100 protein-coding genes, 1 tRNA gene and 1 pseudogene (2 of these 102 only partly in view) are annotated in these 113,223 nt (G+C 73.1%); 46 read left to right on the top strand and 56 right to left on the bottom strand.

The annotated features are described in order from the left end of the window. The 3 genes in view from ACF08D_RS26675 to ACF08D_RS26665 are tightly spaced (at most 10 nt apart) and all read right to left on the bottom strand, a layout consistent with a single transcriptional unit that may run on beyond the window. Positions 1–452, bottom strand: the 5' portion of a protein-coding gene (locus ACF08D_RS26675; RefSeq protein ID WP_392225973.1) for a 3-oxoacyl-ACP reductase. Its footprint begins 331 nt before the window's first position; the window shows 452 of its 783 coding nt (coding positions 1–452); its start codon is at positions 450–452; its stop codon lies off the left edge, out of view. 5 nt (positions 453–457) lie between these two features. Continuing rightward, positions 458–1,822 carry an aldehyde dehydrogenase family protein gene (locus ACF08D_RS26670; RefSeq protein WP_392225971.1) on the bottom strand — a complete coding sequence of 455 codons (1,365 nt, stop codon included), beginning with the start codon at positions 1,820–1,822 and terminating at the stop codon, positions 458–460. Positions 1,823–1,832: 10 nt separating this feature from the next. Further along, complete coding sequence (locus tag ACF08D_RS26665) at positions 1,833–3,203, bottom strand: glutamine synthetase family protein (RefSeq protein ID WP_392225969.1); 1,371 nt, start codon at positions 3,201–3,203, stop codon at positions 1,833–1,835. Between the two features lie 78 nt (positions 3,204–3,281). Between ACF08D_RS26665 and ACF08D_RS26660 the strand changes: the two genes are divergently transcribed. From ACF08D_RS26660 to ACF08D_RS26650, 3 genes are all read left to right on the top strand, one after another. After that, the gene (locus ACF08D_RS26660; protein WP_392225968.1) at positions 3,282–4,028 is read left to right on the top strand and encodes a FadR/GntR family transcriptional regulator; all 747 of its coding nucleotides are present in this window, start codon (positions 3,282–3,284) and stop codon (positions 4,026–4,028) included. A 335-nt stretch (positions 4,029–4,363) separates the two neighbouring features. After that, entirely contained in the window at positions 4,364–5,806 is a 1,443-nt protein-coding gene (eat, locus tag ACF08D_RS26655; protein WP_392225966.1) for an ethanolamine permease, read from the top strand. A gap of 86 nt (positions 5,807–5,892) precedes the next feature. Further along, positions 5,893–6,573: a gamma-glutamyl-gamma-aminobutyrate hydrolase family protein gene (locus ACF08D_RS26650; RefSeq protein ID WP_392225964.1), complete on the top strand. Its 681-nt coding sequence runs from the start codon at positions 5,893–5,895 to the stop codon at positions 6,571–6,573. A gap of 45 nt (positions 6,574–6,618) precedes the next feature. Here ACF08D_RS26650 and ACF08D_RS26645 read toward each other — a convergent pair whose 3' ends face one another. The 4 genes from ACF08D_RS26645 to ACF08D_RS26630 all read right to left on the bottom strand — a co-directional run bounded on the left by ACF08D_RS26645 (position 6,619) and on the right by ACF08D_RS26630 (position 10,929). After that, positions 6,619–7,257 (bottom strand): hypothetical protein, encoded by a 639-nt coding sequence (locus ACF08D_RS26645; protein WP_392225962.1) that lies wholly within the window; start codon positions 7,255–7,257, stop codon positions 6,619–6,621. An 11-nt stretch (positions 7,258–7,268) separates the two neighbouring features. Further along, positions 7,269–9,443: a hypothetical protein gene (locus ACF08D_RS26640; protein ID WP_392225960.1), complete on the bottom strand. Its 2,175-nt coding sequence runs from the start codon at positions 9,441–9,443 to the stop codon at positions 7,269–7,271. Further along, complete coding sequence (locus tag ACF08D_RS26635; RefSeq protein WP_392225958.1) at positions 9,443–9,886, bottom strand: hypothetical protein; 444 nt, start codon at positions 9,884–9,886, stop codon at positions 9,443–9,445. Before ACF08D_RS26635 ends, ACF08D_RS26640 begins: the two co-directional genes overlap by 1 nt. A 131-nt stretch (positions 9,887–10,017) precedes the next feature. Further along, the gene (locus ACF08D_RS26630) at positions 10,018–10,929 is read right to left on the bottom strand and encodes a LysR family transcriptional regulator (protein ID WP_392225957.1); all 912 of its coding nucleotides are present in this window, start codon (positions 10,927–10,929) and stop codon (positions 10,018–10,020) included. A 71-nt stretch (positions 10,930–11,000) separates the two neighbouring features. Between ACF08D_RS26630 and ACF08D_RS26625 the strand changes: the two genes are divergently transcribed. After that, positions 11,001–12,260 (top strand): TDT family transporter, encoded by a 1,260-nt coding sequence (locus tag ACF08D_RS26625; protein ID WP_392225956.1) that lies wholly within the window; start codon positions 11,001–11,003, stop codon positions 12,258–12,260. Positions 12,261–12,276: 16 nt separating this feature from the next. Here the strand turns inward: ACF08D_RS26625 and ACF08D_RS26620 are convergent, their stop codons facing one another. From ACF08D_RS26620 to ACF08D_RS26610, 3 genes are all read right to left on the bottom strand, one after another. Beyond that, entirely contained in the window at positions 12,277–12,843 is a 567-nt protein-coding gene (locus ACF08D_RS26620) for a helix-turn-helix domain-containing protein (RefSeq protein WP_392225954.1), read from the bottom strand. 239 nt (positions 12,844–13,082) lie between these two features. Beyond that, complete coding sequence (locus ACF08D_RS26615; protein ID WP_392225952.1) at positions 13,083–14,885, bottom strand: ABC transporter permease/substrate binding protein; 1,803 nt, start codon at positions 14,883–14,885, stop codon at positions 13,083–13,085. Then, positions 14,878–16,161 (bottom strand): glycine betaine/L-proline ABC transporter ATP-binding protein, encoded by a 1,284-nt coding sequence (locus tag ACF08D_RS26610; RefSeq protein ID WP_392225950.1) that lies wholly within the window; start codon positions 16,159–16,161, stop codon positions 14,878–14,880. Before ACF08D_RS26610 ends, ACF08D_RS26615 begins: the two co-directional genes overlap by 8 nt. A gap of 236 nt (positions 16,162–16,397) precedes the next feature. Here ACF08D_RS26610 and ACF08D_RS26605 point away from each other — a divergent pair, with 236 nt between their 5' ends. Next, the gene (locus ACF08D_RS26605) at positions 16,398–17,303 is read left to right on the top strand and encodes a 5'-3' exonuclease H3TH domain-containing protein (RefSeq protein ID WP_392226364.1); all 906 of its coding nucleotides are present in this window, start codon (positions 16,398–16,400) and stop codon (positions 17,301–17,303) included. Positions 17,304–17,360: 57 nt separating this feature from the next. Further along, positions 17,361–18,212: a siderophore-interacting protein gene (locus ACF08D_RS26600; RefSeq protein ID WP_392225948.1), complete on the top strand. Its 852-nt coding sequence runs from the start codon at positions 17,361–17,363 to the stop codon at positions 18,210–18,212. A gap of 254 nt (positions 18,213–18,466) precedes the next feature. Here ACF08D_RS26600 and ACF08D_RS26595 read toward each other — a convergent pair whose 3' ends face one another. After that, entirely contained in the window at positions 18,467–19,153 is a 687-nt protein-coding gene (locus ACF08D_RS26595) for a MerR family transcriptional regulator (RefSeq protein WP_392225946.1), read from the bottom strand. A gap of 200 nt (positions 19,154–19,353) precedes the next feature. Here ACF08D_RS26595 and ACF08D_RS26590 point away from each other — a divergent pair, with 200 nt between their 5' ends. Next, positions 19,354–20,292 carry a hypothetical protein gene (locus ACF08D_RS26590; RefSeq protein WP_392225944.1) on the top strand — a complete coding sequence of 313 codons (939 nt, stop codon included), beginning with the start codon at positions 19,354–19,356 and terminating at the stop codon, positions 20,290–20,292. A gap of 9 nt (positions 20,293–20,301) precedes the next feature. Then, positions 20,302–21,031 (top strand): annotated as a pseudogene (locus tag ACF08D_RS26585) (ADP-ribosylglycohydrolase family protein). A 67-nt stretch (positions 21,032–21,098) separates the two neighbouring features. Here the strand turns inward: ACF08D_RS26585 and ACF08D_RS26580 are convergent. The 11 genes from ACF08D_RS26580 to ACF08D_RS26530 all read right to left on the bottom strand — a co-directional run bounded on the left by ACF08D_RS26580 (position 21,099) and on the right by ACF08D_RS26530 (position 32,710). Further along, entirely contained in the window at positions 21,099–23,921 is a 2,823-nt protein-coding gene (locus ACF08D_RS26580) for a DEAD/DEAH box helicase (RefSeq protein WP_392225942.1), read from the bottom strand. A gap of 187 nt (positions 23,922–24,108) precedes the next feature. Then, positions 24,109–25,062, bottom strand: a complete 954-nt coding sequence (gene tatC / locus ACF08D_RS26575; RefSeq protein ID WP_392225940.1) for a twin-arginine translocase subunit TatC — start codon at positions 25,060–25,062, stop codon at positions 24,109–24,111. Positions 25,063–25,111: 49 nt separating this feature from the next. Beyond that, a complete protein-coding gene (gene tatA / locus ACF08D_RS26570) occupies positions 25,112–25,393 on the bottom strand; it encodes a Sec-independent protein translocase subunit TatA (RefSeq protein ID WP_392225938.1) in 282 nt (93 codons plus the stop codon). A 212-nt stretch (positions 25,394–25,605) separates the two neighbouring features. Then, complete coding sequence (locus ACF08D_RS26565) at positions 25,606–25,803, bottom strand: hypothetical protein (protein ID WP_392225936.1); 198 nt, start codon at positions 25,801–25,803, stop codon at positions 25,606–25,608. Positions 25,804–25,831: 28 nt separating this feature from the next. Beyond that, positions 25,832–26,080 (bottom strand): hypothetical protein, encoded by a 249-nt coding sequence (locus tag ACF08D_RS26560; protein ID WP_392225934.1) that lies wholly within the window; start codon positions 26,078–26,080, stop codon positions 25,832–25,834. Positions 26,081–26,125: 45 nt separating this feature from the next. Then, complete coding sequence (locus ACF08D_RS26555) at positions 26,126–27,088, bottom strand: helix-turn-helix transcriptional regulator (RefSeq protein ID WP_392225933.1); 963 nt, start codon at positions 27,086–27,088, stop codon at positions 26,126–26,128. A gap of 17 nt (positions 27,089–27,105) precedes the next feature. Then, the gene (locus ACF08D_RS26550; protein WP_392225931.1) at positions 27,106–28,062 is read right to left on the bottom strand and encodes a helix-turn-helix transcriptional regulator; all 957 of its coding nucleotides are present in this window, start codon (positions 28,060–28,062) and stop codon (positions 27,106–27,108) included. Positions 28,063–28,256: 194 nt separating this feature from the next. Continuing rightward, on the bottom strand, positions 28,257–28,631 hold the full coding sequence (locus tag ACF08D_RS26545; RefSeq protein ID WP_392225929.1) for an FKBP-type peptidyl-prolyl cis-trans isomerase: 375 nt from the start codon (positions 28,629–28,631) through the stop codon (positions 28,257–28,259). Positions 28,632–28,677: 46 nt separating this feature from the next. Continuing rightward, entirely contained in the window at positions 28,678–29,658 is a 981-nt protein-coding gene (locus tag ACF08D_RS26540; protein ID WP_392225927.1) for an FKBP-type peptidyl-prolyl cis-trans isomerase, read from the bottom strand. A gap of 400 nt (positions 29,659–30,058) precedes the next feature. Beyond that, on the bottom strand, positions 30,059–31,420 hold the full coding sequence (gene pafA, locus ACF08D_RS26535) for a Pup--protein ligase (protein WP_392225925.1): 1,362 nt from the start codon (positions 31,418–31,420) through the stop codon (positions 30,059–30,061). 9 nt (positions 31,421–31,429) lie between these two features. Then, the gene (locus ACF08D_RS26530) at positions 31,430–32,710 is read right to left on the bottom strand and encodes an MFS transporter (RefSeq protein ID WP_392225923.1); all 1,281 of its coding nucleotides are present in this window, start codon (positions 32,708–32,710) and stop codon (positions 31,430–31,432) included. Between the two features lie 154 nt (positions 32,711–32,864). Here ACF08D_RS26530 and ACF08D_RS26525 point away from each other — a divergent pair, with 154 nt between their 5' ends. Further along, the gene (locus ACF08D_RS26525; protein WP_392225922.1) at positions 32,865–34,001 is read left to right on the top strand and encodes a LacI family DNA-binding transcriptional regulator; all 1,137 of its coding nucleotides are present in this window, start codon (positions 32,865–32,867) and stop codon (positions 33,999–34,001) included. Between the two features lie 137 nt (positions 34,002–34,138). Here the strand turns inward: ACF08D_RS26525 and prcA are convergent, their stop codons facing one another. From prcA to arc, 5 genes are all read right to left on the bottom strand, one after another. Further along, positions 34,139–34,891 (bottom strand): proteasome subunit alpha, encoded by a 753-nt coding sequence (gene prcA, locus ACF08D_RS26520; protein ID WP_392225920.1) that lies wholly within the window; start codon positions 34,889–34,891, stop codon positions 34,139–34,141. A gap of 34 nt (positions 34,892–34,925) precedes the next feature. Continuing rightward, the gene (gene prcB, locus ACF08D_RS26515; protein ID WP_392225918.1) at positions 34,926–35,771 is read right to left on the bottom strand and encodes a proteasome subunit beta; all 846 of its coding nucleotides are present in this window, start codon (positions 35,769–35,771) and stop codon (positions 34,926–34,928) included. A gap of 149 nt (positions 35,772–35,920) precedes the next feature. After that, on the bottom strand, positions 35,921–36,139 hold the full coding sequence (locus ACF08D_RS26510) for a ubiquitin-like protein Pup (protein ID WP_016325855.1): 219 nt from the start codon (positions 36,137–36,139) through the stop codon (positions 35,921–35,923). Positions 36,140–36,326: 187 nt separating this feature from the next. Continuing rightward, complete coding sequence (gene dop, locus ACF08D_RS26505) at positions 36,327–37,838, bottom strand: depupylase/deamidase Dop (protein WP_392225916.1); 1,512 nt, start codon at positions 37,836–37,838, stop codon at positions 36,327–36,329. Between the two features lie 273 nt (positions 37,839–38,111). Further along, positions 38,112–39,878 carry a proteasome ATPase gene (arc, locus tag ACF08D_RS26500; RefSeq protein WP_392225914.1) on the bottom strand — a complete coding sequence of 589 codons (1,767 nt, stop codon included), beginning with the start codon at positions 39,876–39,878 and terminating at the stop codon, positions 38,112–38,114. A 231-nt stretch (positions 39,879–40,109) separates the two neighbouring features. On the opposite strand from arc, the gene ACF08D_RS26495 reads away from it, so the two are divergent. Next, positions 40,110–40,421 (top strand): ferredoxin, encoded by a 312-nt coding sequence (locus tag ACF08D_RS26495; protein WP_392225912.1) that lies wholly within the window; start codon positions 40,110–40,112, stop codon positions 40,419–40,421. Positions 40,422–40,425: 4 nt separating this feature from the next. Here ACF08D_RS26495 and ACF08D_RS26490 read toward each other — a convergent pair whose 3' ends face one another. The 3 genes from ACF08D_RS26490 to ACF08D_RS26480 all read right to left on the bottom strand — a co-directional run bounded on the left by ACF08D_RS26490 (position 40,426) and on the right by ACF08D_RS26480 (position 43,322). Then, a complete protein-coding gene (locus tag ACF08D_RS26490) occupies positions 40,426–40,998 on the bottom strand; it encodes a hypothetical protein (RefSeq protein ID WP_392225910.1) in 573 nt (190 codons plus the stop codon). Between the two features lie 170 nt (positions 40,999–41,168). Then, positions 41,169–42,056, bottom strand: a complete 888-nt coding sequence (locus tag ACF08D_RS26485) for a tRNA (adenine-N1)-methyltransferase (protein ID WP_392225908.1) — start codon at positions 42,054–42,056, stop codon at positions 41,169–41,171. An 18-nt stretch (positions 42,057–42,074) separates the two neighbouring features. Next, positions 42,075–43,322 (bottom strand): site-2 protease family protein, encoded by a 1,248-nt coding sequence (locus tag ACF08D_RS26480; protein ID WP_392225906.1) that lies wholly within the window; start codon positions 43,320–43,322, stop codon positions 42,075–42,077. A gap of 107 nt (positions 43,323–43,429) precedes the next feature. Here ACF08D_RS26480 and ACF08D_RS26475 point away from each other — a divergent pair, with 107 nt between their 5' ends. Continuing rightward, entirely contained in the window at positions 43,430–44,482 is a 1,053-nt protein-coding gene (locus ACF08D_RS26475) for a RecB family exonuclease (protein ID WP_392225904.1), read from the top strand. Between the two features lie 17 nt (positions 44,483–44,499). Then, positions 44,500–45,171, top strand: a complete 672-nt coding sequence (locus ACF08D_RS26470) for a response regulator (RefSeq protein ID WP_392225902.1) — start codon at positions 44,500–44,502, stop codon at positions 45,169–45,171. Positions 45,172–45,326: 155 nt separating this feature from the next. On the opposite strand, the gene ACF08D_RS26465 is transcribed toward ACF08D_RS26470, so the two are convergent. The 4 genes from ACF08D_RS26465 to metH all read right to left on the bottom strand — a co-directional run bounded on the left by ACF08D_RS26465 (position 45,327) and on the right by metH (position 53,460). Next, a complete protein-coding gene (locus ACF08D_RS26465; protein ID WP_392225901.1) occupies positions 45,327–46,916 on the bottom strand; it encodes an ABC transporter substrate-binding protein in 1,590 nt (529 codons plus the stop codon). Between the two features lie 63 nt (positions 46,917–46,979). Next, entirely contained in the window at positions 46,980–48,578 is a 1,599-nt protein-coding gene (locus tag ACF08D_RS26460) for an ABC transporter substrate-binding protein (RefSeq protein WP_392225899.1), read from the bottom strand. Positions 48,579–49,070: 492 nt separating this feature from the next. Further along, complete coding sequence (locus ACF08D_RS26455; protein WP_392225898.1) at positions 49,071–49,772, bottom strand: HAD family hydrolase; 702 nt, start codon at positions 49,770–49,772, stop codon at positions 49,071–49,073. A 145-nt stretch (positions 49,773–49,917) separates the two neighbouring features. Beyond that, entirely contained in the window at positions 49,918–53,460 is a 3,543-nt protein-coding gene (metH, locus tag ACF08D_RS26450) for a methionine synthase (protein WP_392225896.1), read from the bottom strand. 237 nt (positions 53,461–53,697) lie between these two features. Between metH and ACF08D_RS26445 the strand changes: the two genes are divergently transcribed. From ACF08D_RS26445 to ACF08D_RS26425, 5 genes are all read left to right on the top strand, one after another. Then, positions 53,698–54,462: an IclR family transcriptional regulator gene (locus ACF08D_RS26445; RefSeq protein ID WP_392226362.1), complete on the top strand. Its 765-nt coding sequence runs from the start codon at positions 53,698–53,700 to the stop codon at positions 54,460–54,462. Between the two features lie 234 nt (positions 54,463–54,696). Then, a complete protein-coding gene (locus ACF08D_RS26440; RefSeq protein WP_392225894.1) occupies positions 54,697–55,485 on the top strand; it encodes an MIP/aquaporin family protein in 789 nt (262 codons plus the stop codon). A 31-nt stretch (positions 55,486–55,516) separates the two neighbouring features. Further along, positions 55,517–57,043: a glycerol kinase GlpK gene (gene glpK / locus ACF08D_RS26435; RefSeq protein WP_392225892.1), complete on the top strand. Its 1,527-nt coding sequence runs from the start codon at positions 55,517–55,519 to the stop codon at positions 57,041–57,043. A 6-nt stretch (positions 57,044–57,049) separates the two neighbouring features. Beyond that, entirely contained in the window at positions 57,050–58,660 is a 1,611-nt protein-coding gene (locus ACF08D_RS26430; protein ID WP_392225890.1) for an FAD-dependent oxidoreductase, read from the top strand. 281 nt (positions 58,661–58,941) lie between these two features. Next, positions 58,942–59,958 carry a PAC2 family protein gene (locus tag ACF08D_RS26425; protein ID WP_392225888.1) on the top strand — a complete coding sequence of 339 codons (1,017 nt, stop codon included), beginning with the start codon at positions 58,942–58,944 and terminating at the stop codon, positions 59,956–59,958. 78 nt (positions 59,959–60,036) lie between these two features. On the opposite strand, the gene mshC is transcribed toward ACF08D_RS26425, so the two are convergent. From mshC to ACF08D_RS26405, 4 genes are all read right to left on the bottom strand, one after another. After that, positions 60,037–61,266, bottom strand: coding sequence for a cysteine--1-D-myo-inosityl 2-amino-2-deoxy-alpha-D-glucopyranoside ligase (gene mshC / locus ACF08D_RS26420; RefSeq protein WP_392225887.1), 1,230 nt, complete (start codon positions 61,264–61,266; stop codon positions 60,037–60,039). A 118-nt stretch (positions 61,267–61,384) separates the two neighbouring features. Then, entirely contained in the window at positions 61,385–62,212 is an 828-nt protein-coding gene (locus ACF08D_RS26415) for an SCO1664 family protein (protein ID WP_392225885.1), read from the bottom strand. Continuing rightward, complete coding sequence (locus ACF08D_RS26410; protein ID WP_392225883.1) at positions 62,176–62,766, bottom strand: DUF3090 domain-containing protein; 591 nt, start codon at positions 62,764–62,766, stop codon at positions 62,176–62,178. The genes ACF08D_RS26415 and ACF08D_RS26410 overlap by 37 nt, the downstream gene beginning before the upstream one ends. Positions 62,767–62,830: 64 nt before the next feature. Beyond that, positions 62,831–63,517 carry a histidine phosphatase family protein gene (locus tag ACF08D_RS26405; protein ID WP_392225881.1) on the bottom strand — a complete coding sequence of 229 codons (687 nt, stop codon included), beginning with the start codon at positions 63,515–63,517 and terminating at the stop codon, positions 62,831–62,833. Between the two features lie 53 nt (positions 63,518–63,570). On the opposite strand from ACF08D_RS26405, the gene corA reads away from it, so the two are divergent. Further along, the gene (corA, locus tag ACF08D_RS26400; RefSeq protein WP_392226360.1) at positions 63,571–64,569 is read left to right on the top strand and encodes a magnesium/cobalt transporter CorA; all 999 of its coding nucleotides are present in this window, start codon (positions 63,571–63,573) and stop codon (positions 64,567–64,569) included. A 34-nt stretch (positions 64,570–64,603) separates the two neighbouring features. Here corA and ACF08D_RS26395 read toward each other — a convergent pair whose 3' ends face one another. Both ACF08D_RS26395 and ACF08D_RS26390 read right to left on the bottom strand, forming a co-directional pair. Further along, entirely contained in the window at positions 64,604–65,389 is a 786-nt protein-coding gene (locus tag ACF08D_RS26395; RefSeq protein ID WP_392225879.1) for a ferritin-like domain-containing protein, read from the bottom strand. Positions 65,390–65,679: 290 nt separating this feature from the next. Continuing rightward, a complete protein-coding gene (locus ACF08D_RS26390) occupies positions 65,680–66,732 on the bottom strand; it encodes an LLM class F420-dependent oxidoreductase (RefSeq protein ID WP_392225877.1) in 1,053 nt (350 codons plus the stop codon). Between the two features lie 163 nt (positions 66,733–66,895). Between ACF08D_RS26390 and ACF08D_RS26385 the strand changes: the two genes are divergently transcribed. Together ACF08D_RS26385 and ACF08D_RS26380 are read left to right on the top strand one after the other, a co-directional pair. After that, positions 66,896–67,879 (top strand): aldo/keto reductase, encoded by a 984-nt coding sequence (locus tag ACF08D_RS26385; protein ID WP_392225876.1) that lies wholly within the window; start codon positions 66,896–66,898, stop codon positions 67,877–67,879. Then, complete coding sequence (locus ACF08D_RS26380) at positions 67,864–70,044, top strand: helix-hairpin-helix domain-containing protein (RefSeq protein WP_392226358.1); 2,181 nt, start codon at positions 67,864–67,866, stop codon at positions 70,042–70,044. Before ACF08D_RS26385 ends, ACF08D_RS26380 begins: the two co-directional genes overlap by 16 nt. A gap of 58 nt (positions 70,045–70,102) precedes the next feature. On the opposite strand, the gene ACF08D_RS26375 is transcribed toward ACF08D_RS26380, so the two are convergent. Beyond that, on the bottom strand, positions 70,103–70,762 hold the full coding sequence (locus ACF08D_RS26375; RefSeq protein ID WP_392225874.1) for a hypothetical protein: 660 nt from the start codon (positions 70,760–70,762) through the stop codon (positions 70,103–70,105). Positions 70,763–70,809: 47 nt separating this feature from the next. Between ACF08D_RS26375 and ACF08D_RS26370 the strand changes: the two genes are divergently transcribed. Then, on the top strand, positions 70,810–70,998 hold the full coding sequence (locus ACF08D_RS26370; RefSeq protein ID WP_030354641.1) for a DUF5703 family protein: 189 nt from the start codon (positions 70,810–70,812) through the stop codon (positions 70,996–70,998). 70 nt (positions 70,999–71,068) lie between these two features. On the opposite strand, the gene ACF08D_RS26365 is transcribed toward ACF08D_RS26370, so the two are convergent. The 3 genes from ACF08D_RS26365 to ACF08D_RS26355 form a co-directional block, all read right to left on the bottom strand. Beyond that, positions 71,069–71,893 (bottom strand): chaplin family protein, encoded by an 825-nt coding sequence (locus ACF08D_RS26365; protein ID WP_392225871.1) that lies wholly within the window; start codon positions 71,891–71,893, stop codon positions 71,069–71,071. A 138-nt stretch (positions 71,894–72,031) separates the two neighbouring features. Next, entirely contained in the window at positions 72,032–72,265 is a 234-nt protein-coding gene (locus ACF08D_RS26360; protein ID WP_392225869.1) for a chaplin, read from the bottom strand. Positions 72,266–72,440: 175 nt separating this feature from the next. Further along, entirely contained in the window at positions 72,441–73,772 is a 1,332-nt protein-coding gene (locus tag ACF08D_RS26355; RefSeq protein WP_392225867.1) for a M20/M25/M40 family metallo-hydrolase, read from the bottom strand. A gap of 141 nt (positions 73,773–73,913) precedes the next feature. Between ACF08D_RS26355 and ACF08D_RS26350 the strand changes: the two genes are divergently transcribed. Together ACF08D_RS26350 and ACF08D_RS26345 are read left to right on the top strand one after the other, a co-directional pair. Then, positions 73,914–73,998, top strand: a tRNA-Leu gene (locus ACF08D_RS26350). A 77-nt stretch (positions 73,999–74,075) separates the two neighbouring features. Beyond that, complete coding sequence (locus ACF08D_RS26345) at positions 74,076–75,290, top strand: ROK family protein (protein ID WP_392225866.1); 1,215 nt, start codon at positions 74,076–74,078, stop codon at positions 75,288–75,290. 537 nt (positions 75,291–75,827) lie between these two features. Here the strand turns inward: ACF08D_RS26345 and xylA are convergent. After that, positions 75,828–76,997, bottom strand: coding sequence for a xylose isomerase (xylA, locus tag ACF08D_RS26340; RefSeq protein WP_392225864.1), 1,170 nt, complete (start codon positions 76,995–76,997; stop codon positions 75,828–75,830). Positions 76,998–77,078: 81 nt separating this feature from the next. On the opposite strand from xylA, the gene xylB reads away from it, so the two are divergent. Both xylB and ACF08D_RS26330 read left to right on the top strand, forming a co-directional pair. Further along, a complete protein-coding gene (gene xylB, locus ACF08D_RS26335) occupies positions 77,079–78,518 on the top strand; it encodes a xylulokinase (protein ID WP_392225862.1) in 1,440 nt (479 codons plus the stop codon). Continuing rightward, positions 78,515–79,444 carry an RluA family pseudouridine synthase gene (locus ACF08D_RS26330; protein ID WP_392225860.1) on the top strand — a complete coding sequence of 310 codons (930 nt, stop codon included), beginning with the start codon at positions 78,515–78,517 and terminating at the stop codon, positions 79,442–79,444. Before xylB ends, ACF08D_RS26330 begins: the two co-directional genes overlap by 4 nt. On the opposite strand, the gene ACF08D_RS26325 is transcribed toward ACF08D_RS26330, so the two are convergent. From ACF08D_RS26325 to ACF08D_RS26310, 4 genes are all read right to left on the bottom strand, one after another. After that, entirely contained in the window at positions 79,428–80,057 is a 630-nt protein-coding gene (locus tag ACF08D_RS26325) for an MBL fold metallo-hydrolase (protein WP_392225858.1), read from the bottom strand. The two genes, ACF08D_RS26330 and ACF08D_RS26325, sit on opposite strands and share 17 nt — an antisense overlap. Next, positions 80,054–81,142, bottom strand: coding sequence for an S-(hydroxymethyl)mycothiol dehydrogenase (locus ACF08D_RS26320; protein ID WP_392225857.1), 1,089 nt, complete (start codon positions 81,140–81,142; stop codon positions 80,054–80,056). The genes ACF08D_RS26325 and ACF08D_RS26320 overlap by 4 nt, the downstream gene beginning before the upstream one ends. A 142-nt stretch (positions 81,143–81,284) precedes the next feature. Continuing rightward, positions 81,285–82,751 (bottom strand): amino acid permease, encoded by a 1,467-nt coding sequence (locus ACF08D_RS26315; RefSeq protein ID WP_392225855.1) that lies wholly within the window; start codon positions 82,749–82,751, stop codon positions 81,285–81,287. 203 nt (positions 82,752–82,954) lie between these two features. Further along, positions 82,955–83,656: a FadR/GntR family transcriptional regulator gene (locus ACF08D_RS26310; protein WP_392225853.1), complete on the bottom strand. Its 702-nt coding sequence runs from the start codon at positions 83,654–83,656 to the stop codon at positions 82,955–82,957. Between the two features lie 161 nt (positions 83,657–83,817). Here ACF08D_RS26310 and ACF08D_RS26305 point away from each other — a divergent pair, with 161 nt between their 5' ends. The 4 genes from ACF08D_RS26305 to ACF08D_RS26290 all read left to right on the top strand — a co-directional run bounded on the left by ACF08D_RS26305 (position 83,818) and on the right by ACF08D_RS26290 (position 86,752). Beyond that, positions 83,818–84,327: a gluconokinase gene (locus ACF08D_RS26305; RefSeq protein ID WP_392225851.1), complete on the top strand. Its 510-nt coding sequence runs from the start codon at positions 83,818–83,820 to the stop codon at positions 84,325–84,327. A 90-nt stretch (positions 84,328–84,417) separates the two neighbouring features. Next, positions 84,418–85,815 carry a GntP family permease gene (locus tag ACF08D_RS26300; protein WP_392225849.1) on the top strand — a complete coding sequence of 466 codons (1,398 nt, stop codon included), beginning with the start codon at positions 84,418–84,420 and terminating at the stop codon, positions 85,813–85,815. Positions 85,816–85,880: 65 nt separating this feature from the next. After that, the gene (locus ACF08D_RS26295) at positions 85,881–86,315 is read left to right on the top strand and encodes an ASCH domain-containing protein (RefSeq protein WP_392225847.1); all 435 of its coding nucleotides are present in this window, start codon (positions 85,881–85,883) and stop codon (positions 86,313–86,315) included. Then, complete coding sequence (locus tag ACF08D_RS26290) at positions 86,312–86,752, top strand: DUF4440 domain-containing protein (protein WP_392225845.1); 441 nt, start codon at positions 86,312–86,314, stop codon at positions 86,750–86,752. Before ACF08D_RS26295 ends, ACF08D_RS26290 begins: the two co-directional genes overlap by 4 nt. A gap of 16 nt (positions 86,753–86,768) precedes the next feature. On the opposite strand, the gene ACF08D_RS26285 is transcribed toward ACF08D_RS26290, so the two are convergent. Continuing rightward, positions 86,769–87,455, bottom strand: a complete 687-nt coding sequence (locus ACF08D_RS26285) for a MerR family transcriptional regulator (RefSeq protein ID WP_392225843.1) — start codon at positions 87,453–87,455, stop codon at positions 86,769–86,771. Positions 87,456–87,565: 110 nt separating this feature from the next. Between ACF08D_RS26285 and ACF08D_RS26280 the strand changes: the two genes are divergently transcribed. Then, positions 87,566–88,093 (top strand): hypothetical protein, encoded by a 528-nt coding sequence (locus ACF08D_RS26280; RefSeq protein ID WP_392225841.1) that lies wholly within the window; start codon positions 87,566–87,568, stop codon positions 88,091–88,093. On the opposite strand, the gene ACF08D_RS26275 is transcribed toward ACF08D_RS26280, so the two are convergent. Both ACF08D_RS26275 and ACF08D_RS26270 read right to left on the bottom strand, forming a co-directional pair. Beyond that, entirely contained in the window at positions 88,044–88,367 is a 324-nt protein-coding gene (locus ACF08D_RS26275; protein WP_392225839.1) for an antibiotic biosynthesis monooxygenase family protein, read from the bottom strand. The genes ACF08D_RS26280 and ACF08D_RS26275 overlap by 50 nt on opposite strands. Positions 88,368–88,425: 58 nt before the next feature. Beyond that, positions 88,426–90,081, bottom strand: coding sequence for an FAD-binding dehydrogenase (locus tag ACF08D_RS26270; protein ID WP_392225838.1), 1,656 nt, complete (start codon positions 90,079–90,081; stop codon positions 88,426–88,428). A 99-nt stretch (positions 90,082–90,180) separates the two neighbouring features. Between ACF08D_RS26270 and ACF08D_RS26265 the strand changes: the two genes are divergently transcribed. From ACF08D_RS26265 to ACF08D_RS26255, 3 genes are read left to right on the top strand one after another with little or no spacing between them, the layout of a single operon-like run. Then, positions 90,181–90,711, top strand: coding sequence for an NUDIX domain-containing protein (locus tag ACF08D_RS26265; RefSeq protein WP_392225836.1), 531 nt, complete (start codon positions 90,181–90,183; stop codon positions 90,709–90,711). Next, the gene (locus tag ACF08D_RS26260; protein WP_392225834.1) at positions 90,708–91,100 is read left to right on the top strand and encodes a YidH family protein; all 393 of its coding nucleotides are present in this window, start codon (positions 90,708–90,710) and stop codon (positions 91,098–91,100) included. Before ACF08D_RS26265 ends, ACF08D_RS26260 begins: the two co-directional genes overlap by 4 nt. Beyond that, on the top strand, positions 91,100–91,420 hold the full coding sequence (locus ACF08D_RS26255; protein WP_392225832.1) for a DUF202 domain-containing protein: 321 nt from the start codon (positions 91,100–91,102) through the stop codon (positions 91,418–91,420). Before ACF08D_RS26260 ends, ACF08D_RS26255 begins: the two co-directional genes overlap by 1 nt. Before the next feature lie 67 nt (positions 91,421–91,487). On the opposite strand, the gene ACF08D_RS26250 is transcribed toward ACF08D_RS26255, so the two are convergent. Beyond that, positions 91,488–92,378 (bottom strand): BTAD domain-containing putative transcriptional regulator, encoded by an 891-nt coding sequence (locus tag ACF08D_RS26250; RefSeq protein ID WP_392225830.1) that lies wholly within the window; start codon positions 92,376–92,378, stop codon positions 91,488–91,490. A 231-nt stretch (positions 92,379–92,609) separates the two neighbouring features. Between ACF08D_RS26250 and ACF08D_RS26245 the strand changes: the two genes are divergently transcribed. The 8 genes from ACF08D_RS26245 (at position 92,610) to ACF08D_RS26210 (ending at position 104,386) form a co-directional block, all read left to right on the top strand. Further along, complete coding sequence (locus tag ACF08D_RS26245; protein WP_392225828.1) at positions 92,610–93,596, top strand: ScbA/BarX family gamma-butyrolactone biosynthesis protein; 987 nt, start codon at positions 92,610–92,612, stop codon at positions 93,594–93,596. Then, on the top strand, positions 93,593–94,267 hold the full coding sequence (locus ACF08D_RS26240) for an HAD family hydrolase (protein ID WP_392225826.1): 675 nt from the start codon (positions 93,593–93,595) through the stop codon (positions 94,265–94,267). The genes ACF08D_RS26245 and ACF08D_RS26240 overlap by 4 nt, the downstream gene beginning before the upstream one ends. Next, positions 94,264–96,006: an FAD-dependent monooxygenase gene (locus ACF08D_RS26235; protein WP_392225825.1), complete on the top strand. Its 1,743-nt coding sequence runs from the start codon at positions 94,264–94,266 to the stop codon at positions 96,004–96,006. The genes ACF08D_RS26240 and ACF08D_RS26235 overlap by 4 nt, the downstream gene beginning before the upstream one ends. After that, positions 96,006–98,273: an MMPL family transporter gene (locus ACF08D_RS26230; RefSeq protein WP_392225823.1), complete on the top strand. Its 2,268-nt coding sequence runs from the start codon at positions 96,006–96,008 to the stop codon at positions 98,271–98,273. The genes ACF08D_RS26235 and ACF08D_RS26230 overlap by 1 nt, the downstream gene beginning before the upstream one ends. Further along, positions 98,248–99,333, top strand: coding sequence for an NAD-dependent epimerase/dehydratase family protein (locus ACF08D_RS26225; RefSeq protein WP_392225821.1), 1,086 nt, complete (start codon positions 98,248–98,250; stop codon positions 99,331–99,333). The genes ACF08D_RS26230 and ACF08D_RS26225 overlap by 26 nt, the downstream gene beginning before the upstream one ends. After that, complete coding sequence (locus ACF08D_RS26220; RefSeq protein WP_392225819.1) at positions 99,330–100,550, top strand: alpha/beta hydrolase; 1,221 nt, start codon at positions 99,330–99,332, stop codon at positions 100,548–100,550. The genes ACF08D_RS26225 and ACF08D_RS26220 overlap by 4 nt, the downstream gene beginning before the upstream one ends. A gap of 133 nt (positions 100,551–100,683) precedes the next feature. After that, the gene (locus ACF08D_RS26215) at positions 100,684–102,936 is read left to right on the top strand and encodes an MMPL family transporter (protein WP_392225817.1); all 2,253 of its coding nucleotides are present in this window, start codon (positions 100,684–100,686) and stop codon (positions 102,934–102,936) included. Between the two features lie 28 nt (positions 102,937–102,964). Then, complete coding sequence (locus tag ACF08D_RS26210; RefSeq protein ID WP_392225815.1) at positions 102,965–104,386, top strand: metallophosphoesterase; 1,422 nt, start codon at positions 102,965–102,967, stop codon at positions 104,384–104,386. A 10-nt stretch (positions 104,387–104,396) separates the two neighbouring features. Here the strand turns inward: ACF08D_RS26210 and ACF08D_RS26205 are convergent, their stop codons facing one another. Next, positions 104,397–105,335 (bottom strand): NADP-dependent oxidoreductase, encoded by a 939-nt coding sequence (locus tag ACF08D_RS26205; protein ID WP_392225813.1) that lies wholly within the window; start codon positions 105,333–105,335, stop codon positions 104,397–104,399. A 172-nt stretch (positions 105,336–105,507) separates the two neighbouring features. On the opposite strand from ACF08D_RS26205, the gene ACF08D_RS26200 reads away from it, so the two are divergent. The 3 genes from ACF08D_RS26200 to ACF08D_RS26190 all read left to right on the top strand — a co-directional run bounded on the left by ACF08D_RS26200 (position 105,508) and on the right by ACF08D_RS26190 (position 109,843). Then, positions 105,508–106,530: a phosphotransferase family protein gene (locus ACF08D_RS26200; protein ID WP_392225812.1), complete on the top strand. Its 1,023-nt coding sequence runs from the start codon at positions 105,508–105,510 to the stop codon at positions 106,528–106,530. A gap of 9 nt (positions 106,531–106,539) precedes the next feature. Then, the gene (locus ACF08D_RS26195) at positions 106,540–107,754 is read left to right on the top strand and encodes an acyl-CoA dehydrogenase family protein (protein WP_392225810.1); all 1,215 of its coding nucleotides are present in this window, start codon (positions 106,540–106,542) and stop codon (positions 107,752–107,754) included. A 322-nt stretch (positions 107,755–108,076) separates the two neighbouring features. After that, positions 108,077–109,843, top strand: a complete 1,767-nt coding sequence (locus ACF08D_RS26190; protein WP_392225808.1) for a lysyl oxidase family protein — start codon at positions 108,077–108,079, stop codon at positions 109,841–109,843. A gap of 13 nt (positions 109,844–109,856) precedes the next feature. On the opposite strand, the gene ACF08D_RS26185 is transcribed toward ACF08D_RS26190, so the two are convergent. Further along, the gene (locus tag ACF08D_RS26185; protein ID WP_392226356.1) at positions 109,857–110,546 is read right to left on the bottom strand and encodes a TetR/AcrR family transcriptional regulator; all 690 of its coding nucleotides are present in this window, start codon (positions 110,544–110,546) and stop codon (positions 109,857–109,859) included. Between the two features lie 83 nt (positions 110,547–110,629). Further along, complete coding sequence (locus ACF08D_RS26180) at positions 110,630–111,397, bottom strand: SDR family oxidoreductase (RefSeq protein WP_392225806.1); 768 nt, start codon at positions 111,395–111,397, stop codon at positions 110,630–110,632. A gap of 156 nt (positions 111,398–111,553) precedes the next feature. Here ACF08D_RS26180 and ACF08D_RS26175 point away from each other — a divergent pair, with 156 nt between their 5' ends. Together ACF08D_RS26175 and ACF08D_RS26170 are read left to right on the top strand one after the other, a co-directional pair. Then, positions 111,554–112,813: an exo-beta-N-acetylmuramidase NamZ domain-containing protein gene (locus tag ACF08D_RS26175; RefSeq protein WP_392225804.1), complete on the top strand. Its 1,260-nt coding sequence runs from the start codon at positions 111,554–111,556 to the stop codon at positions 112,811–112,813. A gap of 306 nt (positions 112,814–113,119) precedes the next feature. Then, on the top strand, positions 113,120–113,223 hold the beginning of the coding sequence (locus tag ACF08D_RS26170) for a hypothetical protein (protein WP_392225802.1). 508 nt of this gene lie beyond the right edge of the window; 104 of the gene's 612 nt are visible here — the first part of the coding sequence; the start codon lies at positions 113,120–113,122; its stop codon lies beyond the right edge, outside the window.

The raw sequence follows: 113,223 nt of genomic DNA, 5'->3' as shown, positions 1-113,223 counted from the left end.
CCCATGACGGCGACGAAGCTGGCGGTGTTGATGATGGAGCCCCTGCCCTGCCGCTGCATGTAGGGGATGGCGGCCTTGCAGCAGAGGTAGACGGAGGTGAGGTTGACCTCCTGGACCCGCTTCCACGCCTCCAGTCCGGTGGTGAGGATGGAGTCGTCGTCGGGCGGGGAGATGCCCGCGTTGTTGAAGGCGATGTCCACGCTGCCGTAGGTGTCGTACGCGGTCTTGAAGAGCGCCTCGACGTCGGCGGCGTCGGTGACGTCCACGCGGACGAAGGTGCCGCCGACCTCGTCGGCCGCGGCCTTGCCGGCCTTCTCGTCGATGTCGCCGCAGACGACGTGGGCGCCCTCGGAGGCGAGGCGGCGCGCGGTGGCGAGGCCGATGCCGCTGCCGGCGCCGGTGATGACGGCGGTACGGCCCACGAGGCGGCGGCAGACGGGGGATTCGGTCATGGTGGTCAGACCTCCGTGCTGAGGAAGACGTTCTTGGTCTCGGTGAAGGCGGTGAGGGCGTCGGGGCCCAGCTCCCGGCCGAGCCCGGACTGCTGGTAGCCGCCGAACGGGGTCCAGTAGCGGACGCTGGAGTGGGAGTTGACGGAGAGGTTCCCGGCGCGGACGGCGGCGGAGACGCGCAGCGCCCGGCCGACGTCGCGGGTCCAGATGGAGCCGGACAGGCCGTACTCGGTGGCGTTGGCGAGCCGTACGGCGTCGGCCTCGTCGTCGAAGGGGAGGACGACGGCGACGGGGCCGAAGACCTCCTCGACGGCGGCGGGCGCGTCGGGGGCGAGGCCGGTGAGGACGGTGGGCGGGAACCAGAAGCCGGGCCCTTCGGGGGCCTTGCCGCGGATCCCGTCGAGGCCGTCGGGGACGTAGGAGCGGACCCGGTCGAGCTGGGCGCGCGAGATCAGCGGCCCCATCTGCGTCCGCTCGTCGCCCGGGTGGCCCACCACGACCTCCTCGACGGCGGGGGCGAGCAGCTCCAGGAAGCGGTCGTGGACGGAGCGCTGGACGAGGATGCGGGTGCGGGCGCAGCAGTCCTGTCCGGCGTTGTCGAGGAAGGACATGGGGGCGGCGGCGGCCGCGGCCTCGAGGTCGGCGTCGGCGAAGACGATGTTGGGGCTCTTGCCGCCGAGTTCGAGGGTGACGCGCTTCACGCGTTCCGCGCAGGTGGCCATGATGCTCTTGCCGACGCGGGTGGAGCCGGTGAAAACGATCTTGGCGACGCCGGGGTGGCGTACGAGCGCGTCGCCGGTGACCGCCCCGGCGCCGGGCAGGACCTGGAAGAGGTGCTCGGGCAGGCCCGCCTCCAGGGCGAGGGCGGCGAGGCGCAGCGCGGTGAGGGGGGTGGTCTCGGCGGGTTTGAGGAGGACCGCGTTGCCGGCCGCGAGGGCGGGGGCGGTGCCCCAGGCGGCGATCGGCATGGGGAAGTTCCAGGGCGCGATCACCCCGACGACGCCGAGGGGTTCGAGGAGGGTGACGTCCAGTCCGCCGGCGACGGGGATCTGGCGGCCGTTGAGGCGTTCCACTCCCCCGGCGGCGTAGTCCAGCAGGTCGCGGACGTTGCCCGCCTCCCAGCGGGCGTTGCCGAGGGTGTGGCCGGCCTCGCGGACCTCCAGGCGGGCCAGTTCCTCGATGTGCTCGTCGACGGCGGTGGCGAAGCGGCGCAGCAGCCGGGCGCGGTCGGCGGGGGCGAGGGCGGCCCAGGTGCGCTGGGCGGCGGCGGCCCGGGTGACGGCCGCGTCGACGCCGGCGGCGGTGGTGGCCGGGACGGTGGCGACGACCTCTTCGGTGGCGGGGTCGAGTACCAGGTGCTCGGTGGTCACGGCAGGGGCCTCACATGCGTTCGAAGGAGCGGCGCAGCTCCCAGTCGGTCACCGCGGCGTCGTAGGCGTCGAGCTCGACGCGCGCCATGTTGCGGTAGTGGGCGACGACCTCGTCCCCGAAGGCGGCCTTGGCGATGGGGCTGTTCTCCCACAGCTCGGCGGCCTCGCGCAGGGTGGTGGGGACGTGGGCGTAGTCGGCGGCGTACGCGTTGCCGTCGCAGGGCTCCGGCAGCTCCAGCTCCTGCTCGATGCCGTACAGCCCGGCCGCGACCAGGCCGGCGACGGCGAGGTGCGGGTTGACGTCCCCGCCGGGGAGCCGGTTCTCGAAGCGCAGGGAGCGGCCGTGGCCGACGACGCGGAGCGAGCAGGTGCGGTTGTCGTGGCCCCAGGCGACGGCGGTGGGGGCGAAGGAGCCGGGCTGGAAGCGCTTGTAGGAGTTGATGTTGGGGGCGTAGAGGAGGCAGAAGTCGCGCAGCGCGGCGAGCTGTCCGGCCAGGAAGTGCCGCATGACCTTGGACATGCCGCCGGGTCCGTCGCCCGCCATGACGCTGTGGCCGGGTTCGCCGAGGGACTGGAGCGAGAGGTGGATGTGGCAGGAGTTGCCCTCGCGCTCGTTGTACTTGGCCATGAAGGTGAGCGAGACGCCCTCCTGGGCGGCGATCTCCTTGGCGCCGGTCTTGTAGATGGCGTGCTGGTCGCAGGTGACCAGGGCCTCGTCGTACTTGAAGGCGATCTCGTGCTGGCCGGGGTTGCACTCCCCCTTGGCCGACTCGACGGTCAGGCCGGCGGCGGCCATGTCGTTGCGGATGCGGCGCAGCAGGGGTTCGATGCGGCCGGTGCCGAGGATGGAGTAGTCGATGTTGTACTGGTTGGCCGGGGTCAGGCCCTGGTAGCCGGCGTTCCACGCCTGTTCGTAGGTGTCCTTGAAGACGATGAACTCCAGCTCGGTGCCGACGTGCGCGGTGTAGCCGTGTTCCGCGAGCCGTTCCAGCTGGCGGCGGAGGATCTGGCGGGGGGCGGGGACGACGGGTGAGCCGTCGTGCCAGACGAGGTCGGCGACGAGCAGGGCGGTGCCCTCGTTCCAGGGGACGCGCCGCAGGGTCGTCAGGTCGGGGCGCATGGCGAAGTCCCCGTAGCCCTGGGACCAGGACGACATGTCGTAGCCGTCGACGGTGTTGAGCTCGACGTCGACGGCGAGGAGGTAGTTGCAGCCCTCGGTGCCGTGGTCGAGTACGTCGTCGAGGAAGAACGGCGCGGCGAACCGCTTGCCCTGGAGCCGCCCTTGCATGTCGGGGAAGGCCAGGACCACTGTGTCGATCTCACCGCTCGCGACGAGGGCGCGGAGTTCCTCGACGGTGAGCGGGGGTGTGCGGTCTGCCACGGGATGGTGCCTCCTTCGGTCAGCCGGAAGCCATAAGGTATTGCGGGAGACCATTGCTTGGGAAGGGGAAACGGCGAGGTGGCGAGGAAGAGCCCGGGCCAGGAGCCCGGAGACCGGTTGGCGCCCGTGCTGCGCCCGGTGCGGGCGGGCAACGGGTTCGAGGAGGCGCTGGAGCAGATCCTCCAGCTGGTACGGCTCGGCCTGGTGCCCGGCGGGGAGCGGCTGCCCGCCGAGCGGGAGCTGGCGGACCGGATGGGGATCAGCAGGGTGACCCTGCGCGAGGTCCTCAAGGTGCTTCAGGAGCAGGGCCTGGTGGAGAGCCGGCGCGGGCGGTACGGCGGAACGTTCGTGCTGCGCCGGGACCGGGCCGCCGGCGACACCGGCGAGGCGGAGCTGCGGCGGCGCATCGCCTCGGTGGACCTCGAGGACACGCTGCGGTTCCGGGAGGTCCTGGAGGTGGGCGCGGCGGGGCTGTGCGCGGCGCACGGGCCGGCGGAGGGGGGCGCCGAGCGGCTGCGGGCGGCCCTGCGGGCGACGCACGACGCGCCGCTGGAGGACTACCGGCGCCAGGACACGCTGCTGCACCTGACGCTGGCGGAGCTGTCCGGCTCGCCGTCGCTCACGGCGCAGTACGCGGCGGTCCGGGCGACGGTGAACGACCTGCTGGACTGCATCCCGCTGCTCGTGCGCAACCTGGAGCACTCGCAGCACCAGCACACCGCGCTGGTGGAGGCGGTCCTGGAGGGCGACGCGGACGCGGCGCGCGAGGTGATGCGGGAGCACTGCGCGGGGACGGCGTCGCTGCTGCGGGGCTTCCTGGCGTGAGGACGTGCCCGGAGTTCACGTGAAAGTGACGCAGGGGTCTTGCGCTGCCGCCCGCCCACCGCAAAGGTATGGGTCCGTTCCATTGGACGCCTTCGGGCGCCTTGGGGGTGCCTCTAGGGGCCCCTGGACGCCCCGGGGTGCCCCGGGGGTGCCTCGTGGGCCCCTGGACGCCCTTGGATGCCCTCGGGATGCCGTGGGTGCTTGGACACCCCCGGATGCCCATGGACGTCCTGGACGCCCGGACGCCCCTGGACGCCCCTGGACGCCCCTGGATGCCCCTGGATGCCCCTGGATGCCCCTGGGGTCCCGACCACCGACGCGGGAGCGCTGTTGCCATGACGCTGGAAGACACCACATCCGCACCCGTCCCCGCGGACGACTACCTCAAGCGCCGGGCCCTGCGCCGGGGCAGCGCCGGCTGGCTGCTGCTCACCGGGCTCGGCGTCGGCTATGTCGTCTCGGGCGACTTCTCCGGCTGGAACATCGGCCTGGCGGAGGGCGGCTTCGGCGGACTGGCCATCGCTACCGTCCTGATGGGCACGATGTACGCCTGCCTGGTGTACGCCCTGGCCGAGCTGTCCGCCATCCTGCCGGCCGCGGGCGGCGGGTACGGCTTCGCCCGCCGGGCGCTCGGCACCTGGGGCGGCTTCCTCACCGGCACGGCCATCCTCATCGAGTACATCCTCGCCCCGGCCGCCATCTCCATCTTCATCGGCGACTACGTCGAGTCCCTCGGCCTCTTCGGCCTGGAGTCCGGCTGGCCCGTCTACCTCGCCTGCTTCGCCATCTTCATCGGCATCCACCTCTGGGGCGTGGGCGAGGCGCTGCGCTTCAGCCTGATCGTGACGGCCGTGGCGGTGGCGGCGCTCCTCATCTTCGCGGCCGGCGCGTTCACCGAGTTCCACGCGGACGGGCTGAACGACATCCCGGCCGACCCGTCGGCCTTCGGATCCAACTCCTGGCTGCCGTACGGCCTGCTGGGCATCTGGGCGGCGTTCCCGTTCGGGATGTGGTTCTTCCTGGGCGTGGAGGGCGTGCCGCTGGCCGCCGAGGAGGCCAAGGACCCGGTGCGGTCCATGCCGCGGGCGCTCTCGCTGTCGCTGATGATCCTGGTGCTGCTCGCCGTGCTGACGTTCTTCGCGGCGACCGGCGCCCGCGGGTCGGCCGCGATCCAGGACGCCGGCAACCCGCTGGTGGTGGCGCTCCAGGGGGACGGCGACCCGACCGCGCTGAGCCGGTTCGTCAACTATGCGGGCCTGGCGGGCCTGGTGGCGTCCTTCTTCTCGCTGATCTACGCCGGTTCCCGGCAGTTGTTCGCCCTGTCGCGGGCCGGGTACCTGCCCCGGTTCCTGTCGCTGACCAGCCGCCGCAAGTCGCCGTACCTCGGCCTGCTGATCCCGGGCGCGATCGGCTTCGCCCTGGCGGCGGGCACCGGGGACGGCGCGCGGATGCTGAACATCGCCGTCTTCGGGGCGACCATCAGCTACGCCCTGATGGCCCTGTCCCACATCGTGCTGCGGCGCCGGGAGCCGGACCTTCCCCGCCCGTACCGCACCCCCGGCGGCGTGGTCACCTCCTCGGTGGCCTTCGTCCTGGCACTGTCCGCCCTGGTGGCGACGTTCCTGGTGGACCAGGACGCGGCACTGATCGCCCTGGCGGTGTACGTGGTCGCCCTCGCGTACTTCGCCTTCTACAGTCGGCACCGTCTCGTGGCGCATGCGCCCGAGGAGGAGTTCGCGGCGCTGGCCGCGGCCGAGGCCGAGCTCGAACGGAAGTAGGGCCTTTCGTCCGGACCGGGCTGCGGGCCGCACCCGAGCCCGGCAGGATCCGGACGACAGGCTCTCGGAACGAGAGGACACCCGCTGTGCCCGCCAAGCCGCTGATCGGCCTCACCACCTACCTGGACCCCGCGCGGTGGGGCGTGTGGGAGATGCGGGCGGCGCTGCTGCCCGAGACGTACCCGCGCCTGGTCCAGTCCGCGGGCGGGGTCGCCGCGATGCTCCCGCCGGACGCGCCGGGCCTCGCCGCCGAGGTGGTCGCCCGCCTGGACGGCCTGGTCGTCGCGGGCGGCGCGGACGTGGACCCGGAGCGGTACGGCGCCGAGCGCGACCCGCGCACCGGGCCCGCCGCGCCCGAGCGGGACGCCTGGGAGCTGGCCCTGATCCGGGCGGCCCTCACGGCCGGCACGCCGGTGCTCGGCGTCTGCCGGGGCATGCAGCTGCTGAACGTGGCCCTCGGCGGCACGCTGGTCCAGCACCTGGACGGCCACACCGGCGGGGTCGGCGTCTTCGGCACCCACGCCGTGAAGCCGGTCCCCGGGACGCGGTACGCCTCACTGGTCGGCGACACCGTGACGGTCCCGACCTACCACCACCAGGCCGTCGACCGGCTGGGCGGGGACCTGACGCCCTCGGCCCACGCCGACGACGGCACGGTGGAGGCGCTCGAACTCCCGGGCGACCGCTGGGCCCTGGGCGTCCAGTGGCACCCGGAGATGGACGCGGACCTGCGGGTGATGAAGGGCCTGGTGGCGGCGGCGTCGTAGGCATACGTGGAGACCCGGCCCGTGGACGGGCCGGGTCTCCACGTGTCACTCCGTCCCGGGGAGCCGCGGCAGTTCCTCCGGGAAGGTCCGCGCCTCCTGGCAGCCGGCGGTCCGGTACGTGTGGCGGGCCAGCTGGTAGGCGAAGTCGGCGAGGACCTGCCGAAGCTCGTCCCCGTGGACGCGGGTCTCACCGATGGTGCGGGCGTCGACGGTCAGCACATGGGTCTGCTGCGCCTCCCCGGGTTTCCGGCCCGGAGGGGTGCAGGGGACACGCACGGCCGAGGAGTTCTCCAGGGTGAGCGCGCTGATGTCTCCCGCCGCCACCTCGGAGAGCCTGCCGTCGGACGCGTAGGCCGCACGCCAGGTGCGGGTCGACGCGTCGCCCGGCTGCACCTCTCCGGAGATCACGGAGCCGCCGCTGGTGCGCACGTAGCAGGAGAAGAGGAAGTCGCCGTCCGTCCTGTCCTGCCGTAGCCTGCCCCGCTCCTCTGCGGACCGGGCCGCCGGGAGGGCCCGGGCGGCGGTCTCCCGGTCCACCGCGCCGGAGCACGGGCGGGCGGGGAGCCGGTCGAGGCCCTGGGTGAAGATCTCGACGTACCCGAGGAGGGCGGCGGCGACCAGCAAGCAGCTCGCCCCCACCACCAGGACGCGCTTCTTCCGCTGTGCCTGCATCTGTCTGCTCACACTCACCCGGGTTACGCGGCCGGCCTGGCGCGGATGTCTTCCATCATGGAATCGCTGTCGGTCCAGCCGGCTTCGACGGACTTGCGGACGAGTTCCTTCGCCTCGTGGTCCGTCAGCTCCTTGGAGCCGTGCTCCGCGATGGCGGAGGCGGCACTTTCCTGGGCCTGGGACTTGGCCACCTCCATGGTTTCGTTCAGCGTCTTGCCGGTGGCGTAGAGGGACCTGTCCAGGGCACCTTCCGCCTGCTGCCCCTCCAGGATGCGGTCCACGGCGATACCGGCGATGCCGCCGAAGAACCCGCTCGCCGCGGCGCCCGTCATCGCCGCGCCCGGCCCCACGGGCACCAGGGCCACGCTGCCCACATTCACGCCGGCCGCGAGGAAGGACTTCACGATGTCGCCCTTGCTCTTGAGGGCGTCGTTCATCTCCTGCTGGGCCTTCAGGTCGTCACCGATCCTGGCGTCCGCGACCGAGTGCCCGACGATTCCCTCGATGATGCCGGCGTTCCTGGCGATGGCGTCGATCGGCATGTCCGTCCTGCCGCGGAAGAGCTCCGGATTGGCGATGTGCGCCTCCATGGAACTCGCGGTGTAGACGTTTTCGCCGATGATGATGGACGCCCTGCCCCGGGGGTCACTGGACACGTCGTACAAGAAGCGCATGGCGTCGGTCTTCTGCAGCCCGTCCGGGTCCTGGCTGTCGGTGAAGAAGATGTTCTCCGAGCCGCTGCCCGAGATCGCGCGGTTGATCTCCGGCATGTACGCGGCCGCCATGTCGCCGAAGCTCTCACCGGTGGCCTTGTTCACCAGCTCGGCGCCCGTGTCCGGCTGGGCGACCGCGTGCATCACCTCCCGCATCAGTGCCACCTGGGCCTTGCTGTGCGGGCGGGGTTCGGTCGTCCGCTCCCCGTCACCGATGCCCGTGACCGCCGCCTCCAGCGCGTGGGCGACCGGACCGTCGCGGTCGGTGTAGCGGGTGGACTCCAGCACATGCTCGAAGACCTTCTTGTCGTCGAAGGTCTCGAGCGCCGCCTCCGGATTGTGGGAAAGCGCCTTCATGTAGCCGATGAGCGGATCCCGGCCGTCGTCCTTGCCGAAGACGAGGTCGGTGACGTTCCCGGACTTCCACAGGTCGTTGGTGCCCATGCCGGTCTGGCCCGCCGGTGCCATGTCCATCTTGAGCAGCTTCTTGCCGTAGGCGTCGAGGAACTCGGCGTCGTACGTGCCGTGGTGCATCAGACTGCTCATCACCTGGAAGCCCATGGCGCCGTTGGGCCTCAGGGGGTCCGAGGGGTTGGCCCGGAACGCGGTGTTCGACTCGTCGATGACCCGCCTCTTCCACTCCTCCATCCCGGCCGAGTCGGAGAGGGTCGCGGTGGCGAGCGTCATGCTCAGGTTCTTCTGGACGTCCTGGAGCTGCTTGAGCTCCTCGCCCCTCGCGCCCGCGTGGATCTCCGCGAGGTCGTTCCAGAACTGGAGGGTCTCCTTGCCGCCCAGCTTGGCGGCGAACTGGGCCGCGAACAGCTCGTCGTCCTTGTACTTCGCCATGGTCCGCTGGAACGCGGCGAGCTCCTCGGGCGACATCTTCTTGGCATCCTTGGCCAGCTTCGCCATGTCGTCGGCCTTCTTGAGCGCGTCCGCGGCGGAGTCGCGGTCGGCGTGCTTGACGCCGGAGAAGCCGTAGTCCGCCTGCTCCGCAATCGCCCTCAGCGCGCGGGCGGCCGTGCTGTCGCTGGTCGTGGCCTGTCCGAGGATGGTCTGGATCCGGTCCCTGAGTGCCTCGGCCTTCTCCTTGGTGCCGTCGGGCTCGGGGTGGACGGCCGCGACGACCCGGAAGGTGCCGCCCTTCTCGCCGTAGACGGAGAGCTTGTCCTTCTCGAACCCGTCGTCCAGGGCCTGCTTGAGCTTGTCGCGGTGTCCGACGAGCTCGTCGTGGGTGTCCTTGAGGATGCTGTGGATGGTGGTGGCCTGGGTGAGGGCGTCCGAGAACTCACCGGCCGTCTTCGTGATGAACTCGCGCGAGACCGTCGCGTTGACACCGGCCCAGTTGGCCTTGTCGGACTTGGCCTTCATGTCGTCGCGCGACCGCTTCTCCAGGTTCCTGAGGTTCTTGACGACCGTGGCCCAGTCGGCGATGGCGGTGTTGAGCAGCGAGAAATTGGCGTGCCTGAGAGCTTCGAGGTCCATCAGTGCTTGGTCCCCTCGTCGAAGCCCTTGTCCAGGGTGGCGATGCTGCTGACGGTCGACGCGATGTGGTACTCGTCGCCCGCGTGTGCCTTCTTGGTGAAGTCCATGTGGTTGGAGATGTGGGCGCACGCGTCGAGCAGCGTGGTCAGCGACTTCTCCCACCGCTCCTGCACGGTGTGGAGGGCGCCACCGAGCTCGAACTCCTGCGTGGTGAGGTCCTTGGCCGCGGTCTGGCTGCTGGACCAGGCGTCACGGCCGTACCGTCCGAGGTCCTCGAACAGTTTGAACGCGCTGTCGCCCACCGCGGCCAGGTCCTGCTGGTCGGCCTGAAGATCGCCCTGCTGCCCGCCGCCCTTGCCGCCGGGGGCCTCGTTCAGTTGCATTCGCGCAGAGCTTCTGTTGCCGGCGTCGGCTTTCAAGCGCTCCCATTCGTCCCACGCCATGTGGTGGACTCCTTCCCCCGTACGAAGCATGCTCATGATCGACGTTCCGCTTCGGGAAGCTGCAAGCCGTCCCGGACACGTCAAGGGACGACCCTACACAAGGCGTTGGAACGCCCGGACGGGCTCCGGGATCAGGGAGCGGTGGTGCCGCGGGCCAGGGAGAGGAGGTCGCGGGCGGGGCCGGTGGGGAGGGGGCCGGTGGGCCAGACCGCGCGGAGGGCGCGGCGGAGGTGGACGCCCTCGACCGGGACCTCGACCAAGCGGCGGGAGGCCAGCTCCTCGGTGACGGCCAGCTCGCTGAGGACCGCCGGGCCCGCGCCGCTGACCGCCGCCGCCTTGACCGCCGTGGTGGAGGCCAGCTCCATCAGCGGGTCGGCCAGCCCCCCGTGCTCGGCGAGGGCCGCGTCCAGGACCTGGCGGGTACCCGAGCCGTACTCGCGCATCACCAGCGGGGTCGACGCCAGTTCCGCGGGCTGGAGCGGGGCGCGGCGGCGGGCCCACCGGTGCGAGGGCGCGGTCACCACGACGAGCCGGTCGTGGGCCACCACCGCCGCGTCCAGGCCCTCCGGGACGGCGAGGCCCTCGACGTACCCCAGGTCCGCCTCCCCGGCCAGCAGTCCGGCCGCGACGGCCGCCGAGTTGCCCGCCCGGAGCGAGACGGCCGTGTCGGGGCGCTCGGCGCGCAGGGCGATCAGCCAGCCGGGCAGCAGGTACTCGGCGATGGTCATGGACGCCGCGATCCGCAGCCGGGAGTCCCGCCGGTCGCGCAGCGCCTGGGCGCCCGCGTCGAACGCCTCCGCCGCCTCCACCACCCGTCGCGCCCAGTCGGTGACCAGGGTGCCCGCGTCGGTCAGCCGGGAGCCGCGCGGCGAGCGGTCCACCAAGGCGACGCCGAGCTGGCGCTCCATGGAGCGGATGCGGCTGCTGGCGGCGGGCTGGGTGATGCCCACATCGCGCGCCGCCCGCCCGAGGCTGCCATGCCGGGCGACGGCGATCAGCAGCTCCAGGGCGCCGAGGTCGGGCACGCGATGCGACAGGCTCATAAAGTCAGTTTATGGGGTCATAGGCCCATGATCCCTGGCCGGGGGCGTCGCCCCAGGTCAGAGTGGGGTTCATGGCACTACTCGTACAGCGCTCCGCCCCCGTCCGCCGCGTTCCCCGCACCCTGGCCGTCCGGCACCTCGGACCCAACTGGTACGCGACGGTGATGGGCACCGCGGTGGTCGCGAGCGCGGGTGCCACCCTCCCCCTCGACCTCCCCGGGCGCCGCACCGCCTGTGCCGCCCTCTGGGCGCTGTCCCTGGTCATGCTGGCCGTCCTGCTCGGGGCGCGCGCGGTGCACTGGGCCCACCACCGGGACCAGGCGCGCGCCCACCTGCTGGACCCGGCCATGGCGCCCTTCTACGGGTGCCTGGCCATGGCCCTGCTCTCGGTGGGCGCCGGTGCCGTGACCGTCGGCGCCGACTGGATCGGGCAGGGCGCGGCGGTCGCCCTCGACACGGTCCTGTTCACCGCCGGCACGGCCGTCGGGCTGGCCGTGGCGGTGACGATCCCGTACCTGATGGTGGTGCGCCACCGGGTGGAGGGCGCCTCGCCGGTCTGGCTGCTCCCGGTCGTACCGCCCATGGTGTCGGCGGCGACCGGCCCGCTGCTGGTGGAGCACCTGCCGCCCGGCCAGTGGCAGCGGACGCTGCTGATCGGCTGCTACGGGATGTTCGGGCTGAGCCTGCTGGCCACCCTCGCGGTGCTGCCGCTGGTCTTCGGCCGGCTGGTGACCGGCGGCCCGCTGCCGCTCGCGCTGACGCCCACGCTGTTCCTGGTCCTCGGCCCGCTCGGTACGTCCACCACGGCGGCCGGCGCCTTCGCCGACCAGGCGCCGCCGGGGATGCCGTATGCCGTCGGGTTCGCCGTGCTGTACGGCGTCCCGGTCATGGGCTTCGCGCTGATGTGGCTGGTCCTGGCCGGGGCGATGGCGCTGCGGGCGTCCCGGCGGGGCATGGGGTTCGGGATGAGCTGGTGGGCGTTCACCTTCCCGGTGGGCACCTGTGTGACGGGTGTGGAGGGGCTGGCGCGTCACACGGGGCTGACGGCACTGCGGTGGCTGGCGGTGGCGCTGTACGCGCTGCTGCTGGTGGCGTGGCTGACGGCCGCGGTCAGGACGGCCCGCGGGCTGGCCGGCGGGAGGCTGCTGGCGGCGCCTGTGGGTGGTGGGGGTGGTGCGGCTGGTGGGCCCGGTGGGCGTCCTGCTCCGGCTGAGGCGGATGGGGCTGATGGGTCGGGTGTGGCTGATGGAGTGGGTGTGGCTCGTGCTGCCGCCGGCGTGCCTGCTGCCGCCGGGGCCCCCGCCTCCGCCGGGGTCCCCACCACGCCGTAACCCGTACCGCGACCGGTCAGCTCCCGCTGCCGGGGCCGCCCTCGCCGTGCGTCTCGATGTGCTCGGCCACCGCCACCACCAGGACCCGGGTGGCCGGGTCGCCGGCCCGCCACCGGTGCCGCACGCCCCCGGAGAGGTAGAGCGTGTCGCCGCGCTCCAGGCGGTACGCCCGGCCCTCGGCCTCCACCTGGGCGGTGCCGTCGGCGACGTACAGCATGGCGTCGTTGCGCAGCACCAGCTCCCGCCCCGCGTCGTGCTCGCCGGTGAACTCCTCGGCGTGCATCTGGTGCTCGCCGCGCACCAACGCGCGCGTGCCGGGCCGGCCCGGGTCGTCGCAGGCACGGACGACGTCCACCGTCCGCGCCGGGTCCGCGGCGTCCAGCAGCGCGACGGTGGTGGTCTCCAGGGCGTCGGCGATCTGCTGGAGCGACCGCTCGCTCGGCCGGGCGCGCTCGTTCTCGATCTGGCTCAGGAACGGCACGGACAGCCCGCTGCGCTCCGCGACCGCGGCGAGGGTGAGCGCCATGGCTCTGCGCCGCCTGCGGACGGCCACGCCCACCCGGAGCGTTTCCTTCTCGTCCATCTCCTCGGCTCCCTCCCTCTGCGACCACCTTACGCAGCGGCGGTACCACCGAGTAGCGCAACCGGTGGGAAAGAGGCGGAGGGGCGCCCCCTCGACAGTGGCGAGAGGACGCCCCCACGGACCGCGAACCGGGCCCGTCACGGGCCCCGGACAGCGCCCGTCACGGGCCTCGGACAGGGCCCCTCAGGGCTCCGGACCGGCCCGGACGGGCCTCGGACCGGGCCCCCGGCGGGCCGCCGCTACACGGGAGCCATCCTGTCGGCGAAGCCCGGGTTCTCCTCGAGCCACGCTCGGACGGCCTCCTGCTCCTTGCCCTTGCCGGTCTGCTGGATCTTCGCCTCCAGCCCGGTGAGCTGCTCCTCGGTCATCCGGAAGTCCTTCAGCCACTTCCCGACCTCGGGGTGGTCGGAGCCGAAGCCCTTGCGGGTGAGGGTGTGCACGCCGTCGCCCTTGCCCCAGCTCCCCCGGGGGTCCTTGAGCTTCTTCAGGTCGTACGAGGAGTACGCCCAGTGCGGCGACCAGAGCGTGACGACGACCGGCTCCTTCTTGGCGTACGCCCGCTTCAGCTCGGCCAGCATGCCGGGCGTGGAGCCGTCGACGACCTCGTACTCGCCCTCCAGGCCGTACTGCTTCAGCACCTTCTCCTTCAGCAGGCCCATCATGCCGGCGCTCGGCTCGATGCCGATGATCCGGCCCTTGAAGCGGCCCGCCTGCCCCTTCAGGTCGGCGAGCGAGTCGACGCCCTTGACGTACGAGGGCACGGTCAGCTCCAGGGACGTGGGCCCGTACCAGGAGCCCTTGTCCTCCAGCTTGTCGTGGTACTTGTCCCAGTACGTGGCGTGGGTGACGGGCAGCCACGAGTCGGTCTGGACGTCGATCTGGCCGCCGGCCATCCCGGTGTAGAGGGCGCCCGCCTCGTACTGCGTGGCCTCGACCTCGAAGCCGCGCCGCTCCAGGACCTCCTTCCAGAGGAAGGTGGAGGCGATGCCCTCGTCCCACGGGATGTAGCCCAGGGAGATCCGCTCGCCGTGGCCGACGTCCTTGCCGCCGGCGGCGGCCGGGGACGCGGCCGTCCCGCCGAACACGTTCATGCCGCCCGCCACCAGGGCGAGGACGACCACCCCGACGACCGCCACGGCGGGCCGGGGGCGGTGGCCGAGGACACGCGTACGGCGCGCGGCGAGCGCCCTGGCACGGGCGGCCGCGCGGCGGCCCAGCGGCGACACCTGGCGGCCGAGGGCCCCGGTGATCCGGTCCAGGTACATGGCGAGGACGACGATGGAGGTACCGGCCTCGAAGCCCAGGCCGATGTCGACGTTGCCGATGGCCCGGTAGACCGCGCCGCCGAGCCCGCCGCCGCCGACCATGCCGGCGATGACCACCATGGACAGGCCCAGCATGATCACCTGGTTGATGCCCGCCATGATCGTGGGCAGGGCGAGCGGGAGCTGGACGCGCAGCAGGGTGGCGCGCGGGGTGGTGCCGAACGCCTCGGCCGCCTCCACCAGCTCTCCGTCGACCTGGCGGATGCCGAGTTCGGTCATCCGTACACCCGGGGGGAGGGCGAAGATGATGGTGGCGATGATGCCGGGGACGACGCCGACGCCGAAGAAGATGATGCCGGGGATCAGGTAGACCATGGCCGGCATGGTCTGCATGAAGTCCAGTACGGGCCGGATCACGGCGCTGACCGTCTTCGAGCGCGAGGCCCAGATGCCCAGCGGTACGGCGACGGCCAGCGTGACGAGGGTGGCGACGAGCACCAGGCTCAGGGTCGACATGGCGTCGTTCCACAGGTCGACGGCGTCGACCAGCGCGAACCCGGCGAAGGCCAGGACGCCGGCGAGCAGGCCGCGCAGCCACCAGGCGAGCACGGCGAGGATCCCGGCGAAGAGCAGCGGCTCGGGCGCGGAGAGCGCGGCGTCGATGCCGTCGTACAGGCCGGTGACGAGGGAGCTGATGGCGTCGAAGAGCCAGGAGAGGTGGGACTGGAGCCAGTCGACCCCGCTGTCGACCCAGTCGCCGAGGGGCAGCCTAGGCACGGGCCACCTCCTTCCGGCCGGCCGGTTCGGCACCCGTCTGGGCATCCGCCTGGGCATCCGCCTCGGCTTCGGCTTCGGGTGCGGTGGTCGCCCCGGTGCCGGGGCCCGTGCCGGGCGCCGCGCCGTCGGCGAGGGCGGCGAACAGCCGGGCACGGGTGACGACACCGGCGAGCCCGCCCGCCTCGTCGGTCACGGCGACGGGCGCGGCGCTGCCGGCGCAGGGGCCGAACAGCTCGGCGAGCGGCGTGGCGGCAGGGACCGCGGCGGGCGCGGCGGCGAGGACGTCGGCGGCGGTACGGGGCTGGTCGGCGGCGGTACGGGCCTGCCGGCCGGACCGCGCCGGGCCGCCGGACTCCGCGGGGGTGCCGGGCTCCGCCGGGGCGCCGGACTCCGCAGGGGCGCCGGGCTCCGCGGGGGTGCCGAGCACCGTCTCGACCGGTTCCATGACCGCTCCGGCGGTGAGCACGCGTGACCGGTCGACGTCCTGGATGAAGGAGGCGACGTAGTCGTTGGCGGGCCGGACGAGGATGTCCTCCGCCGAGCCCAGCTGCACGATGCGGCCGTCGCGCATGACGGCGATGCGGTCGCCCAGGCGCATGGCCTCGTTGAGGTCGTGCGTGATGAACACGATGGTCTTCTTCAGCCGCTTCTGCAGCTCCAGGAGCTGGTCCTGCATGTCACGGCGGATCAGCGGGTCGAGGGCGCTGAACGACTCGTCCATCAGCAGCAGGTCGGCGTCGGTGGCCAGCGCGCGGGCGAGACCGACGCGCTGCTGCATGCCGCCGGACAGCTCGTCGGGCCAGGACTTCGCCCAGCCGCCCAGGCCGCACAGCTCCAGGGCCTCGCCGGCGCGCCGCTCGCGCTCGGCGCGCGGCACGCCCTGCACCTCCAGGCCGTACGCGGCGTTCTCCAGCACGCTGCGGTGCGGGAAGAGCGCGAAGTGCTGGAACACCATGCTGATCCGGTGCGAGCGCACCCTGCGCAGGTCGCGGTCGCCGAGGGCAGTGAGATCCTGGCCGTCGAAGAGGACGCGTCCGGAGGTCGGCTCCAGCAGGCCGTTCAGCATGCGCAGCAGCGTGGACTTCCCGGATCCCGACAGGCCCATCACCACGAAGATCTGACCCGGTTCGACGGAGAACGAGGCGTCGATCACCGCCGCCGTCGTCCCGTCGGCCCGCAACTCGTCGCGGTCGGCACCCGCTTCGAGCCTGCGTACCGCTTCGTCGGGTCGTCTCCCGAACACCTTGTACAGATGCTCGGCGTGGAGCCTGGACACATACACCTCACGCGTTGGAACGAGAACGGCCCGCCACCCCCGCGCGGCAGGCCGTGGAGCGGACTCATGGACATGTCGACATCAGGACAGGATCCGCTCCGGTGCCGCGCCTGCCCGAGACCATGCACGGGAAACGAAAACGTGATCCACCTCACGTACCGTCACGGCGCGGGCCCGTCGCTGCCGGTGGGGTGTCAGTGGGGTGCGGCATGATCGGGGGCGTGACGCGACGCCTGATGCTCCTCGACACCGCCTCCCTCTACTTCCGCGCCTACTTCGGCGTCCCGGACTCCGTGCGGGCCCCGGACGGCACACCGGTGAACGCCGTGCGCGGACTGCTGGACTTCATCGCCCGGCTCGTCCAGGACCACCGGCCGGACGACCTGGTGGCGTGCATGGACGCGGACTGGCGGCCGGCCTGGCGGGTGGAGCTGATCCCGTCGTACAAGGCGCACCGGGTCGCCGAGGAGACGGAGACCGGGCCGGACGAGGAGGAGGTCCCGGACACCCTGTCGCCCCAGGTCCCGGTGATCGAGGCGGTGCTGGACGCGCTGGGGATCGCCCGCGTGGGCGTCGCCGGGTACGAGGCGGACGACATCATCGGGACGCTGGCGGGCCGCGCCACCGGGCCGGTGGACATCGTGACCGGCGACCGGGACCTCTACCAGCTCGTGGACGACGCCCGGGGGGTGCGGGTGCTCTATCCGCTCAAGGGCGTCGGCACGCTCCAGGTGACGGACGAGGCGTGGCTGCGCGGGAAGTACGGAGTGGACGGGCCGGGGTACGCGGACCTGGCGCTGCTGCGCGGCGACCCGAGCGACGGGCTGCCGGGCGTGCCGGGGATCGGCGAGAAGACGGCCGCCAAGCTGCTCGACGCGTACGGGGACCTGGCCGGGATCATGGCGGCGGTGGACGACCCGAAGTCGGGGCTGACCCCCGCGCAGCGCCGGCGGCTGGACGAGTCCCGGGAGTACGTGGCGGTGGCGCCCACGGTGGTGCGGGTGGCCGGGGACGTACCGCTGCCGGACTTCGACCCCGCGCTGCCCACGGCTCCGCGCGACCCGGCCGGCCTGGAGGAGCTGGCGGCGCGCTGGGGGCTGGGCGGGTCGCTCGACCGCCTTCTCACCACCCTGCGCGGATGAAGGTGTTACGTTGGTGACTTAGGTAAGCCTAAGCAACTAGTTTCCCGGGAGACCACCGTGGCGGAACAGCCGGCCCGCAAGGCACCCAAGGCGCACGAGGCGCGCGTCGTACGCACCGAGCGGCTCACGCCGCACATGGTGCGCGTCGTCCTCGGCGGCGAGGGCCCGGCCGGCATCGCCGCGGACGAGTACACCGACCACTACATCAAGCTGCTCTTCGCGCCCGACGGGGTGACGTACCCGGAGCCCTTCGACATGGAGCAGATCCGGGCGGAGTTCCCGCGCGAGCAGTGGCCGACGACCCGGACGTACACGGTGCGCGCCTGGGACCGTGCGCAGGGGGAGATCACCGTGGACTTCGTGGTCCACGGCGACGAGGGGCTCGCCGGGCCGTGGGCGGCGCGGGCGCGGGCGGGCGACACGGTGCGCTTCCTGGGCCCGGGCGGTGGGTACGCGCCGGACGCGGCGGCGGACTGGCACCTGATGGTGGGCGACGAGAGCGCGCTGCCCGCGATCGCCGCGTCGCTGGAGCACCTGCCGGAGGATGCCGTGGGGCACGCCTTCATCGAGGTCGAGTCGGCCGACGACGAGCAGAAGATCTCCGTCCCGCCGGGTGTGGAGCTGCGCTGGCTCCCCCGGGCCGGACGCCCGGTCGGTGACGCACTCCTGACGGCCGTTCGGGAGCTGGACTTCCGCCCCGGTGACGTGCACGCCTTCGTCCACGGCGAGGCGGGCTTCGTCAAGGAGCTGCGCCGCCACCTGCGCCTGGAGCGCGGCGTCCCGCGCGAGCGCCTGTCGATCTCGGGCTACTGGCGCCTGGGCAAGACGGACGAGGCGTGGCGGGCGATCAAGCGCGACTGGAACGACCAGGTGGAGCGGGAGCAGGAAACCCCGCCGACGGCCGCGTAGCTTCGACGGCGCGGGCGCCATATGGGGCGCCGGGGCCCGGGGCGGGCGCCCGGGCGGGGGCGGCCGGGTCTACCTAGGCGCACCGCGCACCCGCCCCTCGGCGTAACCGCCCCGGGCGCACCGCGTACCCACCCCCGCGCACCCGCCCCCGGCGTAACCGCCCCGGGCGCACCGCGCACCCACCCCCGCGCACCCACCCCCGCGCACCCACTCTCGCCGCGTGACCGCCCTCGGGAGCACCCCCGGCCCGCACCTCACTCCCCCTCAGCCGCCCCCTCTCCACCCGGAGCACCGTCCCGGTCCGCGCCCCCTTGGGCCTCGCCGAAAGCGCGGGCGGACGCGTCGACATGGGCGAGGCGACGCAGGGCGCTCAGGATCGCGTCGCCCAGGACCGTTCCGACGACCGCGCTCTCCACGAGGGCGTCGCGCTTGCTGTTGCGCGCGACGTACCCGAGATCCGCCTCGGCGATCCGCTCCGCCGCGTCGGCGTAGTCGTCGAGCAGCATCTCGAACCCCTCGTGCCCCACGCGCCGCAGCGCGGCGAGGGCGCCGACGAGCGCCTCGGTCTGCGGCCCGGCCGGGCCGACCCGCCAGCCGCGCCGGCCGACCAGCTCCGCGACCGTGTCCCGGGCGGACTCCCACTCGGCGTCGGGCTCGCCGGTACGGCGCGCGGCGAGGCGGTCGGCGGCCTCCCCCAGCACCTTGTGCACCGGCCGTTCCGCGTCGTCGACGGCGTCCAGGACGTCCCGGATACCGGCCACCGAGAGCCCGCCGACGTCCATCAGGGCGCGGATCAGCCGCAGTCTGCGCTCGTGCGAGGCGTCGTAGCTGGCCTGGTTGGGGCTGCTCAGCCGGCCCGCCGGGAGGAGCCCCTCCCGTACGTAGTACTTGACCGTCGGCACCGACACCCCGGTCCTGCGACTCAACTCACCGATGCGCACCGCGCGTTCGCCCTCCCCAAGCTCCGGAACACCCTTGCCAACACTCCCGCCATCATAGATAGTCGGGCTATCAGATAGCAGACAGTTCCGCTATCCATACATCGACGGGGGTTCCTGCCATGCCTACCGCGCCCTTTGCGTCTTCCGCTTCCGGCCGACTCCTCGGTCTGCACCGGCCGTTAACCGTCTTCTCCGCCGCGATGGCGCTCCTCGCCGTCGTCTCGGCGGCCGGGCTCGCCCTCGACGACCGCGTCCTCGTGGGCGCGCCGATCTGGGCCAAACCGCTGAAGTTCTCCCTCTCGTTCGTCGCCTACTGCCTGTCCCTGGCGTGGATGCTGTCGTTGCTGCCGCCCCGCTTCCGCAGGGCGGGCTGGTGGGCCGGGACGGTCGTCGCGGCGGCGAGCGCGACGGAGATGGTGCTGATCACCACTCAGGTGGTACGCGGCCGGCGCAGCCACTTCAACCACGAGACGCCCTTCGACTCGGGCCTGTACGACGCGATGGCGGTGACCGTGGTCGTCCTGTGGACCGCGTCGCTGGTCCTGGCCGTGCTGCTGTTCCGGGGCACGCTCGCGGACCGCGCCACCGCCTGGGCCGTCCGGCTGGGTGCCGTCCTCGCGCTGGCCGGCGCGGGGCTGGGGTTCCTGATGACGCGACCCGCGCCCGGGCAGCGGCGCGGCGCGTCGCCGACGGTCGGCGCGCACAGCGTGGGCGTGCCGGACGGCGGGCCCGGCATGCCGCTGACGGGCTGGTCCACGACCGGCGGCGACCTGCGGATCCCGCACTTCGTAGGGATGCACGCCCTTCAGCTGCTCCCGCTCCTGCTCCTGGCCCTGCTGGCGTTGGCGCCGCGCTTCGCCCCGCTGCGTGACGAGCGGGTCCGGCTGCGCCTGGTGCTGGTGGCCTCGGCGGCGTACGCGGCGGTCCTGGCCCTGCTGACCTGGGGGGCCCTGCGGGGCGAGCCCCTGATCCGCCCGGGCGGTGCGACGCTCACGGGCGCCGTGCTGATCACCGCGCTCACCGGGGCGGCGGCCTGGGTGGCGCTGCGCCGCCCCGGGCCCACTCCCCCGGCGCCCCCGGCGCCCTCGCTGGTCTCCGCCCCCGCCCAGCGCCCCCGGGACGTCCGGCCGGTTGCCTAGGCTGCCCCCATGACAGGCCCCTCCCGCCCGGACCGCGCGGCCGGTGCCGTGCTCGGCTCCGCCGTCGGGGACGCGCTCAGCGCGCCCTTCGAGTTCGGTCCGCCCGGCGCGTACTCCGCCCGGTTCCCCGACGGCGCCGGTGAGATGTGCGGCGGGCAACGGTTCACTGATGCGGGCGGCCACCTCCGCCGTGTACTTCGCGGCGGCCGGGCGGGACGGCACGATGGCGGCGGCCCGGCGGATCGCCGCGCTCACCCACGGCGACGCGGCGGCCTGGGAGGGGACGGCCGTGCTGCACGAGCTGATACGCGCAGCCCTCACGGGCGGTGATCCGCTCGCGGCCGTCCCGGGCACCCTGACCCAGGTGGACCCCGCCCACCGGGCCCGCTGGGCGACGGTGCTGGCGCCGGACTGGCACCCGGACGCGGCCACCGAGTTCAACGGCGCCGTCTGGCCGTGCCTGGGGTCGGCGCTCTGGGCGCTGCGGACCACCGGTTCCTTCGAGGGGTCCCTCGCGGCGGCCGTCGACCTGGGCGGTGACACCGACACCGTCGCGGCCGTCACGGGCATGCTGGCGGGCGCGGTGTACGGGGCGGGCGCCGTCCCGGAGCGGTGGACGGCCGCGCTGCACGTGCCGCTGCCCGGCTTCGGCGACCGTGTGCTGCGGGCGCCGGACCTGACCGCGATGGCGGAGGCGCTCGCGGTCGCCGCCGGCAGCCCGGACCCGCGCCTCTGCTGACGGCGACGGCCCGGCCGGGCACCCCTCAAGGTGCCGGCCGGGCCGTCGGCGTACGACAGGCGCCGGGTCAGCCCACCGAGCTGTAGGCCACGACGCCCCGGAGCAGCGCGTCGACCGCCTTGCGGGCGTTCTTGGCGACGGTGCTGTTCTCCCGGGGCGCGGCGGCCGCGATCTGGCCCAGCACGTCGATGACCTGCTTGCACCAGCGGACGAAGTCGCCCGCCGGCATCTCGGCCTCGCGCAGCACCTCGTCCAGGCCCTTGTCGGACGCCCACTGGTAGGCGGCCCAGGCGAAGCCGAGGTCCGGCTCGCGCTGGCCCACGCCCTCGGCCTGGTTGATCCGGAACTCCTCCTCCAGGGCGTCGAGGCGTCCCCAGATGCGGACCATCTCGCCCAGCGCCTCCTTGGCGCGGCCGGCCGGCACCTTGGGCGCCACCGCGTCGTCCGACTGCCGGGCCTCGTAGACCAGCGCCGAGACGCAGGCGGCCAGTTCGGCGGGGTTGAGGCCCTCCCAGACGCGGTCGCGGAGGCATTCGCTGGCGAGCAGGTCCAGCTCGCCGTAGAGCCGGGCGAGGCGCTTGCCGTGCTCGGTGACCTCGTCCTCGCGCAGGTAGTCCATCTCGGTCAGGAGCGCCACGATGCGGTCGAAGGTGCGGGCGATGGTGTTCGTCCGGCCCTCGATGCGCCGCTCCAGCTGCCGGGTGTCGCGCTGGAGCCGGTGGTACCGCTCGGCCCACCGGGCGTGGTCCTCACGCTCGTCGCACCCGTGGCAGGGGTGGGCGCGCAGGGCGGTGCGCAGCCGGGCGATCTCGCGGTCGTCGGCCGCCTCGGAGCGCCCCCTGCGGTGCCGCTCGGGCGCGATGTGCCCGGCCTTGGTGCGCAGCGCCGAGGCGAGGTCGCGCCGCGACTGCGGGGAGCGCGGGTTGAACGACTTGGGGATGCGCATCCGCTCCAGCGGCTCGACGGGCACCGGGAAGTCGATCGACGCCAGCCGCTTGACCTGCCGTTCGGCGGTGAGCACCAGCGGGCGGGGGCCGTCGTGGTGGTCGAATCCGCGGTGCCCGTTGGAGCGGCCGGCCGGCAGGCCCGGGTCCAGCACCAGGGCGAGACCGGCGAACTTGCCCGTCGGTACGTGGATGACGTCACCGGGCTTGAGCCGCTCCAGGGACGTCGCGGCGGCGGCCCGGCGCTGCGCGGCGCCCTGCTTGGCCAGCTCCGTCTCCCGGTCCTTCAGGTCGCGGCGGAGCCGCGCGTACTCCTCGAAGTCCCCGAGGTGGCAGGTCATGCCCTCGCGGTAGCCCTCCAGGCCCTCCTCGTTGCGCTGGACCTGGCGGGAGATGCCGACCACCGACCGGTCCGCCTGGAACTGCGCGAACGAGGTCTCCAGCAGCTCGCGGGAGCGGTGCCGGCCGAACTGGTCGACCAGGTTGACCGCCATGTTGTACGAGGGCTTGAAGCTGGAGCGCAGCGGGTACGTCCGGGTGCCGGCCAGCCCGGCGAGGTGGCCGGGGTCCATGCCGCGCTGCCAGAGCACCACGGCGTGGCCCTCGACGTCGATGCCGCGCCGCCCGGCGCGCCCGGTCAGCTGGGTGTACTCGCCGGGGGTGATGTCGGCGTGCTGCTCGCCGTTCCACTTGACGAGCTTCTCCAACACCACGGACCGGGCGGGCATGTTGATGCCGAGCGCCAGGGTCTCGGTGGCGAACACGGCCTTGACCAGGCCCTTGACGAACAGCTCCTCCACGACCTCCTTGAAGGTCGGCAGCATGCCGGCGTGGTGCGCGGCGATGCCCCGCTCCAGGCCCTCCAGCCACTCGTAGTACCCGAGGACGTGCAGGTCCTCGGTGGGGATGGAGGCGGTGCGCTCCTCGACGATCTCCCGGACGCGGGCGCGCCCGTCCTCGTCGTTGAGCCGGAGGCCCGCGTACAGGCACTGCTGTACGGCGGCCTCGCAGCCGGCCCGGCTGAAGATGAAGGTGATCGCGGGCAGCAGCCCCTCGGCGTCCAGCCGCTCGATGACCTCGGGGCGGCCGGGCGTCCAGATCCGCGAGCGCTGCCGGCGCTCGCGCTCCCGGTCGGCCTCGCGCCCGCGCCGCCGGTCCCGGCCGTTGTACGAGGGGCGGGAGTTCTCCATGCGGGCCAGGCGGACCAGGTCGGGGTTGACCTCCCGCCGGGAGGAGCCGCGACCGCCGTGGTCGGTCTCCTCCTCGAACAGGTCGTAGATCCGCCGCCCGGCGAGGACGTGCTGCCAGAGCGGTACGGGCCGGCTCTCCGAGACGATCACCTCGGTGTCGCCACGGACGGTGTCGAGCCAGTCACCGAACTCCTCGGCGTTGGACACGGTCGCGGAGAGCGACACCAGCGTCACGGACTCGGGGAGGTGGATGATCACCTCTTCCCAGACGGCTCCGCGGAACCGGTCCGAGAGGTAGTGCACCTCGTCCATCACCACGTACCCGAGGCCGCGGAGGGACTGGGAGCCCGCGTACAGCATGTTCCGCAGGACCTCGGTGGTCATGACGACCACGGGCGCCTCGGAATTGACGCTGTTGTCCCCGGTGAGCAGGCCGACCTTGTCGGCCCCGTACCGCCTGACCAGGTCGGCGTACTTCTGGTTGGAGAGCGCCTTGATGGGCGTGGTGTAGAAGCACTTGCGCCCCTGCGTCAGGGCGAGGTGCACGGCGAACTCACCGACGATGGTCTTGCCCGAGCCGGTGGGTGCCGCGACGAGTACTCCCTTGCCGGCCTCGAGGGCCCGGCATGCCTCGATCTGGAACGGGTCCAGCTCGAAGTCGTACAGGGCACGGAAGGGGGCGAACGCGGTGGCCTCCTCGGCGGCACGGCGCCGGGCGGCCGCGTACGCCTCCGCGGGTGTGAGTTCTTCTGTCATCTTGTTGTCGAGCCTACCCGTCGGCACTGACAGTCAGCCGATCTTTAATCACCTCGTCGTTCCGTGACCGGCCCCTCACCCGGCGCCAACGGCGAGAGGCCCTCCAGGACGCCTGGAGGGCCTCTCGCCACCGGCCGCCGCGCCGCCGCAGCACCGGTCGGGTCAGGTCAAATCACGTCAGGTCACGTCACGTCACGTCGTCGTAGCCGCTGCCGTTCACCCGCCGCCGGCCGCCGTCCGCCTGCTCGGGCAGCGCGGGCGCGGCGGACACCGGCTCCACGGCGCCGACCGCCTCGGGGGTGAGGTCCAGCGCGGACGCCTCGTCGTCGGAGAGGCCGCGGTCCGGGTTCCGGAACTGCCGGCGCCGGTCGTTGAGCAGGGACACGCCCACCGCGATGAAGTAGAGGACGGCCAGCGGGCCGGCCAGCAGGATCATCGAGAGCGGGTCGCCGCCCGGGGTGGCGATCGCGGCGAAGGCGGTGAGGCCGATGATCATGCCGCGCCACCAGCGGAGCATCCGCCGCCCGGTGAGGACACCCGTGAAGTTCAGCAGGATCAGCAGCAGGGGCAGCTCGAAGGCCAGGCCGAAGACGATCACCATGCGGGTGATCAGGTCGAGGTAGGAGTCGAGCGGGATCAGGTTCTTCGCGCCCTCGGGCGTGAAGCTCAGCATGATCTCGGCCGTCTGCGGAAGGATCGTGTACGCGACCCATCCGCCGAGGAGGAAGAGCGGGACGCCGACAGCCGCGAAGCCGAGCGCGTAGCGCTTCTCCTGCCGGTGCAGACCGGGGGCGACGAAGGCCCAGAGCTGGTAGAGCCAGACCGGGGTCGCCGCCAGCACGCCCGCCATCAGCGCCACCTTGAGCGCGATGGTGAACGGCGACAGCAGACCGTTGGTGGTCATGTCGGCGCACGGCCGTCCGTCACTGGTGACGAGTTTTCCGCCCGTACAGCCGACCGATTCCAGGATCGGCTCCATCAGGAACTCGAAGATGGCCTTCTGGAAGAAGGCCGCGACGATCACCGCCACGGCGACGGCGATGACGGACTTCAGCAGCCGGTTCCGCAGTTCACGCAAATGATCGACAAGGGGCATCCGCCCCTCGTCGTCCTTCTCCCGCTTGCGGGCAGACTTGAGCAACCCACTTCCCTTGTCTCGTGCGAGTGCGGCAGCCGTCAGCGCGTGTGCGTCAGCTCTTGGTGGTGTTCTGCTCGGCGACCGGGCGGGCGCTGCTCACGTCGCCGGGCGCGGCCTGGATCGTGCGCGGGGCGGGCTGCTGAGCGGCCTGGTCCGTGGTGGACGCCGGGGCGGACTCGGCGTCGTCCTTCTTCATGGCCTTGGCCTCGCTCTTGAGGATGCGCGCCGACTTGCCCAGCGAACGCGCCATCTCCGGAAGCTTCTTGGCGCCGAAGAGCAGCAGGATCACTACGATGATCAGAACGATCTCGAGGGGCTTCAGATTGCCGATCATGTGCGACTTCCTTCTCACCGAGGCGGCTGGGGGAGTGGGACTTACCTCTGCGACCGGACGGCTGTCCAGCCCCATGCTGCAAGGATCGTAACTCGCACGGGTAAACGTCGGGCAATCCCTGTGCATACTCCGCGTTCCGGGCAGGCGCCTCGGGCACCCGCCCTCGACCAGCAGCGTACCGCTCGCGCACCGGCTGGAGGAGACCGCCCGCGTCACCTCAAGGCGTCGCCGGTACGGGCGAGATCGGTGGCCGCCCGCTCCAGGTCCTCGGCGGCGCGGTTGATCCGCTGTGTGGTGTGCGTCACTTGACGGCCGAGGCGCTGGGCCTCGATGAACACCCGGATGCCGAGGACGCCGAGGACGGCGATCCCGAGGAAACCCAGGGCGATGGCGAGCATGGGCCAGAACATGCGGAGAGCCTAGACGACGCCCGGAGGTTCAGAGCGTGGAGTGGAGGCGCAGCGTCCGGACCCCGCCGCCGGTGAGCAGCTCCACGATCCGCTCCCCCGCGGGCTTGCGCACCGCGGCGCCGCACGCCGGGCAGGTGAAGGAGTAGAAGGTGGTCCGGCGGCTGGCGCCGATGGCGAGGCGCAGGGAGCCGGCCGCCAGCTCGACGCCGGACTGGCAGTCGGGGCAGGCGGCCTTGAAGAGCACCGGACCGGTCGATGGCGCGGCGATTCCCGGCATCACGGACAATTCCCTCAATTCCCTGGAGTCCCAGTCCTCGGAGCCTCAGACCTGTCCGTGCGCGTCGTACGCGGCCAGCGCCTCGCACGCGGCCCGCCGGGCGCTCTCCGCCAGCTCCGGCGGGGACACGATCCGGCCGTCCTGGCCCAGCCGCAGCGCGAGCCGCCGCAGCGACGCCGGGTCCGGGGTGCGCAGCGTGATGCGCAGGCCCCCGTCGGGCAGCTCCTCCGCCTGGTCGTGCGGGTAGTACTCGGCCACCCACCGCCCGCCGGGCCCCACCTCGACCACCACTTCCGGGTCGTCCGCCGACGGGTGCACCAGGCCCTCGGACAGGTCGCGCAGCTCGATCTCGGGCGGCGCGGACGGCTCGTCCAGCAGCCGGATCTCGGCCACCCGGTCGAGGCGGAAGGTCCGCCGCGCCTCCGACAGCCGGCACCACGCCTCCATATAGGTGTGGCCGACCGCGAAGAGCCGGATCGGGTCCACCTCCCGCTCGGTCAGCTCGTCGCGCGCGGGCGAGTAGTAGCGCAGCCACAGCCGGCGCCGCTCCGAGATCGCGCGGTCGACCTCGGCGAAGACCCCGCCCTCGGACTCGAAGGTCACCGACAGCCGGGAGCTGGCGCCCGCCGCCTCGCCCGCCGCCGCCTCCAGCTTGGCGGTGGCGCGCAGCAGCGCCTCCCGGTCGCCCTCGCGCAGCCCGGGCAGGGTGGCGACGGCCCGCGCGGCGACCAGCAGCGCGGTCGCCTCGTCGGCGGCGAGCCGCAGCGGTTCGGCGACGTCGTCGGGGTTGTGCCACCAGATCTGCTCGCCGTCGGTGTCGATGTCGAGCAGGTCGCCGCCGCGGAAGCTGGTCCCGCACATGGGCAGCACGTCGAGGTCGGAGATCAGCTCGTCCTCGGTGATGCCGAACGCCCGGGCGACGTCCCCGACATGGGCGCCGGGGCGCTCGCGCAGGTAGGTCACCAGGGACAGCATCCGCCTGGTCTGGTCGATCGCGTTCGCGGCCATCGTGTCTCCCGTACCCCTCAGCCCTTGGCCACGGCGCGCAGCCGGTCCACCACGTCGGCCCGCAGATCGGCCGGTTCCTGTACGACGACGTCCGGGCCGAACTCCACCAGCCAGGCGTCCAGGCCGTGCCCGTACGGGATCTCCAGCTCGTCCCAGCCGTCCCCCAGCTCGCGCACCGACAGGGCGCGGGCGCGCAGCGGGTAGCCGCAGCCGGCGCGCAGCCGGATCCGCGCGGAACGGGTGGCCGTCTCCCCGGCCCAGCTCTCGACGGTCTCGCGCACGGTCGACACGTCCGGTACGGGGGCGGTGAAGGCACCGGCCCGGGAGCGGACCCGGCCGGTGATCCGGGAGAGCCGGAACACCCGCTCGGCGCCCCGCCCCCGGTCCCAGCCGGCCAGGTACCAGTGGCCGCGCCAGCACTCCAGCGTCCAGGGTTCGACGTGCCGGGCCTCGGGGCGGGCGGCGTTGGCCTTGCGGTACTCGAAGACCACGGGACGCCGGTCGCGGCACGCGAGCATCAGCGGCTCGAAGGCCGCCTCGTGCACGGGGATGCGCGGTTCGAGGGCGCTGTGCGGGATGTCGTAGGGGTCCTCCGCCTCGGGCATCCCCGCGGCGCGCAGCTTCTGGAGGGCTCCGCTGGCGGCGCCGGCCAGGCGGGCCTGCTGCCAGACCTTGGCGGCCAGGCCGAGTGCGGCGGCCTCCTCGGCGTCGAGCTGGATCGGGGGCAGCCGGTTGGAGTCGCGGCGGGCGAGGTAGCCGGTGTCGCCGTCCAGGTTCTCCACGGTCTCGATGACCAGGCCCAGCTCGCGCAGATCGTCCTTGTCGCGCTCGAACATGCGGTTGAAGGAGTCGTCGGAGCCGGCTTCCAGGTAGGCCTCGATCGAGCCGCGCAGCTCCCGCTTGCTGAGCGGGCGGCGGGTCCCCAGCAGGCACAGCGCCAGATTCATCAGCCGCTCGGCCTTGGCAATGGCCATCGACGCCCCGCACCTCTTCTTATGGAGTCACCCGGAGTCACTTTTCCCGCTCAACGTACCGCCCCGGGGTGTCGCGGCAAAAGTCGCGCCGGATCGCGGACATGCACCGCGCGCCCGCGCTGCGAACCGGTGCCTGCTGCGCGCGGACATGCGGAGGGCCCGTGCCGCGCGGCACGGGCCCTCGGGGTGACCGGTCAGACGGAGACCAGGTCGCAGACGAAGATCAGCGTCTCGCCCGGCGCGATGCGGCCACCGCCGGCGCCGCGGTCGCCGTAGGCGAGGTGCGCGGGGATGGTCAGCTTGCGACGGCCGCCCACCTTCATGCCCTGCACGCCCTGGTCCCAGCCCGCGATGACCTGGCCGGCGCCGAGCTTGAACTGGAGCGGGGTGCCCCGGTTCCAGGACGCGTCGAACTCCTCGCCGGTGGAGAAGGCCACGCCCACGTAGTGGACCTTGACCATGTCACCGGCCTTGGCCACGGCGCCGTCGCCCTCCCAGATCTCCTCGATCTGGAGCTCGGTCGGGGCCGGGCCCTCCGGGAAGTCGATCTCGGGCTTGTCGATGCTCACGAAAAACAGTGCTCCTCAAACGATGTACTGATCAACCGGGACAGTCTTACATCACGGCGAGGATGTCGAGGGAGAAGACCAGGGTCGAGTTGGCGGGGATGTCCCCGGACGCCTGGGCGCCGTAGCCCAGCTCCGGCGGGACCACGAGCATCACACGGCTGCCGACCTTCTTGCCCGCGAGCCCCTGCTGCCAGCCCTTGATCAGGCTCTGCAGCGGGAACTCGGCCAGCTCGCCGCCCTTGTAGCTGGAGTCGAACTCCTTGCCGCCGTCCCACAGCACGCCCTTGTACTGGAGCAGCAGCTTGTCGGTGGGCTTGACGGCCGGGCCGTCGCCCTCCAGGACGTACTTCGCCACGAGCTTCTTGGGCGCGGGCTTCTTCGGTACGTCGATGGAGGGCGCGGCTCCGTCGGTGTTGGTGCCGACCTTGGGCAGGTCGATGTTGTCCTGGGCGACCTCGCGGCCCTTGGCGGAGCTCTTGCCGTTGAAGGTGCCGCGGATGTCCACGACGAACACGAGGGTGTCGGTGCCCTTGATCCCGCCCTGCGGGTTGCCCTGGCTGCCGTAGCCGAGGGCCGGCGGGATCGCCAGCTCGACCCGGCTGCCGGTCTTCTTGCCCGGCAGCGCCATGTCCCAGCCGGGGATGAGCTGGCCGGCGCCGATGCGCGCCGTCAGCGGCACGCCGCGGTCGTAGGAGTTGTCGAAGACCTTGGCCGTGTCCCAGATCTGCCCGAGGTAGTCGAACTGGAGGAAGTCGCCCTTGGCCACCGTCTGCCCGTTGCCCGCGATGACCGTCTTCACCGCGAGGTCGGCGGACGGCTTGCCGGGCCCCTTGGCGACGGTCGGCTTCTTGCCGAACGCGGTGCCCGCGGTGATGGCGGGCAGCGGACCGTCCACGATCTTGGCGGAGGGCTCGGGCGAGGTGGACGGGCTCTCGTCGGTCTTGGCCTTGTCGGACTTGTCGTCGCCGCAGCCCGCGAGGGTGAGCAGGCCGGCGGGGACGGCGAGAAGGAGGGAGCGACGGCGCACGGAATGCCTCGTATCTTGGTCGGGATCTCGGTCGTGATCGCGGGATCGGTGGGTCTTCGCGAGCGAGTGCGCGAGGGTGCCGCGTCACTCTAGGGCGTGACTCTACGGCGTGCGGCAGCCGTCGCACGAGCAACGCACGCCCCCGCTATGCCGCCGGGCCCCGGTCCGGCGCCCGACTCCCTCCCGTCGCGTACGCCACTCCCGTACGCCACTTTCGTACGCCGCTCTCGCCCCGTCCCGTACGTCACTCCCGCACCGCGGCCCCACCCGCTCCCCCGCCGTCCCCCGCCCCGCTGTCCGCCGCCGGGCACGGCGAAGCCCCGGTCCGCCGGGCGACCGGGGCCGGACCTTGCGGTCCGGTGGCCCGTGAGCGCCCGGGGCCGGGGCCCGGGAGCGCCGGTCACATGCCGGCGATCAGCTTCTCCACCCGGTCGTCGACCGACCGGAAGGGGTCCTTGCACAGCACGGTGCGCTGCGCCTGGTCGTTGAGCTTGAGGTGCACCCAGTCGACGGTGAAGTCCCGCCGCTGCTCCTGCGCCCGGCGGATGAAGTCGCCGCGCAGCCGGGCCCGGGTGGTCTGCGGGGGCACCGACTTGCCCTCGAAGATCTTCAGGTCGTTGCACACCCGGGCCGCCTGGCCCTTCTTCTCCAGCAGGTAGTAGAGCCCGCGGCGGCGGTGGATGTCGTGGTAGGCGAGGTCTATCTGCGCGACCCTCGGGTGCGACATGGTCATGTTGTGCTTGGCGCGGTAGCGCTCCAGCAGCTTGTACTTCATGACCCAGTCGATCTCGGTGCCGATGCGGTCGAGGTCCTCCTCCTCGATGGCGTCCAGCGTGCGGCCCCACAGCTCCAGGACCTGGGCCACGGTGCCGGTGCGGATGCCGCGCCGGTCGACGAAGTCCGCGGCCTTCTCGTAGTACTCCCGCTGGACCTCCAGGGCGGACGCCTCGCGCCCGCTGGCGAGGCGGACCTTGCGCTGGCCGGTGATGTCGTGGCTGACCTCGCGGATGGCCCGGATGGGGTTCTCCAGGGTGAGGTCGCGCATGACGGTGCCCGCCTCGATCATGCGCAGGACGAGGTCGGTGGCGCCGACCTTCAGCAGCATGGTCGTCTCGGACATGTTCGAGTCGCCGACGATGACGTGCAGCCGGCGGTACCGCTCGGCGTCGGCGTGCGGTTCGTCGCGGGTGTTGATGATGGGCCGGGAGCGGGTCGTCGCGGAGCTGACGCCCTCCCAGATGTGCTCGGCGCGCTGGCTGACGCAGTAGACGGCGCCCCGGGGGGTCTGGAGCACCTTCCCCGCGCCGCACAGCAGCTGCCGGGTGACGAGGAACGGAATGAGGATGTCCGCGAGCCGCGAGAACTCACCGTGGCGCGCGACGAGGTAGTTCTCGTGGCAGCCGTAGGAGTTTCCCGCCGAGTCGGTGTTGTTCTTGAAGAGGTAGACGTCGCCCGCGATTCCCTCCTCGTGCAGGCGGCGTTCGGCGTCGACGAGCAGGCCCTCGAGAATGCGCTCGCCGGCCTTGTCGTGGGTGACCAGTTCGGTCACGTTGTCGCATTCGGGAGTTGCATATTCCGGATGCGAACCCACGTCCAGGTAGAGGCGGGCGCCGTTCCGCAGGAAGACATTGCTGCTGCGGCCCCATGACACGACACGGCGGAAGAGGTAGCGCGCCACTTCGTCAGGAGACAGTCGGCGCTGTCCCCTGAACGTGCACGTGACGCCGTACTCGTTCTCCAGCCCGAAAATGCGGCGGTCCATGACTGAACATTACGCCTGATGGCGTGCGCTGAAACCGGGTTCGTCCGCACCGTTTCGATCATTTTCCGATGCCGCCACCACTTCTCCCGGGTGCGGGGCGCCGCGGCGGGGAACTCCCAGCACCCGCTGGGTGGCCATGAGGACCAGCAGGGCGAGGAATCCGGAGGCCGGGGCGACGGCGAAACTGGCGACGGTCCCGGAGTGCTGGACCACCGGGCCGGCGACGGCCGTTCCGGCGGCGGCGCCCACGCCGAAGGTGGTCACCAGCCAGGAGAACGCCTCGGTGACGGTGCCGCGCGGGGCGTGCCGGTCCACGACGATGAACGCGCAGGCGATGGCGGGCGCCAGGAACACGCCCGCGAGGGCCGCGAGTGCGGTCATGGCCGCCACGCCCGGGGTGAGCGTCAGGGGCAGGTAGCCCAGCGCCAGCAGGCCCACCAGGAGCCGCAGCCGGCGCTCCGGGGCGCCCGCCCAGTGCCGGGCGCCGTAGACCACGCCGCCGACGAGGGCGCCCAGGCCGAGGGCGGCCATCAGCCAGCCGTACACGGACTCGTTGCCGTGGTCCTCCGCGTACGCGATGCCGGCGACCGTGATGGAGCCCATGGCGAGGCCCACGAAGAAGAAGGAGCCGAGCAGGGCGAGCAGCCCGGGCGACCGCAGGGCGCCGAGCCAGTGGGCCTCGCGGGGGGCGGAGCGCCAGGTGCGGGACGGCTCGGACAGGACGACGGACAGCGCGCCGAGCACGCCCACGGCGTTGATGAGGAGCACGGCGGCGGCGGGCGACCAGAGGGACACCAGCAGGGTGACCATCAGGGGCCCGACGGTGAACATGATCTCCTGGGCGACGGCGTCCATGGCGTACGCGCGGTGCACCCGCTCCTCGCCGCCGAGGACGCGGGGCCACAGCGCGCGCAGGCCGCCCTCCAGGGGCGGGGTGAACAGTCCGGCGACGGCGACGGCCAGGTAGGTCAGGAGCAGGGGCTCCGTCCCGGTGGCGACGAGCAGCGCCATGCCCAGCGCGGAGACCAGGGCGGCGGGGAGCTGGACGCGGGGCTGGCCGTACAGGTCGACGGCGCGGCCGAGGAGGGGCTGGCCGACGGCGTTGCCGACGCCGTACACCGCGGCGAGCGCGCCGGCCAGGCTGTAGCTGGCGCCCTCGGCGCGGGTGAACACCATGATCGCGATGGGTCCGGTGCCGTTGGGGAGGCGTCCTATGAGGGTGCCGATGAGCAGCCTGGCGGCGTGGGGGGCCTTCAGGAGGTCGGCGTACCCGCCGGATGCGGCGGCCATGTGCTGCCCCTCTCCCCCGGCCGTGGCCGAGGTTTTACGTATAACGTCCTGCGTCATACGTACCATGACGGCATCCGGCGGGTCCAGCCCCGCGGGCGTGATCACCGAACCGGAGGCGTAGGTGCACCACCCGGACCCAGCGGTCCCCCACCCCTTGCCGGAGCAGCCGGAGCAGCCGGAGCACTCCGAGCACTCCGAGCACTCCGAGCAGCGTGAGCAGCCCCGGCGGGCCGAGCGGCCCGAGCAGTCCGCGGAGCCGGAGCGGCCCGCACCCGGGCCGCCCGCCGCCGCGCGGCCCACCAGCCGGGACGTCGCCCGGGCCGCCGGGGTGTCGCAGGCGACCGTGTCCCTGGTGCTCGGCGACAAGTGGCGCGGCCGGGTCTCGGAGCGCACGGCCGGCCTGGTGCGCCGGGCCGCCGGGGAGCTGGGCTACCGGCCCAACCTCGCGGCGCGCAACCTCCGCCTGGGCCGGACCAGGACCGCGCTGCTGGTGGTGCCCGCGCTCACCAACGAGTTCTTCGCCCGCGTCTACACCGGCGCCGCCGCCGTGGCGGCCCGGCACGGGTTCGGGGTGGTGCTCTACCCCTCCCCCGAGGGCGTCGGCCCCGCGCGGGACCCCTTCGCCTCGGCGCGGGCCGCGCTGGACGGCGTGATCGCCTCCTCGATGGCCGCCGGGGCGCTGGGGGCGATCCGGGGCACCGACCTGCCGCTGGTGATGCTGGACAGCGACCCGTCGGACGGCGGCGCCGCCGCGCGGGTGAACCTCGACATCGCGGACGGGATGCGGCAGGTGACGGACCATCTGCTGGCGCTCGGTCACCGGCGGTTCGCGCACCTGGCGTCGGCCGTGCCGTCGTGGACCTTCGACGTACGGAAGAGGGCGCTGGCGGCCCGGCTGGGCGGCCTCGACGGCGTCACCGTCACGACCGTCCCGGCGCCGCTGGAGGTGAACGGTGCCCGGGAGGCCGCCGAGCGGGCGCTGACCGCTCCGGGGCCGCGTCCGACCGCGCTCGTCTGCGACGACGACATCGTGGCGGCGGGCGCCTGCAAGGCGGTGCGGCGGCTGGGGCTGCGGGTCCCGGAGGACGTGTCGGTGACCGGGTTCGACGACCTGGCGCTGGCCACGGCGGTGGAGCCGGAGCTGACCACGGTGCGGCTGCCCGCCGAGCGGATCGGGGAGCGGGGGATGGCCGCCCTCCTGGACGTCCTGGCCGGGCGTCCCCCGGAGCGCGGCGACCTCCCGGTCACCCTGATGCCCCGCGGCTCCTCGGGCCCGCCCCCGGGCCGCTGAGGCCGCCGGGGCGGCCCGGCCGCCCTGGGTCCCGGTCCCGGCGGGGCGCCGCCGGGGCCGCTCCCGAGCCGCCGGGAGACGCCGGTGCCCCGGACCGCGCGAGTGGCGGTCCGGGGCACCGTGGAGGCGATCGGCCCCTACTCCTCCGGCTCCTCGTCCGAGGGCGCGTCGGTCGGGGTGGTCGCGGCGGCCTCCGCCTCCAGCAGGCGGGAGAGCTGCCGGCCGACGATCCGGCGGAACTTGCGCTGCTGCGGGCGGGTGCGGTCCAGGATCGCCACCTCCAGCCGCTCGGCGGGGATCTCCCGCTCGCCGCCGTTGGTGTCCCGGGAGAGGGCCTGCACCGCGAGCTTCAGGGCCTCGGCGAGGGACATCCCGTCCCGGTGCCGCTGGTCCAGGAAGCTGCTGATCTGCTCGGCGTTGCCGCCGACCGCGACCGAGCCGTGCTCGTCCACGATCGACCCGTCGTGCGGCAGCCGGTAGATCTGGTCGCCCTCCGGGGAGGTGCCCACCTCGGCGACGACCAGCTCCACCTCGTACGGCTTCTCGCCGGCGCTGGAGAAGATGGTGCCCAGCGTCTGGGCGTAGACGTTGGCGAGGCCGCGGGCCGTCACGTCGTCGCGGTCGTAGGTGTATCCGCGCAGGTCGGCGTAGCGCACGCCGCCGATGCGCAGGTTCTCGTACTCGTTGTACTTGCCGGCCGCGGCGAAGCCGATGCGGTCGTAGATCTCGCTGAACTTGTGCAGCGCGCGGGACGGGTTCTCACCGACGAAGACGATGCCGTCGGCGTACTGCAGCACAACCAGGCTGCGTCCACGGGCGATGCCCTTGCGGGCGTACTCCGCCCGGTCCTGCATGGCCTGGGCGGGCGAGACATAGAACGGCGTCGTCACCGGCTATCCGTCCCTTTCTTCAGGTGGGCAAACATCAGAGCAGGGCGGCGCGCGGGCCGTCGGGCTGTTCGAGGCGGCGGTCCAGGATGGCGCGGGCCGTCTCGGAGGACTCGGCCTCGGTGAGCCGCCGGAAGCCCTCGTCGGTGATCACCGTGACGATCGGGTAGATCCGCCGGGCCACGTCGGGGCCGCCCGTCGCCGAGTCGTCGTCGGCCGCGTCGTAGAGCGCCTGCACGACCAGGGTGATGGCCTGCTGCTCCGTGAGGTCGTCGCGGTAGAGCTTCTTCATGGCGCCCCGGGCGAAGATCGAGCCGGAGCCGGTGGCGGCGAATCCGTTCTCCTCGGAGCGGCCGCCGGTCACGTCGTAGCTGAAGATGCGGCCCTTCTCGCGGTCCACGTCCCAGCCGGCGAAGAGCGGGACGACGGCGAGACCCTGCATGGCCATGCCCAGATTGCTGCGGATCATGGTGGAGAGGCGGTTGGCCTTGCCCTCCAGGGAGAGCTGGACGCCCTCGACCTTCTCGAAGTGCTCCAGCTCCAGCTGGAAGAGCTTGACCATCTCCACCGCGAGGCCCGCGGTGCCGGCGATGCCCACGGCGGAATACTCGTCGGCCGGGAAGACCTTCTCGATGTCCCGCTGGGCGATCATGTTGCCCATCGTGGCGCGCCGGTCGCCGGCGAGCACCACACCGCCGGGGAAACTGGCGGCGACGATGGTGGTGCCGTGCGGCGCCTCGAGCGCCCCCTGCACGGGCGGCAGGGTCCGCTTGCCGGGCAGCAGCTCGGGCGAGTGGTCGGCCAGGAAGTCCATGAACGAGGAGGAGCCGGGCGTCAGGAAGGCTGCCGGCAGACGCCCGGTGCTACGAGGGTTGGCTTCCACGCGTTTCCTTCCGAAATGAGGCGGCGGCCCGCCGCTGCGGCGGCCGGGCCGATCATGCGTGCTGTGCACGGACCTTACCCGTGCCGTCGCCGCTCATCCGTCCCGGTGCCACCGGCTTTCGCCGGCGGCACCGGAAGGGACAACGAGCGCTACTGTCCGCCCTTTTGCACGAAGGACCGCACGAAGTCCTCGGCGTTCTCCTCGAGGACGTCGTCGATCTCGTCGAGTACGGAGTCGACGTCGTCGGACAGCTTCTCCTGGCGCTCCTTGAGGTCCTCGGATGCCTGCGCGTCCTGCGCCTGCTCCTCGACCTCCTCGGTGGAACGTGTGGCCTTCTGCTGCCCGCCGCCGGTGTCCTTGGTCGCCATATCCCTCACCCCGCTCGGTTTGCCCGCTTGGTTCGGTCGTTCAAGATCAGACCCTACAAGGACGGTCTGACATCGGCCCTGCACGGTGAGCGTCCAGGGAGTATCACCATGATTCCCGGAGATCCCGGGGCCAAGCCCTTTTCGGCCGAGTACCCGGACCGGTTCCGGATCCGCCGCGCGGCCCGGCTCAGCGGCCGGACAACACCCTGACCAGGTCCTCCGCCGTGCGGCAGCGGTCCAGCAGCTCCTTCACATGGTTGCGTGTACCTCGCAACGGTTCCAGGGTGGGAACGCGCTGGAGGGAGTCGCGGCCCGGCAGGTCGAAGATCACCGAGTCCCAGGAGGCCGCGGCCACGTCGTCGGCGTACTGCTCCAGGCAGCGGCCCCGGAAATAGGCCCTGGTGTCCTCAGGAGGCTTCGACTGGGCCCGGGTGACCGATTCCTCGTCCAGCAGCCGCTTCATCCGCCCACGGGCCGCCAGGCGGTTGTAGAGGCCCTTGTCGGGGCGCACGTCCGCGTACTGGAGGTCGACCAGGTGGAGGCGGGCGGCGTCCCAGTCCACGCCGTCCCGGCGCCGGTAGCCCTCCATGAGCTCCCGCTTGGCCACCCAGTCCAGCTCGCCCGCCAGGCTCATCGGATCGTTCTCCAGGCGGTTGAGGGTGTCCTCCCACCGGGACAGCACGTCCTTGGTCTGGTCGTCGGCGTCGGCGCCGAAGCGCTCCTCGACGTACTTCCTGGCCAGCTCGAAGTACTCCATCTGGAGCTGCACCGCGGTGAGTGTCCGGCCGCTGCGCAGCGTGATCAGGTACTGGAGGGAGGGGTCGTGCGAGACCTGGTGCAGGGTGCGTACGGGCTGGTCGACGGCGAGGTCGACGGTGATGAAGCCGTCCTCGATCATCGACAGCACCAGGGCCGTGGTGCCCAGCTTGAGGTAGGTCGAGATCTCGGAGAGGTTGGCGTCCCCGATGATCACATGGAGCCGGCGGTACTTCTCGGCGTCGGCGTGGGGCTCGTCCCGGGTGTTGATGATGGGCCGTTTGAGGGTGGTCTCCAGCCCCACCTCGACCTCGAAGTAGTCCGCCCGCTGGCTGATCTGGAAGCCGTGCTCGCGGCCGTCCTGGCCGATGCCGACCCGGCCGGCGCCGGTGACCACCTGGCGGGAGACGAAGAAGGGCGTCAGGTGGCGCACGATGTCCGAGAAGGGGGTCTCCCGCTTCATCAGGTAGTTCTCGTGCGTGCCGTAGGAGGCGCCCTTGTTGTCGGTGTTGTTCTTGTACAGGTGGATCGGCTGGGCGCCCGGGAGCTGGGCGGCCCGCTCGGCGGCCTCGGCCATGATCCGCTCGCCGGCCTTGTCCCACAGCACGGCGTCCCGCGGATTGGTGACCTCGGGCGCGCTGTACTCCGGATGGGCGTGGTCGACGTAGAGCCGGGCGCCATTGGTGAGGATCACATTGGCCAGGCCGATGTCCTCGTCCGTGAGCTGGCTGGAGTCGGCGGCCTCGCGGGCGAGGTCGAAGCCGCGAGCGTCCCGCAGCGGATTCTCCTCCTCGAAGTCCCAGCGGGCGCGGCGCGCCCGGTGCATCGCCGCCGCGTAGGCGTTGACGATCTGGGACGAGGTGAGCATGGCATTGGCGTTCGGGTGGCCGGGGACGGAGATCCCGTACTCCGTCTCGATGCCCATTACTCGCCGTACGGTCATGCGGCCCTCCTTGCCCGGCGGCGTCCCCGGCCGGGAACGGCGCTCAAGTACCGCTGCTGCTTCTCCGGTGCGTGTGCGGTGCCCGTCCCCGCACTGCGCGACTCGGCGGTACGCAAGAGAGCCTAGAACGCCTCCGCGCTGGTGGGGAGATCAATTGCGTCATTGCTGGGGTGTGGCCGGAGCGAATTTCGCTGCCGGTGAAAGCAACCGGCCGCGGATGCCCTCCCCCGCCCTGGGCGGGGATTTCCCGGGGACCCGCGGCCGGAATGCGTTCTACAGGTACTGACCGGTGTTCGCCACCGTGTCGATGGACCGACCGGTGTCGGCGCCCTGCTTTCCGGTGACGAGGGTGCGGATGAAGACGATCCGCTCGCCCTTCTTTCCGGAGATCCGGGCCCAGTCGTCCGGGTTGGTGGTGTTCGGCAGGTCCTCGTTCTCCTTGAACTCGTCCACGCACGCCTGGAGGAGGTGGGAGACCCTCAGACCCTTCTGGTTGTGGTCGAGGAAGGCCTTGATGGCCATCTTCTTCGCCCGGTCGACGATGTTCTGGATCATCGCGCCGGAGTTGAAGTCCTTGAAGTACAGGACTTCCTTGTCGCCATTGGCGTACGTGACCTCGAGGAACCGGTTCTCCTCGGACTCCGCGTACATCTGCTCCACGACCGACTGGATCATCGCCGAGGCCGCGGCCTCCTTGGACCCGTTGTGCTCGGTGAGGTCGTCGGCGTGCAGCGGGAGCGAAGGTGTGAGGTACTTGGCGAAGATGTCCTTGGCGGCCTCCGCGTCCGGGCGCTCGATCTTGATCTTCACATCGAGCCGGCCGGGCCGCAGGATCGCGGGGTCGATCATGTCCTCGCGGTTGGAGGCGCCGATGACGATGACGTTCTCCAGGCCCTCCACACCGTCGATCTCGGCGAGCAGCTGCGGGACGATGGTGTTCTCCACGTCCGAGCTGACACCGGAGCCGCGGGTGCGGAAGAGGGATTCCATCTCGTCGAAGAAGACGATCACCGGAGTGCCCTCGCTGGCCTTCTCACGAGCACGCTGGAAGACCAGGCGGATGTGGCGCTCGGTCTCGCCGACGTACTTGTTGAGCAGCTCGGGGCCCTTGATGTTGAGGAAGTAGCTCTTCCCCGCGGGCTGCCCGGTCACCTCGGCGACCTTCTTCGCAAGGGAGTTGGCGACGGCCTTGGCGATCAGCGTCTTGCCGCAGCCGGGCGGGCCGTAGAGCAGGATGCCCTTGGGCGGTCGCAGCTCGTGCTCCTGGAAGAGGTCGGGGTAGAGGTACGGAAGCTCGACCGCGTCCCGGATCAGCTCGATCTGGTTCCCCAGGCCGCCGATCTTGGTGTAGTCGACGTCCGGGACCTCCTCGAGGACCAGCTCCTCGACCTCGCTCTTCGGGATCACCTCGTAGACGTAGCCCGACCTGGGCTCGAGCAGCAGGGCGTCGCCGGGGCGGATGGTGATGTCCAGCAGCGGCTCGGCGAGCCTCACCACCCGCTCCTCGTCGGTGTGCCCGATCACCAGGGCGCGCTCGCCGTCCTCGAGGATCTCCTTGAGGGTGACGATGTCCCCGGCGCGCTCGAACGCCATGGCCTCGACCACGTTCAGCGCTTCGTTGAGCATCAGTTCCTGGCCGCGCCGGAGCTCGTCGAGCTCGACGCTGGGACTGACGTTCACCCGGAGCTTGCGGCCCCCGGTGAAGATGTCGCAGGTGCCGTCCTCGTTCGCCTGCAGGAAGACACCGAAGCCGGCCGGCGGCTGCGCGAGCCGGTCGACCTCCTCCTTGAGGGCCACGATCTGGTCGCGGGCCTCACGGAGCGTGTTGGCCAAACGCTCATTCTGTGCGGACACGCCGGCCAGATTGGTCTGCAACTCGACGATCCGCTCCTCGAGAATCCTCGTGTGACGCGGAGAGTCGGCGAGCTTGCGTCGCAGGACGGCGATTTCCTGCTCGAGATAGGCAACCTGGCCGGCGGGGTCTTCAGACCCCCGCCCCGGCCGGATGCCGCGGTTGATGTCGTCGTCGTGGGCTGCCACGGTCCTCACCTCCTCCAAGGGGAGCTGGACGCTTCCTGACCCTACCTGGGCGGGTGATGATTGAAACCCCTAGATCACAAAGACTCTCGAGGTGTGTCCGATCTTCACCCTTGCGCTCTCCCTCGCACCAGGGGGATACCCACCCATCAACACTTGAAAGCGGGCGGTTGTATCGTCGGAGTGGTCAACACCCGTCAGGGTTGGCCCGACTTACACACCAGAGGCAGGAATATGACCGTGCAGCACGAGGCTCCGAGCACGGGCGCCGGCGAGGCCCTGGAGGTCTGGATCGACCAGGACCTCTGCACCGGCGACGGCATCTGCGCGCAGTACGCCCCCGAGGTCTTCGAGCTGGACATCGACGGCCTGGCGTATGTGAAGAGCGGCGACGACGAGCTGCTCCAGGACCCGGGCGCCACCACGCCCGTGCCGCTGCCCCTGCTCCAGGACGTCGTCGACTCCGCCAAGGAGTGCCCGGGCGACTGCATTCACGTACGGCGCGTTTCGGACAGGGTCGAGGTATACGGACCTGACGCGGAGTGACCGTTCACGCACCCATGGCACCGGCGGCGGAGCGGACGAACTTCGCCCCCTGCCACCGCCACTTGACCGTTTCGCGCAGATCGGGGCAGCAGCTCGGCACCTCGCGCGAGGAGTAGCCGAGCAGTGTGGCGCCGACCACACCGTCCCGTACGGTCAGCGCGCTGACGGACCGCCGCTCGGCGGGCTCCACCAGGGTGGCCACCACCCGGGCCTTCGCCCCCGCCCCCGAGCCGCGGGCGAGCACGTACACCCCGCTCGGCGGGGTCCCCGAGCCCGCGCGGCAGTGCGCCGCCACGACCGTCTCGGGCCGCCCGTCGCCGTCGATGTCCCCCGTCGCCCGCCGGGCCACCACGCTCGGCGCCCCGGCGCAGTCCAGGGGGTAGGTCACCGCCGCCGGGTCGGGGGCCGGTGCGGGGGCCGCCGTTGTCCGGATCCCGGCCGTTGGGGAGGCGGTGGCCGCCCCGGGCTGCAGCAGCGCGGCGCCGGCCACCACGGCGGCCATGGCGGCGGCGGTGGCGAGCCAGTGGACCGGGCGGGCGCGGGTGTGGGCGAGGTCCGGAAGGGCGGAGGTCTGCACGCGGAGTGCCTCCCGTGGAGCGGTACGGCGGGGGTGGCCAGCATCGTGCCACACGTCACAGGGCGGCGGAACACGGGGTGCGGGGCGAACATGGCGGCGCCGCCGTCCAGTTCCGCGCCGGTGGCGGGAACGGGGCGGCGGCGCCGTCGCGTTGGGGTCCTGCGGGGGCGTCAGCCCTTGTTGGGGCCTTCGTAGTCCTCGCCGTACGCGCCCTTGGCGGGGCGGCGGCGGCGCATCGGGGGCTCCACGCCGTCGGCGAGGCGGCGGGCGGTGACCAGGAAGCCGGTGTGCCCGATCATCCGGTGGTCGGGCCGGACCGCGAGGCCCTCCACGTGCCAGTTCCGGATCATCGACTCCCAGGGCTGCGGCTCGGCGTAGCAGCCGATCTCGCGGATGGACTCGACGGTGCGGGCGAGCTGGGTGGTGGTGGCCACGTAGCAGCAGAGGATGCCGCCCGGGACGAGGGCCTTGGAGACGGCCTCCAGGCACTCCCAGGGCGCGAGCATGTCCAGGATGACCCGGTCGACGTCGGTGTCGGTGAGGTTGTCCTGGAGGTCGCCGACGGTCAGCTGCCAGGCGGGGTGCGGGCCGCCGAAGTACCGCTCGACATTGCCCCGGGCGATCTCGGCGAAGTCCTCGCGGCGCTCGTAGGAGTGCAGCATGCCGTCGTCCCCGATGGCGCGGAGCAGGAAGCTGCTGAGCGAGCCGGAGCCCACCCCCGCCTCCACGACGCGCGCGCCGGGGAAGATGTCGGCGAAGGCCAGGATCTGCCCCGCGTCCTTGGGGTAGACCACGGCGGCGCCGCGGGGCATGGACAGGACGTAGTCGGGGAGCAGGGGGCGCAGCGCGAGATAGGCGACGTTTCCCGTGGTACGGACAACACTGCCCTCGGGAGCACCGATCAGCTCGTCGTGCGGGAAGGAACCCTTGTGGGTGTGGAAATTCTTCCCGGCCTCGAGCGTGAACGTGTAGTGGCGTCCCTTGGGGTCGGTGAGCTGGACCTGGTCCCCGACCTCGAAGGGCCCGCGACGGCGGGCGGCACCGGTCGGTTCGGACATGTGACCAGTGTATGGGCTTCAGGAACCGGGCCGTGCCATGGCCTGGACGAAGGCCCGCTCGACGTCCGCCGTGGACAGCACGCCGTAGATCTCGCCGGAGTCCTCGACCACCAGGTACTCGGTGGCCGGGTGGGCGCGCAGCCGGTCCAGGAGCGCCTCGCCCGCGATGTCCGCGGGGACGCGCATGCCCTCGGTGAGGTCCTGGGCGAGGCCGCCGACCGCGACCCAGGGGCGGCGGTGCTGGGGGACGCCGACGATGGCCGTCTCGCGGACCAGCGCCCGGGGCTCGCCCTGGCCGTCCACGACGACGAGGGCGCGGGCCCCGGCCTCGTTGGCGCGGCGGAGCGCCTCGGAGAGCGGGGTGGCGGGCTCGACCGGGACGGCGCGCCGGGTGAGGGTGCGGGCGCGCAGCTCGGGGAGGTGCTCGCGCAGCCGCGCCATCCGCAGGCTGTTGCCGGCGCCGGTCCAGATGATGGCGGCGAGGATCGCGGCGAGCAGCGCGTCCATCACGGTCTCCAGGCCGCTGATCTCGCGGGCGGAGGTGCCGAGGGCCCCGGTGTGGGTGAGCAGCGGGAGGCCGATGAGGACGGTGACGGCGAGCGCGCGGCCGACCCAGGCGGCGGCGACGGTGCCGCTCATCGGCCTGCCGGTGATCTTCCAGACGACGGCCCGGAGCATCCGGCCGCCGTCGAGCGGGAGGCCGGGCAGCAGGTTGAAGGCGGCGACGATCAGGTTGGAGATCATCAGGCCGGCCAGCAGCACCCCGGGCACGGTGCCGGGCTCGGCGGCGTACATCGCGCCGTAGAAGACCCCCGCGAGGACGAGGGAGAGCAGCGGGCCGACGAAGGCGAGGACGAACTCGCGGCCGGGGGTCTCGCACTCCTTCTCGATCTCGGAGACGCCGCCGAAGAACTGGAGCTGGATGCGGCGCACGGGGAGCTTGAAGCGGAGCGCGGCGACGGTGTGCGCCAGCTCGTGCACCAGGACGGAGGCGTAGAAGGCGACCGCGAAGAACAGCGAGACGAGATAGCGGGCGTTGCCCAGCTCGGGCAGGACCCGCTCGATCTGGCCGCCGAAGACCCAGGTGATGAGGGCGGCGACCAGGAACCAGCTGGGGGCGACATACACGGGCACGCCGAAGACGCGGCCCATCAGGATGCCGCCGCCTTCCTGGGACCGCTGCGGTCTTCCGCTCTCGGGAGTGGGGGCTCCGTCCGGGCCGGACCGCGGGCGGGGGCGCTCGCCGCTCTCGTCGTCCTTGTTCACAGGTTCCCTTCGGTGTGAAGCGTCACACGACGATCATGCAGTGTGGGAGGGTCTGCCGTCGATGGTATGCCGCGCGGTGTCAGTGGCGGGCCGTAGGGTTCTGAAGCATGACCACGAGCCCGTCCAGCTCCCCGACCCCGTCCGACGCCGCGCCCCCGTCCGCCGGGGCGGTGGGCGTGTCCGCCGGGGCGGTCGCCCCGGCCGCCGCGGCGGCGGAGCGGGGGCCGCGCCCGCCGGTGTCGCTGTCGCCGTCGCGAGCGAGCGACTTCATGCAGTGCCCCCTGCTGTACCGGTTCCGGGTGATCGACAAGCTGCCCGAGAAGCCGAGCGCGGCGGCCACCCGCGGGACGCTGGTGCACGCGGTGCTGGAGCGGCTGTTCGACGACCCGGCGGCGGAGCGGACGGCTCCGCGGGCGAGGGCCATGGTGCCGGGGCAGTGGGCGCGGCTGCTGGAGGCGCGGCCCGAGCTGGCGGAGCTGTTCGGGGGCGACGACGGCGGGGAGCGGCTGGCGGGGTGGCTGGCCGAGGCGGAGCGGCTGGTGGAGCGCTGGTTCACGCTGGAGGACCCGACGCGGCTGGAGCCGGCCGAGCGGGAGCTGTTCGTGGAGACCGAGCTGGACTCGGGGCTGCGGCTGCGGGGCGTGATCGACCGGGTGGACGTGGCGCCGACGGGCGAGGTGCGGATCGTCGACTACAAGACGGGCAAGGCCCCGCGCCCGGAGTACAGCGAGGGCGCGCTGTTCCAGATGACGTTCTACGCCCTGGTGGTCTGGCGGCTGAAGGGTGTGGTGCCGCGCCGGCTCCAGCTGGTGTACCTGGGCAGCGGGGACGTCCTGACGTACGACCCGGTGGAGGCGGACCTGCTGCGGGTGGAGCGCAAGCTGCGGGCGCTGTGGGACGCGATCGCGCACGCCACCGCGACGGGTGACTGGCGGCCCCGCCCGACGAAGCTGTGCGGGTGGTGCGACCACCAGGCGGTGTGCCCGGAGTTCGGCGGCACTCCCCCGGTGTATCCGCTGCCGGTGGTCCCGGCGCAGCGGCCGGAGGCGGCGGCGGAGCCGGCGGCCGGGGCACCGGCGGAGTCGGGGGCGGGACCGGCGGCCGGGGCACCGGCGGAGTCGGGGCCGGGCGGTCAGGGCAGAATGGGCCCGGTCAGCTGAGCCTTGGAGGAGTACCTGTGGCTATCCGCGTCCTACTGGTCGACGACCAGCCGCTGCTGCGCACCGGCTTCCGGATGATTCTGGAGGCGGAGCAGGACATCGCGGTCGTCGGGGAGGCCGGGGACGGCCTCCAGGCGCTCGACCAGGTGCGGGCGCTGCAGCCCGATGTGGTCCTGATGGACATCCGGATGCCCCGGATGGACGGGGTGGAGGCGACGCGGCAGATCACCGGCCCCGGCCGGGACGGCCCGGCGAAGGTGCTGGTGCTGACCACGTTCGACCTCGACGAGTACGTGGTGGAGGCGCTGCGCGCGGGTGCCAGCGGCTTCCTGCTGAAGGACGCGCCGGCCCATGAGCTGGTGCAGGCCATCCGGGTGGTGGCGGCGGGCGAGGCGATGCTGGCGCCGAGCATCACCCGGCGGCTGCTCGACAAGTACGCGGACCACCTGCCGTCCGGCGAGGAGCCGGTGCCCGACGCGCTGAACACCCTGACGGACCGTGAGGTCGAGGTGCTGAAGCTGGTGGCGCGGGGGCTGTCCAACGCGGAGATCGCCGCCGATCTGTTCGTCAGCGAGACGACGGTCAAGACCCATGTGGGGCACGTGCTCACCAAGCTGGGCCTGCGGGACCGGGTGCAGGCGGCGGTGTACGCGTACGAGAGCGGACTGGTGCGCCCCGGCGCCCAGTGACCGCGTCCCCGGCGACCGTGTCCGGGTGACCGTGTCCGGGTGGCCGCGCGGCTGCCGCCCGCGAGGTCGCCGGCGGTTCCGCCCGCGGAAACGGGAAGGAGCGGGGTGCCCGGCATCGGCCGGGCACCCCGCTCCTCGTCCGCGCGCGGGTGGCGTCAGCTCTTCTTGATCTCCCAGAAGCGGAAGACCGTCGAGGCGTCCAGGGTCCACTCCAGGCCGGTGATGCCGTCGCGGGCGACCGCGTACTGCTTGCCCTGCCACAGCGGGAGGATCGGCAGGTCCTTGGCGACCAGGTCCTGGAGGGTGCCGTAGTCCTCCTCGGTGGCGGTCCGGTCGGCGGTGGCCGCGGTGCGCGGGACCAGGGTGCCGGTGATCTTGCTGTTCTCGTAGTTGTTGTTGAGGACGTTGTCCTTGCCGAAGAACGGCTGGGTGAAGTTGTCCGGGTCCGGGTAGTCGGGGACCCAGCCCTTCACGTACACGCCGTACTTGCCGGCCTTGATGTCCTTCTCGTACTGCCCGAACTCGACGGACTTGACGGTGGCCTCGAACAGGCCGCTGTCGTTGAGCTGCTTGGCGATGGCCGTCAGCTCCTCGTCGGTGGCGGGGCCGTAACGGCTGGGCGTCGACCACAGGGTGAGCTTCAGCTTGCCGTCGACTCCGGCGGAGCGCAGGGCCTGCTCGGCCTTGTCGCGCTGCGGCTTGTCGCCGTACTCGTTGACGAAGGCGGTGTTGTGGCCCGCGATGCCCGCCGGGATGATCGAGTACAGCGGGCTGGCGGTCGCCCGGTGGACGTTGCTGACGATGGCGTCCCGGTCGACCAGGTACGCGATGGCCTTGCGCACGCCGAGCTTGCCGACGACCGGGTCGTCGACGTTGAACACCAGGTGCTGCACCTCGGCGCTCGACCCCTCGATGACCTCGATCTCGCGCTCGGAGGACGTGGCGGCGTCCTGGATGGAGGCGATCTCGGAGGCGGCGAGGCCACGGTAGGCGACGTCCACCTCGCCCTTCTGGAGGGCGGTGGCGAGCGCCTTGCGGTCGCCGTGGAAGAACTTCAGCGTCACGCCGGCGTTCTTGACCTCGACGGTGCCCCGGTACTCGGGGTTGGGCGAGAAGACCGCCTCGCCCTTCTGGAAGGAGTCCAGCTTGTACGGGCCGGAGCCGACGGCCTGGCCGTCCTCGCGCAGCGCACCGTCCTTGTACTCGCGGTGGTCCACGATGGAGCCGGCGCCCGAGGCTATCTTGCTCGGGAAGGTGGCGTCGGGGATCTTCAGGGAGAAGACGACCGTCCGGTCGTCCGGGGTGTCGATCTTGTCGATCGAGGCCAGCAGCGGCGCCGGGCCGGCCGGGTCGTCGATCTTCAGCGCCCGCTCGAAGGAGAACTTGACGTCCTCGGCGGTGAGGGGGTTGCCGTTGCTGAACTTCAGCCCCTCGCGCAGGGTGCAGCGGTAGACCTTGCTGCCGCCCGCCTCGAAGCCGCACTTCTCGGCCGCCTCCGGCTGGGGCGTCGAGGCGCCCTTGGGGAAGCTCATCAGGGACTGGAAGACGTTGTTGAACAGCAGCCACGAGCCCGGGTCGTAACCGGCGGCGGGGTCGGTCGCCAGGACCTCGTCGGACATGCCGACGACCACCGAGCCGCCGGAGCCACCGGCCTCGCCGCTCTCGTCGTCACCGCAGCCGCTGAGCAGTGCGGCGGCCAGCCCCGCCGCCAGCGGGGCCGTCAGCCACTTGTTGTGTGCCTTCACAGGAACCTTGCCTCGGGATCTCATCGCCGGCCGAGCCCGTGTGCGCGGCCGGGTACAGCAGGGTCAGGCGATACCTCGGGAGAGCTCCCAGAGCTGGAGGTCCGAGGAGGTGTTCAGCGCCCATTCGACACCGGTCAGGTCGTCGCGTGCGGCGACGTACTGCTTGCCCTGCCACAGCGGCAGCACCGGCACGTCGGTGGCGACGATGTCCTGGATCTGCGCGAAGGCGGACGAGGCGGCGTTGCGGTCGGCCGCGCGGCGCGACTCCGGAAGAAGCCGGCTGCGCGTGGCGCTGTTGACGTAAGGGGTGTTGAGGAAGTTGTCCGCGTCGAGGAACGGCGCGACGTAGTTGTCGGGGTCCGGGAAGTCGGGGAACCAGCCGAGGCCGTACACCGCGTAGTCGCCGCGCTTCTGGGCGGGCCGGAACTCGGACCACTTGGTGCCCTTGACGGTGACGTCGAACAGCTTGGTGGCGTTCAGCTGGTCGCGCAGGGTGGTGAACTCCTGGGCGGTGCCGGCGCCGTAGTGGTCGGTGGTGTAGTGCAGCGTCAGCTTGACCGGGGTGGTGATGCCGGCCTCGCGGAGGATGCCCGCCGCATTGGTGGCGCTGGGCTCGCCGTAGGTGTCGAGGAAGGAGTTGGTGTGCGCCGCGATGCTGGAGGGGATCAGCGAGTACAGCGGGGTGGCGCTGGTGCCGTACACCGAACCGGCCAGCCGGCTGCGGTCGACGACGGCGGCCATGGCCTGGCGGACCGCCTTGTCCTTGACGGACGGGGCCTCGGTGTTGAAGCCGAGGTAGCGGATCTCCAGGCCGGGCACCTCGGTGACCTTGATGTCCGGCTTGGGGTTCTCGTTGAGGTCCTTGATCTGCTCGGGCGACATGGTCCGGGTCATCATGTCGATGTCCCCGGCCTCCAGGGCCTCGCCCATCGCGCCGGCGTCCTCGAAGGACCGCAGCACGACCTTGTCGTTGCGGAGCTTGATGTCGCCCTGGTAGCGGGAGTTCCGGGTGAAGACGACCTCGGTCACCCGGTCGCCGTCGACGGCGGCCTTCATGGTGTACGGGCCGGAGCCGTCGACCTGGAAACCGTCGCGGAGCTTCTTGGCGTCGTACTTCTCGCTGCTGACGATGCCGGCGACGGGCGTGGAGAGCTTGTACGGGAAGGTGGCGTCGGGCGTCTTCAGGTGGAAGACGATCTCGCCCTCGCCCTTGGTCTCGATGGTGTCGATGCTCGCCAGGAGGCCCGCGGCACCGTTGTCGGACTTGATGGCGAGCGCCCGCTCGATGGAGAACTTCACGTCCTTGGCGGTGACGGGGGTGCCGTCGGCGAAGGTGAGGCCCTCGCGGAGGGTGCAGCGGTAGCGCTCGCTGGCCCGGTCGGTGAAGCCGCACCGGGAGGCCGCGTCGGGCACCGGGGCGCCGCCGCCGCGCGGTACGCGCATCAGGGTCTGGACGGTCTGCCGCAGGACGTTCCAGACGCCGGTGTCGTAGGCGTAGGCGGGGTCGAACGGGGCGGTGGCGTCCTTGCCGGCGGTGAACTGGTCCGTGGTCCCCACGACGATGGCGTCGCCGCCGGAGCCGCCGCCCGAGCCGCCACAGGCGACGAGTACGGGGGCGAGCAGGCCGAGCACGGCCGGCAGCACCAAGGTCTTGCGGTTCATTCTGGACGTTCTCCTCATCCGGCACGGGGTACGGCGGGGTACGGACACTCCGCCGCTTCCGCCCGGTCGGGGCGGAGCGACCGGGCCGGGATACAGAGCGATCGATCCTGTGCTTCCGTGGGCCTGGTGGGCCGGACGGGAGACGCGGAAACTGCGGCGAAGTTCTCGGCAAGAGATTAGTAGGCGGCGCCACACGCGCGGGCACGGGGCCGAGTTGGGCCCGTGCCGGACAGTGATCAGTAATGCGCCGGTGTCGAACTCTATGCGGCGGAATGATTCGTACACCGGTTACGGAAACAGGACACATGGACAGGGCCCATGCCCGGCGTTCCGGGCATGCGGGCCTTTCCGGCCATGCGGCTCAGGACACGCTGAGTGACCAAGCTCACGTCGGGGGCGTGGAGCCGCCCGTCCGCGAACGGCAGGAAACATGCGGTCCGGCGCCCGGTCCCCCCACCGGACCGCCGTCGCGGCGGGGCGCCGGGTGCGCGATCAGTTCAGCCGGGTGATCAGGGTGCGCAGGAAGCGCAGATCGACGTCCTCCAGGGACCGGACCACGACCCTGCCGTCGGCGGGCGCGATGGGCGCCACGGACGGTACGGCGACGACCCGGCAGCCCGCCGCCTCGGCGGCGGCCACCCCGGTGGCGGTGTCCTCGATGACGGCGCATCTGCCGGGCTCGGCGCCCACCCCGCGCGCGGCCACGAGGTACGGGTCGGGGTGCGGCTTCGTACGGGCCACCTCGTCGCCCGCGACGGTGAGCGTGAAGCGGTCGCGCCCCAGGGACTCCAGCACCCGGTCGATGATCCGGCGGTGCGAGGCGGAGACCAGCGCGGTGGGCACGTTGTGCGCGGCCAGCTCGGCGAGCAGCCGCTCGGCGCCGGGCATGAGGGGCACGCCCCGGCCGATGCGCTGCTCGAAGCGGTCGTTCAGCAGGACGGTGAGCTCGGGGAGGGTGATGTCGGCGCCGGTGGCCTCGATCAGGTAGCCCGCGCTGCGGGTCATGGGCCCGCCGACCACCACGTCGCGCCACGACTCGTCCAGGGCGTGGCCCAGGTCGGCGAAGACCTCGACCTCCGCGTCCCACCAGAAGCCCTCGGTGTCCACGAGGGTGCCGTCCATGTCGAGGAAGACCGCCTGCAGGGCGGAGCCCTCGGCCGTGCGGGTCAAGGACGCGGGGACCGTACTGGTCATCCGGCACACCTCCATGAGGGACGAGAAGGCCGACCGCTCTCCCGGAGGGAAGTCCCCCGGGCCGCCCCTGTCGGGACGGCCCGGTACCTCCGGTGGGAGAGCGACCGGCCTGCACTGGACCGACCAGTGTACGTCGCGTCCCCGGTCACCGCGCGTTGAAGTACTTGGCCTCGGGGTGGTGGATGACGATGGCGTCGGTGGACTGCTCGGGGTGGAGCTGGAACTCCTCGGAGAGCTGGACGCCGATCCGCTCGGGCTCCAGCAGGTCGGCGATCTTGGCCCGGTCCTCCAGGTTCGGGCAGGCGCCGTACCCGAGGGAGAAGCGGGCACCCCGGTACTTCAGCGCGAACATGTCCTCCACGTCCGCGGGGTCCTCGCCGCCGAAGCCGAGCTCCGCCCGCACGCGTGCGTGCCAGTACTCGGCGAGGGCCTCGGCGAGCTGGACGGACAGGCCGTGCAGTTCGAGGTAGTCGCGGTAGGAGTCGGCGGCGAAGAGTTCGGCGGTGGCCTCGCCGATGCGGGAGCCGACGGTGACGACCTGGAGGCCGACGACATCGGTCTCGCCGGACTCCTCGGGGCGGAAGAAGTCCGCCAGGCACAGGCGCCGGCCGCGGCGCTGGCGCGGGAAGGAGAAGCGGGTGCGCTCGTTGCCGCGCTCGTCCAGCAGGATCAGGTCGTCGCCCTTGGAGACGCACGGGAAGTAGCCGTAGACGACGGCCGCCTCCAGCAGGTTCTGCGTGTGGAGCTGGTCCAGCCAGCCGCGCAGCCGGGGCCGGCCCTCGGTCTCGACCAGCTCCTCGTACGTGGGGCCGTCGCCGGCGCGGGCCTGCTTGAGGCCCCACTGGCCCTTGAACAGGGCGCCTTCGTCGAGCCAGGAGGCGTACTCCTTGAGCTGGATGCCCTTGACGACCCGGGTGCCCCAGAACGGCGGGGCGGGCACCGGGTTGTCGGTGGCGACGTCGGAGCGCACGCCCTCCTCGGGCTCCGGCTCGTCCACCACGGCGGTCGCGGTGGCGCGCACCCGCCGCTGCTTGAGCTCGGGGAGGGTGGCGCCGGGGACGCCGCGTTTGACGGCGATGAGGGCGTCCATCAGGCGCAGGCCCTCGAACGCGTCGCGGGCGTAGCGGACTTCGCCCTCGTAGATCTCGTGCAGGTCCTGCTCGACGTAGGCGCGGGTGAGGGCGGCGCCGCCGAGGATGACGGGGTAGTCGGCGGCCAGGCCGCGCTGGTTGAGCTCTTCGAGGTTCTCTTTCATGATGACGGTGGATTTGACGAGGAGGCCGGACATGCCGATGACGTCGGCCTTGTGTTCGTCGGCGGCTTCCAGGATCGCCGACACCGGCTGCTTGATCCCGAGGTTGACCACGTTGTAGCCGTTGTTCGACAGGATGATGTCGACCAGGTTCTTCCCGATGTCATGGACGTCCCCACGCACCGTGGCCAGCACGATCGTGCCCTTGCCCTCGTCGTCCGACTTCTCCATGTGCGGCTCCAGATGAGCCACCGCCGTCTTCATCACCTCGGCCGACTGCAACACGAACGGCAACTGCATCTGCCCCGACCCGAACAACTCACCAACGACCTTCATCCCCTCCAGCAGGGTGTCGTTGACAATGTCCAGCGCCGGCCGCTCCACCAACGCCTCATCGAGGTCGGCCTCCAGGCCGTTGCGCTCGCCGTCGATGATGCGCCGCTTCAGCCGCTCCTCCAGCGGCAACGCCGCCAGCTCCTCCGCCTTGCCCGCCTTCAGCGACTTCGCCGTCGCCCCCTCGAACAACGCCATCAGCTTCTGCAGCGGGTCATACCCCTCAGCACGCCGGTCATAAATCAGATCCAGAGCAGTGGTCACCTGCTCCTCGTCGAACCGGGCAATCGGCAGAATCTTGCTCGCATGCACGATCGCCGAATCCAGGCCCGCCTTCACACACTCGTCCAGGAACACCGAGTTCAACAGAATCCGGGCCGCCGGGTTCAGGCCGAAGGAAATGTTCGACAGGCCCAGCGTGGTCTGGACGTCGGGGTGACGGCGCTTCAGCTCCCGGATCGCCTCGATCGTGGCGATGCCGTCCTTGCGGGACTCCTCCTGACCCGTGCAGATGGTGAAGGTCAGGGTGTCGATGAGGATGTCCGACTCGTGGATACCCCAGTTCCCGGTCAGGTCCGCGATCAGCCGCTCGGCGATCGCGACCTTCGTCTCCACCGTGCGGGCCTGACCCTCCTCATCGATCGTCAAAGCGATCAGCGCGGCGCCGTGTTCCTGGGCCAGCCGGGTGACCTTCGCGAACCGGGACTCCGGCCCGTCACCGTCCTCGTAGTTGACGGAGTTGATCACCGCGCGGCCGCCGAGCTTCTCCAGCCCCGCCCGGATCACCTCCACCTCCGTGGAGTCCAGCACGATCGGCAGCGTCGAGGCGGTGGCGAACCGGCCCGCCAGCTCCGCCATGTCCGCCACACCGTCCCGGCCGACATAGTCCACACACAGATCCAGCATGTGAGCGCCCTCACGGATCTGATCGCGGGCCATCTCCACACAGTCGTCCCAGCGGCCCTCCAGCATCGCCTCCCGGAACTTCTTCGACCCGTTCGCGTTCGTCCGCTCACCGATCGCCATATAGGCGGTGTCCTGCCTGAAGGGCACCGTCTGATACAACGACGCCGCCCCCGGCTCCGGACGCGGATCCCGCACGGCCGGAGCCAGCCCCTGGACCCGCTCCACCACCTGCCGCAGATGCTCCGGCGTCGTCCCGCAGCAGCCGCCCACCAGCGACAGCCCGTAATCCCGCACAAACGCTTCCTGCGCATCCGCCAGCTCCCCAGCGGTCAGCGGATAGTGCGCACCGTCCTTGCCCAGCACCGGCAACCCCGCGTTCGGCATGCACGACAGCGGGATGCGGGAGTGGCGGGCCAGATAGCGCAGGTGCTCGCTCATCTCCGCCGGGCCGGTCGCGCAGTTCAGCCCGATCATGTCGATACCCAGCGGCTCCAGCGCGGTCAGCGCCGCACCGATCTCCGAGCCCAGCAGCATCGTCCCCGTCGTCTCCACCGTCACCGACACGATCAGCGGCAGATCGATACCCAGGGCGTCCATGCCGCGCCGGGCGCCCAGCACCGCCGCCTTCGTCTGCAGCAGATCCTGGGTGGTCTCCACCAGCAGCGCGTCCGCACCACCGGTGATCATCCCCTCCGCGTTCTGCTGATACGCATCCCGCAGCGTCACATACGGGGCGTGCCCCAGCGTCGGCAGCTTCGTCCCCGGACCCATCGAGCCCAGCACCCAGCGCTGCCGGCCCGAGGAGGCGCTGTACTCGTCGGCGACCTCCCGCGCGATCCGCGCACCCGCCTCCGCCAGCTCGAACACCCGCTCGGCGATGTCGTACTCCGCCAGCGCAGCATAATTCGTGCCGAAGGTGTTGGTCTCCACACAGTCCACACCCACCGCGAAGTACGCCTCATGCACCGACCGCACAATGTCCGGCCGCGTCACATTCAGAACCTCGTTGCAGCCCTCCAGCTGCTGAAAGTCCTCCAGCGACGGATCCTGCGCCTGCAACATCGTCCCCATCGCCCCATCAGCCACCACCACACGCGAAGCCAACGCCTCACGCAGAGCGGCGGCGCGGGCCCGGCTGCGGGCGAGGTCGGTGCTGCCGGTGGTGTTGCCGGAGGAGGGGGTAGGCGACGAGGCCATGGATGTGCTCCCTGGGATGCGACGGCTGTCGGCTTTGCGCCCGGCTGAGGAGGGGCGCACCGGGCCAGAGTAACCGCGTACCACTCGGGGCGGACATCTTGTCCCAGGTCGTGGACGGCATGCTGGGGCGGCGCCGTGGTGCGGCGCGGGGTCGCGGGGCGTGCTGTCGATGTGGCCCCCGGTCGGCAACGACCGATAGTGTTCAGCATTGTCGAACTGTGGGAGAAGGGCCGGGCGATGCCGAAGAACATCCAGTCGCTGGAGCGGGCGGCGGCGATGCTGCGACTGCTCGCCGGCGGGGAGCGCCGTCTCGGACTGTCGGACATCGCGTCGTCGCTGGAGCTGGCGAAGGGCACGGCGCACGGCATCCTGCGCACCCTCCAGGCCGAGGGTTTCGTGGAGCAGGACGCGGCGTCGGGCCGCTACCAGCTGGGCGCCGAGCTGCTGCGCCTGGGCAACAGCTACCTCGACGTGCACGAGCTGCGGGCGCGGGCCCTGGTGTGGACGGACGACCTGGCGCGTTCCAGCGGGGAGAGCGTCCACCTGGGTGTGCTGCACCAGCACGGCGTCCTGGTCGTGCACCACGTCTTCCGGCCCGACGACAGCCGCCAGGTGCTGGAGGTGGGCGCCATGCAGCCGCTGCACTCCACGGCCCTGGGCAAGGTGCTGTCGGCGTACGACCCGGTGGCGCACACGGAGGCGCTGGAGGTGGAGCGGGAGGCGTTCACCCCGCGCACCGTGACTGCCGAGGAGGACTTCGAGGCGCTCCTGGACCTGACCAGGGCCCGGGGCTGGGCGGCGGACGTGGAGGAGACCTGGGCGGGGGTGGCGTCGGTGGCGGCGCCCATCCACGACCGGCGCCGGATGCCGGTGGGGGCGGTGGCCATCACGGGCGCGGTGGAGCGGGTGTGCGACGGCGGGGAGCTGCGGCAGGAGCTGGTCGCGGCGGTGCGGGACTGCGCCCGCGCGGTCTCCCGCGACCTGGGCGCGGGGCGTTTCTGACCGCACGGGCGCATCATCGGTAACGAACGCATTTCGGCCAACAGAACTCTTGACCGCGTGCTTACCCGCGGACAAAACTGCCGTTCATCGGTCGGCATTGTCGAACACCTACCGGCAATACGCGCTAGAGTGTGACAACGCCAGGAGGCCGGTCAACGCCCACACCGAGGGCGCGGACCACCGGAGGGACCCGGAGGTTCGCCTTCCCCTGGACGAAGGACAAAGGAGTCGCGGGTGTCCAGCTCCGACATCTTCATCGGCGAGGTCATCGGGACCGCCGTACTCATCCTGCTCGGCGGCGGCGTGGTCGCCGCCGTCGTACTCAAGCGCTCGAAGGCCCAGAACGCCGGCTGGCTCGCCATCACCTTCGGGTGGGGCTTCGCGGTCATGACCGCCGTGTACATGACGGCTTCCCTGTCCGGCGCGCATCTGAACCCCGCCGTCACGGTCGGTATCGCGATCAAGGACGGGGACTGGGGCAACGTCCCGGTCTACTTCGCGGGCCAGATACTCGGCGCCATGATCGGCGCGACGCTGGTGTGGCTCGCCTACTACGGGCAGTTCCGCGCGCACCTCACCGACCCCGAGATCGTCGGCGACCCGGCGGACAAGGCCATCGAGGGGCCGCACGACAGCAAGAACACGGCCGGCCCGGTGCTGGGCGTCTTCTCGACGGGCCCGGAGATCCGCAGCGTCTGGCAGAACCTGGCCACCGAGATCATCGGCACCGTCGTGCTGGTGCTCGCGGTCCTCACCCAGGGCCTCAACGACAGCGGCAAGGGCCTGGGCACCCTCGGCGCCCTGATCACCGCGTTCGTTGTGGTCGGCATCGGCCTCTCGCTCGGCGGCCCGACCGGTTACGCCATCAACCCGGCGCGCGACCTCGGACCCCGGATCGTGCACGCCCTGCTCCCGCTGCCCAACAAGGGCGGCTCCGACTGGAGCTACGCCTGGATCCCCGTCGCCGGCCCGCTGATCGGTGGAGCCCTCGCCGCGGGTATCTACTCCCTCGCGTTCGCCTGAGCCGTCCTTCTCACCACTTACGGGAGCAACCGTGACCGACGCACACACCACCGGCCCCTTCATCGCGGCCATCGACCAGGGCACCACCTCCAGCCGCTGCATCGTCTTCGACCGCGACGGGCGCATCGTCTCCGTCGACCAGAAGGAGCACGAGCAGATCTTCCCCAAGCCGGGCTGGGTGGAGCACGACGCCGCCGAGATCTGGACCAACGTCCAGGAGGTCGTCGCCGGGGCCATCGAGAAGGCCGGCATCACCGCCGCCGACGTCAAGGCCATCGGCATCACCAACCAGCGCGAGACCACGCTGCTCTGGGACAAGAACACCGGCGAGCCCGTCCACAACGCCATCGTGTGGCAGGACACCCGCACCGACGCCCTGTGCCGCGAGCTCGGCCGCAATGTCGGCCAGGACCGCTTCCGCCGCGAGACGGGCCTGCCGCTGGCCTCCTACTTCGCCGGCCCGAAGATCCGCTGGATGCTGGACAACGTCGAGGGCCTGCGCGAGCGCGCCGAGGCCGGCGACATCCTCTTCGGCACCATGGACTCCTGGGTCATCTGGAACCTCACGGGCGGCACCGACGGCGGCCACCACGTCACCGACGTCACCAACGCCTCCCGCACCATGCTGATGAACCTCCACTCCATGGAGTGGGACGACAAGATCCTCAGCTCCATGGAGATCCCGACGGCGGTGCTGCCGGAGATCCGCTCCTCCGCCGAGGTCTACGGCCACGTCAAGGGCGGCGTCCTGGACGGGGTGCCGGTCGCCTCCGCCCTCGGCGACCAGCAGGCCGCCCTGTTCGGCCAGACCTGCTTCTCGGAGGGCGAGGCCAAGTCGACGTACGGCACCGGCACCTTCCTGCTGATGAACACCGGCGAGAAGATCATCAACTCGTACTCGGGCCTCATCACCACCGTCGGCTACAAGATCGGCGACGCGGCCCCGGCGTACGCGCTGGAGGGCTCCATCGCCGTCACCGGCTCCCTGGTGCAGTGGATGCGCGACCAGATGGGCCTGATCAACTCCGCCGCCGAGATCGAGACCCTCGCCTCCTCGGTCGAGGACAACGGCGGCGCCTACTTCGTGCCGGCCTTCTCCGGCCTGTTCGCCCCGTACTGGCGCTCCGACGCCCGCGGTGTGATCGCCGGCCTCACCCGGTACGTCACCAAGGCGCACATCGCGCGCGCCGTTCTCGAGGCCACCGCCTGGCAGACCCGCGAGATCACCGACGCCATGACCAAGGACTCCGGCGTCGAACTGACCGCGCTCAAGGTCGACGGCGGCATGACCTCCAACAACCTGCTGATGCAGACGCTCTCGGACTTCGTGGACGCCCCCGTGGTGCGCCCCATGGTCGCCGAGACGACCTGCCTCGGCGCCGCCTACGCCGCCGGCCTGGCCGTCGGCTTCTGGCCCGACACCGACGCGCTGCGCGCCAACTGGCGCAGGGCCGCCGAGTGGACCCCCCGCATGGACGCCGACAAGCGTGACAGCGAGTACAAGAACTGGCTCAAGGCCGTGCAGCGGACCATGGGCTGGATCGAGGACGAGGAGTAGAACGACATGACCACCCTGCAGAGCGTCCCCGCCCCTGGGACGCACCCGGCTGCCGGTTCCCTGCCGAGCCGTGCCCAGACGCGGGAACAGCTCTCCAAGGCCACCTACGACCTCCTGGTGATCGGCGGCGGCATCCTGGGCATCTCCACGGCCTGGCACGCCGCGCAGTCCGGGCTGCGGGTGGCCCTGGTGGACGCCGGCGACTTCGCCGGCGCCACCTCCTCCGCCTCCTCCAAGCTGCTCCACGGCGGTCTGCGCTACCTCCAGACCGGTGCCGTGAAGCTGGTGGCGGAGAACCACTTCGAGCGCCGTGCGGTCTCCCGCCAGGTCGCCCCGCACCTGGCGAACCCGCTCACCTTCTACCTGCCGGTCTACAAGGGCGGCCCGCACGGCGCCGCCAAGCTCGGCGCGGGCGTCTTCGCGTACTCGGCGCTCTCCGCCTTCGGCGACGGCGTCGGCCACCTCCTGAGCCCCGCCAAGGCCGCCCAGGACGTGCCGGAGCTGCGGACCGACAACCTCAAGGCCGTGGCCGTGTACGGCGACGACCAGATGAACGACGCCCGCATGGCCCTGATGACGGTCCGGGCGGCCGTCGCCGCCGGCGCCACCGTCCTCAACCACGCCGAGGTCACCGGCCTGCGCACCACCCGCGGCCGGGTCACCGGCGCGGACCTGAAGGACCGGGTCAGCGGGGACGAGTTCGGCGTGGACGCGCGCCTGGTGCTCAACGCCACCGGGCCGTGGGTCGACCACCTGCGCCGGATGGAGGACCCGAACGCGGCCCCCTCCATCCGCCTGTCCAAGGGCGCGCACCTGGTCCTCAAGCGCACCTCGCCGTGGCGGGCCGCGCTGGCGACGCCCATCGACAAGTACCGCATCACCTTCGCCCTCCCCTGGGAGGACATGCTGCTGCTCGGCACCACCGACGAGGAGTACGAGGGCGACCCGGGCGAGGTCGCGGTCAACGAGAAGGACATCGCCCAGATCCTGGACGAGGCCGCCTTCTCCATCCGCGACCAGCAGCTGTCCCGGGACCTGATCACCTACTCCTTCGCGGGACTCCGGGTGCTGCCGGGCGGCCCCGGCGACACCTCCAAGGCCAAGCGCGAGACGGTCGTCACCGAGGGACGCGGCGGGATGCTGTCCGTCGCGGGCGGCAAGTGGACGACCTTCCGCCACATCGGCCGTACGGTGATGAACAAGCTGGCGTCGCTGCCCGGGCGCCCGCTGGGCGAGGAGATGGAACCGATCTCCCAGCTGCCCAAGAAGCTGCCGCTGCCGGGCATCGCCAACCCCAACGCGGTCGCCCACCGGCTGCTGGTCGACGGCGGGACGCCCGGACCGCGCATGGCGGGCGACACCGCCCGCCACCTGGCCACGCACTACGGCTCGCTCTCCTTCGACATCGCCCGGCTGGCGAGCGAGGACCCGCGGCTCGCCGAGCGGATCCACCCGGACGCCCCCGAGATCTGGGCGCAGGTCGCCTACGCCCGGGACCAGGAGTGGGCCGAGACCGCCGACGACGTGCTGCGCCGCCGGACGACGCTGACGATCCGCGGCCTGGCGACGGACGACATCCGCGCCCGGGTCGAGGACATGCTCGGCGGACGCGCCTGACGGCACCACGGCCGGGCACGGGCCAGGCGCCCGGCGCTTGTCGGCCGTGACGGCGGGGGCGGCTCCTTCGGGGGCCGCCCCCGTCGCGCTTGGCCGAATCGGCCCGGTTTCCGCCGTGTTCCCCCCGGTCGTCGTGGGTAGTGGCACCCGGTCGGTACGGCGACGGGGCCCCGCCCCGGGGTCCGCGCCCGCTCCCGCGGGGGCTGTGCGAGGGCTGCGGGAGGAGCCCCGGAAAGCCGTAAGGTTGGTCCGTACGCACGGAACTTCGGAAGGAGGCCTGGGTGATCGAGCTCGAGGGGGTACCCGAGCTGATCGACCCGGTCATGGTGGCCGCGTTCGAGGGCTGGAACGACGCCGGCGACGCCGCCTCCACCGCGGTCGCACACCTGGAACGGGAGTGGAAGGGCGAGGTGTTCGCGGCGCTCGACGCCGAGGACTACTACGACTTCCAGGTCAACCGGCCCACGGTGTACCTGGACGGCGGTGCACGGAAGATCACCTGGCCGACCACCCGGCTCTCGGTGGTCCGGATCGGCGGCGAGAAGCCCCGCGACCTGGTGCTGGTACGGGGCATCGAGCCCTCGATGCGCTGGCGCTCGTTCTGCAACGAGCTGCTCGGCTTCGCCCATGAGCTGGGCGTGGAGATGGTGGTGATCCTCGGCGCGCTGCTCGGCGACACCCCGCACACCCGGCCGGTGCCGGTCAGCGGGGTCACCTCCGACCCGGACCTGGCGCGCACCATGGACCTGGAGGAGACGCGGTACGAGGGCCCGACGGGCATCGTCGGCATCCTCCAGGAGGCGTGCACGCACGCGGGGGTCCCGGCGGTGAGCCTGTGGGCGGCGGTGCCGCACTACGTGTCGCAGCCGCCCAACCCCAAGGCGACGCTGGCCCTGCTGAACCGGCTGGAGGACCTCATCGGCCTCCGCATCCCGCTGGGTGAGCTGGCCGAGGACGCCAGGGCCTGGCAGGTGGGGGTCGACCAGCTCGCGTCGGAGGACAGCGAGGTCGCGGAGTACGTGCAGACGCTGGAGGAGGCGCGGGACACCGCGGAGCTCCCGGAGGCGTCGGGCGAGGCCATCGCCCGCGAGTTCGAGCGGTACCTGCGGCGGCGGGACGGCGGTCCGGCCGCCCCCGGCGGGCACGCGACCGAGGTCGGCGACAGCTCGTACCTGCGGGACAGCTCCAGCGGGCGTACGCGCCCGCCGAAGCCGCCCAGGGCCGGGGAGCAGGGCACGGAGCCGGGCACGGACGACGAGAGCGGCGAGGGCGGCTCCCCGGAGCCCTCCGGGGACTGACGGCGCCGGACACGACGAGGGGGCGGCACCCGGAACCGGGTGCCGCCCCCTCGTCGTGTCACCGGGGCCGGTGGACGCTCAGAGCGCCACGCCGAGCAGGGCGTCGACGGTACGGGAAACCAGGCCGGGCGCGCCCTCGTCGGTGCCGCCGTCCGCCTCCTGGCGGGTGACCCAGCGGTCCACCGCGGCCAGGGCGGCCGGGGCGTCGAGGTCGTCGGCGAGGGCCTCGCGCACCTCGTCGACCAGGGCGTCGGCGGACGGCCCGTCCGGGCGGGAGACGGCGGCGCGCCAGCGGCCGAGCCGCTCCGCGGCGTCCGTCAGGACCTGGTCGGTCCACTCCCAGTCGGCGCGGTAGTGGTGCGCCAGCAGGGCGAGCCGGATGGCGGCCGGGTCGACGCCCTGGCGGCGCAGCGCGGAGACGAAGACCAGGTTGCCCTTGGACTTGGACATCTTCTCGCCGTGCAGGGCGACCATCCCGGCGTGCACGTACGCCTGGGCGAAGGGGTGCTCCCCGGTGAGCGCCTGGGCGTGCGAGGCGCCCATCTCGTGGTGCGGGAAGACCAGGTCGGAGCCGCCGCCCTGGACGTCGAAGCCCATGCCGAGGTGGTCGAGGGCGATGGCCACGCACTCGATGTGCCAGCCGGGCCGGCCGGGGCCGAGGCTCGCACCGTCCCAGCTCGGCTCGCCCTCGCGGGCCGCCATCCACAGCATCGGGTCGAGCGGGTTCTTCTTGCCGGGGCGCTCGGGGTCGCCGCCGCGCTCGGCGGACAGGGCGCGCATCAGCTCGGCGTCGTAGTGGGAGACCTCGCCGAAGTGCGGGTCGGACTCGACGGAGAAGTAGATGTCGCCGTCCAGCTCGTAGGCGGCGCCCGCGTCGCGGAGCCGCTCGACCAGCGGCACGATGCCGGGTATGGCCTCGACGGCGCCGATGTACTGGCGGGGCGGGAGCATCCGCAGGGCGGTCATGTCCTCGCGGAACAGCGAGGTCTCGCGCTCGGCGAGGAACTCCCAGTCGATGCCGTCGCGGACGGCGCGCTCCAGGAGCGGATCGTCGACGTCGGTGACGTTCTGGACGTAGTGGACCTGCCGCTTGGTGTCGAGCCACACGCGCTGAACGAGGTCGAACGCGTTGTAGGTCGCCGCGTGACCGATGTGGGTCGCGTCGTACGGCGTGATGCCGCAGACGTAGATACGGGCGACGGGGCCGGGGGCGAGGGTGACTCGTCCGCCGGTCGCGGTGTCGTGGATCCGGAGGTCGCGGCCCTTGCCGGGCAGGGCGGGGACCTCAGAAGCGGGCCAGGCATGCATGTCACGAGCGTAACCGGATGCCTGTTCCGGATACGAACCGGATGGGGAAAACCTGACCGAACACGCCCTCTTGCGCGACTCGCCCGGATGTGCGATCGGGGTGGGCGCCCGGGGTGCGTCAGACCGGCGGCCAGGGAATGGCCGGCCACTCGCCGGAGGGTTCCGGGTGGCGGCCCGAGGAGCGCAGGGCGGCGACCCGGGAGCGGAGGGCCGCGACCTCGTCCGGGGTGATCAGCTCCGCGAGGCGGGCGGCCAGCGGCGCGTCCGGCGCCAGGGCGGTGTCCAGCCGCTCCAGCACCTCCAGGGCCTCGGCGGGCAGCGGCTCGCCCGCCCAGCCCCACAGCAGGGTGCGCAGCTTGTCGTCCACGTGGAAGCTGACGCCGTGGTCGATGGCGTACAGCGTCCCGTCCGGCGCGGGCAGCAGGTGCCCGCCCTTGCGGTCGCCGTTGTTGATGACCGCGTCGAGCACGGCGAGCCGCCGCAGGCGGGCGTCGTCGGCGTGCACCAGCAGCGCGGTGCGGTCGTCGCCGACCTGGGCGAGGCCCACCGCCTTCCAGCCCTCCCCCGGCTCCTCGTCCTCCACCAGGGCCAGCAGCGACGCGGACGGGTCGCCCTCGATCCACTGCTGGACCATGCCCTGCCCGAAGGGGCCGTCGCGCAGCACGGTCGGCGGGACCAGGCCCCACCCGGTCGCCTCGGAGACCTCGTACGCCGCGACCTCGCGCTGGGCCAGGTTCCCGTCGGGGAAGTCCCACAGGGGGCGCTCCCCCGCGACCGGCTTGTAGACGCAGTCGGCCTCCCTGCCGTCGTACGCGACGGAGCAGAACAGCACCGCGTTGGACGCCTCACGGACCTGGCCGCGCACCGTCAGCTCGCCCTTGGCGAGCAGGTCGAGCAGCTCCACCGCCGTCACGCCCCCCGGCGGTATCCGTTCTGGCGCGGGCATACGTGTCCTTCCGGGTCGAGCGGCAGGCTGCACAGCGGGCACGGCGGCCGGCCGGCGTTGACCACGTCCAGGGCGCGTTTGGCGAACGCCCTCGCCTGCGCCCCGGTGAGCCGGACCCGCAGCATGGGCGGGCCGTTCTCCTCGTCCTGGAGCAGCCGCTCCTCGGCCTCCGCGAGGTCCTCCTCGGACTCCACGTCCAGCTCGACCAGCGCCTGGGCCTCGACGATCATGCGCTGCTCCTCGCCGTCCCAGGCCAGGGCCATGGTGCCGACGCGGAACTCCTCCTCCACAGGCGCGTCCAGGGGCGCGGTGTCGGCGACGTCGGAGGGGGCGACCGCCGGGACCGGGGCATTGCCCCCGGTGCGGCGGACGACCTCGTCGAGGAGCTCGTCGATCCGCTCGGCGAGGGCGGCCACCTGCGTCTTCTCCAGGGCGACGCTGGTGACCCGGCCCCCGGCGGAGGCCTGGAGGAAGAACGTCCGGCGCCCAGGCAGCCCGACCGTGCCGGCCACGAAGCGCTCCGGTGGGTCATAGAGGAACACCTGACGGGACACGTTCCCTCTCCCTTGCTCGGTTACGGACCGCGCTGCGGCCCGTCCACCCTACTGTGCGATTGGATCACGGTGCCCCCGCGCCGCCGCCCACCTCCGCCGCCGCACCGCCCGGAGCCTCGTGCGGGATCAGCGCGCCGAAGTCCCCGGTGTCCCCGAGCCGCAGAAGTGACGGCCGCAGACGGGTGTAACGGATCGCCGTCACGGAACAAGGATCCACATGGATCCGCTGGAAAAGATCGAGGTGCATGCCGAGGGCGTCGGCCACGAGCGACTTGATGATGTCGCCGTGCGAGCACAACAGCCAGACCGCGTCCCGCCCGTTCTCCGCCTCCACGCGCGCGTCCCACTCGCGTACGGCGTCGACGGCGCGCGCCTGCATGGCGCGCATGGACTCGCCGCCGGGGAAGGACACCGAGGAGGGGTGGTGCTGCACGGCCTCCATCAGGGACTCGTCGGCGAGTTCGGCGAGCTTGCGGCCGGACCAGTCACCGTAGTGGCACTCGCCGATCCGCTCGTCGGTGTGCAGCGGCAGTCCGGGCCGGGCGTCCAGCAGCGGCCGGAGCGTCTCCAGGCACCGCTGGAGGGGGCTGGTGACGGCGGCCGCGAGCGGCACCCCGTCCAGCCGGCCGGGCAGCGCGGCGGCCTGCGCGGCGCCCCGCTCGTCGAGGGCGACCCCGGGGGTCCAGCCCGCCAGTACGCCGGCGGTGTTGGCGGTCGAGCGTCCGTGCCGTACGAGGATCAACGTGGCCATGCCTGCCAGCCTAAGCACCTTCACGCGTGCGTGAGCACCCGGACCGGGGGAGAATACGCGCCGTGATCGTGGACTGTGCCATCTACCGGGACGGGCACCGCAGCGACGGGCCGTCCGACTTCTCCGACGCGCTGGCGGCGGCCCGGGCGGCGGACTCGGGCGACTCGTTCCTCTGGATCGGTCTGCACGAGCCGACGGAGGCGGAGTTCGCCCATGTCTCCGAGGAGTTCGGCCTGCACCCGCTGGCGGTCGAGGACGCGCTGAAGGCGCACCAGCGGCCCAAGCTGGAGATCTACGACGACTCGCTGTTCATGGTGCTCAAGCCGGTCGTGTACGAGCCGGAGAGCGACACCGTGCGGACCGGCGAGCTGATGGTCTTCGTCGGCGACTCGTTCGCGGTGACCGTCCGGCACGGCGAGGGCGCCCCGCTGGCGGCCGTGCGCAAGCGGCTGGAGGCGGAGCCGGAGGTGCTGCGGCAGGGGCCCACGTCCGTGCTGTACGCGATCAGCGACGCGGTCGTCGACCACTACATCGAGGTGGCGGGCGAGCTCCAGGTGGACCTGGAGGAGATGGAGACGGAGGTCTTCCAGCCGGTGGGCGGGGACGCCAAGAACACCGCGGCGCGGATCTACACGTTCAAGCGCCAGGTGCTGGAGTTCCGCCGGGCGACCGGCCCGCTGGCCGCCCCGATGGCCCGTCTCGCGGGCGGCGGCGTGCGGTTCGTGAGCGCGGAGGCGCAGCCCTTCTTCCGGGACGTCAGCGACCACCTGACCCGCGCCACCGAGCAGGTGGAGGGGCTGGACCGGCTGCTGTCGGACATCCTGTCGGCCCACCTCGCGCAGATGGGCGTGCGGCAGAACGACGACATGCGCAAGATCTCGGCGTGGGCGGCGATGGCCGCGGTGCCGACGATGGTGGCGGGCGTCTACGGCATGAACTTCGACCACATGTGGGAGCTGCACCAGGCGTGGGGCTATCCGTCGGTGGTCGTGCTGATGGCGGTGGCCGTGGTGGGCCTGCACCGCCTGTTCAAGCGCCGGGGCTGGCTGTAGGGCGCCCGCCCCGGCGGGGGCGCGGGGCGGGCGGTCAGAAGGCCGGGGCGGGTTCCGCGGGGCCGCCCAGGGCGTTGCGGCGCTCCGGCATCGCCAGGGACACCATGCGGCGCCAGCCGCCGGCCCGCTCGTACGCGAACATGGCGTGGATGCCCAGGGCCAGCGCGGTCCGCTTGGCGGTGGGCCAGTTCAGGATGCGTCCCATGTGGTCCATCACGGCGAGGCTGACGTCGCGGTAGACGGCGATCTCGGCCAGCGCGCACTGGCGCAGGGTGCGCTGGATGGCGCGGCCGTGTCCGGCGTACGCCAGGCCGAGCAGCTCCTCGTGGCAGTACGCGAGGTGGTTGTCCTCGTCGTTGCAGATCATCCGGATGGCCTTGCCGACTTCGGGGTGGTCGCCGAAGTACTTGACGAGCATGTCCATCTGGTCGGCGGCGCGCTGTTCGGTGACCCGGCTGTGCGAGAGGTAGACGAGGACGTCCTGCTCCGTCAGGGGCTGGTCCCGGCGCAGCTTGTCATGGGTGAGGCCGATGCCGCGCTGCTCCAGGAGCATCGTGTAGTCGGTCTCCGGCGGTACGGCGACGGGCTCCAGACCGCGCTTCTTGAGGAGGGCGTTGAAGATGCGGCCGTGCTTGTCCTCGTCGGCGCCGTGCCGGGTGACCTTGGGGGCGAGGTCCCGCATGCTGTCGGGCAGGAGGGCGGCGATACGGGCGTTCTCCCAGCCGCCCTGGGCCTCCCCGCTCGCCGCGATGGAACAGAACAGCTGGAAGGAGTCGTCGTTGTCGACGATCTCCTGGAACAGGCTCCGGGCCGACAGCATCAATGCCACCTCCATAGGCGCGTCCGCGGGCAGGCCGCGCGACTCCGCGGAGCATTTCCGCGGAGAACGAGTCAAATGCCGCGGGAAGGGAGTGGCAACAGCACCGGCGGGGAAGTCCGCCGGATGGCGCACTGCGGGGGCGCGCGGGGCGGCGAGCGAACCGGCGGGGCTCCCGGGAGTAACCCCGCGGGGGCCTGGCGCGTTGTGCAGCGCGACGGCCGTGGCGGGGATGACCCCGAGCCCCCACCACGGCCGCAGGTGTGTCCGGGTGCGCCCGGCCTCCGCCGGACTCAGTCCGCCAGGCCGGAGCGCTCCAGGGCCTCGGTGCCCGCCCGCAGCGCCGCGATCCGCTCGTCGAGCGTGAAGCCGGCGGGGGCGAGGGTGAGGGTGGTGACGCCGGCCGCCGCGTAGGCCTGCATCCGGTCGGCGATCCGCTCCACCGGGCCGAGCAGCGCCGTCTGGTCGATCAGCCGGTGCGGGACGGCCGCCGCGGCACCGGCCTTGTCGCCGCCCAGGTACTTGTCCTGGATCTCGGCCGCCTCCTTCTCGTACCCCATGCGCCGGGCGAGCTGGTTGTAGAAGTTCTGCTTGCGGCTGCCCATGCCTCCGACGTACAGGGCGGTGTACGGGCGGAACATGTCGGCGAGCCCGGTCACGTCGTCGCCGACGGCCAGCGGGAGGGTCGGGCACACGTCGAAGCCGTCCATGGTCAGCCCGGCCTTCTCGCGGCCCGCGCGGAGGTGGCGCAGCGCGGTCTCCTCCAGGTGCTCGGCCGACGGGAAGATGAGCAGCGCGCCGTCGGCGATCTCGCCGGTCTGCTCCAGGTTCTTGGGGCCGATCGCCGCGATGTAGAGCGGGATGTGCTCGCGCTGCGGGTGGACCGTCAGCTTGATGGGCTTGCCCGGCCCGCCGGGCAGCGGGAGGGTCCAGTGCTCGCCCTCGTGGGTCAGCCGCTCACGGGCCATGGCCTTGCGCACGATCTCGACGTACTCGCGGGTGCGGGCGAGCGGCTTGTCGAACCTGACGCCGTACCAGCCCTCGGAGACCTGGGGCCCGGAGACGCCCAGGCCCAGCCGGAAGCGGCCGCCGGAGAGCGAGTCGAGGGTGGCCGCCGTCATGGCCGTCATGGTGGGCTGGCGGGCCGGGATCTGCATGATCGCCGAGCCCACGTCGATGCTCTCCGTCTGGGCCGCGACCCAGGACAGGACGGTCGGGGCGTCCGAGCCGTACGCCTCGGCGGCCCAGCAGACGTCGTACCCGAGGCGGTCCGCCTCCTGGGCGACGGCGAGGTTGTCGCCGTCCATGCCCGCTCCCCAGTAGCCGAGGTTGATGCCGAGCCGCATAGCCGGTCCCCTTACTCGTCGACTCCGTACTGATCAGTAACGATCCGCGTCCGGACTCTAGCGCGCGGGCCCCCCGCCCGTCAGGAGGGGGAAGGGCGCACCCGGCCGCCGGGTTGTCCACAGGCTCTCTCCGCGTGGGGCTCTGGCCAGTAATCTCGCGGCCATGGAGCAGAGGCATCTCGGCCGTACCGGCCTGCGTGTGTCCCGGATCGGCCTCGGCACCCTCACCTGGGGGCGGGACACCGGCGAGCACGACGCGGCGGACCAGCTCAAAGCGTTCTGGGAGGCCGGCGGGACCCTGCTGGACACGGCGGACGTGTACGGCGGCGGCGAGGCCGAGTACGTGCTCGGCCGGCTGACGGAGCGCCTGGTCCCCCGGCGGGACCTGGTCATCGCCACCAAGGCGGGCAGCGTCCCCGACCCGGACCGGCGGGTCGACGCGTCGCGCGGCCATCTGCTGGCGGCGCTGGACGCCTCCCTGGCGCGGCTCGGCACGGACTACGTCGACCTGTGGCAGGTGCACGCCTACGACCCCGGCACCCCGCTGGAGGAGACGCTCCACGCCCTGGACATCGCGGTGAGCAGCGGCCGGGCGCGGTACGTCGGCGTGGCCGACTACTGCGGGTGGCAGCTGGCGAAGGCCGCCACCTGGCAGCTCTCCCCCGGCGGGGCGCGGGCCCGGCTGGCGAGCACCCAGATGGAGTACTCGCTGCTCCAGCGGGGCGTGGAGCGGGAGGTGCTGCCGGCCGCGCGGGACCTCGGTGTCGGACTGCTGCCGTCGTCGCCCCTCGGGCGCGGGGTGCTGACGGGGAAGTACCGGCAGGGCACCCCCGCCGACTCGCGCGGCGCGTCGGAGCGCATGGCGCCCTTCGTGGAGCCCTATCTGGACGAGGCGGCGTCCCGGATCGTCGACGCGGTGGCCACGGCCGCCGACGGGCTGGCGGCCACACCCCTGCAGGTGGCGCTCGCCTGGGTGCGGGACCGGCCGGGCGTGGTGGCGCCGGTGGTGGGCGCGCGCAACGCGCAGCAGCTCACGGCGGCATTGTCAGTGGAGAGCCTTAGTCTTCCTGACGAGATCCGCCGGGCGCTCGACGACGTGTCGGCGCCCGTGCACCGCTATCCCGATCAGGACTGGAGCACGCTGTGACCGCGCTTCCCCCGGCCGACGACGACCAGGACGCCGCCGCGCCCGCCGACGCGGAGCGCACCGGCCCGGGCGCCCCCGAGCCCGTCGCGCCCGCGCCGGACGCCGCCGAGGACGCCGCCGAGGGCGGGGCCGGGGAGGCCGCCGCCGAAGGGGCGGAGGGTGCCGCCGCCGGGGTCAGCGAGGCGGAGGCGGAGCTGGCGGCCCAGCGGGAGCTGCGGGCGCGCATCGAGCAGCGCAAGGCCGAGAAGGCCGGGCCCGTCGAGGCGGGCGGCAAGCTCAGCGGCACGGCGGCCGACCTGCTGGCGGCGGTACGGGCGGTGGAGAGCGGCGCCTCGTCCGGTACGGCGGTCTTCGACTCGCCCGCCCTCGCGCCCCGCAGGGCCGCCCCGGAGCCGGTGCCCGCCGCGCGGCCGGTGGTGCCGGCACCGGCCCGCCCGGCGCCGGTGGCCGCGCCCGAGACGGTCGAGGCCGTGGTGGCCGTCCTCGGCGAGGGCGGCGCCCCGGCGGCGCTCGCCGCCCCGGTGGCCGCGGCGCTCGGGGAGGCGGCGGCCGACGTGCTGCGCGAGGACCCCTGGCAGCTGCTGGCCGTCCCGGGGGTGCGCCCCGAGCAGGCCGACGGCTTCGCCCGGGCGCTGCTGGGCCCGGAGGCCGGCCCCGGGGACGGGCGCCGGGCCGTGGCGCTGCTCGGCTGGGTGCTCCAGCGGGCGGCCCTGCGCGGCAGCACCGCGCTGGAGGCCGGGGAGGCGCGGGCGGCGCTGGCCGGGTTCGCCGTACCCGACCCGGAGGAGGCGGTGCGGCACGCGGTCGCCGAGGGCGCGGTGCTGGTCTTCCACGACGGGGCGGACGAGCACGAGGAGCCCGGGGCCGGCGAGGAGGAGCAGGACGAGCGGGCGGAGGAGGCCGAGCCGGTCCCGGTGCTGCTGGGTCTCGACCGGTACGCGCTGGCGGAGGAGAGCCTCGCCGACGGACTGGCCCGGCTCGCCAGGACCGGGCCGGACGCCCGCTGGGAGGCCGCCGCGCCCGGCGAGCTGACCCGCGCGCTCGCCGGGCACGGGCTGGTCGCGCACACGGGCGGCGAGGCGGCCCGCGCCGAGGCGGCGGCCCTGGCCGGAGCGGCCCGGGAGCTGGGCCTGCGGGCGGCCGTGGCGACCCACACCGAGGACGGCCGCCGCCGGCTCGCCGACGGCCCCGCCGGGGACGCCGCCGGGGACGTGGTGACCGTCGCCGGCCTGCTGGCGGGGAGCGCCGGGCCCGGGCGGGACGAGGACGGGGCACTGGCGCTGGACCTGCTGGTGGTGCTGGACGCCCCCCAGCTGGACGTGGAGACGGCCGCGATGCTCGTGGAGTCGCTGCCCGACGGGTGCCGCCTGGTGCTGAGCGGCGACCCGGGGGTGCTGTGGTCGGCGGGCGCCGGGCGGGTGTTCGCCGATGTGCTGGCGGCCCGGGCCTGCCCCCAGGTCGCGTCGCGCACGCCGGACCCGGGGCCGATCGGCGAGCTGGTCTCCGGGATCGGCGTCGGCGAGCTGACCCAGGTGGAGGCGCCGGGCAAGGAGGTCGTGATCGTCCCCGTGCGGGACGCGGGCGAGGCCGTGCACCGCACGGTGCAGCTCGTCGCCGACTCGGTGCCGCGCGCGATCGGCGTACCGGCCGACCGGACCCAGGTGATCACCGTGGGCCACGGCGGTGCCGCCGGGACCCGGGCGCTGAACGCGGCGCTGAAGGAGCGGCTGAACCCGGGACCGGGCCGTTTCGGCGGCTTCGACCCGGGTGACCGGATCGCCTACGCGCCGGTGCCGGGCCGGACCCGGACGGGCACCGTCGTCTCGGCGGACGCGGACGGGCTGCACCTGGACTGCGCGGGTGAGCGGGTGGTCGTGGACCGGGACCGGGTGGACACGGCGCTGCGGCACGGCTGGGCGCTGACCGCGCACCAGGCGGTGGGCGCCCGGTGGCCGGCGGCGGTGGTCGTGCTGCCCGGCGACGCGGCCGGGGCGCTGGACCGGGCGTGGGTCTACACCGCGTTCGGCCGGGGCGAGCGGCACCTCTCGGTGGTCCACGGCGTCGACCAGGCCCTTCCCCGCGCGGTGGCGGAGAAGCTGCCGCCCGCCCGCACCACCCGGCTGCGGGGCCTGCTGGAGGGGCTCCTGGCGCCCGAGGAGGACTGACACGCGGACCGGCCCGCCCGGCGGGGTGCCGGGCGGGCCGGAAGGGCTCCAGGAGGCGTCAGACGGCGTCCGGGCGGGTGTCCTCCGGATCGCCGTGGATGTCGTCCTCGTCGAAGACCGCGCTGACGTCGAAGCGGCAGACCACCCGGCCCGGGTCGGCCTGGTCGAAGGGGGTGCTCAGCCACTCCCCCGGCTCCGGCAGCTCGTCGGCGGCCGACACCCAGAGGGTGGAGTCGCCCTCCTCCAGGCCGAACTCCTTGTGCCGCGAGGCGATCTCGTCCGGCTCGAACTCGCCGAACATGACCCCCAGCGCCGCATGGACGCTCCGGCCCACGACGGCGGCGGCCGGCGCCCCCTCGCCGTCCCGGTCCAGGTCCGCGATCCGCTGCGCCTGCGCCAGCAGGCGCTGTGGCTCGACCACCGCGTAGTCGCGGCGGATCAGCACGGTCAGCGCGTTCGGCTCCTCGGGGCCGTCGTACGGCGGGAGGGAATCCTCCACTCCGGGGATCTCGAACGGGGTGACCTCGTCGTAGCGGTCGTAGAGCCGCTCGTCGTACGCCTCGGCGGCGGTGGCGAGGGCGTTGAAGGCGGCGTAGACGGCCGGGTCGTCATCGCCCGTGCGGTTCTCGACCGCCTCCAGGTGACGGTCCAGTGCGGCTTTGACCGCCTCGGCGGCGGCGCGTACCTCGGCAGCGGTGGGCTGCGCAGCATCAGACATAGTGCAGACGCTATCCGTACCGGGCCCGTGCCCGCACAATAGATGCGATGCCGGAATACGAATTTGTCGACGTGTACGTGCCGCGCGGGGTCTCCCGCAAGGAGGCGGCGCGCCTGCTGACCGACCACGCCGAGTACGGACACTGGGAGTTGGACCGACTGAGTCTGCACCGGGACGGCAGCCGCCGTGTGCGGCTGCGACGGCGCATCATCCGTCAGGTGCGCGCCACCTGGTGAGGGTGGCGAACGGCACGGAGCGGGCCCCGCGACCGCGGGGCCCGCTCCGTCGTCTCCGCGGGTGCGGGGACTACGAGGACTGCCGGGTGCGGCGGTAGAGCACCGTGCCGCCGAGCAGCAGGCCGGCGCCCGCCGGGATGAGCATGCCGAGCGGGGCGGCACCGGTCATCGCCAGCTCGTCGTCCGCCTTGGGCGGGACGACGGTGTGCGCGCCGGGCTCGTTGGGCTCGATCTCCGAACCGGGCTCGTCCGGGCTGTCCGGCGTGCCCGGGGTGTCCGGCGTCCCCGGGTTGCCGGGCTCGTCGGGGTTCCCCGGGTTGCCGGGCTCGTCCGGGTCACCGGGGTTACCGGGCTCGTCCGGGTCCCCCGGGTTGCCCGGCTCGTCCGGGTCACCGGGGTTGCCCGGCTCGTCCGGGTCACCGGGGTTACCGGGCTCGTCCGGGTCCCCCGGGTTGCCGGGGTTGTCCGGGCCGGGGTTGTGCCGGTGCCCGTTGCCGCATCCGTTGCCGAACGACGGGTTGAGCGCCCCCACCACGTCGACGCTGTTGCCGCAGGCGTTGACCGGCACGCTGACCGGCGCCTGGACGTTGTTCCCCGAGGCGACACCGGGGGACTTCGCGGCGACGCCCTTGGCCTGGGCACCGCTGGACTTGTTGACGCACTTGTTCCCGAAGGACGGGTTGAGCGCGCCGACGACGTTCACGGTGTTGCCGCACGCGTTCACCGGCACGCTCACGGGTGCCTGGACGTTGTTCCCGGACGCGACGCCCGGGGAGTTCGTCGCGGCTCCGTGCGCGTCGGCGCCGGTGTGCGCCTGGGCGAATCCGCCGCCGAGGGCGAGTACGCCGCCCGCGGCCGCCACGATGGTCAGGCCCTTTCGCGTGACCTGTCGCATAGCTGGTTCCTGCCTTCTAGGCTTCCGGTATACCTCCGGGCACAGCGCCCGGAGGCACGAATGTCCAGCGGCCCCGGAGCGCATGGCGCGCGCTCCGGGGCCGGCCGGGCTCGGACCACTACGGGTCGAGGCTCAGCGTCAGTCGTTGACGCAGACGTTGCCGAAGGCCGGGTTCAGCAGGCCGATGACGTTGACCGTGTTGCCACAGGCGTTGATCGGGACGTGGACGGGAACCTGGACCAGGTTGCCCGAAAGGACACCCGGGGAGCCCACGGCGGCACCCTGCGCGCCCGCGTCGGCCATGGCCATGCCCGCGCCCGCCAGAACCAGCCCGCCGGTGGCAACCGCGACAGCGGCGACCTTCTTGATCATTATTCCTCCTTGTTGGCAATGCGGTCCCAGCCGCGGACCGCACCACCTGTAACGACAGGGAGGTAATCGGGCTACGTGCCCATGACGCCGTTCACCCTTTTCGGTCAGATGTGCACAGGCGGGCGATTATTGGAGTTTCGTTTCAGCCGACTATTGCGGGTCGTCGGGCCGGGCCTCAGCTCGCGTCGATGAAACGGTCCAGCACCCGGACGCCGAACTTCAGGCCGTCCACCGGAACGCGCTCGTCCACGCCGTGGAACATCCCGGCGAAGTCCAGCTCCGGCGGCAGCCGCAGCGGCGCGAAACCGAAGCAGCGGATGCCGAGGTCGTCGAAGGACTTGGCGTCGGTGCCGCCGGAGAGCATGTACGGCACCGCGCGGGCGATCGGGTCCTCCGCCCGCAGGGCCGACTGCATGGCGTCCACCAGGTCCCCGTCGAAGCTGGTCTCCAGCGCCTTGTCCGCGTGCACGTCCTCGCGCCGCACCCGGGGCCCGAGCAGCCGGTCGAGGTCGGCCAGGAACTCCTCCTCGTACCCCGGCAGGAAACGCCCGTCGACATGGGCGACCGCCTGCCCCGGGATGACATTGACCTTGTACCCGGCGCCGAGCATGGTCGGGGCGGCCGAATTGCGCAGGGTGGCGCCCACCATCTTGGCGATGCCGCCCAGCTTGGCCAGCGTGGCGTCCATGTCCTCCGGGTCCAGCGGGGTGCCCAGCGCGTCGGACAACTCGTCGAGGAACGACCGCACCGTCTTGGTGACCCGCACCGGCCAGGTGTGCCGCCCCAGCCGCCCCACCGCCTCGCACAGCTCGGTGATGGCGTTGTCCGAGTTGGTCATCGACCCGTGCCCCGCCGTGCCGTCGACGGTGAGCCGCATCCAGTGCATGCCCTTCTGGGCGGTCTCCACCAGGTACAGGCGCAGGTTCTCGTTGACGGTGAACGAGAAGCCGCCGACCTCGCCGATCGCCTCCGTCACGCCCTCGAAGAGGTCCGGGTGCTTGTCCACCAGGTGGCGCGCCCCGTACGTGCCGCCCGCCTCCTCGTCCGCGAGGAACGCCAGGACGATGTCCCGCGGCGGCTTCCGGCCGCTGCGCAGCCGGTCCCGCACGACCGCGAGGGTCATCGCGTCCATGTCCTTCATGTCGACCGCCCCCCGGCCCCACACGCAGCCGTCGGCGATCTCCCCGGAGAACGGGTGGTGCGTCCAGTCGTCGGCGTTGGCCGGGACGACGTCGGTGTGGCCGTGGATCAGGAGCGCGGGCCGGGAGGGGTCCTCGCCGGCGATCCGCGCCACCGTGGAGGCGCGCCCCTTGTGGGACTCGATGATCTTCGGCTCCAGGCCCACCTCGGCGAGCTTCTCGGCGACGTACTCGGCGGCCGCCCGCTCCCCCGGGCCCGAGTGGTCGCCGTAATTGCTGGTGTCGATCCGGATCAGATCGCGGCAGAGGTCGGTGACCTCGTCCTCGCCGGTCACCCCGGTGGTCCGCGCCGTGCTCGACTCGCTCACGCTGTTCCTCCCGCGTCGCTGCTGCTGGGTCCTCCCATCCTGCCCCCTCCCCCGGCGGTGGCGGGGGCGTGATCGAGCCCTCCCAATGTTTGCTATGGTTTTCCACGTCGGAACGGCCGCGGGCCGTGAGACAGACACCTTGTCCGGGTGGCGGAATGGCAGACGCGCTAGCTTGAGGTGCTAGTGCCCTTTATCGGGCGTGGGGGTTCAAGTCCCCCCTCGGACACAGAGAAGCGCGGGCCCGGTCGGCAGACCGGGCCCGCGCTCGTGTGCGCACACCCTTCGCATAGGCTCGGCCGCACCATGACGACCTCTCCCGGCCCGGCGGCGTCCAAGGCCGACAAGGACACCGTGCGCCGGCACAACCTGAGCCTCGTGCTGCGGACCGTACGCGACGAGGGCGAGACCACCCGCGCGGCGGTCGCGGCCCGCGTGGGCCTGACCCGGGCGGCGGTGTCCTCCCTGGTGGAACAGCTGCTGGCGGCCGGCTTCCTCACCGAGCGGGGCAAGACCTTCAGCGGGCAGGCCGGACGGCCCGGCACCGCGCTGCGCGTGGCCCTCACCGGCCCGGCCGGGCTGGGCGTCGAGATCAACGTCGACTACGTGTCCGTGTGCGTGGTCGACCTCACCGGCGCCGACCGGGTGCGGCTCACCGAGTACGTGGACAACCGTTCCGCCGCGCCCGGAGAGGTGCTGGAGCGGGCCGCGCGGATCGCGGCGCGGACACTGGACTCTGCGGCCGGCCAGGACCTGGACGCGGTCGGCGTCCGGCTGGCCCTGCCGGGGCTGGTGTCCGGCGGGAGGGTGCGCCAGGCGCCCAACCTGGGCTGGAACGGGGTGGCGGCGCAGTCCCTGTTCGCCTCGGCCCTGACCGCGCTGCGGCCAGGCCGCCCCGCGCTCCCGATCGGGTCCGACAACGAGGCCGACGCGGCGGCGCTCGCGGAGCTGTGGTTCGGGGTGGGCGCCGGGCCCGAGCCGGTGCGGGACTTCCTGTACCTGTCGGGCGAGACCGGGGTGGGCGGCGCGGTCGTCGTCGGCGGCGGGCTGCTGCGCGGGGCGCACGGCTTCGCCGGGGAGATCGGTCACGCGGTCGCCGACCCGGACGGGCCGCCGTGCCGGTGCGGTGCGCGGGGCTGCCTGGAGCAGTACGCCGGCCAGGACGCGCTGCTGCGGGGCGCGGGCCTCGACGCGGTGCCGGAGCTGGAGCAGCGGGCCCGCGCGGGCGACGCCCGGACCGTCGCGGCCCTGGAGCGGGCCGGCCGGATGCTGGGCCTGGTGCTGTCCGGAGCGGTGAACCTCCTCGACCCCGAGGCGGTGGTGCTCGGCGGGATCTACCGGCCGCTGGTGCCGTGGCTGGCCCCCGCCGCGGAGCGGGAGCTGTCCGGGCGGGTGGTGTCGGGGCTGTGGCGGGCGGGTGACGGGCGGCTGCGGGGCTCGTCGTCGTCCGGGGACGCGGCGCGGGGGGCGGCGGCGGTGGTGGTACGCGAGGTGGCGGCGGACCCGGCGGCGTACGGCTGACGCCCGGCGCGGTGCCTGCGCCCCTGTCCCCACCGTCCCGCAGTCGGCCGACGGCCGGGCGGGGCCGTGCCCACCACCCACCGCCCTGCAGTCGGCGTACCACCGGGGTGGGGCCGTGCAGGGTCGCCCCCGCAGCGGATCGGCGGCGTCGCACGGTCACCGGACCGGTCGGGTACCCCGCCGACCGCGAGGAGGTGAGCCCGGAGGGGCCACACCCCCCACCCACCGGCACCGCCCCGGGGCGCACCCCAGGAACAGGCACCGCCCCGGGTGCGTTGTGCCCACCCGTTCCGCCCCAGCGGAACGAATGCCCACAACGCGGGGGCCCCGTTGTGCCCACCCTCCCCCAAGCTCTCGGCTTCGCTCGAGCAGGGGGGACCCCCATCGCCCTGCGGGACGATTGCCCACAACGGGGGTGGGGGCCCGGCCCGACGGGACCGCCCACAACGGGGGGGACCGCGGAGGCGACGGCCACACCGGGGCCGGGGGCGCGCGCCGCCCACAGCGGAGCGGAACGGGGGCCTCGCGCCCGGTCCTTCAGTGGGCCGCCAGGAGGTGGGTCCAGGCCAGTTGGTCGAGGCGTTCGTAGGACATTGAGCGTGCCGCCGCCTTCGTCGGGGCGAAGTCCTCGTACGCCGTGGGGTCCGCGAGGAGCGCCGCGAGGCCGTCCTCGGCGGTGGGGCGCAGCAGCTCCGGGACGCGGGACGCCGCGAGGGCCTCCTGGACCTCGGGGTCGGCCCGGAACGCGGCGGCGCGCTCCTTGAGGATCAGGTAGTTCCGCATGCAGTTGCGCGCCGACTCCCAGACCCCGTCCGCGCCGTCCGTGCGGACGGGCTTGAAGTCGAAGTGGCGCGGCCCCCGGTAGCCGGCCGTCTCCAGGAGGTCGACCAGCCAGAACGCCTGGCGCAGGTCGCCCGCGCCGAAGCGGAGGTCCTGGTCGTACTTGATGCCGGACTGGCCGTTGAGGTCGATGTGGAACAGCTTGCCCGCCCACAGCGCCTGGGCAATGCCGTGCGCGACGTTGAGGCCCGCCATCTGCTCGTGGCCGACCTCGGGGTTGACGCCGAAGAGTGCGGGGCGTTCGAGGCGCTGGATGAAGGCGAGGGCGTGGCCGACGGTGGGCAGCAGGATGTCGCCGCGCGGCTCGTTGGGCTTGGGTTCGATGGCGAAGCGCAGGTCGTAGCCCTGTTCGGTGACGTACTCGCCGAGCAGGTCGAACGCCTCCTTCAGCCGGTCGAGCGCGGCGCGGACGTCCTTGGCGGCGCCGGACTCGGCGCCTTCGCGGCCGCCCCAGGCGACGTACACCTCGGCGCCGAGCTCGACGGCGAGGTCGATGTTGCGGAGGGTCTTGCGCAGCGCGTAGCGGCGTACGTCGCGGTCGTTGGCGGTGAAGGCGCCGTCCTTGAAGACGGGGTGGGTGAAGAGGTTGGTGGTGGCCATGGGGACGGTGAGGCCGGTGCGGTCGAGGGCGGCGCGGAAGCGCTTGACGGCGGTGTCGCGTTCGGGGTCGGTGGAGCCGAAGGGGACGAGGTCGTCGTCGTGGAAGGTCACGCCGTACGCGCCGAGGGCGGCCAGGCGTTCGACGGACTCGACCGGGTCGAGGGCGGGGCGGGTCGCGGTGCCGAACGGGTCGGCGCCCCGCCAGCCGACGGTCCACAGTCCGAAGGTGAAGCGGTCCTCGGGAACGGGGATGAAGCGATCCGGCATGTCGGGGCCCTCCAGCCTCTATTTGTTTTGTCACCTTACTAATACGCTACGGGCGGCTTGCCGCCAAGAGAGAGGTACGGGATGTCGTCGTCGCCCCCGCTCGTCATCGGTGTGGACAGCTCCACCCAGTCCACCAAGGCCGTCCTGGTGGACGCCGTCACCGGCGCGGTGCTGGCCACGGGCCGGGCGCCGCACACGGTGAGCGGCCGAGCGGGGGCGCGCGAGAGCGACCCCGAGGAGTGGTGGCGGGCGCTCGTGGCGGCCGTCGGCGCGGCCGTCCGGGGCCGGGACACCCGCGCGGTGACCGGGATCGCGGTCGCGGGGCAGCAGCACGGCCTGGTCGTCCTGGACGCCGCCAGCCGCCCGCTGCGCCCGGCCCTGCTGTGGAACGACACCCGGTCGGCACCGCAGGCCGCCGCCCTCACCGCGGAGCTGGGCGCCGACGGCTGGCTGGCACGCACCGGTTCGGTGCCGGTGGCGTCGTTCACCGCGGCCAAGTGGCGGTGGCTGTGCGCGCACGAGCCGGGTACCGCCGGGCGGGCGGCGGCGGTGCGCCTGCCGCACGACTTCCTGACCGGGCGGCTGGGCGGGAGGGCGGCGACCGACCCGGGGGACGCCTCGGGCACCGGCTGGTACGACCCGGCGGCCGGGGCGTACGACACCGGACTGCTGGACCTGCTGGGGCTGGACCCGGCCCTGCTCCCGGCCGTCGCCCCGACCGGCGCCACCCGCGTCGGGGCGCTGACCGCCGCCGCGGCCCGGGAGCTGGGCCTGCCGGAGGGCGTCGCGGTGGCGGCGGGCACCGGCGACAACATGGCCGCCGCGGTGGGCCTGGGGCTGGGCGGCCGGGGACTGCTGGACCATCCGGTGGTGTCCCTCGGCACGTCCGGCACCGTCTTCACCGCCACCCGTGCCCGGCCGCCCGGCACCGCCGCGCTGGCCGGTTTCGCCGCGACGGACGGCACCCGCCTGCCGCTGGGGTGCACGCTCAACTGCACGCTGGCCGTCGACAAGGTGGCCGGGCTGCTGGGTCTGGGGCGGGAGGACGCCGAGCCGGGCGGCGAGGCGGTGCTGCTGCCGTACCTGGACGGCGAGCGGACACCGGACCTCCCGGGCGCCTCGGGGCTGCTGACCGGGGTGCGGCACACCACCACACCGCGCCAGGTGCTGGGGGCGGCCTACGAGGGTGCCGTGTTCACGGTGCTGCGGGCGGCGGAGGCGCTGCCCCGGGTGGGCCGGGACGTGCCGCTGCGGGTGATCGGGGGCGGCGCCCGGGGGCGGTTCTGGGTGGAGACCGTGCGCCGGCTGTCGGGCCGGCCCGTGGTCCTGCCCCGTACCGCGGAGTTCACCGCCCTGGGGGCCGCCGCGCTGGCGGCGGGCGCGGCGGCCGGGCCGGACCCGGTGGCGGTGGCCGTGTCCTGGGGCGCCGGGGAGGGCGCGGCCCTGCCGCCCGTGCCGCGCGACCGGGAGACCTGGGAGCGGATCGAGGCCGTGCTGGCACCGCTTACCGTGGGGCGGTGAGACGGAGAACGAGGACCCCGGCCGCCCCGCTGCCCCAGCGGGACGGTGTCGACCCGGTACGGCTGCGGCTGCCCGCCGATCCGGCCGGGGCGTGGCCGACGGTGCGGGACCACCTGCTCGCGCGGTACGCGGGGGCGATCGGTGCCGGGCGGGTGGAGGAGATGCTCGCGGAGGGCCGGTTCGTCGGGGCCGACGGGGCGCCGGTCGGGGCGGACGAGCCGTACGAGGCCGGGCGGTACGTGTGGTTCCACCGGGACCTGCCGGCCGAGGAACGGGTGCCGTTCGAGGTGGGGATCGTGCACCGGGACGAGCGGATCGTGGTGGCGGACAAGCCGCACTTCCTGGCGACGACACCGCGCGGGCGGCATGTCGCGGAGACGGCGCTGGCGCGGCTGCGGCGGGATCTGGGGCTGCCGGGGCTCCAGCCGGCGCACCGGCTGGACCGGCTGACGGCGGGGCTGGTGCTGTTCGTGGTCCGGCCGGAGGACCGGGGCGCGTACCAGACGCTGTTCCGGGACCGGCGGGTGCGCAAGGAGTACGAGGCGGTCGCTCCGTACGACCCGTCGCTGGCCCTTCCGGTGACCGTGCGCGGCCGGATCGTCAAGGAGCGGGGGGTGCTCGCGGCGCGGGAGGTGCCGGGCGAGCCGAACAGCGAGAGCCGTGTCGAGCTGCTGGAGCAGCGGGGCGGGCTCGGCCGGTACCGGCTGGTGCCGGCGACCGGCCAGACCCATCAGCTGCGGGTGCACATGGCGCGCCTGGGCGTGCCGATCCTGCACGATCCGCTGTATCCGGTGGTCCGGGAGGACGGGCCGGAGGACTTCGCGCGTCCGCTGCAACTGCTGGCGCGGGCGCTGGAGTTCACCGACCCGTTCTCGGGTGTCCGGAGGGTGTGGGTGAGCCGGCTGCGGCTCAGTGCCCTCGGTTGATCCACTCCTGGAGGTGCGGGGCCTCGGCGCCGATGGTGGTGGTGTCGCCGTGACCGGTGCGGACGACGGTGTCCGGTGGGAGGCCGAGCAGCCGGTCGCGGATCGAGTCGATGATGGTCGGGAAGTGGGAGAAGGACCGGCCGGTGGCGCCGGGGCCGCCGGCGAAGAGGGTGTCGCCGGTGAAGACGGTACCGAGGTCGGGGGCGTGGAGGCAGACGGCGCCGGGGGCGTGGCCGGGGGTGTGCAGGACGGTCAGGTCGGTGCCGGCGATGGTGAGGGTCTGCCCGTCGGCCAGTTCGCCGTCGGGGTGGTGGTCGGGGTGGGTCTGCTTCCACAGCGGCAGGTCCCCGGGGTGGAGCAGGACGCGGGCGCCGGTGGCGGCGGCGAGGGCGGGGGCGGCGTCGATGTGGTCGTTGTGGGCGTGGGTGCAGACGATGGCCCGCAGGGTGCGGCCGTCGAGGGCGGCGAGGATGGCGTCGGCGTCGTGGGCGGCGTCGATGACGATCGCCTCGGTGGCGTCGCCGACGATCCAGACGTTGTTGTCGACGTCCCAGGTGCCGCCGTCCAGCGAGAAGGTGCCGGAGGTGACGAGGTGGTCGATGCGCGCGGTCATCGGAGGACCACCACCGAGCGCAGGACGTCGCCCTCGTGCATCCGGGCGAACGCCTTCTCGACGTCGCCGAGGCCGATGGTCTCGGTGACGAACGCGGCGAGGTCGATGCGGCCCTGCTGGTGCAGGTCGATGAGCATCGGGAAGTCGCGGGACGGCAGGCAGTCGCCGTACCAGGAGGACTTCAGCGCGCCGCCGCGCCCGAAGACGTCGAGGAGCGGCAGCTCCAGCTTCATCTCGGGGGTGGGGACGCCGACGAGGACGACGGTGCCGGCGAGGTCGCGGGCGTAGAACGCCTGCCGGTACGTCTCGGGGCGGCCGACCGCCTCGATGACGACGTCGGCGCCGAAGCCGCCGGTCAGCTCGCGGACCGCCTCGACGGGGTCGGTGGTGCGGGAGTTGACGGTGTGGGTGGCGCCCATTGCGCGGGCGGTCTCCAGCTTCCGGTCGTCGATGTCCACCGCGATGATCTTCGCCGCGCCGGCGAGGCGGGAGCCCACGATCGCTGCGTCGCCGACGCCGCCGCAGCCGATGACGGCGACGGTGTCGCCTCGGCCGACCTCACCGGTGTTGACGGCGGCGCCGATGCCGGCCATCACGCCGCAGCCGAGCAGGCCGGCGACGGCCGGGGCCACGGCCGGGTCGACCTTGGTGCACTGCCCGGCGGCGACCAGGGTCTTCTCGGCGAAGGCGCCGATGCCGAGCGCCGGGGACAGCTCGGTGCCGTCCTCCAAAGTCATCTTCTGCCGGGCGTTGTGGGTGTCGAAGCAGTACCAGGGCCGGCCGCGGCGGCAGGCCCGGCAGGTGCCGCAGACGGCCCGCCAGTTGAGGACGACGAAGTCGCCCGGGGCGACGTCGGTGACGCCGTCGCCGACCGATTCGACCACGCCGGCGGCCTCGTGGCCGAGGAGGAAGGGGAACTCGTCGTTGATGCCGCCCTGCTTGTAGTGCAGGTCGGTGTGGCAGACCCCGCACGCCTGGACCGCGACGACCGCCTCGCCGGGGCCGGGGTCCGGTACGAGGATCGTCTCCACCCGCACGGGCTCGTCGCGGCCCGGGGCAACGACCCCTTTCACCTGCTGCGTCACGCGGCACTTCCCTTCGTCGTCCTGGTGTACGGCGTGTTCGGGTCCACTATCGCCGACCCGGGCGGCACACCGGCGGACTTCGGACACGAAGCCCCCGCCGGACGGGGTCCGGCGGGGGCTTCGGGAGCGGCGTTCGCGGGGGTCAGTCCTGCGGCCGGGAGGCGGCCAGGGTGGCGACCCGCCTGCGGACGGCGAACCAGCCGCCGGCGAGCAGGAGCGCGATGACCGGGATCAGGTTCACGACGATGCGGCCGACGCCGCCGCCGGCCCACATGAGGACCAGCACGGTGGCGAGGAAGACCAGCGTCACGATCTGGGTGTACGGGGCCCAGGGCAGCCGGTAGGACGGCCGGGTGACCCGGCCCTCCTTGGAGCGGAACCAGAACAGCAGCGAGCAGAGCATGATCATGCCCCAGGTGCCGAGGATGCCGATGGAGGCGAGGTTGATCACGATCTCGAACGCCTCGCCGGGCATGACGTAGTTCAGGCCGACGCCGAGGACACCGAAGGCGGCGGTGAGCAGGATGCCGCCGTAGGGGACCTGGCCCTTGTTCATCCGGGCGGTGAACTTGGGCGCGGAGCCCGCCATGGCCATCGAGCGCAGGATGCGGCCGGTGGAGTACAGGCCGGAGTTCAGGCTGGAGAGGGCGGCGGTGAGGACGACCAGGTTCATGATCCCGGCCGTGCCCGGGATGCCGAGCTTGTCGAAGACGGTGACGAAGGGGCTCTGGTCGTCGGAGAAGGAGGTGTACGGCAGCAGCAGGGCCAGCAGGACGACCGAACCGACGTAGAACAGGCCCACGCGCCACATGATCGAGTTGATCGCCTTCGGCATGATCTTCTCGGGGTTCTCGGTCTCGCCGGCGGCGACGCCGACCAGCTCGACGGAGGCGTAGGCGAAGACGACGCCCTGGACGACCATCAGCATCGGCAGCATGCCCATGGGGAAGATGCCGCCGCTGTCGGTGATGGTGGACAGGCCCGGGGTGTGGCCGCCGACCTCGTGCTGGGTGACGATCAGGAAGATGCCGACGCACATGAAGATCACCAGTGCGGCGACCTTGATGATCGCGAACCAGAACTCCATCTCGCCGAAGTACTTCACCGAGATCAGGTTGGCGGCCAGGACGACCGCGAGGGCGATCAGGGCGAGGATCCACTGCGGGACGTCACTGAAGAGCGCCCAGTAGTGCGCGTAGACGGCCGCCGCGGTGATGTCGGCGATGGCGGTGGTCGACCAGTTGAGGAAGTAGAGCCAGCCGGCCGTGTACGCGCCCTTCTCGCCCATGAACTCACGGGCGTACGAGACGAACGCGCCGGAGGAGGGGCGGTAGAGCACCAGCTCGCCGAGGGCCCGGACCACGAAGAAGGCGAAGACGCCGCAGACGGCGTACGCGATGGCGAGCGAGGGCCCCGCGCCCGCGAGACGGCCGCCGGCACCGAGGAAGAGGCCGGTGCCGATCGCGCCGCCGATGGCGATCATGTTGACGTGGCGGGACTTGAGGTCCTTGCTGTAACCGGCGTCACCGGCGTCGATGTGGGGGGCGCCCGTCGCCGCCGGTGAACCGGGGCTCTGGGTGTCGGCCGCAGGCATGGTGCGGTCACTCATCTAGAAGTCGCCTTTGTGAGGGGTCGTGCGGTATCAGCCGTACGCCGGTGAGCGAGGGTGGGTCACCGTGGCATGAGGGCCAGGGGTCATAGTCACGGCTGCATGGCCGTTTTGGCTGTGGCCTATGTCACGTACGGGCTGAGTTGAGGTGTTTCTGAGGTTACCGACTGGTTAATCAGCGATGAGCAGCTTACGTCCTGCGGCTAGGGCGCGAGGACGTCCAGCTCCCGCAGCGCCCCCATGGCGATCTCCCGGGTCAGCTCCTCGGCCCGGGCGGCGTCGCGCGCCCGTACGGCCTCGGCGACCCGGACGTGCAGGGTCACCGCCGCCGGGTCGGGGTCCTCGAACATCACCTGGTGGTGGGTGCGGCCGGCCAGCACCTCCGCGACCACGTCGCCGAGCCGGGCGAACATCTCGTTGCCGGAGGCGTTGAGGACGACCCGGTGGAAGGCGATGTCGTGGACGAGGTACTCCTCCAGCCGGCCGCCGCGCGAGGTGGCGACCATCCCGAGGGCCTGCTCGGTCAGCTCCCGGCACTGCTCGGGGGTGGCGTGCGTGGCGGCGAGGCCGGCGGCGACCGGTTCGACCGCCGAGCGCAGCACGGTCAGCGAGCGCAGCTGCCGGGGGCGGTCGGCGCCGGCCAGCCGCCAGCGGATGACCCGGGGGTCGTAGACGTTCCAGTGCTCGGTGGGGCGCACGGTCACGCCGACGCGGCGGCGCGAGGCGACGAGGTGCATGGACTCCAGCACCCGGACGACCTCGCGGATCACGGTGCGTGACGCCTCGAAGCGGCGGGCCAGCTCGTCGGTGCGCAACACGCTGCCCGGCGGGTACTCCCCCGCGGTGATGGCGAGGCCCAGGGTGTCCAGCACCTGCGTATGGAGCCCCGGCGCCTGAGTCGTCATGTGCATAGCGTAACCGCCGAGATTAAGTATGACTTTTATGTCACAGGCTCTTGAATACGTCGTACCTGATGCGTTTCAGTGTGCGGCGACGGATGCCGCGGTGGCGTCCGGACCGGTGCCGATGACGACACCGGTGTCGAGGAGACAGCGAGGCACCCTCCATGCAGCAACCTCCGGTCGTCGTCGTGATGGGCGTGGCAGGCACCGGCAAGACCACCGTCGGTCCGCTGGTCGCCGAGCGGCTCGGCGTGCCGTACGCCGAGGGCGACGACTTCCACCCCCCGGCGAACATCGCCAAGATGTCCGCCGGTGTCCCGCTGGACGACGACGACCGGTGGCCCTGGCTGGACGCCATCGGGCGCTGGGCGCACGGGCGGGCCGGCCTCGGCGGGGTGGTGAGCAGCTCGGCGCTGAAGCGGGCGTACCGCGACCGGCTGCGGGCCGCCGCGCCCGGCGTGGTCTTCCTGCACCTGACCGGCGACCGGCGGCTGATCGAGGAGCGGATGGCCGCGCGCAAGGGGCACTTCATGCCGACCGCGCTGCTGGACTCGCAGTACGCGGCGCTCCAGCCGCTCGGTGACGACGAGGCCGGGGTGGCCGTCGACGTCGCCGGCCCGCCCGACCGGATCGCCGACTGGGCCGTCGCCGCGCTGGGCGGGCTCTCCGCCTGAGCCCCCGGCCCGGCGCCCCGGCGCCCGGCCCCCTCACCCCCTCCCCGGTCCCCCGTCCGGACCCGGGGCCCCCGAACCCGAGGAACCCCTGTGACCAGTCTCAACGTCGAGATGCTGGCAGCGGACGCCGCCGAGCCGATCACCTCGGCCGGCAACGCCCAGCTGGGCATCGCCGTCCTGGCGGGCATCGCCGTCATCGTCCTGCTCATCACGAAGTTCAAGCTCCACGCCTTCCTGGCGCTGACCCTCGGTTCGCTGGCGCTGGGCGCCATGGCGGGCGCCCCGCTCGCCGCGACCCTCGCGTCCTTCACCACCGGGCTCGGCTCGACCGTCGCGGGTGTGGGCGTGCTGATCGCGCTCGGGGCGATCCTCGGCAAGCTGCTCGCCGACTCGGGCGGCGCCGACCAGATCGTCGACACCATCCTGGCGAAGGCGGGCGGCCGGGCCATGCCGTGGGCGATGGTGCTGATCGCCTCGGTGATCGGGCTGCCGCTGTTCTTCGAGGTCGGGATCGTGCTGCTGATCCCGGTGGTGCTGATGGTCGCCCAGCGCGGCGGCTACTCGCTGATGCGGATCGGCATTCCGGCGCTCGCCGGCCTGTCCGTGATGCACGGGCTGATCCCGCCGCACCCCGGCCCGCTGGTCGCCATCGACGCGATCGGCGCCAACCTGGGCGTCACCCTGGCGCTGGGCCTGCTGGTCGCCGTCCCGACGGTGATCATCGCCGGGCCGGTGTTCTCCCGGTACGCGGCCCGCTGGGTGGACGTGCCGGTGCCCGAGCGGATGGTGCCGCAGCGGGCGCCGGAGCAGCTGGAGCGCCGGCCGGGCTTCGGCGCCACCGTGGCGACCGTCCTGCTGCCGGTGGTGCTGATGCTGGTCAAGGCGCTGGTCGACATCGTGGTGGACGACCCTGAGAACCACGTCCAGCGGGTCACCGACGTCATCGGCTCGCCGCTGATCGCGCTGCTCGCGGCCGTGCTCGTGGGCATGTTCACGCTGGGCCGGGCGGCCGGCTTCACCAAGGAGCGGATCTCCTCGACCGTCGAGACGTCGCTCGCGCCGATCGCCGGCGTCCTGCTGATCGTCGGCGCGGGCGGCGGATTCAAGCAGACCCTGATCGACGTGGGCGTCGGGCGGATGATCCTGGACTTCTCCGAGAACTGGTCGATCCCGGCGCTGCTGCTGGCCTGGCTGATCGCGGTGGCGATACGGCTGGCCACCGGCTCGGCGACCGTCGCCACCATCTCGGCGGCCGGGCTGGTCGCCCCGCTGGCGGCCGACATGTCGACCACGCACGCGGCGCTGCTCGTGCTGGCGATCGGCGCGGGGTCGCTCTTCTTCAGCCATGTCAACGACGCCGGATTCTGGCTGGTGAAGGAGTACTTCGGCATGACGGTCGGTCAGACGGTGAAGACCTGGTCGGTGATGGAGACGCTCATCTCCGTGGTCGGCATCGTGTGCGTGCTGCTGCTGTCGCTGGTGCTGTAGCCGGCGTGCCGGCGCCGGGGGGATATCGCCTCGCGGGACCGGCGGCGGCTTGTCACACTCGCCCCATGACGCCTCCCGAGCCTCCCGAGTCCCTCGAGCCGTATCTGCTGGCCTTCCCCGGGCCGTTGCGCGACCGGCTGGTCGCCGCCGTCCTGTCCGGGGAGAAGACCTCGACCACCGGCCTGCTCGCCGCGTACGAGGTGGAGGACGAGCCCCTTCCGGTGGCCGGCGCCCGTTCGGCGCTCATCGACTCCGAGGGCCGCGAGGTGGCGGTGCTCGAGGTGACGGAGGTCCGGGTGCTGCCGCTCGGGGAGGTCGGCCTGCGGCACGCGCTCGACGAGGGCGAGGGGTACCGCTCGGTCGCCGAATGGCGCGCCGGACACGAGGAGTTCTGGCACAGCGCCGAGATGCGCGAGGCGCTGGGCGACCCGGACTTCACCGTGGACGACACCACCATGGTCGTCGCGGAGCGCTTCCGGGTGGTGGAGGTACGGGCGTGACCGACGCATCCGGGGTGGAGGCGGCGATCGCGGGCGAGCTGCGGCTCCTCGACCCGGCCGTACGGGCCTCCCCGGCCGAGGCGGCCCGGCTGCTGGACCCGGAGTTCACCGAGGTCGGCGCGTCCGGGCGGCGGTGGACCCGGGAGGCGATGCTCGGCGCGCTGCCGGACCTGGCGCCCGCCCCGGCGGGTGGCCCGCCCGTGGAGGTGTCCGGCATGACGGGCGTCCAGCTGGCCCCGGACCTGGTCCACCTGACGTACGAGACGGCCGCCGGCGGCCGGCGGGTGCGCCGCAGCTCGCTCTGGCGCCGCGACCCGTCCGGGGGCGCCGGGAGCGGTGCGTGGCGGCTGTACTACCACCAGGGGACACCGGTGCCGGAGGACATCGCCCAGCGCGCCGGCCGGGCCCGCACGCCGCCGGGTGTGCCGCCCCGGTGAATCCGGGGCCCGGGGCTCAGGTGGTGTGCGGCGCTTCGGGGTGGTGGCCGCCGAAGTGGTGGGCCGACTTGGACTCCTGGGCCAGCCGGCGGAGGGCCAGGACGGCGGGTTCGAGGAGGATCGCGACCGTCACGGCCCGTTCGGCCTGGGCCAGCAGGTCGCGGTCGCCGCTCATCTGCCGTACGTCCAGGTCGGCGATGCCGTCGGCGAGCCGGGCGTAGGGCAGCAGGCCGCGCCAGTCGATGTCCGAGCCCAGGTCCCCGAGCGCGGCCAGGACCTCTCCCAGGGTGTGCGCGGCCGGGTTGCCCCGGGACACGTCCCACCCCATCTCGGCGATCAGCCGGCGGGCGTCGGCCAGGCCCGCCGGCTCCGGAGCCGCCGCGTCCGGGTCCGCCTCCGGAGCTTCCGGTGCCTCTGGAGCCGCCGTCGCGGCCGGACGTACGCCCAGCACGATCCCGAAGACCTGGTGCAGGTCGTCCTGTTCGGCGGTGATCGCCTCCAGGATCTCCTTCGTCGCGGCGGTCGACAGGCCGCGCGTGGCGATCAGGGTGCGGATGAGCCGGAGCCGGTGCACATGCTCCTCGCCGTAGTCGGCCTGGTTGGACGCGGTGGCCCGCCCCGGCGGAAGCATCCCTTCCCGCAAGTAGTGCTTGATCAGCGGCACTTGTACGCCGGTGCGCCGGCTCAGCTCGGAGACCTTCATCCGCTCGTTCCCCTCGGCAATGGATAGTGGATAACGCTATTATCCATTCTGCGCGGCACGTTCCTCATCCGCGGCCCGAGCGCGGCCGACCCGTCGAAAGGACTCCGCTCATGCTGGGCACTCTGATGCTCATCGCCGTTCCCACCCTGCTGTTCCGGCTCCTCGGCGCCCTCGGCGTCCGGAGGTTCACCACCTGGCGGGTGTCCGTCCTGCACGGCCTCGCGGTCATGCTGGTGTTCACGGCGAGCGCGCACTTCGTCCCGTCCGCCCTCGGCCCCATGCCCGGCCACCACGATCTGGTCGCGATGGTCCCGCCGTTCGTCCCGTTCCCCCGCCTCGCGGTCTACGCGACGGGCGTCCTCGAACTCCTCGGCGCCGCCGGGCTCGTCCGGGAGGCCACCCGCCCGGCGGCCGGGCTGGGCCTCGCCGTGCTGTTCGTCCTGATGCTCCCGGCCAACGTCCACGCGGCGGTCGAGGGCGTCCCGTTCAACGGGGAGCCGGCGACGCCCCTGTGGTTCAGGATCCCCGAGCAGGTGCTCTTCATCGCCGTCGCGCTCTGGGCGTGGCTCCCGGCGCGGGGCCGCCGGACTACCGGTCCGGACGCGGTGCCCGCGCCGGCTCCAGGGGCGCGGGCGTGAAGTGCCGTACTCGCAGGGGTTCGACGAGGTACTCGTCCTCGCCCGGCAGCATCACCGGCTGGTCGCGCCAGTGCTCACCGGCGTAACCGGCCAGGTCCTGCTCGCCGCGCCAGCGGCTGACGTAGAGCACCGTGTCCGGCGGCGCGAGCAGGATCTCGTGGTCCACCAGCCCGGGATGGCGGCCGGGGAACCCGCTCACCGCGGAGACGAGCATCTCGTGGAAGTCCTCGAAGCGGCCGGGCCGCACGCGTGCCTCACTCACCCTGATGATCACGGTCGTCAGGGTGTCACGCACCCCGGCCGCCGCGCCACGGATTCCGCCCGCGGCGTTCTCATCCCGTCGCCTCCGCCGCCGCCCGGCCCGCCGCGCGGCCGGAGAAGAGGCAGCCGCCGAGGAAGGTGCCCTCCAGCGAGCGGTAGCCGTGCACGCCGCCGCCGCCGAAGCCGGCGGCCTCACCCGCCGCGTACACCCCGGGCAGCGGGTCGCCGCCGGCGGTCAGCACCCGTGAGGACAGGTCGGTCTCCAGGCCGCCGAGGGACTTGCGGGTGAGGATGCCGAGCCGTACGGCGACCAGCGGGCCGGCCGCGGGGTCCAGGATCCGGTGCGGGGCGACCGTGCGGACGAGCCGGTCGCCCAGGTACTTCCGGGCCCCGCGGACGGCCGTCACCTGGGCGTCCTTGGTGAAGGGGTTGGCGATCTCCCGGTCGCGGGCGACGACCTCGCGGCGTACGGCGGCCTCGTCGAGCAGCGGCTCCTTGGTGAGCGCGTTCATCCCGCGCACCAGGGAGGCGAGGTCCTTCTCGACGACGAAGCCAGCGCCGTGGTCCATGAAGGCCCTGACCGGGCCGGGGACGTCGGCGCGGGCGCGGTCGAGGACGCCGCGCACCGACCTGCCCGTCAGGTCGGGGTTCTGTTCGGAGCCGGAGAGGGTGAACTCCTTGCCGATGATGCGGCGGTTGAGGACGAACCAGGTGTGCCCGTGCCCGGACCGCATGATGTGTTCGAGGGTGCCGAGGGTGTCGAAGCCCGGGAAGAGCGGGACGGGCAGGCGCCGGCCCCGGGCGTCCAGCCAGAGGGAGGAGGGGCCGGGCAGGATGCGGATGCCGTGCCGCGCCCAGATCGGGTTCCAGTTCTCGATGCCCTCGGTGTAGTGCCACATCCGGTCGCGGTTGACGAGGCGGGCGCCGGCGGCCTCGGCGATGCCCAGCATCAGCCCGTCGACATGGGCGGGCACCCCGGACAGCAGCTTCTCGGGCGGGGTGCCGAGCCGGGCGGGCCACTGGGCGCGCACCAGGTCGTGGTTGCCGCCGATGCCCCCGGAGGTGACGATCACGGCCGGGGCGCGGAACTCGAACGCCCCGGTCACCCGGCGGCTGCTGGCGGTGCCCCGCTCGGCGGCGGACGGCTCCAGGACCTCGCCGGTGACGGTGTCGACGGCACCGGCGAAGCGGCCGAGGCCGGTGACCCGGTGCCGGAAGGCGAGCCGTACCAGGCCCCGGTCGGCGCCCGCGCGGACCCGGCGCTCGAAGGGCGCCACCAGGCCGGGCCCGGTGCCCCAGGTGATGTGGAAGCGCGGGACGGAGTTGCCGTGCCCCGTCGCGCCGTAGCCCCCGCGTTCGGCCCAGCCGACGACGGGGAAGAACCGGACGCCCTGCCGGTGCAGCCACGCCCGCTTCTCGCCCGCCGCGAAGTCGACGTACGCCTCGGCCCACCGGCGGGGCCAGTGGTCCTCGGGGCGGTCGAAGCCGGCGGTGCCCATCCAGTCCTGGAGGGCGAGCGCATGGCTGTCGCGGATGCGCATGCGGCGCTGCTCGGGCGAGCCGACGAAGAACAGGCCGCCGAAGGACCAGTGCGCCTGGCCGCCGAGGGACTGCTCCGGTTCCTGGTCCAGGAGGATGACGCGGCGCCCGGCGTCCGCCAGTTCGGCGGTGGCCACCAGGCCGGCGAGGCCCGCCCCGATCACGATCACATCAGCGTCGTACGCCATGGGTCCTCATCCTTGTCGGCAGGGTGCTCCGATCTTCGGTACGCGGCGGTAACCCGTCAACAGGTGGGGCGTTTTCCGGGGCGGTGGTTTCATGGGGCCATGAGCGCTGCCGCCGAGGAGATCCTGGACGTCGTCGACGAGAACGACGAGGTGGTGGGGCGGCTGCCCCGGGGCGAGGTGTACGCCCGGGGGCTGCGCCACCGGTGTGTGTTCGTCCTCGCCCGGGACGCCGAGGACCGGGTGTTCGTGCACCGGCGCACCGCGTCCAAGCTGGTCTTCCCCTCCCGGTACGACATGTTCGTGGGCGGGGTCGTCGGGGCGGGCGAGAGCTATGACGAGGCGGCCCTGCGCGAGGCGGAGGAGGAGCTGGGCGTGCGCGGTCTGCCGCGGCCGGTGCCGCTGTTCCGCTTCCTGTACGAGGACGGCGGCGGGCGCGGCTCGTGGTGGTCGGCGGTGTACGAGGTGCGGTGCGAGCTGCCGGTGGAGCCGCAGGCCGAGGAGGTCGCCTGGGGCGCGTTCCTGCCGGAGGCGGAGGTGGTGGCGCGGCTGGGCGACTGGGCGTGGGTGCCGGACGGGCTGGCGGCGTACGAAAGGCTGCGCGCGCACCGCGCCGGTAGGCTGATCATGTGAGCGAATTCGTGCGGGGTCTGCGGCTGTGGTTCGCGCCGCAGCGGATCCGTGAGGAGGGCGACACGCCCGACTACCGGTTCTCCCTCGCCAATGAGCGCACCTTTCTCGCCTGGATCCGCACCGCGCTGGCGCTCGTCGGCGGCGGGTTCGCGGTGGACCAGTTCCTGCCGGACCTGCGCTGGGGTGTGCGGGTGGGCATGGCGCTGGCGCTGCTGGGCGCCGGGGCGCTGTGCGCACTGCGGGCGGTGAACCACTGGGTGCGCTGCGAGCGGGCGATGCGGCGGGACGAGGATCTGCCGGTGAGCCGCTTCCCCGCGCTGCTGGGCCTGGCCGTGGGGCTGGTCGCCGTGGCCATGGTGGTGGTGGTCCTGTTCGGCTGGCGCGGCTGATGGCGGGCGGCGCGGCGGGGGTGCGGGATCCCGGGCTGCAGCCGGAGCGGACCCGGCTGGCGTGGCGGCGTACGACGCTGTCGGCGACGGTCGCGGCGGTGCTGGCCGCCCGGCAGGCGCTGGACGAGGACGTGACGGCGGCCGGGCTGGTGGGGGTGGCCCTGTCGCTGCTGGTGTGGGTGGCGTTCCTGTGGGTGGCGCACCGGCGGATGCGGGCGCTGGGGGCTCCGCGGCCGGGTGCTCTGGCGGTGCGCGGGGCGGTGGTGGCGGCGGCCTGCACGGTGGCGCTGGCCGCCTTCGCCGTGGCGGTGGTGGTGTGACCGCCCGGCGGTGCCGGGTTCCGGCGGCGCGACGGGGTGGGCGCCGCCCGGGGCGGAGGGCCGCCGGTCAGTCGAAGGGGCCGCGGCGGGCGAGCGGCGCCGTGGGCCGGAGCGCCGGGGCGGCGGCGGGCGCGCCGCTGTCCAGCCGCAGTGAGGAACAGACCATGAGCTGCGGGTCCTGGAGCAGCAGCTGCGCCTGGAGCGACCGCAGGGAGGGGCCCGGTTCGGCGCCCAGCTCCTCGACCACGCGGGTGCGGTGGCCGGCGTACACCGCGAGCGCCTCGCTGCCGCGGTCGGACCGGTAGAGCGCGAGCATCAGCAGCCACACGAAGCGCTCCCGGAACGGGTACTTGTGCACCGCGTAGTACAGGTACGGCACGGCGTTGCGGTGCCGGCCCAGCTCCAGTTCCAGTTCGGCGCGGACCTCCATGTCGGCGAGGAACCGCTCCTGGCGGTAGAGCCGCTCCCGCTCCAGCATGGGCCCGTCGAGCCCCTCGGCGAGCGGCCCGGTCGACATGGTGCGCGCCTCCTCCAGCAGCCGCGCCGCCTGGAGGACCTCGCCCTCGCGGGCGGCGGCGATCCCGGCGGAGGCGAGCCGTTCGTACGCGTAGAGGTCGACGTACGCGCCGCCGGTGTCCAGCAGGTAGCCCCCGCCGGACCACTCCAGCCGGACGCCGTGCTCGCCGCCCGCCAGCAGGCCGCGCAGTCCGGAGACGGACTTCTGGATCAGGTTCTTGGCGTACGCGGGGTAGTCCTCGCCCCAGAGCGACGCGGTGAGCTGGTCGACCCCGGTCTCCATCCCGGGGCGGAGCAACAGCACGGCCAGCAGGGCCCGTTGCTTGGGCGGGCCGAGTTCGAGGACCTCCCGGCCGCGCGTGACCTGAAGCGGGCCGAAGAGCCGGAAGCGGAGGCTGGGCGAGCCCCCGCCGCCGGCCGCTCCGAGCTCGCGCAATAGCACACCTGACATGTTCCCCCCATAAAGATCATCCCCGTCAGGCTAGCCATTACTGGCTGGTTCCCATCGGTTCGCACCAGCAAGTGAGGTGCGCGTCACACGGTGTGATCCCGGGGGCGGCGCCGGGCCGGGGGCGGCGCGCGGTCCAGCGCTTCGTCCAGCGCTTTGACCAGCGACTTGTCCAGGCCGCTCCCCCAAGGTGATCCGGTACCCGCTCTCTCGCTTGGAGAAACGATGACCGGCCCAGCCCAGCAGGATCAGACCCGTACCGCTCTCCGCTACGACAGCACCGTTCCCCGGGCGATGGTGCACCGCTCCGCCATCGCCGAGGTGTTCCTCACCGACTCCCGTCCGGTGCCGGACCGGCCCGACACCTACGAGGTGGCCGCCCAGCTGCCCCGCGCCCACATCATGGGCGAGCAGTCGGGCACGCACGACTTCCTGCTGCTGGTGGAGGTGCTGCGGCAGGCTGGGGTGTACCTGGCGCACGCCTACGAGAACGTGAGCCTGGACGACTCGTTCATCTTCCGCAGTCTGCGGATAGGGATACGGGACCTGTCGGCGCTGCGCAGCGGCGGCGACCGGCCGGCCCAGGCGGTCGTCACCCTCACCGTCGACCCGCAGCGCAAGCGCAACGGCCGGGTGCACGCCCTGGACTTCTCCGGGACGCTCGCCATCGAGGGGCGCACCGTCCTGCACGTCGGCGGCGGTCTCGCCTTCTTCGGCCGGACCGTCTACCGCGCGCTGCGGGCCCGCCGCCGGGACGCCCTCGCCGGGGTCATCGGCGCGCTGCCCACCCATGTGGCGGCGCCGCCCGCCCTGGTGGGCCGCCGCGACCCGTACAACGTGGTCGTCACCCGCCCGGTGGCCGCCGGGGAGAGCACCCTGGCCGCGACCGTCCTCCCCGACACCACCCACCCGCACCTCTTCGACCACCAGCTCGACCACATCCCGGGCAATCTGCTGCTCGAGGCGGCCCGGCAGCTGGCGGCGGCCTCGGTGGCGGCGCTGCACTCCATCTCCGCGACCGGCCTCCAGGTCACCGCGCTGGACGCGCGGTTCGAGGAGTTCGCCGAACTGGACCTGCCGGCGCGGGCGGTGGCCCGGGTCGAGCAGTTCCGCGTCGACCGGACGCTGGGCACGCTCGTGGTGCCGGTCGTCGTCGACATCGTCCAGCAGGAGCGCGTCGCCGCGTCGTTCCGCCTGGAGGTGGCGCAGTGAGCTCCGCACCCATCACGACCGTGGTCGTCGACTACGGCGGCGTCCTGACCAATCCGCTCCAGGAGACCTTCGACCTCTTCGCCGCCGCCGTCGGGGTGGACGCCGCCCTGCTCCGCGCGGCCTTCGCCGCCGCGGGCCGGCGCCACGGGCGCAGCCCGATGGCCGACCTGGAGACCGGGCGGTGCACCGAGGCGGAGATGGTCGCGCGGGTGCTCGCCGAGCTGCCGGACGGCCTCGGCGACAACCTGCTGGCGGGCCGGGAGTTCGGCGAGCTGTGGTTCCGGGGCCGGACGGTCAACGCCGAACTGGTCGCCTTCCTGCGGGCGTTGCGCCGCCAGGGCTACCGCACCGCGCTGCTCACCAACAACGTGGCGGAGTGGGGCCCGCGCTGGCGCGCCCAGCTGCCGGTGGACGAGCTGTTCGACGCGGTCGTCGACTCCTCCGCCGAGGGGGTGCGCAAGCCCGACCCGCTGATCTACCGGCGGCTGCTGGAGCGGCTGCCGGCCGCGGCGCACGAGTGCCTCTTCCTCGACGACCTGGAGGAGAACTGCGCCGCCGCGTCCGACGCCGGCATGCTCGCGGTGCCGTTCACCACCACCGACGAGGCGATCGACCAGGTCGTCGCCCTGCTCCGCTCGCGCGGTGCCTTCCACGTCAGGAGCGCGGTGTGACGGACGGCGAGACGGTACTGATCGCGGGGGCCGGCCCGACCGGGCTCACCCTCGCCTGCACGCTCCTCCAGCGGGGGGTGGCGTGCCGGGTGGTGGACCGCCGCACGGGTCCGGCCAGTGAGCCGAAGGCCCTGATCCTGTGGAGCGGCGCGCTGGAGGTGCTGCGGCGCGTGGGCGCGGCGGACTCGCTGGTGAAGCGGTCGCTGCCGCTGTCCGGGGCGTCGTACTGGTCCAACGGGCGGCGCACCGGCCGGGTGCGGTTCGGCGCGCTCGCGGACACGGCCTTCCCCCGGCCGCTGTGCGTGCCGCAGTCGGTCACCGAGAGCGTGCTGTACGCGCGGCTGCTGGAGCTGGGCGGCGCGGTGGAGTGGAACACCCGGCTCACCGGCGTCCGGACCGGCGGCGCGGGGGCCGCCGGTGCCGGGGTGGCCGCCGGACTGGTGCCGCACGGCCCCGCGGAGCCGGGTGCGGACGGGCTCGGCGCGGGCGGGCGTGGCGCGGGCGGAACCGGCGCGGGGGCCGCGCGGGAGGTCTCGGCGCGCTGGCTCGTGGGCGCGGACGGGGCGCACAGCACGGTGCGGGAGGCCGCGGGGATCGCGTTCCTGGGCAGCACCTACGCCCGTGACTTCCTGCTCGGCGACGGCGACATCGCCGGCGACCTGCCGCGGTCCGAGGCGCAGTACCACCTGACGCCGGAGGGCGTGATGGTCGTGGTGCCCCTGCCGGGCGGCGGCCACCGGATCTTCTTCGACCGGGACGCCACCGACGGCACCGGACCGCTGACGGACGAGGACCTCCAGGCGCTGCTGACGGCCCGCGGCCCCCGCGGCTGGCAGGTGCGCTCCACCTGGTGGCGCAGCACCTTCCGGGTGCACACGAAGGTCGCCGAGGCGTTCCGCGCGGGGCCGGTCTTCCTGGCCGGGGACGCCGCGCACTGCCACAGCCCGGCGGGCGGCCAGGGGCTGAACACCGGGGTGCAGGACGCGTTCGACCTGGGCTGGAAGCTCGCCGCGGTCGCGCACGGCGCCGACCCCGCGCTCCTCGACAGCTACGAGGCCGAGCGGCGCCCGGCCGCCCTGCGGGCGCTGCGCAACTCGGACCGGCAGACCCGGCTGTGGCTGCTGCGGGAGGGCCCCAAGCGGGCGGTGCGCGACACCGTGCTGAAGGCGGCCTCCGCGACCGGCGCCCTGGACCGCACGATCGTGCCGCAGCTGGCGCAGCTCGATCCCGGCCTGGCGGGGAGCCCGGCCGTGCCGGGCGGCCTCGGGACCGGGGGCGGGCGGAACACCGCGCGGCGCCCCCGGGGCCTGCGGCCGGGCGGGCGGCTGCCCGACGCGGCGTGGCGTGCCCTGTCCGGCACCGCCGCGGGCTCGCTGCACGCCCTCCTCTCGGCGGGCCGGCACACCGTGCTGGTCGTGCGGGGCGGCGCCCACCCCGCGGACGCCGAGCGCGCCGCGGGCGAGGCGGCCCGGCTGGTGGGGCGGTGCACGGTCCGCGAGGGCGCGGACGTGGTGCTGGTGCTGGCCGGCGGGGAGCCGGGGGACACGGGCGCCGGCCCCGCGCCGTACGCGCGGGTGGTGGACACCGGCGGGTCGCTGACCGGCCTGGCCGGACGGGAGCCGCTGGTGGTCTACGTCCGCCCGGACGGCGCCGTCGCCGCCTGGTGCGCCCCCGGGGACCTGCCGGAGCTGGTGGCCGGGGTCCCGGTGCTGCGGGCCCCCGCGGAACGGGTGGCGTGATGCTGACGTCCCTCGGCGCACGGGTGGTGCGCCGGCCCTGGCTCTTCCTGGTCGCGGCGGTGGTGCTGGTGCTGGACGCCGTGCTGCTGGGCGCCGGACTGCCCGGGCGGCTCAGCGACACCGGCACGACCGACCCCGCCTCCGAGTCCGCGCGGGTGCAACGGGTGCTGGAGGAGCACTACCCGGAGCAGCAGCCCAACCTGGTCCTGCTGGTGTCGGTGCCCGGCGACGCCCGGGTCGACGACCGGGCACTCGCCGGGCAGGGGGTGCGGCTGGCGGAGCGGCTGGCCTTCGAGGACGGGGTCGTCGGGGTCGTCTCGTACTGGCAGACGGGCCTGGCCGACCTGCGCTCCCGCGACGGCCGGCAGGCGGTGATCGCCGCCCGGATCGAGGGCGGCACCGACCGCGCCCGGGACGCACTGGAGCGGCTCGCACCGCGGTTCCGGGGCGAGCAGGGCGATCTGACGGTACGGATCTCCGGCGCGCTGGCCGTGCAGAACGAGATCGAGTCGACCGTCGCCGCCGACCTCACCCGCTCCGAACTGGTCGCCCTGCCGCTCACCCTGGCCGTCCTGGTGTGGGTGTTCGGCGGGCTCGTCGCCGCCTCGCTGCCGGTGCTGGTGGGGCTGGCCACGGTGGTGGGCACGGGCGCGGTGCTGCGGCTGGTGACCGAGGTGACCGAGGTGTCGGTCTTCGCGCAGAACCTCACCACCGCGCTGGGCCTCGGCCTGGCGATCGACTACGCGCTGCTGATCGTGCGGCGGTTCCGCGAGGAGCTGGCCGCCGGGGCGCCGCCGCCGGACGCGGTGGTCCGCACCGTGCGCACCGCGGGCCGGACCGTCCTGTTCTCCGCGCTGACGGTGGCCGTCGCGCTGGCGTCGATGCTGCTGCTGCCGCTGGCGTTCCTGCACTCGCTGGCCTGGGCGGGGATCAGCGTGGTGGTGCTCGCCGCGCTGACCTCGCTGACGGTGCTGCCGGCCGTGCTGCGGCTGCTGGGCCACCGGGTGGACGCCTGGCCGGTACGGCGCCGCAAGCGCGCCCCGGCGGCGCCGCGCGGCCGGGTGACGGAGGCGGTGATGCGCCGGGCGCCGCTGGTCACCGTCGCGGTGACGGGGCTGCTGCTGGTGTTGGGACTGCCGTTCCTGGGCGCCGAGTTCGGGACGGCCGACCACCGCCAGCTGCCCGCCGCGAGCGAGGCGCGGGCCGTGCAGGAGGCGCTGCGGGAGCGGTTCGGCGGGTCGCCCGAGGGCGCCCTGCCCGTGCTGCTGGAGCCCGGCGGGGCGCCGGACGCCCAGGCGCGGGCCGCCACGGGGCGGGTCGCGGCGAAGCTGTCCGCGCTCGACGGGGTGACCCGCGTCGAGTCCTCGGCCGGCACCTACCGCGACGGCGCCCGCTCCGAGGGGGCCTCCCCCGTCGACGCCACCCGGTCGACGGCCGGCCACGACCTGCTGACGGTGGTGGCCGAGGACGACACCGCCGCCACCTCGGCCGCCCACCAGCGGTTGGTGGGCGCGGTGCGGGCGGCGGCCGGGCCGGACGGGGCGCGGGTGGGCGGCCCGGCGGCGGCCGTGCTGGACACCAAGGCGTCCATCGGGCGCGGGCTGGTCCCGGCCCTGGCCTTCGTGCTGGGCGCGACGCTGCTCCTGGTGTTCCTGCTGACCGGCAGCGCGGTGCTGCCGCTGCTGACGGTGGCGCTCAACGCCCTGAGCCTGACCGCCATGTTCGGCGCGGTGGTGTGGGGGTTCCAGGAGGGCCGGCTGTCCGGGCTGCTGGGCTTCACCCCGACCGGGGACGTGGAGACGACGCTCCCGGTGCTGATGTTCTGCGTCGCGTTCGGGCTGTCCATGGACTACGGCGTCTTCCTGATCGCCCGCGTCAAGGAGGAGTACGACCGGGGCGGCGGCCACCGGGAGGCGGTCGTCCGGGGCATGCGCGCCACGGGCGGGCTGATCACCGCGGCGGCCGTCGTGCTGAGCGTGGTGTTCGTCTCGATCGGGCTGTCCCGGATCACCAACACCAAGATGCTCGGCCTGGGCGTCGCCCTCGCCGTGCTCGTGGACGCCTTCGTGGTCCGCGCCCTGCTGGTGCCCGCCGTGCTGCGGCTGCTGGGCGCCCGCGCCTGGTGGGCGCCGCGCGCGCTGCGCCGCGTCCACCGCCGCTTCGGGCTGCGCGAGGCGCCCGCCCCGTACGACACCGCCCTCCCCGGCCCCCTCTCCCCCGCCCCTGCCGAAAGGACGTCGCATGAGCGACACGCCGTCACCCGCTGAACCCGCCGGGCCGGCCGCCGTCCTGGTCACCGGAGCCACCGGTCTGCTGGGCCACGCCGTCGTGGACCGGCTCCTCGCCGCCGGGAGCGAGGTGACGGCGCTGGTACGGGACCGGGAGCGGGCCCGCGCACTGCTGCCGGACCACCCGGGGCTGCGGCTGGTCACCGGTGACATCACCGAGCCGGGCAGCTACCGCGCCGCGCTGCGCGGGACGGACGCGGTGATCCACACCGCCGCGTACTTCCGCGAGTACTACGGGCCCGGCCACGACCTGCGGCGGCTGTACCGCACCAATGTCGGCGCGGTGGAGGACCTGCTGAGGGCGGCGGTGGACGCCGGGGTGCCCACCGTGGTGCACACCAGCTCCATCGCGGTCCTCGGCGGCGGCGACACCCGCGCGCCCGCCGACGAGGACACCCCCAACGGCGCCCCCGGCCGCGGCAACCACTACCGGGCCAGCAAGATCCTGGCCGAGCGGGTGGTCTCCGCCTTCGGCGAGCGGCACGGGCTGCGGGTGCCGATGGTGCTGCCCGCCTGGATGTGGGGGCCCGGGGACGCGGGCCCCACCTCGGCGGGGCGGCTGTTCCGGGCGGTGGCCGCCGGGTCCGTGCGGGCGCTCCCGGCGGCCGGCAACCACGTGGTGGACGCCCGTGACGTGGCGGACGCCTGTGTCGCCGCGGCGGTACGGGGTGCCGCGGGGCGCCGGTACATCGTGGGCGGCCGGTGGCACCCGCTGCACGAGATCTGCGCGGCCGTCGTCCGGGCGGCCGGCACCGGGACGGTGCCGCGCCGGATGCCCCGGGGCGCGGCCATGCCGCTCGCCGCGCTCCTGGAGTGGGGCGCGAGGGCGCGCGGCCGGGAGCCGGTCGCCACCCGGACGGGGATGCGGGCGCTGCTCGACGGCCACCACCGCAGGGTCTCCTCGGCCCGGGCGCGCCGTGAACTGGGCGTCGCCTTCCGCCCGCTGGAGGAGACCGTCACCGACCAGGCCGGCTGGCACCGGGAGCACCGGCGGTCGCCGGGCGCCGGGCCGGCGCGGCGAGAGACGAGGAACGCATGAGTGTCATCCGGCGGATCGCCGCCCTGGGCGCGGGTCTCGCGCTGCTGGCCAGTCCGGTCGCGGTGGCCGTGACCGTGGCGGCCGAGGCCCCGGCCGGGCAGCGGACGGAGGTGTCCTCGGTGACGGACGGGTCACCCGGTCCGGACGGGCCGTCGGGGGCCTCCGTGTCGTCCGTGCCGTCCCCGGCCGAGCGGCGGGCGGCGGCGGACGCGACCGCGCGGCGCCTGGCGGCGGCGGACATCGTGGACGTGCCGGTCACCTTCACCGTACGCAACGTCAACCGCAGCCGGACCGGCTGCCGCCCGGCCGGCGGGACCCACCGCATCCGCGGCCATCTGACCGCGCCGCGCGCGGTGCTGGCCGGCGGGAAGCCGGCCGTCACGCTCTACCAGCACGGGATCGCCGCCGGCGAGTGGTACTGGCGGCTGGACGTGCCCGGCTACCACTACGCCGAGGAGCTGGCCCGGCGCGGCCACGCCTCGGTGACCGTGGACCGGCTCGGGTACGGCTCCAGCGACCGGCCCGACGGGTTCGGCACCTGCATCGGGGCGGAGGCGGACATCGCCCACCAGATCGTGCGGCAGCTGCGCGCCGGGACGTACGACCTCGGCGCCCGTCCCGCCGGCGGCCCGGCGAAGCCCCCGGCGTTCGCCCGGGTGGCGCTGGCGGGCCAGTCCAACGGCGGGCAGGTCGTCCAGATCGCCGCGTACTCCTTCGGCGGGATCGACGCGCTGATGATCATGGACTGGACGGACCGCGGGCTGACTCCCGAGGCCAACACCCGCTTCTTCGCCGCCCTCCAGAGCTGCATGGCGGGCGGGCAGCCCAGCAGGCGGCCGGGCGACCCGGGCGGCTACGTCTATTACGACCTGGGCCCCGACCAGTTCCGCAGGGGCAACTTCCACGACACCGAGCGGCGGGTGGTGGACGCCGCCACGCCCCATCAGAACCGCCACCCGTGCGGGGACATGACCTCGCAGCTGGAGTCGGTCTTCACCGACCTGAAGCACCTGAGCACCATCACCGTCCCGGTGCTGTTCGTCTACGGCGACGAGGACGCCCGGGTCACCGGTGGCGCCGCCCACCGGCGGCTGTTCACCGGGGCGCGCACCGAACTGATCGACATCCCGGGGGCCGGGCACTACGCCACGATGGCCCGCTCGGCGCCCCGCACCTTCGACCGGGTCGACGCCTGGCTCGACGCCCGCGGTCTGTGACCCCCGCGCACCCCCACGCACCAACCCCCTGTTTCCCATCCCCTGTTCCGGAGAGTGCACCGTGCCCGCAGTACGTCCCGACACATCCCCCCACGGCGAACAGAGCCCGCCGGCCCTGAGGAGGTGGGGGCGGGTGGCCGCCGCCCGGTCCCGGCTCGTGGTGTGGCTGAGCGTCGCCCTCGCCGTCGTGGGCCTGGCGCTCGCCGCGGGCGCCATGGACCGCCTGCTCCTCAGCCGTTTCGAGAGCCCCGGCTCTGAGTCGCTGCGGACCCGCGCCGTGCTCCAGGAGGAGTTCGGCACCGGCACGCCCAGCGTGCTGCTGATGGTCACCGCCCGGCAGGGCACCGTGGACGACCCGGCCGTCGCCGCCGAGGGGCGTCGGCTGGAACGGGAGCTGGCCGGTCAGGACGGGGTGGCCGAGGTCGCCTCGTACTGGTCGCGCGGCGGCTCCCCCGCGATGCGCGCGACGGACGGCACGCAGGCCCTGGTCGTCGCGCGGATGGCGGGCACGGTGACGGAGGCCCGGACCCGGCTGGCCGAGTTCTCCCCGGACTTCACCCGGGACGGCGAGCTGGTGACGGTGCGCGTGGGCGGCGGGGACGAGGTGTTCCGGCAGGCCGCCGAGCAGTCCCGGCAGGACTTCCTGCGGGCCGAGGCGATCGTGTTCCCGCTGGTCCTGCTGCTGCTGTTCGCCATCTACCGGCGGTTCTCGGCGGCCGTGCTGACGCTCGGCATGGGGCTGTTCTCGGTGATCACCACGCTGGCGCTGCTGCGCGGGGTCACCTACCTCACCGACGTCTCGACGTTCGCCGCCAACCTGGCGCTGGTGATGGGCGTCGGACTGGGCGTCGACTACAGCCTGTTCGTGATCAACCGGTTCCGTGAGGAGCTGTCCGCCGGCCGGTCCGTGGCCGGCGCGGTCGAGGAGGCGGTCGCCGGGGCCGGCCGCACCGTCGCGTTCAGCGGCCTGACCGTGGTGGTGTCCCTGGCCTGCCTGCTGCTGTTCCCGTTCCCGTTCCTGCGGTCCTTCGCGTACGCCGGTGTCGGCACCGTCCTCACCTCGGTCTTCGCCGCGCTGGTGATCCTGCCGGCCGCGCTGGCCCGCCTGGGGCACCGGGTGGCCCGCAAGGACGCCGGCGCCCGCGAGGGGCGGGGCTGGTGGCACGCCACGGCGCTGCGGATGATGCGCCGGCCCCTGGTGTACGGCATTCCGGCGCTGGTCCTGCTGCTGGGCCTCGCCTCCCCCTCGCTGGGCCTCACCTTCGGGGTGCCGGACGAGCGGGTGCTGCCGGCGGACACCTCCAGCCGGGTCGTCCAGCAGGAGATCCGCGACAACTTCGCCGCCGAGGAGACGGACGCCCTCCAGGTCCTGCGGCGCGACCAGGCGGGCACGGCGGAGAACCGGGCCGCCGTCGAGGCGACCGCCCTCCGGCTCTCCCGCGTCCCTGACGTCCACCAGGTGGACGCGCTCACCGGCTCGTACGCGGAGGGGCGCAGGATCTCCGGGCCGGGTGACTCCGCCAAGAGGTTCGCCTCCGAGCGGCACACCTGGTACTCGGTGGTCCCCACGCACCAGGGCCTCGGCGCGATCGACCGCGTGCTGTCCGACGTCCGCACCGCGGCGGCCGGCCCCGACGGCTCCGCAGCTTCCGTCGGTTCCGCCGGTTCCGACGGTTCCGCCGGTGAGGTCGCCATCGGCGGCTACCCGGCCGAACTGAGCGACTTCCGGGGCGAGCTGGTCGACCGGCTGCCGCTGGTCTTCGGGCTGATCCTGGTCGTCACCTTCGTGATCCTGTTCCTGATGACCGGCAGCGTGCTGCTCCCGGCGAAGGCGATGGTCCTCAACACCCTCAGCATGGCGGTGATGTTCGGGGCCCTGGTGTGGGTCTTCCAGGACGGCAACCTGTCCGGCGCGCTGGGCTTCACCCCGAGCGGCTCCATCGAGCCCAGCATCCCGATCCTGATGTTCTGCACGGCCTTCGGCCTGTCCATGGACTACGAGGTCTTCATGCTGTCGCGGATCAAGGAGGAGTACGACCGCACCGGCGACAACACCCGTGCCGTCGCGGTGGGGCTGGAGCGCAGCGGCCCGCTGATCACGGCGGCGGCGGTCGTCCTCGCCGCGTCCTTCGCCACCTACGCCTCCTCGGGGATCGTCTTCCTGAAGATGCTGGGGCTCGGGATGGTCGTGGTGGTCCTGGTCGACGCCACGCTCATCCGGGCGGTGCTGGTGCCGGTCTTCATGCGCCTGGCCGGGCGCGCCAACTGGTGGGCCCCCGGCCCGCTGCGGGCGCTGCACGCCCGGTTCGGCATCACCGAGTCGGCGCCGCCCGCGCCGGCCGCCGCACCGCCCGCCGGGGTCGCCGCCGGCGCCGGGCGCGGCTGAGGCCGCCGGACTCCACGAGGAGGCAGACATGCTGGGATTCGGAGTGACCGCGCTGATGCTCGTGGGGTCCGGCGCGCTCCACTACTACCTGTGGGTGCGCCTGGTCCGGGACACGACCCGGCCCGGGACCCGGGCACGGCGGCTGGGCACCGGCGCGGTGGTGGTGTCCGCCCTGGTGGCGCCCGGGACGCGGATCCTCACCCCGCTCTTCGACCCGGGGGACGGCGGCGCCGGCCGGTGGGTGGCGTGGCCGGGCTACACCTGGATCGGCGTGCTGATGTACCTGCTGCTGGCGCTCGCCGCGCTGGAGGTGCCGCGCGCGCTGGTCCTGCGCGCCTGGCGCCGCCGGGCGGGTGCCCGCGAGCGGGCCGGGGCGGACGCTCCGGAGCCGGCGCCGGAGCCGGAGGCGGCCGTGCCCGGCGCGCGGCCGGTACCGGTGCCGGTGGGCGGCGCGGCGGCCCCGGAGGCGCCCGCCCCGGCCCTGGAGACGCCCGCCGCGGACGCGCAGGCGCCCGCTCCCGAAGAACCGGAGCAACGAGAGGAACCGGAGCGGCCGGAGGGACCGGAGCAGCCGGAGCGGCCCGGCGCCCCCGGGGCCGGGCGACCCGGGCTCGGGCGGCGGCTGTTCCTGGGCCGTACCGTGGGCGCGCTGGCCGGGGCCACCTCGCTGGGCACCGTCGCGCACGGGATGTCGGTGGCCCTGGGCGACCCGATGATCAAACGGGTGCCGATCACCCTGTCGAAGGTGGACGCCCGGCTGGCCGGGCTGCGCATCGCGGTCGTCAGCGACATCCACCTGGGCCCGCTGCTCGGGCGCGCCCACACGGAGCGCGTCGTGCGGATGGTGAACGCGCTCCAGCCGGACCTGGTGACGATCGTGGGCGACCTGGCCGACGGCACGGCCGCCCAGCTCGGCCCGGCCGCCCGGCCGCTGCGGGGCCTGGAGTCGCGGTACGGCAGCTTCTTCGTCACCGGCAACCACGAGTACCTGTACGACGGTGTCGAGGACTGGCTGGACGAGATGCGGAACGTGGGCGTGCGGCCGCTGGTGAACGAGCGGGTGGAGATCCGGCACAACGGCGCCTTCCTGGACCTGGCCGGGGTGGAGGACCTGGCCGGCGAGGAGTCCGGGCGGGGCCCCGACCTGGCGCGGGCGCTGGCCGGGCGGGACACCGCGCGGCCGGTCGTGCTGCTGGCGCACCAGCCGGTGTTCGCCGGTGAGGCGGCCCGCCACGGGGTGGACCTCCAGCTGTCCGGGCACACCCACGGCGGGCAGATGTTCCCGCTGACCGCGGTGACCGCGCTGGCCAACCCGGTCAGCTCCGGGCTGGGCAGGGTCGACGACACCACGCTGTACGTGACGAACGGCGCGGGCTTCTTCGGGCCGCCGCTGCGGGTGGGCGTCCCGGCCGACATCAGCCTGCTGGAGCTGCGCGCTCCGGCGCGGTGAGCGCCGGGGGTCAGTGCGCGGGCGGGTCGACGGTCACGACGACCTTGCCGTGCAGGCCGCCCTCCATCGCGGCGCGCTGGGCGTCGGCGGCGCGTTCCAGCGGGAAGGTCCGGGCCACCCGGACCTTCACGGCGCCCTGCTCCGCGAGGCCGGCGAGGGCGGTCAGGTCGGCCGCGTCGGGCCGCACCCAGAAGTAGTCGCCGCCCAGGGCGGCCACCTCGCCGTCGGCGATGGAGGCGAGGCGGCCCCCGGGCGCCAGGAGGTGCGCGGAGTCCTTGAGCACCTGGCCGCCGACGGTGTCGAGGGCGGCGTCGACGCCGTGCGGGGCCAGGGCGCGTACGCGGCGGACGAAGCCGTCGCCGTACGCGACGGGTTCCGCGCCCAGTTCGCGGACGCGGTCCTGGCCGCTCTCCCGGGAGGCGCCGATGACGCGGGCGCCGGTGTGGCGGGCGATCTGGACGGCCATGGAGCCGACGGCGCCGGCGGCGGCGTTCACCAGTACGGTGTCGCCCGGGCCGACTTTCAGCGCCCGGTGCAGCACCTGGTAGGCGGTGAGCCCGGCCAGCGGGAGGGCGGCCGCCTCCTCGAAGCCGAGGCCGGGCGGTTTGCGGGCGAGGGTGCGGACCGGGGCGGCGACGTACTCGGCGAAGGTGCCGTGGCACAGCACGTCCTCGCGCACGTACCCCATGACCTCGTCCCCGACGGCGAACTCCGGTACGGAGACGCCGGGTTGCACCACCACTCCGGAGACGTCCCAGCCGGGGATCACCGGGAAGACGGTGTCGAAGACGGTGTCGAGGTACCCGGCCTGCGCCTTCCAGTCGACCGGGTTGACGGCCGCCGCGCGCACCCGGACCAGCACTTTGTCCGGGCCCACCTTGGGGTCGGGGTGGTCGCCGTACGCGAGGACCTCCGGGCCGCCGTAGTGGCGGTAGCTGATCGCCTTCATGGTCCGACCCTCCGGCCCGCCGCTTCCCCCCGCAAGCGGAAACGCACCATTTCCGGCGAAACGGCCTACCCCGGCACGGGACCGCGCCCGGCACTGGACGACATACCGACTGGTCGGTCATGCTGCGTACACCCGGGTCTCGCCCGGCTTCCCGTCACCGGAGGTGCGAACGATGAGCACAGCAGCCCCGCCAGGTCTCGACCCCGAGCGGCTGCGCGGCTTCCTCGGCCGCGAGCGGCCCGGCCTGGTGGGCGGACCGCTGGACGCCCGCGTCGTCGAGGGCGGCCGGTCCAACCTGACGTACGTCGTCACCGACGGCACCGGGCAGTGGGTGGTGCGCCGCCCGCCCCTCGGGCACGTGCTGGCCACCGCCCACGACATGCGGCGCGAACACCGGGTGATCAGCGCCCTGCACCCGACGGCCGTCCCGGTGCCGGAGCCGCTGGTGCTCTGCGAGGACGAGGAGGTGCTCGGCGCGCCCTTCTACGTGATGGAGTTCGTGCCCGGCACGCCCTACCGCACGGCGGACCAGCTCGCCGCGCTCGGGCCCGCCCGGACCCGCGCCGCGCTGCTGGGCCTGGTGGACACCCTGGTCGAGCTGCACGCGGTGGACCCGGCGGCCGTGGGGCTGGGCGACTTCGGGCGGCCGGACGGCTTCCTCGACCGCCAGTTGCGGCGCTGGGGCAAGCAGCTCGACGCCTCCCGCAGCCGCGACCTCGCCGGGATCGACGAGCTGCACGCCGCGCTCGGCCGCGCGCTGCCGACCTCCCCCGCGCCCGCGGTCGTCCACGGCGACTACCGGCTGGACAACGCCCTGCTGGGCGAGGACGACCGGGTCAGCGCCGTACTGGACTGGGAGATGTCCACGCTCGGCGACCCGCTCACCGATCTGGGCCTGCTGGCCATGTACAGCACCCCGCTCGACCTGCCGGGCTCGCCGGTCAGCACCACCGCGGGCGCGCCCGGGCACCCCCCGGCCGCCGAGCTGGTGGAGCGGTACGCCGCCCGCTCGGGACGGGACGTCTCCGCCCTCTCCTGGTACACGGCCTTCGCCTGGTTCAAGCTGGCCGTGATCCTGGAGGGCATCCACTACCGCTACACCCTCGGGCAGACCGTCGGCGCCGGCTTCGACCGGATCGGCGGCCTCGTCCCGGTCTTCATCGAGCACGGCCTCACCACCCTCCAGGAAGGCTGACCGGCACCTATGGACTTCGCATTCGACGCGCGCACCGAGGAGCTGCGCGCCCAGCTGCTCTCCTTCATGGACGAGTTCGTGTACCCGGCCGAGGCGGTCGCCGAGGAGCAGCGCGCCGGGCTGGCCTCCCCCTGGGACACCCCGGCGGTGGTCGGGGAGCTGAAGGCCGAGGCGCGCCGGCGGGGGCTGTGGAACCTCTTCCTGCCGGACAAGGAGCACGGGGCCGGCCTGACGAACCTCCAGTACGCCCCGCTCGCCGAGATCACCGGCCGCTCGCCCCATCTCGCCCCCACGGCGCTGAACTGCGCGGCGCCGGACACCGGCAACATGGAGGTGCTGGCGCAGTTCGGCGACGCGCGGCAGAAGGAGCGGTGGCTGCGCCCGCTGCTCGACGGGGAGATCCGGTCGGCGTTCGCGATGACGGAGCCGGAGGTCGCCTCGTCCGACGCGACGAACATCGAGACCCGCATCCGGCGGGAGGGCGACACCTACGTCATCAACGGCCGCAAGTGGTACATCTCCGGCGCGATGAACCCGGACTGCGCGGTCCTCATCGTCATGGGCAAGACCGACCCGGACGGGCCGGACGTGCGCCGCCAGCAGTCGATGGTCCTGGTCCCGCGCGACACCCCGGGCGTGCGCGTCCGGCGGGCGATGCGGGTGTACGGCTACGAGGACCACTCCCACGGCGGCCACGCGGAGGTCGTGCTGGAGGACGTCCGCGTCCCGGTGGCGAACCTGATCGGCGAGGAGGGCGGCGGCTTCGCCATCGCCCAGGCCCGCCTGGGGCCCGGCCGGATCCACCACTGCATGCGGCTGATCGGCATGGCGGAGCGGGCGATCGAGCTGATGTGCCGCCGCGCCGCCTCCCGTACCGCCTTCGGCAAGCCGCTCGCCGCGCAGGGGCAGGTGCAGGAGTGGATCGCCGACGCGCGGGTCACCGTGGAGCAGCTGCGGCTGCTGGTGCTGAAGACCGCCTGGCTGATGGACACGGTCGGCAACCGGGGCGCGCACACCGAGATCCAGGCGATCAAGATCGCCACGCCCCGGGCGGTGGCGGACATGGTCGACAAGGCGGTCCAGGTGCACGGCGCGGGCGGGGTCGGCCAGGACTTCCCGCTCGCGGAGCTGTGGGCGGCGGCGCGGACCCTGCGGCTGGCGGACGGCCCGGACGAGGTGCACCAGCGGTCCCTGGCGCGGCGGGAGTTGAAGCGGTACCTCTGACGCGCGTACGCGAGGCTGCGGGAGCCCGGGGTGGTGACACGCCCCGGGCTCTTACCATGCGCGGGCGGCCCGCCCGGGGGCTTTCCCGGAAGTCGGCGCGATCCGGCGCCCGGTGCCCTGGTTCCGGCCAAAAGCCCCGCCACCGGGGGCACACAGACAACCCACAGGCCCCGTCACCGTCTCTCCCTCGCCGGAACGACCACCGCGCCCGACCACGCGGTGCGCGCCACCCCGCGGGGACGCCCCGCACTCGCAGGACCCGCAGAACTCGCAGAACCCGCAGGACCCGCAGGACTCGTAGAACTCGTAGAACGAGGGACCGATGACCAGATCTCCCCAGGCCCGACGCCTCCGGCGCTCGGTGCTCGCCGGGGCCGCGGCCTTCGCCGTGACCGCCGGCATCGTCGCCGCCGCGCCCGACGGCAAGGCCGCCGCCACCACGCCCCAGCTCAGCCTGATCGCCGCCTCGAAGTCGGTGACCCTGGACTCCTACAAGGAGGAGCCGGGTGTCTACCTCGACCTCGGCACCTACCTCACCGCCGAGAAGGCCCCCTTCGAACTGAAGGTGACCCGTAAGTCCTACAAGGACCCGGTCGTCGCCTCGCAGATCGTCCGCGAGGGCGGCAGGGCCGTCGCCAAGCCGCTGCCCAAGGGGCTGGTGAAGGACTTCGCCGGCCTGCCCGGCTTCGTCCACGTGACGCTCACCGACGCGAAGGGCAAGGCGGTCCTGACCGCCACCGAGGACTTCTGCCCCAACAACGCGTCCGGCCGGGTGCGCCCCGACGCCCCGGCCACGTCGAAGTACCCGGAGAGCTGCCCCACCAACCCGTTCACCCTCGGCTCCGTGTGGGGCGTCGAGCAGGGCTGGGCGGCCAACACCTACGCGGGCGTCTACTCCCGGCCGGTGGTCCTCCCCGCCGGGACGTACACGGCCAAGGTGTCCGTGGCCAAGCGCTACCGCGACCTGTTCGGCATCGCGGACAAGCCGCAGACCGTCAAGGTGACCGTGCGCGAGATCAGCGCGGAGGAGGGCCCGGGCGCCGCCCGGCGCTCGGCCCACCCGGCCGGGCACGCGGGCCACGGGGCCGCCGCTCCGGCCGCCTCCCCCGCCGGACCCGCAGGCCACGCGGGGCACACGGGCCACGCGCCCGCCGCGGCCGGACCCGCCGCGGCCGCCGCGCCCACGAGCGGCGCCGGCCCCTCGTACAACGTCGGCCACGGCCCGCTCGTCGCGGCGCCGCCCGCCGTGCCGTGGGCGGCCAAGCGCCAGGGCGCGAAGGCCGGGGCGGCGCGGCTGGGCGACGGGGGCGGCCGGACGGACGGCTCGCGCAAGGCGCCCGCGCTGAAGCCGGCCGCCAAGCGCCCGGCCGGGAAGGCCACCGTGCCGGACGTGCCCAAGCCCGACCTGCGGTCGCTGCCCGCGTACGGCATCACCATCAGCGAGCCCGCCACCGAGGGGCCGGACAAGGGCAAGGACTTCCTCGCCTTCAGCGCCAACGTGTGGAACGCGGGCCCGGCCCAGCTGGTGGTCGACGGCTTCCGCTCCCCCGGCAAGGAGCTGATGGACGCCTACCAGTACTTCTACGACGCGAAGGGCAAGCAGGTCGGCTACACCCCCACCGGCACCATGGAGTGGGACCCGCGCCCGGGCCACGAGCACTGGCACTTCACGGACTTCGCCAGCTACCGGCTGCTGAAGGCCGACCAGAAGGAGGCCGTGCGCAGCGGCAAGGAGGCGTTCTGCCTGGCCAACACCGACGCGGTCGACTACACGGTGAAGAACGCCAACTGGCACCCGTACAACACCGATCTGTCCACCGCCTGCGGGCAGCAGAACTCCATCTCGGTGCGCGAGGTGCTGGACGTCGGCTCCGGTGACACCTACACCCAGGACCTGCCGGGCCAGTCCTTCGACATCACCTCGCTGCCGAACGGGACGTACTACATCCAGGTGCTGGCCAACCCGGAGAAGCGGCTCAAGGAGACCGACCTGTCCAACAACAGCGCGCTGCGCAAGGTCGTCCTGGGCGGCAAGAAGGGCGCGCGGACGGTGACCGTGCCGCCGCACGAGCTGGTGGACGCCAACTGATCCACCCCGCCGGTCAGGGCCGCAAGGCCCTCAGCAGCAGGTCGGCCAGGTGGTCGGCCACCTGCCGGGGGCTGAGCGGCCCGTCGGGGCGGTACCAGGTGGACAGGTGGTGGACGGATCCGAAGTGGTAGTCCACCACCAGGTCCGCGGGGGTCGCGGTGGAGAAGACCCCGGCGTCCTGCCCCTCCTCGATCAGCGCCCGGAACCGCTCGTGGTAGCGCCGCCGCTCCGAGCGGACCTGCTTGTTCTTCTCCGGGCTGAGGTGGTGCATCGAGCGGAAGAAGATGGCCGCGTCGTCCAGGTTGTCGATGGTGGTGACGACCACGTCGGCGGCGGCGTCGCGCAGCCGCTGCTCCACCGGGGCGTCCGCGCCCGCGAAGGCGTCCAGCCGCTCCTGCTGGAGCCGCAGCACACGCGCGTACACCTCCTGGAGCAGATCCTCCTTGGAGCCGAAGTAGTGGTAGAGGGCGCCCTTGGTGACGCCCGCCGCCTCGACGATCTCCTGGACGGAGGTGCGGTCGTAGCCCCGTTCGGCGAACAGCCGGGTGGCGGTGGCCAGCAGCCTCTGCGGGACGGGGGTGCCGTTCGCGTCCGTCGTCCTGGCCATGTGCCGCCACCTCTCTCGTGCCTCGTGCGCGCGTCCTCGCGCGGGTTCCCGGGCGGGCCCGCCGGTCGCGCGAGGACGCGACGGTCTCCCGAGGATCTTCCCACTGGTCGTCCCTCCCGGCTCCGGCAGGATCCCGGCCGCACGGGGGTACGGGTGCGCCGGGGGCCGCCGGGCGGGGGTCAGGTCCCGGTGCTCTCCCACTTCCGCTGGATGTGGCTCATATTCTCCAGCCAGCGGTCCGGATCGCCTGCCCGGGCCCGGTAGTAGCCGGCCACCTCGGGGTGCGGCAGGATCAGGAAGCGGTCCGCCTCGATGCCCTCGATCAGCGCGTCGGCGACGTCCTCGGGCTCGATGGCGGTGGGCGCGAGGACCAGCTCCCCGGCCGATCCGGCGGCGGTGAGCATGTCGGTCCGCACGCCCTGGGGGCAGATGGCGTGGACCTTGATTCCGCGGTGGCGGTAGGTGAGGGAGAGCCATTCGGCGAAGGCGTACGCGCCGTGTTTGGAGACGCTGTAGGGCGCGGCGCCGACCATGGTGAGCAGCCCGGCGGCCGAGACGGTGGAGACGAAGCGGCCGGAGCCGCGCTCCAGCCAGTCGGGGAGGAGCGTACGGGCGGCGCGGACGTGGGCCATGACGTTGACGTCCCAGGCCGCGGCCCAGACGTCCTCGCCGGCGAAGGCGTCGCCGGGTGAGGCGAGGCCGGCGTTGGCGCAGTAGACGTCCACGGTGCCGCCGAGGGCGTCGCGGGCGTCGGCGACGATCGCGGAGGCGTCGCCGGGCACGGCGGTGGCGCCGATCTCGCGGGCGACCGCCCCGGCGCGGGCGGGGTCGATGTCGTTGACCACGACCCGGGCCCCCTCCGCGGCGAACCTGCGGGCGAGGGCGGCGCCGATGCCGCCGCCCGCTCCGGTGACGACCACGCCCGCGCCCTGGACCGTCGTGCTCATCGGGACCCGCCTCTCCGTCTGCCGGTACTGCGAACGGTCGACAGACTAACCAGTCGGTATGTCGTGGGGGAAGGCCACGCCGTCCGCCTCGTTCCCCGGGGCGCGCGGGCGCGCTAGCGTGCGTGGCCCGGTCGTTCGAGTCACGGAGGTGTGCGGATGAACGTGTCCAGGCGGGGTCTGCTGGTCGCGGGCGGCGCGGCGGGGGTGGCCGCGGGGACGGCGGGTGCGTCGGCGGGGTCCGCCGCCGCGCGGGGCCCCGGGGGCGGGCGGCGGGTGCGGACCGGTTTCGACCGGCTCGCCGCCGGCGGGTACGCGGAGCTGGCGGGGCAGCGGGTGGGGGTGGTGACCAACCCGACCGGGGTGGACCCGGCGGTGCGCCACATCGTGGACGTGATGCACGCCGACGACCGGGTGGACCTGGTGGCGGTGTTCGGGCCCGAGCACGGCTTCCGGGGGACGGCCCAGGCGGGCGGGTCGGAAGGGCGGTACGACGACCCGGCGACGGGGCTGCCGGTCTACGACACGTACCTCAAGAGCGGGCAGGCGCTGGCGGACGTCTTCACCGCCTCCGGGGTGGACACGGTGGTGTTCGACATCCAGGACGCGGGCGCCCGCTTCTACACGTACATCTGGACCCTGTACGACTGCATGGTGGCGGCGGTGCTGGCGGGGAAGCGGCTGGTGGTGCTGGACCGGCCCAACCCGGTGACCGGGCGGGCGGCCTCCGGGCCCGTGCTGGACAAGGCGTTCGCGACCTTCGTGGGGCGCGAGCCGATCGCCCAGGCGCACGGGATGACGGTGGCGGAGCTGGCGCGGCTGTTCAACGGCGAGTTCCTGGCGGAGCCGGCGGAGCTGGCGGTGGTCCGGATGGACGGGTGGCGCCGGTCGGACTTCTTCGACGCCACGGGGCTGCCGTGGGTGCCGCCGAGCCCCAACATGCCGACGCCCGAGACGGCACTGGTGTACGCCGGGACCTGCCTGTTCGAGGGGACGAACCTGTCGGAGGGGCGGGGCACGACCCGGCCGTTCGAGCTGCTGGGCGCGGAGGGCGTGGACCGGCGGTGGGCGGAGGCGGCGAACGCGCTGGAGCTGCCGGGCCTCCGGTTCCGGGAGGCGTACTTCACGCCCTCGTTCTCCAAGTTCCAGGGCAGGACGGTGGGCGGGGTGCAGCTCCATGTGCACGACCGGGCGGCCTTCGACCCGGTGCGCACCGGGATCGGGCTGCTGGTGACCGCGCGGCGCTCCTGGAGCGGTTTCGCCTGGCGGGCCGACCACTGGATCGACAAGCTGACCGGTTCGGCGCGGGTGCGGACGCTGATCGACGCCGGGGCGGACACGGACGAGGTGGTGGGCGCCTGGCGGGCGGACCTGGCCGCGTTCCGGGCGGTACGGCGGCGGTACCTGATGTACCGCTGAGGCCGCCGCGCCCCGCGCCGCCGCCGCGCTCCCGGCCGACCGGCCGGAACGGTGGTATCCCGCCGATACCGGCGGGCGGCCGCCGCCGGCCGGCGCCCGCGCGGCGGTGCGGGCGCCGGGCCGCGCCCGCACCCCCTGCGGGGTGAGGGCGCGTCAACTCCCGTACTCCGGCGCACCCCGTACGGTGGGGGCATTTCACGTCAGATGCCCGCTGATGGTCCCCATTCGTTTTTCGATGGAGCCAACCTGGGAACCCGTACGTCCATTCATCGACGCCGAAGTACGAGTGACGGAGGTGGCAGTGCGATGGCCGGTTTCCGGAGTCTGGCGAGACAGGTCCGTGATCCGGGATGCGATCTGGCTCTGCGGCGGTACTCGCTGCGCAAGTGCCTTGAGCGGTTCGCCCCTTA

The sequence above is a fragment of the Streptomyces sp. NPDC015131 genome (assembly GCF_043079975.1).
Taxonomy (GTDB): Bacteria; Actinomycetota; Actinomycetes; order Streptomycetales; family Streptomycetaceae; genus Streptomyces.
The sequence above is the reverse complement of the archived record's forward strand: the minus strand, read 5'-3'. Positions and strand labels throughout refer to the sequence as shown.

Coding starts and splice junctions, on each gene's coding strand:
- eat (WP_392225966.1), top strand. CDS start 4,364: ATGACGCTGGAAGACACCACATCCGCACCCGTCCCCGCGGACGACTAC.
- ACF08D_RS26640 (WP_392225960.1), bottom strand. CDS start 9,443: ATGGACCTCGAAGCTCTCAGGCACGCCAATTTCTCGCTGCTCAACACC.
- ACF08D_RS26635 (WP_392225958.1), bottom strand. CDS start 9,886: ATGGCGTGGGACGAATGGGAGCGCTTGAAAGCCGACGCCGGCAACAGA.
- ACF08D_RS26630 (WP_392225957.1), bottom strand. CDS start 10,929: ATGAGCCTGTCGCATCGCGTGCCCGACCTCGGCGCCCTGGAGCTGCTG.
- ACF08D_RS26625 (WP_392225956.1), top strand. CDS start 11,001: ATGGCACTACTCGTACAGCGCTCCGCCCCCGTCCGCCGCGTTCCCCGC.
- ACF08D_RS26620 (WP_392225954.1), bottom strand. CDS start 12,843: ATGGACGAGAAGGAAACGCTCCGGGTGGGCGTGGCCGTCCGCAGGCGG.
- ACF08D_RS26605 (WP_392226364.1), top strand. CDS start 16,398: ATGCTCCTCGACACCGCCTCCCTCTACTTCCGCGCCTACTTCGGCGTC.
- ACF08D_RS26590 (WP_392225944.1), top strand. CDS start 19,354: ATGGCGCTCCTCGCCGTCGTCTCGGCGGCCGGGCTCGCCCTCGACGAC.
- ACF08D_RS26580 (WP_392225942.1), bottom strand. CDS start 23,921: ATGACAGAAGAACTCACACCCGCGGAGGCGTACGCGGCCGCCCGGCGC.
- tatA (WP_392225938.1), bottom strand. CDS start 25,393: ATGATCGGCAATCTGAAGCCCCTCGAGATCGTTCTGATCATCGTAGTG.
- ACF08D_RS26565 (WP_392225936.1), bottom strand. CDS start 25,803: ATGTTCTGGCCCATGCTCGCCATCGCCCTGGGTTTCCTCGGGATCGCC.
- ACF08D_RS26560 (WP_392225934.1), bottom strand. CDS start 26,080: ATGCCGGGAATCGCCGCGCCATCGACCGGTCCGGTGCTCTTCAAGGCC.
- ACF08D_RS26555 (WP_392225933.1), bottom strand. CDS start 27,088: ATGGCCGCGAACGCGATCGACCAGACCAGGCGGATGCTGTCCCTGGTG.
- ACF08D_RS26550 (WP_392225931.1), bottom strand. CDS start 28,062: ATGGCCATTGCCAAGGCCGAGCGGCTGATGAATCTGGCGCTGTGCCTG.
- pafA (WP_392225925.1), bottom strand. CDS start 31,420: ATGGACCGCCGCATTTTCGGGCTGGAGAACGAGTACGGCGTCACGTGC.
- ACF08D_RS26530 (WP_392225923.1), bottom strand. CDS start 32,710: ATGGCCGCCGCATCCGGCGGGTACGCCGACCTCCTGAAGGCCCCCCAC.
- ACF08D_RS26510 (WP_016325855.1), bottom strand. CDS start 36,139: ATGGCGACCAAGGACACCGGCGGCGGGCAGCAGAAGGCCACACGTTCC.
- dop (WP_392225916.1), bottom strand. CDS start 37,838: ATGACCGTACGGCGAGTAATGGGCATCGAGACGGAGTACGGGATCTCC.
- ACF08D_RS26495 (WP_392225912.1), top strand. CDS start 40,110: ATGACCGTGCAGCACGAGGCTCCGAGCACGGGCGCCGGCGAGGCCCTG.
- ACF08D_RS26485 (WP_392225908.1), bottom strand. CDS start 42,056: ATGTCCGAACCGACCGGTGCCGCCCGCCGTCGCGGGCCCTTCGAGGTC.
- ACF08D_RS26475 (WP_392225904.1), top strand. CDS start 43,430: ATGACCACGAGCCCGTCCAGCTCCCCGACCCCGTCCGACGCCGCGCCC.
- ACF08D_RS26460 (WP_392225899.1), bottom strand. CDS start 48,578: ATGAACCGCAAGACCTTGGTGCTGCCGGCCGTGCTCGGCCTGCTCGCC.
- ACF08D_RS26455 (WP_392225898.1), bottom strand. CDS start 49,772: ATGACCAGTACGGTCCCCGCGTCCTTGACCCGCACGGCCGAGGGCTCC.
- metH (WP_392225896.1), bottom strand. CDS start 53,460: ATGGCCTCGTCGCCTACCCCCTCCTCCGGCAACACCACCGGCAGCACC.
- ACF08D_RS26445 (WP_392226362.1), top strand. CDS start 53,698: ATGCCGAAGAACATCCAGTCGCTGGAGCGGGCGGCGGCGATGCTGCGA.
- ACF08D_RS26430 (WP_392225890.1), top strand. CDS start 57,050: ATGACCACCCTGCAGAGCGTCCCCGCCCCTGGGACGCACCCGGCTGCC.
- mshC (WP_392225887.1), bottom strand. CDS start 61,266: ATGCATGCCTGGCCCGCTTCTGAGGTCCCCGCCCTGCCCGGCAAGGGC.
- ACF08D_RS26415 (WP_392225885.1), bottom strand. CDS start 62,212: ATGCCCGCGCCAGAACGGATACCGCCGGGGGGCGTGACGGCGGTGGAG.
- ACF08D_RS26405 (WP_392225881.1), bottom strand. CDS start 63,517: ATGGCCACGTTGATCCTCGTACGGCACGGACGCTCGACCGCCAACACC.
- ACF08D_RS26395 (WP_392225879.1), bottom strand. CDS start 65,389: ATGCTGTCGGCCCGGAGCCTGTTCCAGGAGATCGTCGACAACGACGAC.
- ACF08D_RS26390 (WP_392225877.1), bottom strand. CDS start 66,732: ATGCGGCTCGGCATCAACCTCGGCTACTGGGGAGCGGGCATGGACGGC.
- ACF08D_RS26385 (WP_392225876.1), top strand. CDS start 66,896: ATGGAGCAGAGGCATCTCGGCCGTACCGGCCTGCGTGTGTCCCGGATC.
- ACF08D_RS26375 (WP_392225874.1), bottom strand. CDS start 70,762: ATGTCTGATGCTGCGCAGCCCACCGCTGCCGAGGTACGCGCCGCCGCC.
- ACF08D_RS26370 (WP_030354641.1), top strand. CDS start 70,810: ATGCCGGAATACGAATTTGTCGACGTGTACGTGCCGCGCGGGGTCTCC.
- ACF08D_RS26365 (WP_392225871.1), bottom strand. CDS start 71,893: ATGCGACAGGTCACGCGAAAGGGCCTGACCATCGTGGCGGCCGCGGGC.
- ACF08D_RS26360 (WP_392225869.1), bottom strand. CDS start 72,265: ATGATCAAGAAGGTCGCCGCTGTCGCGGTTGCCACCGGCGGGCTGGTT.
- ACF08D_RS26345 (WP_392225866.1), top strand. CDS start 74,076: ATGACGACCTCTCCCGGCCCGGCGGCGTCCAAGGCCGACAAGGACACC.
- xylA (WP_392225864.1), bottom strand. CDS start 76,997: ATGCCGGATCGCTTCATCCCCGTTCCCGAGGACCGCTTCACCTTCGGA.
- xylB (WP_392225862.1), top strand. CDS start 77,079: ATGTCGTCGTCGCCCCCGCTCGTCATCGGTGTGGACAGCTCCACCCAG.
- ACF08D_RS26325 (WP_392225858.1), bottom strand. CDS start 80,057: ATGACCGCGCGCATCGACCACCTCGTCACCTCCGGCACCTTCTCGCTG.
- ACF08D_RS26315 (WP_392225855.1), bottom strand. CDS start 82,751: ATGAGTGACCGCACCATGCCTGCGGCCGACACCCAGAGCCCCGGTTCA.
- ACF08D_RS26310 (WP_392225853.1), bottom strand. CDS start 83,656: ATGACGACTCAGGCGCCGGGGCTCCATACGCAGGTGCTGGACACCCTG.
- ACF08D_RS26305 (WP_392225851.1), top strand. CDS start 83,818: ATGCAGCAACCTCCGGTCGTCGTCGTGATGGGCGTGGCAGGCACCGGC.
- ACF08D_RS26295 (WP_392225847.1), top strand. CDS start 85,881: ATGACGCCTCCCGAGCCTCCCGAGTCCCTCGAGCCGTATCTGCTGGCC.
- ACF08D_RS26285 (WP_392225843.1), bottom strand. CDS start 87,455: ATGAAGGTCTCCGAGCTGAGCCGGCGCACCGGCGTACAAGTGCCGCTG.
- ACF08D_RS26280 (WP_392225841.1), top strand. CDS start 87,566: ATGCTGGGCACTCTGATGCTCATCGCCGTTCCCACCCTGCTGTTCCGG.
- ACF08D_RS26270 (WP_392225838.1), bottom strand. CDS start 90,081: ATGGCGTACGACGCTGATGTGATCGTGATCGGGGCGGGCCTCGCCGGC.
- ACF08D_RS26265 (WP_392225836.1), top strand. CDS start 90,181: ATGAGCGCTGCCGCCGAGGAGATCCTGGACGTCGTCGACGAGAACGAC.
- ACF08D_RS26255 (WP_392225832.1), top strand. CDS start 91,100: ATGGCGGGCGGCGCGGCGGGGGTGCGGGATCCCGGGCTGCAGCCGGAG.
- ACF08D_RS26245 (WP_392225828.1), top strand. CDS start 92,610: ATGACCGGCCCAGCCCAGCAGGATCAGACCCGTACCGCTCTCCGCTAC.
- ACF08D_RS26230 (WP_392225823.1), top strand. CDS start 96,006: ATGCTGACGTCCCTCGGCGCACGGGTGGTGCGCCGGCCCTGGCTCTTC.
- ACF08D_RS26225 (WP_392225821.1), top strand. CDS start 98,248: ATGAGCGACACGCCGTCACCCGCTGAACCCGCCGGGCCGGCCGCCGTC.
- ACF08D_RS26220 (WP_392225819.1), top strand. CDS start 99,330: ATGAGTGTCATCCGGCGGATCGCCGCCCTGGGCGCGGGTCTCGCGCTG.
- ACF08D_RS26210 (WP_392225815.1), top strand. CDS start 102,965: ATGCTGGGATTCGGAGTGACCGCGCTGATGCTCGTGGGGTCCGGCGCG.
- ACF08D_RS26205 (WP_392225813.1), bottom strand. CDS start 105,335: ATGAAGGCGATCAGCTACCGCCACTACGGCGGCCCGGAGGTCCTCGCG.
- ACF08D_RS26200 (WP_392225812.1), top strand. CDS start 105,508: ATGAGCACAGCAGCCCCGCCAGGTCTCGACCCCGAGCGGCTGCGCGGC.
- ACF08D_RS26195 (WP_392225810.1), top strand. CDS start 106,540: ATGGACTTCGCATTCGACGCGCGCACCGAGGAGCTGCGCGCCCAGCTG.
- ACF08D_RS26190 (WP_392225808.1), top strand. CDS start 108,077: ATGACCAGATCTCCCCAGGCCCGACGCCTCCGGCGCTCGGTGCTCGCC.
- ACF08D_RS26180 (WP_392225806.1), bottom strand. CDS start 111,397: ATGAGCACGACGGTCCAGGGCGCGGGCGTGGTCGTCACCGGAGCGGGC.
- ACF08D_RS26175 (WP_392225804.1), top strand. CDS start 111,554: ATGAACGTGTCCAGGCGGGGTCTGCTGGTCGCGGGCGGCGCGGCGGGG.